This window comes from uncultured Winogradskyella sp. (genome assembly GCF_937958655.1).
In the GTDB taxonomy this organism is placed as follows: Bacteria; Bacteroidota; Bacteroidia; order Flavobacteriales; family Flavobacteriaceae; genus Winogradskyella.
Map to the genome: position 1 here is coordinate 57,672 of NZ_CALGNH010000032.1, position 92,157 is coordinate 149,828.

The following is a 92,157-nucleotide window of genomic DNA, read 5'->3' on the forward strand; positions in this document are numbered from 1 at the left end:
TAATTCCGTTGCGTTATCAAACACTAAATCATTATTAAAATCTATCCAAACATTAACATCGTAAGTGAAACCTGTAGCAAATGTTATTTGGAAATTTGCCGTAACACTAGATGCTAAATCTACTGTTGGTATTCTAAAATCCTCATAAACTTCGTCACCTGCCGAGGTAAATGTTTGATTACCTAGGATAACCTGCGTAATTCCTTGACCATCATTAGAAGATGGCATGGACTCACAATAGCCTGTTAAGAAATTAAAAGGACCTACCCATTCACTTAAGTCACCAGCACTACAATTAGCTTGATAATACACAAAATATTCTGTAAACGCAGTAAGACCACTTAATGATGTTGATGGTGTCGTAGTTACATTTACAGCACCTTCTGCTTCACCATTTCCAGGTGTAAAGTCAGCACCACCGTTATATTCTACGTTCCATGCGGATTCACTATCTCCAGCCATCCAGTTTAAATCAACAGAAGTTGTTGTTAAATTTGCAATTGTCATTCCTGTTGGAACAACACACGTCGGACTTTCAAACAGTGTTACCACTATATTAGACCAATTCGCATCAGAACCTGCAAAACTTTGATTAAAAACTAAGTCTATATAACCATCTACAGTAGGATTATATACGCCAGGTAAATCTCCTTCAAAGATTAAAGTAGCATTGGCGTTTGAGTTTGCACCACCAGTTGTTGGTGGATCCACGGTTACAGAGCCAGCAGATGTTGTAAAGGTTAAATCTGCTTCTGAAGACCAAGGATTTCCTCCGCCAGCAACCCAATCTACAGTTATTGAAAATGCATTATAAGATCCTGTAGAAGACGCAGCAGCACCAGCAGTGTTTGCAGTATCGTTTAAATTAACCGTTGGTGGTGCGCCTGCGAGCACATTTATAGGGCCTGCAACGGGATTAAATACATATTGAGCATGTGCCGTAAACACAAAACTCAGCATGATTAGAATGAGAGTAATCTTTTTCATTATTAATCGGTTTGTTAGAAATTATGTAAAAATTTGTAATAGATTGATTACAAAGTATTTATTGTTTTTAAATACTCAATTTGGGACAAAACAGATAAGAATACCAGTAGGTTGGTCGATTTTTCTTACCTAGACCGAATATATAAAAATAGATTATTAACAGTATGTTAACAGTGTTATAATAGATTAAATGCTGTATTAATCGACAAATGACTTAAGAGATTTAAGCGTTATGTAAACTGGAAAATGATCGCTATATCCACCTTTATATTTTTTGCCTACATAAGTTCTGTAGGGCTGGCCTTTATATTTACCATGGTATTGGGTTAAAAATTTTGAATTAAAAACCTCGGCATTTACAAATTTTAGTGATGTGTTATTAGTGTCAAAAAATCGAGTTGAAAATAATATTTGATCAAAAAGATTCCATTCAAAATCATAACTTAAACTGCCTTTATCTCTAGACCATACTGTTTTAAAAGGGTTATAAAGTCTACTTTTTTCCTCTAAAGATTTTACACTATTATTGTTAGGATTATCGTTAAAATCTCCCATTACAATGATTTTAGCCGTACTGTCCTTATTGTTTATTGCATCTATGATTGTATTAATCTTATTAGCCGCAGCCATACGTTTATATTCTGTCTCTTTTTCTCCTTCTCTCCGAGACGACCAATGCGCAACTATAATATAAAGTGTCTCACCACTCAATTTGCCTTTTACCAAAAGAATATCTCTAGTGTAATCTCGTTCGCCATTTTCTTTCTGCAAATACACGGAGAAAGTTTCGCTAAGTTCTACATTAAAAACAGACTTTTTATATAGTAAAGCCACATCAATACCGCGCTCATCAGATGAATCATAATGCACATAACTGTAATTTTCTTCACTAAGATGTTTACTATCTACGAGATCATTTAAGACGCGCTTATTTTCAACTTCTGCAAGCCCAACGATTACAGGAGCAATTTCAATATTTTCATCTCCAATCTTAGAAATTACAGAGCCAAGCTTTCGCAATTTATTTTTGTAACGTTTATAGGTCCATCGCTTTTTAGCGTAAGGAAGAAAGTCATCGTCGTCTGTATTAGGATCATTTTCAATATCGAATAAATTTTCAATATTGTAGAATGCAATAGTATGGGTCTTAGGTATAGAATTCATACGCTAAATATAACTTTTTTAAACGTCTTTAAAATAGGGTATTTACTTAACTTTGTACTTTAATACATTTATGCTAGAAAAAAAAGATATAGAATTAGAAAGTGTTGTACTTATTGGTATTGTAACACAAGAACAAAACGAAGAACAGTCTAAAGAATATTTAGATGAATTAGAATTTTTAACCTTTACCGCTGGTGGTGATGTTATAAAACGCTTTACTCAGAAGTTGAGCATGCCTAATCCTAAGACATTTATAGGATCTGGTAAAATGGAAGAGGTTATGGATTTTGTAAAAGCACATAATGTTGGAACTGTTATTTTTGATGATGAATTATCCCCTGCCCAAGAACGTAACATTAGTAAAATTCTTAATTGTAAAATTTTAGATAGAACTAACCTCATTCTAGATATTTTTGCCCAACGCGCTCAAACTAGTTATGCCAGAACACAAGTAGAATTAGCACAATGTGAATATTTATTACCAAGATTAAAGGGCATGTGGACCCACCTTGAGCGTCAAAAAGGAGGTATTGGTATGCGTGGTCCTGGTGAAACAGAAATTGAAACCGATCGACGTATTGTTAGAGATAAAATAACCCTCTTAAAGGCTAAAATTAAAACCATAGATAAGCAGATGGCTGTGCAGCGTGGTAATAGAGGAAAAATGGTTAGAGTAGCTTTAGTAGGTTATACCAACGTTGGTAAATCTACATTAATGAACATTATTAGTAAAAGTAAAGTGTTCGCTGAAAATAAATTATTTGCAACCTTAGATACCACTGTGCGAAAAGTTGTGATTGGCAACTTACCCTTTTTAGTTAGTGATACCGTTGGGTTTATTAGAAAGTTACCTACACAATTAGTAGAATCCTTTAAGAGTACTTTAGATGAAGTTAGAGAAGCCGATTTGTTATTGCATGTTGTAGATATCTCTCACTCTAATTTTGAAGAACATATTGCTTCGGTAAACCAAATTTTAGATGAAATTGAGAGTAAGGGGAAACCAACTATAATGGTTTTTAATAAAATAGATGCTTATGAAGCCGAACCATTTGACGAAGATGATTTAATTGCCGAACGATCGAAAGCTAATTATACTATTGAGGAGTGGAAAAACACATGGATGGCAAAAGTTGGAGATAATGCCCTGTTTATATCAGCCTTAAATAAAGAAAATTTAGATGAATTTAGAAAACGGGTCTATAAGGAGGTAAGAGAAATTCATGTAACACGGTTTCCTTATAATCATTTTCTGTATCCAGATGTTGAGGATATTGAATGAAAAAATTAAAGATGAATCTCCAACCACGTGGTCTGGGAATTCAATAAAATTTATAATGATAAAATAGTTAACTTAACACGTAAGGAAATTTACATTAGCAAGGTGTAGTATTAAACCCTTATTTTATAATAAAAATGCCTAGCAGAATGAATACTACTAAGCATTTTTAATAATTTTGACAGTCTTAAACCGCTGAAAAGCGTTTAAATAAGAAGCTTAATTTTTTACTATTTTTTTGGTAATACTGAGTCCTGTATCCATTTCAGTAACTTTAATAAAGTAAAGTGCACGTTCTAAATCTTGTAGGTTAGACATCATTAGCCTACCATCTGTAGTAGTAGCTCCACTACTTTTAATAAGTCTACCATTTATATCAAATAAATCTAAATTGTATACTCCACTATTACCATTATTAATCGTAATAAAAACACGATCCGAAAACGGATTAGGATTTATGTTTAAGTCCGCTACTTCAAATTCTTCTGTGGATAATGAGGCACATAGCGACCATCCCATATCTTCAAAAAATCCAAGAGTAATTGGGCCTGGGTTATGGTTAGCCTCACCAGGACCAATTTGCGGTGTCATTAATGAGTTTATATCTCCAGCAAGGAAAGTGGACTCGTCCCAATGACTATAGCTTGAACCACCATTATAAGGATTTGGCGCGAAAATTTTAGGTTCATCACCTCCATTCTCTGCTACTGCTTGTGGCCCATTACAAAATAAATTATTACCTGTAAGCTGATTTTGTAAAGCCATTGACGGATCATCAAAACCTAATATACTGGTATTACTACCGTTTTCTATAAAGTTAGAATAAACGCTAGGTCTAGGCGGATTTCCAACTCTTATAGTTCCCTCTGAACCATCACTTGATGCTAAACCAACAAAACCTAAGCCATGGCCCAGCTCATGTAATACTATAGAAACGAAATCAAATTGTCCGTTAGGCGGATTTGCATCTGTACCAAAGTAAAAGTTAAAAGTACTACTAAACGTACAAGAAATATCAACAGAGTCAGAATTACCAAATGGTGGCGGATCTTCACTATCTCGATCTTCTAATTTTTCCCATAACGCTATCGGATAAAATACATCAGGAAGTGCTCCAGGTGCATTAGATGTAAAGAAATTAGTTGGACCTGCTTGCCCTAATACGCCAGCATTTAATGGAGCGAAATTTGCATTAATTCTAATGGGTTGAGACGACTCAATAGAATTAGCCCAAATATCAACAGCAAATTGAAATGCTGCTTCAGCCTCTGGCGTAAATCCATTATAAGTAACAATAAATGATGAGCACGCAGAACCTCTGGACATATTGTTTGCAACTGCTTGAGACCTGAAGGTGGAATGAGCACCTCTATAATTATCCGCATAATATACACAAGCAGGCTCTGCTGGCGTATATTGTTGTCTTACAAATTCTTGGTCTTGTGCTTTAGTTATTTGATAAATAAGTAAGCATAGAACTAAAGGAATAAATTTTGTGTTTTGTTTAAAGGTAAAGTTCTTCATAATATTTCTTTTGAGATTTTAAAAATAACTTAATTTTAGATAATAACTCATACTTGAGATCTAATTCAACCTAATAAAATGTTAATTTATTGCTAAAATTCTATTTTATTTTTAAACGCCTAATATACTACTTTACAAGTTTAATTTTAATTTAGAACCTAGTAATTCTTTGAATGTTTTAACTGGCTTGTAATTATCACAAAAGCGCGACTCTATTATAAAAAGATGTCGCGCTCTGTATTTAACTATAAGGTTCTAACTATTCAACTGTTAATGTATATTGAGGTGTTGGGTTTAAAGGGCAGAAATACACGTACTCTCCTTTTGTTAATACAGTTGCTTGCGTTTTTTGAGTTTCCCCATCTTTAACAACCTCCGTAACATAAGCCGTTTGTATGTGATTTTCTGGGTTACTCGCATCAGCTCCCTTTTTTACTAAAACCAAACCTACTTCTTTAGCCGCATGATTATTTGCTACTTCAAAGATATAAGTACCTTCACTAACAGTTAATGCTTTTTGTACAAACTCTCCCTTGGTTTGTTCTAAGGAAATAGTTTTTACTTCTTTTGCCATCATTTTATCTTGCGCATTACCGTTAATTACAAACCCTAATGCTATTACTAAAATTGCGATTGTTTTTTTCATTTTTTTAAATTTTATTTAGATTATTAATTTATATTATTTTTAAGCTTCACTCTAAACACTTCGACGTTTTAATTGACATATACTTACTAATACTCTACTTTAATTATCCTTATTTGTCATTAGACATTATAAGAAGTACTTTAAACAATATTCAATCTTGAATTACTTAACGCTTTGGTGCTTTATCTGGTGTTATACTAATTCTGGTGTTAATGGTTGTGCTACCGGAAAATCTACAGCCACTTGTGTTGTACTGTGTACATAATTAGAGATCGTTTTGTCTCCTACTAAAGAAATAGTATCGATTAAATTTCCTTTTGTATAGCCTGCATTAAAAAAGTTCTCTAAAACAGTTTCATCTGTTCTACCTCTATTCTCAGTAACGTTTTTAGCTAATTTTGCTAAAGCATCTAGTTTAGGATTTACAGAAGAATAACCCGCTCTTAATTCTAAGATTTGATCGTCTGTAAAACCATTCATTTTGCCAATTGCAGTATGTGCAGATAAACAGTATACACAATTATTAACTTGGCTAACTGCTAAGTTTACAACTTCTTTTTCTTTAGCAGATAATGATGTTTTGGCGTTAGCAAAGTTTAAATAGTTTTCTAAGGCAGTATCACTATGCGCATACGTTGCATATAGATTTGGTACAAAGCCTAAACCTTTATTAAGGTTATCAAAAATAGCTTGATTGTTTGTGCTTACTTCTTCTCTCGTTGGTACATTAAATGTGCTCATAATTTTTAGTTTTTATCCTGTCCCAATAACCATCGGGATTATTCAGGTTTTATTATTATTTAATTAAAATTTTTGTTGGTACAAAGTTGCGACCGATTAGCATTTTATAAAATGATTATAATTCCCTAATACTTGTCATTTTTTCCTCACTAAACAATATGTGGTTTTTCTGCATCACAATAATAATCGTGGATATGTTTTTGTTCACAATGTGTTTTTGGAACTATAGTATTCAGAATTTGTTTTGGATTACTCCTGAATATCTCAATTAAATTGAATATTGACTTGTTATTTAATTTCATCTTTCTTTGTTTTAATATTACAGTGCAAAGATGGTAAGTAAAAGGATACTATAAAATGAAGAATTTGCCCTTAGACTTGTCAATTTTTCCTAACTAATAGCGTTTAAGCTTTTCTTAAATTCTGAAGGAGACTGAGATGTGTATTTTTTAAATAACCGACTGAGGTGAGAGGCATCGTCAAAACCAACCTCATAAGCTATTTCTTTAGCAGTTTTATCTGTATATGTTAATAGACGTTTAGCCTCTAAAACAATACGCTGATGAATAATTTGTAGTGGACTCCTATTGAGTTTAGCAAAATTATTAGATAAGGTCTTTGGGGATTTAAACAACTGATCCGCATAGAAACTAACACTATGTTCTGATTTAAAATGTTGCTCTACTAAAAAATTAAACGACCTTAATAGATCTACTTTACTACTTTTAGGTGTTTCAACAACACCTTGCTTGGCTTTTAAAAGTCGTGTACTTTTAATAATAAAGCGCGCCATTAGCATACGTAGCATTTCTGCTTGGATGTTATCTTCGGTTTCTAACTCATCTATAAAAACTTCGTGAAGGGTTTTAAATTTTTGCTGTTCTTTAGTATCTAAGTGTATAACAGGAATATTAGTATTACCAAAAAACAACATACCAACGCAACTTACCTCCTGATCGTGATCTTTTATACAGTAAAATTCTCTATTAAACTGATAAAGAACAATGTCCTCACCATTTATATATTGTAGGTATTGTATTGGCGTAAGTGCTAATATACTATTAGGCTGAAGCGTTAGTGGCACACTATCTATTATGAGTTTAATAGGTTCTGAGTTTGCCCAGATAAAAGAATAAAATTCAACTTGTTGTGGATTAGAAAATGATTTTAAATCATTGATATCACCAATTTTAAAAAGTGCATCGGAAGTAAATTCTTTAAAAGTATGCCTCATACTTTACTAAGTCTAATGTTTAGTTAAGACATTACAAAAATAAAGATAATTTAAGCCACTTTTTTAAGAAGATCAAAACAAGGGCATTTTTTACAGCGTTTAGCTTCGGCCTTTTTATACTTTTTACAACATTTAGACTTTACTTTACCTAATGGCTCGCAACCGTAGTTTTCAAGAACTTTAAGACGCTCTTTTTTTAATTTTTTGTTTTTCTTCTTTTTACCCATCTTAAGTATTTTTAATAAAAACCTTAAAATCAGTTACAAAAATACTTATTTTTATTTATTCTAAATAAATTTTAACACTTTGAGAATAAAAAAAAGCTAGTATTTGTTAAATACTAGCTCCATTAAAATTTTATTTATAGGACTTTCTGCTACTATTGTACTGGTGTATCTGCTGCAGAAACTACTGCTAATTGTTGTATATCCCTATCAAATAAATACAAGCCTCCCTTGTCGTCTCCGATCATATTTATTTTATCTAATATGGTTCTTGCTACGGCCTCTTCTTCAATTTGTTCCGCTACATACCATTGTAAGAAATTGTGAGATGCATAATCTTTTTCTTGTAAGGAAATGTGTACAAGATCATTAATACTTTCAGACACAAAAATTTCGTGTGCTAATAATTTCTCAAACATTTCTTGAAATGAATTAAACGTAATATTTGGTGCATTTAATTCTGATATCAGGGCATGACCACCACGTTCGTTTACAAATTTTACAAGTTTAAGCATATGCTCGCGCTCTTCATCGGACTGGTCGTACATAAAATTAGAAATTCCCTCTAAGCCTTTTACTTCTGCCCAAACGGCCATCGCTAAATACACCTGAGATGATTCTGCTTCTATTCTTATCTGCTTGTTTAAAGCTTCTTCTATTGTCTTTGATAACATAAACTCTATTTTTTTACAAAAATAACCACTATGTACTTAATTTTTAGTTAATTATTTCCTAGTTTTCTAATTCATATTTAATCTAATTTGAAGTTATAGTATAGCTTTTAAACAAAAAAAACTCATTTCACAAAAAAGATGAATCTTTAAAAGAAAATTTCTAGCGCCAACCTAAACGTATTGGCATGTGCATCTACAATAGTTTTTATATCTGGCGAATAACCACCTCCCATACTACACATTACAGGGACCTTAAAATCCTTACAGCTTTGCAGTACAAACCGATCACGTTCTTTACAGCCTTTAATAGACATGCTTAGCTTACCCAACTTATCCGTTGCTATTACATCGACTCCGCAGAGGTAATAAATAAAGTCTGGTTGCTCCTTTTCAATGAGTTTAGGTAAGGTATCTTTCAAAATTTGAAGATAGGTTTTATCATCAGTATCATTATCTAAAGCAATGTCTAAATCGCTTTGTTCTTTTTTAAAAGGGTAGTTGCTTTTACCATGCATTGAGAATGTAAAGACAGAGTCATCATTCTGAAAAATCTCAGCGGTACCATTGCCCTGATGTACATCGAGATCAATAATAAGTGCCTTTTTAACCCATCCTTTATTTTGTAAATAACGTGCACCAATAGCTTGGTCATTTAATAAACAAAATGCCTCACCACGATTGGTATATGCATGGTGTGTACCACCTGCAATATTCATTGCTATTCCATTTTTTAAAGCATATTCACTGGCTTTAATAGTGCCGTCAGCAATGATGACTTCGCGTTCTACCAATACTTCACTAAGCGGAAATCCAATTTTACGGGCAGCACGTTGGTCTAAGGTTATATTTACCAGATCGTAATAATACTCAGGTTCGTGTACAGCTAAAATATGCTTGTCATTGGGCTTGGTAGGTTCAAAAAAATTATTGTCGCTACATGTGCCTTCATAAAGTAATTGTTGTGGCAATAATTCATATTTCTCCATCGGAAAGCGATGACCTTCCGGAAGTGGATGTTTGTAAATTGGGTGAAATGCTATTTTAAGCATTAAAAATTATCTACCAAGATTTCTTCTGATACAAATTTACCATTCACCATACCTTCTATAAATAGCTTAAAACTATTTTTTGTATTCAAAACCTTAAAATCAAAAGATCCATCTTCTTGTAGTTTTACATTCGGTATCCAGTCAATAGTACCATATTCATTATAAAAGGTAGAATTATAAAATTTATACTTTGACACATAAAACTTTTTGTTGTTACTAAATCTTAATGGTACATCATAAGTCTGTACATTATCGTTTTTGGATACTATGTTATTATAATCATTTAACGTATAAATTTTTATAAAACCCGCTTGTCCTCTTATACCTCCACCTATGCCATAAAGCTCATATTCTATATAATCAATATCTTGCATATTTAAAAACGTTAATACAGTAAAATCAGAACTTAAAAACCCATCATTTAAATACACTAAAGGTACTGGACTTCCCCATTGAACTCTTGGATTAGTAATACTTAAATTTCCTGAGAAATAATCAAATTGAGTATTAAAACCTAAGCGCTGTAGATATAAATCTAACCTTTGGTTTCTTAATTTAATTCTATCGTCTATAATTTCTACTCTAGAATTAATTGCCTTATTTTTTAGTTGTTCTGCTCTGGTATATGTTTTTGAAGCTTCAACTACTACTTCATCTAAGAGTTCTGCATCTGCCCAAGATTTACTTAACTCTAATTCCTCTGTATTTTTAAACGGAGTTAAAAATAGTTCTTGGACAGTATTATGTGTTAAACTGAACTTAGGAAATTGTGATGGGTAAAATTGAAGATAAATTGATGGCTTAACTCTAAAGCCTTTGTTTTTAGCATCTATAAAACCAATTCTAAACAAATCATCTTCGTTAGGAAAAATTGTTTTTGCTGTAAACTCCTTATCCGAACTTTTTACTTCAAAAAGCTTTGAAGACGATGTTTCTAGCGGATAAACCACATAATTTCCAGGATTTTTACCATTGATATTGGCAACCACATCAATACCCCTCTCAAAAGGATGAATAAAAACATTATTTTGGGTTAATATAGTATTCCAATCATAACTACTCCATCCTTGTGTGAGTAACAAAAGATCTAAATTATAATTACTTTCTCTTGTATTCTCAAAATATTGTGCGCCATTTTCAATATACCCTCTTACATAAGGCTGTATAAACAGTTGTGACAAAATATTATTATGATGATTATACGATTTTGTTCCGCTAGGTAATACAGAGATACTAACATTTGATATTTTAGACGCTTCTAGTTTTTGAAATTTGCCTTTTAGCTTTATACTATCCTTAGTTTTCTGAGAATCTAAATTAGTTAGACTACCTTGATCAAAACCAGTCATATTAAAATACAAACGTTCTAAAATTGGCTTGTTCTGCTCATTAAATACTGTGAAAATATTTATTCCAGTAAACAATTCTTGTTTAGGATATTTTATAATTATTTCACCATTTTTACCAAGTTGAAATTCGGTTAGTTTTAATTCACTACCATCATGTAATACTATTTTAAAAATTCCATCACCAAACTGTTTGTAAAATAATGTATTTGACTTTAATCTAACAATAAGATTGTCTCCTAAAGTATTTATTCCCATAGACATGCCGCTAGCCTTAATATCTTTTAGCTGTTTTTTTATAATTCTGTCATTGGTTTTTATCTCAACAAAATAATTAGTATTAGGATCTGGGTTAATCATCGCTTTGGCTATACCAGAATTATTAAGCTGAAAATCTGTTATAATTGTACCTTTACCATCAACTATCTTTCCTTCAACGTTTTTAATGCCTAAACCAAATTGATTTTTTGCTATAATTCCTATAGTATTTGGTATTTTGTAAAATATATGGCCTCCTTCGCCTAAAACTTGCAAATCTATTTTTAAATCTTCTGATAATACTGGTTTAATTTCTTTAATATTATCAGCATCAATTACTTTAAAGCTTTGCTCAAAATGATTAGCTTCGTTAAAATTACGCATCCAATTTGTGTACGCTTTAAAAGTAAAAACACCGGTATTGAGCGTACTATCAATATCAAAAACATTAGATACGGTTCCCTTATCTACTTTTAATAATTTCTTTTTAAGTACATTACCTTTAGAATCACTTATTGTACAATAAAGATTTTTAGTCATTAAAGAGGGTTTCTTAACAAACTTATCAAAGACATAAGCCGTAAAACCTAACATTTCGCCTTCTATATAGGTAGATTTATTAAGATGCACATATACCACCTCTCTAGGTGCATCAGTATAATTAGAGTAGTTCTCAGCAATGATATCTGAACTTTGAGAAAAACCTAGGCTTATACAAAAAAGAAATAGTAATATAATCTTAGAGAAGCGTAGTTTTTTTATCATGATGGCTAAATTTCTGATAAAATTATCAAAAACTAGACCAAAAGACTCTAGTTTTAACTAATTTTTAAACCATTAGAAATCTGATCGTTATCTGGGTTTACAAATATCAAATGACCTAATTCATCTTCCGTCATCAAGATCATACCTTTACTCTCAACTCCTCTTAATTTCCTCGGTGCTAAGTTTACTAAAACCATTACGCGTTTACCCACAACCTCTTCTGGCGTAAAACTCCCAGCAATTCCAGAAACAATGGTACGCGTATCTATACCAGTATCTACTTTTAAGACTAAGAGTTTTTTTGTTTTTGGCATTTTTTCTGCCTCTATAATAGTACCTACTCTAAGATCTAATTTTGTGAAATCATCAAAAGTAATCTCGTCTTTTTGAGGTTCTACTTGTTTTTTAGCTGCTTCATTGGCTTTTTTATTGGCAGCAAGTTTATGGAGTTGTTTTTCAATTTCAGAATCTTCTATTTTTAAAAACAATAAATCTGGTTTGCCTTTTTGAATAGAATGACCTGCTGGAAGCAAGATAGACTTCGTAGAGACGCCTTCCCAAGTAGATTCTGAATCAAGTTCAGAATGACAAAGGATTGTTTTTAGTTTACTTGAAGTAAAGGGTAAAAAAGGTTCACTTAATACCGCTAAAGCAGACGCAATTTGCAAAGCAATAAACATTACTGTTTTAGTGCGATCCTCGTCTGTTTTTACTGTTTTCCATGGCTCTTCATCTGCTAAATACTTATTTCCTAATCTAGCCAAATTCATTAACTCTTGGCTAGCCTCTCTAAAACGGTAGCGCTCTATTGAACTAGAGATAACTGACGGATAAGCTTTTAAAGTAGTTAAAGTTTCTTCATCAATTGTTTTATAAGCGGAAGGACTTGGCACTACACCATCATAATATTTATTGGTTAATACCGCAACACGATTAATAAAATTACCGAAAATTGCAACCAATTCATTATTATTTCTTGCCTGAAAATCTTTCCAAGTAAAATCATTATCCTTAGTTTCTGGGGCATTTGCCGTAAGTGCATAACGCAAAACGTCTTGTTGATCTGGAAAATCTTTTAAATAGTCTGGCAACCAAACTGCCCAATTCTTAGAAGTAGATAGTTTATTACCTTCTAAATTTAAAAACTCGTTAGCAGGTACATTTTCTGGCAAAATATAAGAGCCTTCTGCTTTTAACATTGATGGAAAAATAATACAGTGAAATACAATATTATCTTTACCTATAAAATGTACTAAGGTTGTATTATCATCTTTCCAATAATCTTCCCAGTTTTTGCCCTCACGTGCTGCCCACTCTTTAGTTGCTGAGATATAACCTATAGGTGCGTCAAACCAAACATAAAGTACTTTTCCTTCACCGCCATCAACTGGTACAGGTATGCCCCAATCTAAATCTCTGGTTACAGCTCGTGGTCTTAATCCATCATCTATCCAAGACTTAACCTGGCCATACACATTAGGTTTCCAGTCTTTTTTATGACCTTTTAGTATCCATTCTTTTAAAAATGCTTCGTGTTTATTTAAAGGTAAAAACCAATGTTTTGTTTCTTTTACAGTTGGTACGTTACCGGTAATTGCAGACTTTGGATTTATTAAATCTGTAGCATTTAAACTAGATCCACAATTTTCGCACTGATCTCCATAAGCATCTTCATTTCCGCATTTAGGACAAGTACCAGTAACAAAACGATCTGCCAAAAACTGATTAGCTTCGGCATCGTAAAGCTGCTCAGAAACTTCTTCAACAAATTCATTTTTAGCATATAAAGTCTTAAAAAAGTCTGAAGCAGTATCGTGGTGTATCTTGGCTGAAGTACGCGAGTAATTATCAAAAGTTATCCCAAAGTCTTCAAAAGATTTTTTAATAATAGTATGGTATTTATCAACTATATCTTGTGGACTAACTCCTTCTTTTTTTGCCTTAATAGTAATAGGCACACCATGCTCATCACTCCCGCAGATAAATGCAACATCGTTACCTCTTAATCTTAAGTATCTAGAGTAAATATCTGCTGGCACGTAAACACCTGCTAAATGCCCTATATGTATTGGGCCATTAGTGTATGGAAGTGCTGCAGTAATTGTATATCGCTTAGACATTAAATACTTTTTTAAATGAAATGCAAATTTACAATTTTACAATGACTAAAAACGTCATTCCATTTTAAGAAAAATTACATCTATAAATCTCATTATCATATTAAAAGTAGATTTAGTCATCTTACATTTGTTTCACAGCTTCCAACTCTACTTTCAACTCTTGAAACATGGTCATTATACTACTTAACTTCAGTTCCTTCTCATCATACTCTTGCGTATTAATACAACAGGTAAACTCCCAAAGTTCTAAGATATTTTCACGCTTAACTAAATATGGTTTATAAGACTTGTTATCAGAACTTAACAATAAACTTGCAATATCACCCTCAGGTATATAAACTCGTTTATAAACCAAACCATCATCCTTTGTTAAAACAATGTAAGTTCTGCCGTTTTTAATATCATTAATAGCTTCAACATACTTTGCCACAACAAAAGCACCATCTTTAACAGGTAGCATAGAATCCCCTTTTATAGGAAATGCCCTGTGTGTACCAGTAGGTAAAAACGGTAATTTAATTTTTTGAAGTTGCTCTATATATTCCGGATCATCGTAACCAGACAGATAACCTGCTGAGGCTTTTGCTGGTACAATCTCAATTAAATCTTCATTATTTTCGTTAACCGTTACAGGAAACAGTACACGCTTATTCCCTACTTCTATAAAAGAGGTATCCTTGGCTTTTCGTAAATCCTTACGCACCAAAATATCTATAGGAATATCAAAGTAATTAGATAAATCTATTAAACGCTCAATTGGTGGTTCACTTCTTCCTTCTTCATAAGACCCAACGACAGAGCGTGTCCAATTAAGGTCGTCTGCAAAACGTTCTTGAGACAATTTCTTTAACGTTCTAAGATGCTTTATGTTGGCTTGTATAGGCTTCATATTTATTTCTCACGAAAGTGGGAATCATTTTATATTTAACAGTATTTACTACAAATATAAGCAACAAAAACTACATATAGTAGCTAATTTTGTTAATCCTATGTATTTAAACTGTCATACCTATTACAGCCTACGTTACGGCACTATAAAACCTGAGCAACTGCTTGCTATTGCTTCAGAAAATGGTGTGCAAACTTTGGCGCTTACGGATATTAATACCACCTCAGCATGTTTGGATATTGTGCGCCTGTCTAAAAAATATAAAGTAAAACCTGTTCTTGGTGTAGATTTTAGAAACAAGGCACAACAAGAATTTATTCTCATTGCAAAAAATAATAATGGGTTTAAAACTATCAATGATTATCTGTCTAAATTTCTTCATAATCGTGAGTTAAAAATTCCCGAAAGACCTGAGGTTATTTTGGAAGATTGCTTTGTGATTTATCCTTACCAAAAAGGCAAGAATTTCAACTTAAAATCTAATGAGTTTTTAGGCATTGCACCTAAAGACCTCAACCATTTAAAATTTTCGAAATGGAATCAATTTAGAGAGAAATTAGTGGTATTAAAAACCGTTTCTTTTCAAAATAAAAAGGGTTTTAATACACATCGCTTACTACGCGCTATTGATAATAATACCTTATTGAGTAAACTGCCGAAAACTGAAGAGGGTAGCGAACATGATATGATGTTACCGTATGACGAACTGTGTCATACATACTCCGAATTTCCTAAACTAATACATAATACCGAACAACTTTTAGAGGATTGTAGCATTGATTTCAATTTTGAAAATAACGAGCCTAAAAATCAAAAGTGTCTGACCGCAAATGAAGCTTCAGATTATGCATTGTTAGAAAAACTGACCTACGATGGTATTCCTTATCGTTACGGAAATGAGGTTAGCCCTAAGATTTATGAGCGTATAGAAAAAGAGCTCGATATTATAAAGCAAAAAAGCTTTGTGTCTTATTTTCTAATCAACTGGAAAATCTTAGAATACGCACGCAACAAAGACTACTACTATGTTGGTCGCGGAAGTGGTGCCAATAGTATTATTGCGTATTTACTCAGAATTACAGATGTAGATCCTATAGAGTTAGATCTCTATTTTGAACGTTTTATTAATCTCTTTCGACAAAATCCACCAGATTTTGATATTGACTTTTCATGGAAAGATAGAGATGATATTACACATTTTATTTTCAACAACTTTAAGAACACAGCTTTAATAACGGTTTATAACACCTTTAAATTCAAAGCTTCTGTGCGCGAATTGGGTAAAGTATTTGGCTTACCAAAGTCTGAAATGGATATGCTAACACGAGGTAAGTTTAATGTGAGCCAGTTAGATAAGCTCTCACAACTCGTTCTTAAATACAGTCAATATATTGAGGGTTTTCCTAACTACTTAGGTATTCATGCAGGTGGTATTTTGATTTCAGAAAAGCCAATACATTATTATGGTGCGACTTTTATGCCTCCAAAAGGCTTTGCCACGACACAGTTTGATATGGTCGTTGCTGAAGATATTGGCCTCTACAAATTCGATATTTTAAGTCAGCGCGGTTTAGGAAAAATTAAAGATGCCGTAGAAATTATCAATACTAATTACACAGAACAACCACCTATTGATATTCATGACATTAAACGTTTTAAACAAGATGAACGCATAAAACACCTATTACGAAATGCCAAAGCCATTGGTTGCTTCTATGTAGAATCTCCTGCCATGCGTATGCTTCTAAAAAAATTACAAGTCGATAACTATTTAGGTTTAGTGGCTGCGAGTTCTGTCATTCGTCCTGGTGTGGCCAAAAGTGGTATGATGCGTCAATACATTTTACGTTATCGTTATCCTGAAAAGCGAAAAGAAGCACATCCTGTGTTGGCAGAACTGATGCCAGAAACTTTTGGTGTTATGGTCTATCAAGAAGATGTGATTAAAGTGGCGCATCATTTTGGTGGTTTAGATTTGGGTGAAGCTGATATGTTACGTCGTGGTATGTCTGGTAAATTCCGTTCGCGTGACGAATTTTTAAAAGTAAAACAACAATTTTTTGATAACTGTATAAACGATGGAAAACCCTACGAATTTGTGGCTGACGTATGGCGACAAATCGAAAGTTTTGCTGGCTATGCCTTTGCAAAAGGGCATTCGGCATCCTATGCCGTTGAGAGCTACCAAAGTCTGTTCTTAAAAGCCTATTATCCTTTGGAATATATGACGGCTACCATTAACAATTTTGGTGGGTTTTATAGTACAGAACTCTATGTGCACGAAGCTAGAATGCATAATGGAAAAATTGAAGCACCTTGCATAAACACCAGTTTTACACAAGCCATTATCAATGGTGGCGTTATTTTTTTAGGCTTTATGTTTTTACAATCTTTAGAATCTAAAACCATAGAGCGTATTCTTGAGGAACGCGAAAGTTATGGATTGTTTAAATCTCTCGATGATTTTATAGAACGTGTTCCTATTTCTGTAGAACAGATTACCATTCTTATAAAAATAAATGCGTTTCGCTTTACTAAAATTAATAAACGTGAGCTGTTATGGGAAGCGCATTTAAAAATCAGTAAAACCGTTATCCAAGAACATATTGTGACGCTATTTAAAACCCAGCGTATTAATTACAATACACCAGAGTTACCAAGCACAGCTTTAGAAAATGCTTTTGACGAAATTGAATTATTAGGATTTCCTTTATGCAATCCCTTTCATCTATTAGAAAAAGAATCTACTAGCCGATTACGTGCAAAGCATTTAATACAATTAGAAGGAAAATATATAAAGATTGAAGGCTATCTTATTACTACAAAAAATACTAGTACTGCTAAAGGTAAGCGTATGTATTTTGGAACATTTTTAGATCGTGATGGTGATTTTATAGATACAGTTCACTTTCCGCCTGTTGCAGCAAAATATCCATTTAGAGGAAAAGGGATTTATGAAATTATTGGAAAAGTTATGGTAGAGTTTGATTGTGTTACTATTGAAGTTTCAAGATTTGAACGTTTGGCTATTATTGAAGATCCACGCTACTCCATAAAATCATTGAATCCAACATTTCAGAATAAGAAGAGTTTTGAAGACTTAAAGAGTATGAATCGAGTTTAAAGATGTCACTTCGAGTGAATTTGTGAAGCATGAACAAATTTGTATCGAGAAGCTTTTATTAATCACTTGGTTCTCGATACAACGATTTTTTTTAGCCTACGCTACAAAAATCGCCACTCGAACTGACATAAATTATAGACGTATAAAATGAACAACAACCGAAGCATAGTACACATGGATTTAGACACTTTTTTTGTGTCTTGCGAGCGCTTACTAGATAGCCGGCTTAACGGAAAACCTGTACTTATTGGTGGCACTAGCGACAGAGGTGTTGTGGCCTCTTGCAGCTATGAGGCTCGAAAATTTGGAATCCATTCTGCAATGCCTATGCGTATGGCAAAACAGCTTTGTCCAGAAGCAATCATACTAAGAGGAAACTCTGGGATTTACAGTAAATTCTCTAATGATGTTACAGACGTTATAAAGGAAAGCGTCCCTCTTTATGAAAAAACATCCATCGATGAGTTTTATCTAGACTTAACCGGAATGGATAAATTCTTTGGTTGTCATAAATTAGCTTCAGAATTACGGCAACGTATTATTAAAGAAACAGGTTTACCCATTTCTTTTGGTTTATCACTAAATAAAACGGTTTCAAAAATTGCCACTGGTGAAGCGAAACCCAATAATGAAATTAGAATTATATCTGGTACTGAAAAACCGTTTTTAGCACCACTTTCGGTAAAAAAGATTCCAATGGTTGGTAATGTAACTTACAAAGCCTTATGCGATTTAGGTGTGAAACGGATTAAAACCGTACAAGATATACCCATGGAATTAATGCATAAAGTTCTTGGTAAAAATGGATTATCCATCTGGAAAAAAGCCAACGGTATTGATAACAGTCCTGTAATTCAATATCACGAACGCAAATCCATTTCTACAGAACGTACCTTTGGGCAAGACACTACAGATATACATAAGCTTAAAGGCCTGGTCATTGCTATGGCAGAAAATTTGGCTTTCCAACTGCGTCGTGGTCATAAGCTCACAGCTTGTATCACCTTTAAAATTCGATATTCTGATTTTCAAACCTACACACAACAACAGCGAATTCCATACAGTGCTATGGACCATACTATTATTCCTGTGGTACTAGATCTGTTTAAGAAATTATACAAGCGTAGATTATTGGTTCGATTAATTGGTGTAAAGTTTAGCCATTTGGTAGAAGGTGGTCACCAAGTCAACCTTTTTGAAGACAACGAGATGCACCTCAACCTAGCACAAGCCATGGATAAAATGCGCGAACGCTATGGAGACAGAGTTGTTATGAGTGCCGCTGGCATGGAAGCGAGAACAATTAGTCGTTGGAATCCTTTTAATGGCGAACCGCCTCCTTTGTTGGCGAATCGGCATCAGTAAAAAGTAATTTACTATCTTAGATACATGTGTTACTCAACAGCATTACGAAAAGAACGCGAAAAAATTGAAAAAGAAATACGTAGTCAAATTAAAGTAAAATTTAATCCAGGCTCAACTTATAAACCTTATTACCATCTTAATGGGTTTACACACGAAAATCTTCAAATCATAAAAATGGATGAACCCAATACCGTCCATGATGCAAGTTGGGGACTAATACCAGATTGGGCATTACATAATCCTAAAGCATTCCGAAAGAAGAGCAATACTTTAAACGCACGGTCAGAATCTATATTTGATAAAGCATCGTTTAGAAATAGTGCCGAAAACAAACGCTGTTTAATTTTAGCCGATGGTTTTTACGAACCTCATCACGAAAATGGAAAGGCCATTCCGCACTTCTGTTATCAACCTTCAGCCACCAATCCGGAAGGCGAGCTATTTCTATTCGCAGGTCTATATAATGAACTTAATGATAACACATTAAGTGCTACAATTCTAACTACAGAAGCTAACGACTTTTTTATGGAAGTCCATAACAAAGGCAAACGTATGCCCTTAGTTTTAGACCCTCATTATTTTGAAGATTGGTTAGACGAAGGCATGAGTACCCAAGAAATAAATGAACTCATGGCTACTGGCATTAGCATAAAACCATTCACTGCACACCCAGTTAGTAGAGATTTTTATAAAAAGGGCATTGACACCAATAAACCTTATATCATCGAAGAAGTACAAAAGGACATACTTTTTTAGTTTCTGTACTCACCTAAACTAATCCTCAACATATTCTAAAATATCACTGTGTTGACAATCTAAGGCTTTGCAAATCGCCTCTAGTGTAGAAAAACGTATAGCCTTTGCTTTTCCTGTTTTAAGGATTGATAAATTAGCTGTCGTAATACCAATGATTTCCGCCAATTCATAACTCTTCATGCCACGTTCCGCTAACACTTTATCTAAGTTTATAATAATTGGCATAATTATATGGTTAGGTCGTTTTCTTCTTTTATGGCCTTGGTTTCTCTTAGAATTGTACTCATTAACATTAAAAACAATCCAAGAGCAATTATTAATAAGTAGACCAATGATTTTTCACTTAAACCCATTATAAATTTAAATCTTAAAAATAGATTTCCTATCCAGTCAATACACCACGAAGATATTGCTGCAATTACCATGAATTTACCTGAAAAAAATAATGATTGTATAAGTTCTTGATTATAAACATCATTTTTTAACAAGAGTTTTGTCACTTTTCGCCATTTCATTAGAGCAACAATAAAAACCACATAAATACCTAGTTTTAAAATAGTGAAAAAGTAAAACTTCGCCTCCGTTTTAAAATTAGCTACATCTTCTTCAATAGATATGATCTCTTGTTCTACCCCAAAAAGAATGGAGGCAAAAAAGAAAATACCTAAGCCAATTGCAATTAGAAGAAGGAAAATAATACTATTCAAAATCCAATAAAGTGTTTTTGTAAAACTCATATTTAAACAGTTAATTCATTTTCTTCTTTAGCCTGTTTTGCCACTTTAAACACTTCACTTAAGACCATAAAAAATAATCCTAAACAGATGAGCATTACATTAGGTGTGAATCCGAAATCCAAACGAAACTCATCAAATAATACAAGTCTGGCACTAAAGAAAATTATAGCGCTCAATACACCAGTGATAGTTAAGAGTAAACCTATTCTATTATAATTAATGATAACCTCATCATGGAATGGTTTCACTTTTTGGAAGTAGCGTAATGTTATTCTAAACAAATAAAAACAATATATCGCTATGCCAATCATTGCGATTATGGTCAAGGTAAAAAACTGAGCTAATGGCATAGAAGAATCTGCATTTAAATCATTATCAAATACAAAGGATATAGTTTCTGGATTCACAAATATGTAAACCCCAAAAAATAGTAATAATGCAACCGCAGGAACGCAAGTAACAATCCAAACAAAATCTACTAGACTTTTTAGAATAATTAATTTTCTCATTTTAATAAATATTATCGTTTTACGATAACAAATATAATAAAATTATTGAAAAACAATAATTTTTTAGTCATACCACACTTCGTATCTTTGACCAATGCTACCAAAAAAACTTCATAAAAAACTAGAAGAACGCAAAGCAAACAATGCGTTTAGGCGATTAGGTTCAAATTCTAATCTGATAGATTTTTCGTCTAACGATTACCTTGGTTTTTCAAAATCAGAAACAATTTTTAATAAAGCACATGACTATATAATAGATAATAACCTTAAGCAGAATGGTGCAACCGGTTCTCGTTTACTTTCGGGAAATCACAAACTTTACGACATTGCTGAAGCTAAAATCGCTAGAACTCACAATACCGAAGCAGCTCTTGTTTTTAACTCGGGCTACGATGCCAATTTGGGATTTTTCTCTTCAGTACCACAGCGCGGAGACATTATTTTATATGACGAATTCTGCCACGCCTCCATTAGAGATGGTATAAGAATGAGTGATGCGAAAAGTTATAAATTCAGGCATAACGATTTAGAAGATTTAGACGAGATGCTGAAACGAGTCCAGTATGACAATGAAGACATCTTCATTGTCACCGAATCTGTCTTTTCTATGGATGGTGACTCACCAGATTTGAAAACACTTATTGAGACAAGCAAAACATATAATGCACGCCTTATCATTGATGAAGCCCATGCGCTAGGTATTTTCGACGAGGGTTTAGTGCAACAATTAGGATTAGAAAATGATGCTTTTGCCAGGATCATAACATTCGGAAAAGCACTAGGTTGCCATGGTGCAGCAATACTAAGCTCAAAAGATTTAAAAGATTACCTCATCAATTTTTCGCGTTCCTTTATTTACACCACAGCACTTCCACAGCATTCATTAGCCACAATACTTATGGCTTACAAAGCATTAGAAAAAACAAATCAAGCACAGCTTCTTAGTGAGAATATTCAATTCTTTATATCCGAGGTTAAAAGACTCAACCTTCAAAAGATATTCATTAATAGTACATCGGCTATTCATTGTTGTATTATAACAGGAAATGACAACTTAAAAGCCATCGCGAAACAACTTCAGGATAAAGGTTTTGATGTAAAACCTATTTTATCACCAACCGTTCCAAAAGGAAAAGAACGTTTACGATTTTGTTTACATAGCTATAATTCTAAAAAAGAAATCTCGGAAGTCTTAAGCTTGTTAGCTACCTTTGCTACGCAGTAGTGCTGAACTTGTTTCAGCATCTCATTATATAAATTTATGAGCGAAACATTTGTAACCATAGCCAGATACCAGTACTCTTCTGAAGCTCAAATCGTAAAAGGACGATTAGAAGCAGATGGTATTGAAGTGTTTCTAAAAGACAACATCACAATTGATACTGATCCTTTGGTAAGTAATGCTATAGGAGGCATTAAGCTGAAAGTACGTTCTGAAGATGAAAAAGAAGCTAAAGCCATTTTAAAATCTATTAAAGCTTATGCTGTTGACGATAACGGCAACCCTATTTTATGTCCTAATTGTGGAAAAAACGAAGTTGAACTTTATTCCACAATTGATAGTCTAAAAGCCTTTCTGTCATTTCTAATAGGTATCATAACCTTTACACTTCCTTTTCACACACGTTATAAATACATTTGTGAAAATTGTAAAACTGAATTCCCTGTAAAGAAAGATTAATTTAAAATATTACCGTTCTAACGGCAAATACATATGAATACTTATTTTGTAACAGGAATCTCAACAGATGTAGGTAAAACCATCGCCTCAGCCATTTTAGTTGAAGCCTTAGAAGCCGATTACTTTAAGCCCATACAAGCGGGTGATTTGGATAATAGCGATACGCATAAAGTGCAGCGTTTAGTTTCAAACTCTAAATCCGTTTTTCACGCTAATAGTTATGCTTTAGAAACACCTATGAGTCCTCATGGTGCAGCAGAAATCGATGGATTAACTATTGATATTAAAAAAATAAAACGTCCAAATACTACTAATAATATAGTTATTGAGGGAGCTGGCGGATTAATGGTCCCTTTAAATGATTCTGAAACTATTTTAGATTTAATTCATCCAAAGGATAGAGTCATTGTTGTTTCTCGTCATTACTTAGGCAGTATTAACCACACACTGTTAACGATTAATACATTAAAAGAAAAGGGTTTTGATGTTGCTTTAATTTATAGTGGAGATGAATATAAATCAACCGAATCTATAATTAAAAAAATGACTGGAGTTAAAGTCATTGGCAGAATAAATGATGAGCTCTATTTTGATAGGAATGTAGTTAAGGAATATGCCGAAAGATTTAAAAAGCAACTATCTTAGTCAAACTCAAATCCCAAATCAATGCCTAGCATTGAACATTGAAATGCAGAATATAAAAATCAAATCGTTAAAAATTTTTGAAGCCTTAGAAGAAATTTAGATTTTATTTTTGGTTTTGCTACGCATGATACTTTCAATCAAAATATATTTTGATTTCAGTAGTGTATCAAGATAAAATGAACTTAAAGAAAAATTAAACCATTAAGCAATTAGATGCTGAAACAAGTTCAGCATGACAAAATATGACACTGAAAGAAAGAGACAAAAAACACCTTTGGCATCCTTTAAAGCAGCATCAAACGCATCCTAATAGTTTGGCAATTGTAAAGGCCAAAGGCTGTCATTTATTTGATGAGGAAGGGAAATCATATATAGATGCGATTTCCTCTTGGTATACTTGTATGTTTGGGCATTGCAACGATTACATTACATCTAGGGTTGCTGAGCAAATGAAAACGCTAGATCAAATTATGTTCAGTGACTTTACACACCAACCAGCCATTGAACTTTCTGAGGCACTTATTAAAATCCTTCCTGTTAACCAAAACCGAATTTTCTTTAATGACAATGGATCTACGGCTGTTGAAGCGGCTATTAAAATGGCCTTACAATACTATTTTAACAAAGGAGAAAAGCGTTCGTCATTTATTGCTTTTGAAAATGGTTTTCATGGAGACACTTTTGGAGCCATGTCAATGTCTAGCCTTTCTGTTTACAATGGGCCATTTGAGGACTTCTTAATGACTATTCATCGTATTCCTGTGCCTGATGGCACCAATACAGAAGCTATTTTAAATCAAATTCAAACGATAATTGAGAGCGATTTAATTGCTGGTTTTATCTATGAACCTTTAGTCCAAGGTGCGGCAGGAATGAAAATTCATGATAGTGACGGTTTAAATGAAATTTTAAATTGCTTTAAGTCTAATGGCATATTAACAATCGCTGATGAAGTAATGACAGGCTTTGGTAAGACAGGCAAATATTTTGCCTCAGACCATGTAAGTACTAAACCAGACATCATCTGTTTAAGCAAGGCACTAACGGCAGGTCTTGTTCCAATGGCTATTACCTCCTGCACAGAAACAATTTACAAAGCCTTCTTAGGGGAATCTATTGCCACTGGTTTTATGCATTGCCACACCTACTCTGCTAATCCAATTGCATGTGCTGCTGCAATCGCTGCAATTGAGTTACTTCAATCTGATGCCATCCAAAATAACATTACGAGAATAGCAAATGCGCATAAAGCATTTGAATCAAAAATACAGAACCATCCAAAAGTTAAATCTACACGAAGCATTGGAGTGATATTAGCTATCGATCTAAATACCACTGCAGAACGTTATGGGGATTTGCGCGATAAACTGTTGGTATTCTTTATGAAAAACGGTGTGTTTCTACGTCCATTAGGTAACACCATTTACATACAACCACCTTATGTAGTTACTGAAGAAGAATTACAAAAAGTGTATTCAACTATTCAAAAAGCATTAGATATAGTTTAAGTATTAAGCTTATTTTTGTTTAAATTAAATGTCAGGTTAAGCACAGTCGACACCTATTTTAATTTCATCATAAAAATCCTTTCGACTGCACTCAAGGTGACACAAGTTTTATATAAAAATATGATTCAACCCATTTCTATAACTGCTATTTCATCGATTTCGGCCTTAGGATTTACACGAAGTGATATTTGGAACAACTACCTCTCAAAATCCCATTTTTTTTCAGAGCTAGACGACAATTTAGTCGCTCAACTAACAGCAGGTGCCAGACAAGAAATAGACAAACTTAGACATTCAAATAACAAGTATAAACAACTTGATGATTCCGTGCTATTTGGGATGTTCTGCGCAAGAACAGCTGTAAAAGAAGCTAATTGGACTTCGGAAGACAACTTTGGAATCAATATAGGTTCTTCTAGAGGCGCAACGGGCTTATTTGAAAAATATTTTGAAAGCTTTTTAGACAAAAACAAGGCTGAAACCTTGAGTTCGCCTACAACAACTCTTGGAAATATTTCATCTTGGATTGCACACGATTTGCAAAGCAATGGTCCTGAAATTTCTCATTCTATAACCTGTTCTACAGCACTACACGCAATGCTTAATGGCATTGCTTGGCTTAATTCTAACATGTGCGATAAATTCTTAGTTGGTGGTAGCGAAGCTCCGTTAACCCCTTTTACTATTGCGCAAATGAAAGCCCTTAAAATTTATTCTAGATTATCAAATAACGGTCACCTCGAGCATAGTCGAGAGGTCTCAGAAAGTCTCGACTACGCTCGACCTGACAGCCTCAAGTTTAGTCCATGCCAAGCGCTAAACCTTAATAAAACTGAGAACACTATGATTCTAGGTGAAGCTGCAGTCGTAGCTTGTTTAGAACAAGGCAAAAAAGATAATGCAATTGCGGTTATTGAAGGTTATGGCTATGGTACAGAACTCCTAGAGCATAATGCTTCACTCTCGACGGATGCGGAATGTTTTCAAAAATCTATGCGAATGGCTTTAGGAGCTATTAAGCCTGAAGAAATTGATATTATAGTAACACATACACCAGGAACAATTAAGGGTGATTTGGCTGAATTTAATGCGATACAAACAATTTTTTGTAACGAAATCCCAGCTTTGACCACAAATAAACTAAAAGTTGGTCACAGTCTTGGAGCTTCTGGTCTGCTCAGTATAGAAATGGCCATACTTATGCTTAACCATCAAAAATTTATTGACATTCCGTACTTGGAGCAACCGCTTCCAACGAAGATTTCAAAAATTATGGTCAATGCCGTTGGATTTGGTGGTAATGCAGTTTCTATTGTACTTTCAAAATAGAAAAATATTAGATTATGATTTGTACTAATAAAAACTCATTTATGAAGATAGCAATCGTTGCTACTCTCATTATTTGTGGAGTTTTATTAGTTTTCAATCGTATCAATTATGGAATTTTGTTGGTTGCTTTAGGAAGCATAATCTTCTACTTTAGAAAAGGCATTGAACTAGATTTGCAAAAGAGAATTTATCGCAATTTTATGTCCTTATTTAATCATAGAATTGGAAAATGGAAAGACTTATCTGATATTGAGTACGTTTCTGTTTTTAGCACTAAAGAGTTTTCTTTAGATCCAAATTTAAGAGTAGACCATGAGCCTGGTGTTTCTGAAACGTTTGATGTTATTCATGTTAATCTGTTTTATGACACAAACAAAAAAATCACATCATTTAGGACTCAAGATAAAAAAGAAGCATTCAATGTAGCAGAAGAAATTGCGCAATTATTAAATGTTGATATTTTAGATGCTACAGAACGAGAATCTAAATGGTTATAACTATTTTTGTTCAACAAGACATCAATCCAAATGAGCGAAGTAAGACACAACTGGACCAAAGAAGAAATACTCGATATATACCATAAACCTTTAATGGAGTTGCTTTACGAAGCAGCTACCATTCATAGAAAACATCATGATCCAAATACCGTTCAGGTATCAACATTGTTATCGATAAAGACTGGTGGCTGCCCAGAAGACTGTGGCTATTGCCCACAGGCAGCGCGTTATCATACAGATATTGAAGGTAACGATTTAATGAGTGTTCAGCAGGTTAAAGCGCAAGCCTTGCGTGCAAAATCTTCTGGTAGTTCTAGAGTTTGCATGGGTGCCGCTTGGAGAAATGTAAAAGATGGTCCTGAATTTAATCAGGTTTTAGAAATGGTGCGTACTATAAACAAACTCGATATGGAGGTTTGTTGTACCTTAGGAATGGTTACTGAAAATCAGGCCAAACGATTAGCAGAAGCCGGATTATATGCCTACAACCATAATTTAGATTCTTCGGAAGAATACTATAAAGAAGTTATTTCTACTCGAGGATTTGAAGACCGGCTTAAAACTATAGATAATGTTCGTAAAACAAATGTTACCGTATGTTCTGGTGGAATAATCGGTATGGGTGAAAAGGAAGAAGACAGAGCAGGAATGCTAGTTGCACTTACCACTTTAAATCCGCAACCAGAGTCTGTACCAATTAATGCATTAGTTGCTGTTGAAGGAACACCTTTAGAAGATCAAAAACCTGTTTCTATTTGGGATATGGTACGCATGGTAGCAACTACACGTATTGTATTACCAGAAACTCAAGTACGATTATCTGCTGGAAGAACCCAAATGACTAGAGAAGGCCAAGCCATGTGCTTTTTTGCTGGAGCAAATTCTATTTTTGCTGGTGACAAACTGTTAACAACTCCAAACCCAGATGTTAATGAGGACATGGAAATGTTTAAACTTCTAGGTTTAAATCCTCAAAAACCATTCATCAAAAAGATGCAACCAGAAACTATTGAAGCTGAAGATTCGCAATACCAAACCTTGGGTGAAAAACCAAAATGGTCCCGACCTGAGCATAAAATTGAGCGAAATGAAGAAGCTAAACAAAAGGCTAAGGAACTAACTAAATAATACTGAAAGACCAAGTATTTGGTGTAATAATTCAATTTTATTACTTCTTAAAATACTATCACTACGGAAAATATAGCATTGATTTCAAAGTTTTATTGACCTGTACACTACCTAATAGTGGCAACATTTAGCCTTTTTATAATAAGCTATTCTCACAACGTTTTATTAACTTTGAGTACCTAAAGTTAATAAAATTGAAACTTAATCTTAAAGACATACCTCGTGTTGAGACCATTACTAAAGCCGACTTTATAAAACATTATTTTAAACCACAAAAACCTGTGGTTATTGAGCGTTTTATAGACCATTGGCCAGCTTACTCTAAATGGAATTTGGATTACATGAAAGCGATTGCAGGTAACAAAACTGTACCGCTTTATGATGATAGACCTGTAGATTATAAAGATGGTTTTAATGAAGCACATGCTACCATGAAAATGAGTGATTACGTGGATTTATTGAAACGCAAACCAACAAAATTTAGAATTTTTCTTTGGAATATTTTAAAAGAAGTGCCGCAACTTCAAAAAGACTACAGCTATCCTGACTTTGGTTTAAGACTTATGAAAGGGTTGCCGATGTTATTTTTTGGCGGAACAGATTCTTACACCTTTATGCATTATGATATTGATTTGGCTAATATATTTCACTTTCATTTTGAGGGTAAAAAACAATGCATCCTATTTGATCAAAAACAGAATAAATACTTATATAAAGTCCCACATTCTTTAATTACGAGAGAGGATATTGATTTTGCCAATCCCGATTTTAAAAAATGGCCTGCTCTAAAACATGCTCAAGGCTGGGTCTGCGATTTAAACCATGGTGAAGTTTTATACATGCCAGAAGGTTACTGGCACTATATGCGCTACATAACACCTGGTTTTTCAATGAGTTTACGAGCTATTGCCAGAAACCCTAAAAACCTAGGCAAAGCGCTTTATAATATATTTATAATGCGTAACTATGATAATATAATGCGACGTTTAAAAGGGCAAAAATGGATTGATTGGAAAAACGAAAAAGCAATTACCAACACAAATCGTTTCGTTTAATATTCTTTTACCATAACAATGAAGACAGGTATCTAAATTTGTATATTTGCCCACATTTTTAAACTCAACTCAGCAAACGAGTAAGACCTTTTAATCAAAAAACTAAACACATGAAAAACATTGTATTAATAGTAGCATTATTTGCATTTACTCTTGGAAATTCTCAAGCGTTTAAGGGTAAAGGAGATCAAAAATTTCAGGTTGGAGCTAATTTTCAAAACGAAGCCACTGGTATTAACCTCACTTATGATTATGGACTAGGAGAAAATATTTCTATTGGTATATCAACCTCTTACGCCTTAGGTATTGATGATGCATTAACAAAAATTGTAGATTTTGGAGATCGTTTTGATTTAAAAGCAAGATTTAATGCCAACTTAGGGAGCGTACTTAATGTAGATGAAAATTTTGATTTCTATCCTGGTTTAAGCTTAAGCACTAAAAATTTTGGCGGCCATTTAGGAGCACGTTATTTCTTTTCTGAAGGCTTTGGTGTCTATACAGAAGCAGCATTTCCTTTTGCAAAGTATGATGATCAAATAGATTTATTTTATAATCAATTTACTATAAATATAGGTGCAAGCTTTAATTTATAGTTAGTGTATTACTAAACTCTCCAAAGCGCAAGTTATTTCAGTATTTCAGAATACTAAAACAGATAAAATAAAGAAATAACTGCGCTAGTTTTTAGGATAATCTAAAAAAATATAGAAAGCCTTTTCATTTATTTGAAACGGCTTTTTTATAAATATTCGTTTAATTTATCATAAATAAGATGAGACTCCCAGCCTCTATAGAGTAAATAATCAGCGACCTTCTTCTTCTTTTTGTAGCTATTTTTTTCTTTAACTTGGCTAATTCGCTTTTTAACCAATGCATCTAAAGTTGCGTAATAATCATCTAAGTCTATTTCTTTAAGTGCTACATCAATACTATATTTAGAAATATCTCTAAATTTTAACTCTCTTAGTATTCTGTTTTTTCCCCACTTTTTTATTCTAAATTTTCCACGCACAAAAGCTTCTGCAAACCTTTGTTCATTAAGGTAATTATGGGTTATTAAATGTGCTAAAATATGATCAATCGCTTGAGGTATCATTCGCATTTGCACTAATTTAGTCTTCACTTCCTTATGGCAACGCTCTTGATAGGCACAATAATTTTCTAAAATTTTTTGTGCTTCATCGACAGTATATGTTTTTTGTGGATTCAAATATCTTAATAAGGACCAATTAGCTAATTAATATGTATCTTTATTAGTAGAATTGATGCCTTATATCGGTATCAAAATTAAAGAATCCATTTTAATGAAAAAATATTACTTACTTCTAATTCTTTTTTTAAGTGGTTTTATAGCTGTATTTAGCCAAACGACATTAACAAGTGGAGATATCGTTATTACGGGTTTTAATTCTGATAACCCAGATGAAGTCACCTTTGTTTTATTAACTGATATACTTGCTAATACCGAATTAAAATTTACCGATAGTGGTTGGGTTTCTACTGGTGAATTTAGAGGTAATGAAGGTATTGCAACATGGACCGCTACTTCCGATTTACCATGCGGTACTGAAATAAATTTTATAGCAACACCACCTGTATCAGCATCTTTTGGTGTTATTACAAGGTCTGGGAGTTTTGCTTTAGCCGCCACGGGAGACCAAATTTTAGCTTACCAAGGTTTAGAAGACTCACCAACCTTTATTTATGCAGTAAATTTTTCTGCAGCTGGCTGGTCAGAGGCTACAGCAGCTAATTCTAGCGCATTACCTGTAGGTCTTACAGATGGCATAAATGCCTTAGATTTAGGAAATATTGACAATGCAGTTTATGATTGTTCTACCACAACAGAAACATCTGCTATCTTAAATGCAGTATCCTCTGCTACAAATTGGAACCTTAGTAATGCAAGACTAAATATAATAGACGGTTGTACTTATAGTTGCGTTGCCTGTGCTACAGAAGTAACTTGGGATGGTACAAATTGGAATTGGAGTGATGGCACACCTCAAAACACATTACCAACTCTAAATGAAGCCGTTGTATTAAACGCAAATTTTAATACAGGTACTAATGGCAATATTAATGCATGTAATTTATCCGTGAGTGATGGTACTACACTCATTGTAACTGATAACAGTTTTATTAACGTAACTAATGAAATTATTACCGAAGGAACAATCATTGTTGACCCTCAGGGCTCTGTTGTTCAAATAAGTGACACGAGCGTAAATAGCACCACTGGTACTATTATTTTACAGAAACAAACCTCTGTTTTAAACACCGCTTTAGAATACACCTATTGGAGTTCTCCAGTAACTGGTGAAACCATTGAAGACACATTTGCAACAGTACCAACGAGCAGGCGTTTTTCTTTTAATGCCGCAAACTTTGTAGATCTACAAGATGAGATTGATAACACAGGTACGTTTATACCAGGCCAAGATGGCATTGACGATGACGGTAACGCATGGCAAGCTGCATCTGGCACCATGGAACCTGGTGTAGGTTATGCAACTACTGCAAGTCCTTCTGGCTTATTTCCTGGGCAACAAGTATTTACTTTTGAAGGAGATTTTAATAACGGCATCATACAATCAACACTATCTAATGCCAGCGGTGGAGTTTACCAGGACTGGAACTTTATAGGCAACCCTTATCCTAGTGCTATTGATACGCAAGTCTTCTTTTCGGCCAATACTGGTGTTGTTGATAACATATATCTATGGAGCCAAGCCACTGCTTTAGATGCAAATGCTTCAGGGAATGATAGTGAAAATTTCTCTAGTGCTGACTATGCTATTATATCTGCTAGCGGTGTCAATACAGCTGGTGCATCTGGTATTATACCAACAAACTATGTTGCCTCTGGGCAAGGCTTCTTTGTAGAAGCGCTTAGCGGTACTAATGTAGTTTTTAATAATGCTATGCGTGTTACTGGAGACAACAATCAATTTTTTAGAAACACAGACACTACCCAAAGAAATTACAGAGAAATCCTTTGGGTTAACTTAACATCAGATAATGGTGTTTTTAATCAAATTGCGGTGGCTTATATGGATGGCGCTACAGAAAACAATGACGGTACTTATTACGATGTAAAGCGTAACGCATCTTCCAGAACTCTTGCAAAACTATATTCTAAAGTTACTAATGATGAGAATGAATTTGTTATTCAATGTAAAAGCCCTTTAGACATTAATGCTGACGAAATTATCAATCTAGGATTTAAAAATGATATTAATTCACCAACAATCTTTTCTATCTCACTGGCGCAATTAGAAGGAGCTTTTTTGAATAGTAATAATATTTATCTAAAAGATAATCTTTTAAATACTATCCACGATCTAAAAGTGTCTGATTATAATTTTACGTCAGATTCTGGAGAATTTTCTAATCGTTTTAACATCGTATTTAATACCGAAGCGTTATCAATTAAAGATGCTAGTTTAAATTCTAACGATCTCGTAATTACAGAACTGAATAATGGTGAGGTTCAGTTTAAAATTAACGCTAATTTAAACATTACTAATGTTCAGTTATTAGACGTTTTAGGAAGATCTATTTATAATTTAAAAGGCAACAGTCCTAAAGAAACATATAATTTATCTAAGCTTAGTAATACTGCATACATTGCCAAAGTAACCTTGTCTAACGGCCTAGTTATTAGCAAAAAAGCGATAAAGCAGCGTTAAGTTTTAGTCTGTAATTATTTAAAAACAGCGTTGCTTTTTTAAAAAGCATATTTAAGCGCTAGTATAGCATTAATCCCAGCACCAGATATACCAGACGAATATGGTCTATACCTTTGGTCCGTTATATTCTCTAAACTGACAGTAAGCGCTAATTTATTATGCCACTGATATTGCGTTCTAAAATTTAACGTATACCATGATGGGGAATACGGATTACCATCAGCATCTAAGGCATATAAGTAATCTTTAGACAATTCAGAAGGTGCTAAATCCAAAAATGACAATTCGTTATTATACACTAAAAACGCATCAAACAGTATTTTTTTTGATTTCCACGTAAGGTGTGTTCTTCCAAAATTTGGTGCCACATGTCTCACAGGCACCTCTATGCCATTATTATCTTCTGTACCTCCAATAATATTATATTGAGATCGTAATTGCCATTTTTTAGAAAAATTGACTTCTACACCAGCCTCAAACCCATAAATCGAAGCCTTAGATGCATTTTGAATAGCCTGTATGGTACTTAGTTCACCATCGTAAATAATTTCGGATTCGCCATTTAATTCAAACTCTCGTCGTATTAATGCATTATCTAAAAACGTATAGTACGTTGCCAAATCTATAACAACTTTATCATCAAAATTTAAAACTAACCCAAATTCTCCACCAATAGCATACTCAGCCTTAAGCTTATTGTTAGGGACAACTACAGCACCAGGTTCTGAATCAAAAACTTTACCTATATCATCTATGTTTGGAGCCCTAAAGGCAGTTGAAGCATTTAATTTCCACTGCATCATTTTGCTTGGTAACCAGGTTATACCAGCAGTACCAGTTAATGCTCCTGTGCTTAATTTTGTGTCGCTAAACGGTAAATTTAAAAAGGTGTTATTTTCTGTGAAATCTGCTTTTGAAATTACATAATTATATCTTAATCCTGATTGAAAAACAAACTCCTTATTTGGCTTGTATTTTAAACTTGTGTACGCTGCCATAGACTGCCAAGTTGTACCGTTAGGATAACGGGTTACGTTAGGCGTACTGGTGTTGGTATCTATATTTTCTTCTTTTGCCGTAGAACCTACTTTATTATATAAATATTCTAAACCGTAAAAAAGTGCTGTTTTAGAGCTCAACTTTTTTTCTAAATCTAAATTAAAAGAAATGGCATCAACATTTTCGTCCCTCAACTCTCGCAGTGGAGATTGAAAATCGCGATCTCTTCTCCCTTCCTTAAAATTTTGAAACGCTGCTGTTGCTTGTATTTTATTGTATAAATTAGAACTACTACTTGTTTTGGTAACCTGTATGTTTCCCATAAACCACTGCTGAGGCGCGTATTGCCATTCTGCAGAACGTAAGGTCTCCCCTCTTGGACGTAATAGCCTATCATATCTTGGGTAATCAGACGTTGAGGTATAATATAAGCCTAAGTCGTAGTTTAAATTATCCGAAGGCTCATAATGTACTTTTTGCATTAGATTAATTTGGCTATAACCTGTAAACTTTTGGATTTTAGGATTAGTATTAGAAACAATAACGTCTTCATTATTTTGTCTCATCACAAATTCTGATCTTAAATAATCATCTGGTCCATGGCTACCCATCCTTAAATCGTCGAAATCCGTATAACTTACATTGGTTAAAAAAGCCCATTTTTTATAGCCTATATTAAAATCAAAATGCCCTGTTTTTTCATGGTTAGCACTAGCATATCTCAACAAGGCATTCCCTTTTAGTAAGACTTCATCTTTATACGATAACTCTGGTTTTTTTGTATAAAAACTCATAACACCTCCAATAGCATCACTGCCATAAACCACAGAACCTGCGCCAAGTGTAACTTCAATATTTTGTATAGAAAGTGGGTCTATAGAAATTACATTTTGAAGATTTCCTCCTCTAAAAATAGCGTTATTCATTCTTACGCCATCTACAGTAATTAGTAGCCTATTTGTAGAAAACCCTCTAATCATAGGACTACCTCCTCCTAACTGACTTTTCTGTATAAATATATTTCCTGTAGTATTTAAAACATCTGCACTGGTTTGAGGATTTGCCAATGCAATATCTTTGGCATTAACGCTGACTATGGTTTGAGGAATATCGCGTTTGCTTTGCTCAAATTTTGAAACAGAGATTACGATTTGATCTAGCCCTTCTACGCGTGGTGTTAAATAAACAGTATTACTGCGTTCTGTAATTTCAAATTTTCGTAATTGTAATTTATCATATAGGAGGTTCTGAAAATATAAAATTTCACGAGGATTAAATTTATCTATATTAGCTTCACCATTAATGTCCGTAACTTTATATTTCGTTTTTTTTAGGTTGTATACTGCAACACCAGGTATAGGCTCATTTGTATTTACCTCCAGTACCCTTATCGTTTGTGACCATCCAATTTGAAAAAACAAGAATAGAATAATACTTATGGCTAAACCGTATTTCACATTTTTATACATCTTCATTAAATCCTTGGTAAAATCTATCAATGAAAAACATCATTGAGTACTTGCAGTGATTTTGGCTTTTTATAGCCATCCAAATGTAACTCAAAATAAAACAATAACATATTTAAAAAATCCTGTCTTTGTTTGGCATTAATTTTAATAGTATGAAGGGCATCAAAATTTGTGCCCAATAGCGCTTTTAACAGTGTTAAAGTTTGACCAGAAATAGAATATACATCCGTATCTCGCATTTCAAAAACACCAGATTTTAGATTAAAAAATGGATACTCTAAGTTGTTTTGGTCTGGTTGAAAACCCAAATAGCGCGTTAACTTTAATAAAAATAAAAGATGAAAATTTGAAAACTGATCTTCACTATCGAGATATTGAAACGCAGTTTCTAAATAATGATATAAACTTTCATTTTTCTCTTCTTCCTTTAGAACATTTGCTAAAATTTCACTCAAAAATAAAACAATAGCACTCTTATAAATATTATTATGAAGACTCTTATAAATACAATTTAGTTTCACTTCTTTAATGGAGTGAAGTGAAGTATTAGGTTTATAATTTTCTATTAATTGAAGCTGAGATAAAACCTGAAAATACACGGTTTTAGAATGGCTCTTTTTAGATTTAAGTATGCCACGGAGTATATAACTAACTACTCCTCGCTGTTCTGTATAACATTTTACAATAAGATCGTAATCCTTGTATTTTAGCTTAGAAAGGACAATAGCATTATTCTGTGCAACCATGCTTATCTTACTACAAGAATTTTTATAACCTTAGTTTCAAAAGAATCTAAATCTGATATCATTGCTAAGTACACACCTGTTCTTACGACCGAGTTGGCTAGATTTTTTCCGTTCCAAATAGCTGTACCACCATCTATTGCAAAATTATAATTTGCACTAGAAGATCTTAAATTAATATTAGATTGTGCTTCTGCAACCAAATTACCTTCAATATCTGTAATCTTTATATTAACATTCTCTGTGAGACCGCTAATTTTTATGCCTTTATTAATATCGTTTAGATCGTTAAAACCCAGTATATCATATTCTGGCCGTACAGGATTAGGGTATGCATAGGCATTTTCTAAAGTATCCTCTGGCCTAGATCCACCAGCATTAAATGACAACATACCCTTGGTCGTGGCAATATAAACTTCGCCATTATTTGGATCTATAGAAATATCACTAATCCTATTAGATGGCAAAGGAGAGTTGTCTGTTGTAAAATGATAAATAGTATTTTGTCCATCTGGCGAAAAATAAAAAACTCCAGAATCTACAGTACCTACCCATTTATTGTTTGATCCGTCTGCTTCGATATCTGAAATGGTTTGCCCTTCTAATAATTCTTTAGGAATGCCATCTTCTAAAATAATTATTGAACGCAATGTTGGGTTAGGATCATCAAAAAAACCTGCAGTGTTAAACAACACTCTTAAGCCTTGAAATGTACCAACCCATAGCTGATTTCTGCTATCAATCTCTAAAGCCGTTACTCTTGGAAAGGGTAAATTTTGTTCTTCACTACTTAAAGTTTTTATAGGATTATCTAGTTGGCTTTCGTTATAAGCATAGAGTCCTTTAAAATAACCACCTATCCATTTAGTACCGTTATTATCTATTGCGATATCATAAAACCCAAACTCATCAGTTAAATCATCTTCTATAATTTCAGAAAAATCATAGCCTTGCCAATTTCCTGTATTTGGATTATATGATTTGAGAGGATTGGGAGATCTAGCTGTTAGGGACCATAACAAACCATTTCGGTCAAAGGCAGAGGCCGTAACTCTTATACTGGTAAAATCTGGTGACCCTGGTAATATTAGAGACTCTAAACCGCTATTGTCTTCATTGTATAGTATAATGGGTTCAAAATCACCTAGCTCTAAAATACCATCTTGGCAAGAGCTTACAAATAATTGCCTAGGATTAAAAGGGTTTGTAGATATTTCTGATAAATTTCTTGCGCCAAAAACACTGTCAAAAGGTATACTAAACCACTCATCTTCTCTTAAATAACTTAAACCTCTAGATCTAAATGGTGCTGGATTAAAAGATTCTGTATAATCACCAAAACTTGTCCAAACTACGTCAGTCTCTGCGTCAATTCTAAAAACTTCATTAAATAAAGGTCCGTTTGGTTTTATTTCTGTATAAAATGTATTGTCTGTTACAGCACTTTGTAAAACACCAAAGTCTCTCGAGCCTATGTAAATAGTGTTGTTGAGTAGAGTTGCAGATGTAAATACAGTATTAAAATCTGTATTAGGTTGAAAACTATTAATTAATTGAATCGTCTCATCGTAAAGATAAACATTATTGGTTGTTGAAACAATGTAGTTGTTTTCTACCACTTCAGAGTCTGATGGTAACACCGGGAATGTAAATAATGTGTTTAACGTTGCTCCATCAATCTCATATAAAACTCTATTTGATCTTACAGAATAAAGTTTATCTCCTACAGCATCTATGGTAAAAAAATCGCCTGTAATTAAGGTTTGCCATTGTGCAAAATCTATAAGATTTGGATTATTTATACTACCACTTTTAATTCCGTTATTATTAAGACATGCTGCGTATATAGTTCCGTTTAAAACAGAGACTTGCTTTACACTTATTTGTTCTCCACCATTACCCAAAAAATAAGTATCACCAAACTCTAATCCTTGCAAGTCATAAACAGATATTCCAAAATCTGATGAAATATATACCAAACCTTCATTTTCAAAAAAATGATTAATGCGTTTATTAATGGGTGTTATGTTTTGTTTTTCTAAAATATCTACAATAGAGAGCACCGAGCCATCAGTTTCTGAGTACACTTCTATAAGACCTGTTTGGTAACCTATTATTAAATATTGAAATGCTTTACTGTAAGCTATAGTTGTTATTTGTTCGCCAGATAAACCTTCTACAGTTGTAATAGTTTCTATGTTTCCGGTAGCTACATCGTATTTAAAAACAGCATTTTGAGCCGCAGCATAAATTTTATCCTCGCCTTCAACAACATCAACAATATCTCTATATGAAAAATGTGCTTGCCACAAGGTTGAAAAGTCTTGGGATGACATTCTTAAAGGCAAAGCAATAACTAAAACAATTATTATTAATAGTTTATTATACATTACATTTTAGTTTGTTCAAATATATTATATAGTAACGATAATATCAGCTTCATCATATATTAGTGCTAAAAAAAAGCTCCTTCAGAAACCGAAGAAGCTTATAATTTATAGGACTAATTAATTTATACAACACCTTGTGCCAACATAGCATCTGCTACTTTAACAAAACCAGCAATGTTAGCACCTTTTATATAATCTATTGATCCGTCATCATTTTTACCGTATTTAACGCAAGAATCATGAATATCTTCCATAATATCCTTTAGCCTTTCGTCCACCTCTTTTCTGCTCCAGCTAAGTCGTAAAGAGTTTTGACTCATCTCTAAACCAGACGTTGCAACTCCTCCTGCATTTGAAGCTTTACCAGGTGCAAATAGTATTTTCGCATTCTGAAACTCATGTATAGCCTCTGGTGTAGACGGCATATTTGCTCCTTCAGAAACGCAAATGCAACCGTTATCAATTAATGCTTTAGCTTCTTCACCATTTAATTCGTTTTGGGTTGCACACGGCAAAGCAATATCACATTTTACAGACCATGGACGCTCATCAGCTACGTACTTCGCATTTGGGTATTCATCTACATATTCACTAATTCGTCCGCGTTTTACATTTTTAAGGTGCATTACAAACTCTAATTTCTCGGTATCGATACCTTCCTCATCAATAACATAACCACCAGAATCAGATAACGTTAATACAGTAGCTCCAAGCTCTATCGCTTTTTCTGCAGCGTATTGCGCTACATTACCAGAACCAGAAATTACAACCGATTTTCCTTTAAAAGAATCATTTTTAATTTTTAGCATATTTTCTGCAAAATATACAGTTCCGTAACCTGTAGCTTCTGGTCTAATTAAAGATCCACCCCAAGATTGCCCTTTACCAGTTAAAACACCTGTAAACGTATTATTTAATTTTTTATACATCCCAAACATAAATCCAATTTCTCTGGCTCCAACACCAATATCTCCTGCTGGAACATCCGTATTATGCCCAATATGTCTATATAACTCAGTCATAAAAGCATGGCAAAAACGCATAATTTCGTTGTCAGATTTTCCCTTTGGATCAAAATCTGATCCTCCTTTACCGCCACCCATTGGCAATGTTGTTAAACTGTTTTTAAACACCTGTTCAAAAGCTAAAAACTTTAGAATACTTGCATTTACAGAGGGATGAAAACGAAGACCACCTTTATAAGGGCCAATAGCAGAATTCATTTGAATTCTATAACCTCTATTGACCTGAATTTCTCCAGAATCGTCTACCCATGACACTCTAAAAGAAATTAATCGTTCTGGCTCAACCATTCTTAAAAGAATGTTTTTACCATGATATATTTCATGTTCTATAATGTAAGGTATTACTGTTTCTGCAACTTCCTGAACAGCCTGTAAGAATTCTGGCTCGTGTCCATTACGTTTTTTTACCTCTTCTAGGAAAGCTTCGATTTTATCTTTCATATTAATATTGTTAATAAATTATGATTTATACGTTGCAAAGATAAATTATCTGCAAAAATAATTACTTATTTTTTTTATATTCTCAATTATTTTTCAAAATTCTATCAATTAAAAAACATGAGTTCTATTTTTAATATTTGTGCATTTTATCCGTTTTATTTTGTAGTTAGTCGAGTTTTTATATATTTGTTGGCTAAGCGCTTCAATACCTAATACTATGACAAAATACATTGGCACTATTCTTATGATGTTTGTTCTACTTATTACAGTAGAACATAGCCATGCACAATTGGGCTTTTCTCATGAAATTGGTGCTTTTGTGGGTCCCATTGCATTTAAATCTGATTTTGGTGTAAGAAATGATTTTGAAACCAATGCAGCTAATACAGGTATTGCCGTAGGGATTGTGCACTATATCAATTTTGCTTACCGGGCTGATTGTAACTGTTACACCACTAACAACTACTTTAACGATCATTTTAAATTAAGAACAGAAATTTCTTGGAACCAAACGAAGTTAGAACATGTTGGTAAATGGGTAGATGAGGACAGACAAACCGAAGAAGCACAACAACTAAGAAGCCATACTGGCGAATCTCAAAATTGGGATATTGGTATGCAGCTAGAATATTTTCCGCTAAGTATTAGAGCATTTTCTGCAGGTGCATATGCTTTTGCTCCGTTTTTTGCAGCAGGTGCACATTTTGTATCTTATAACCCTACTGTAGCAACAACTTTTGGTGATGGTAACCCAAACAATAACGACAATTTCTATAATTTATGGGATGCTGCTTCGGGCGGAGATCCCTTTGTTAGTGATGAAAACGGAACGACGTGGTCTGTAGTAGCAAGCATAGGTACTCGGTATAAACTTTCTATACTTTCTGATTTGTTTGTAGAATTAAGAGGTCAATATTATTTTAATGATTTTATTGATGGCTTAGATCACAAACTGGCCTCTAACAAAAATAATGATTGGAACGTGTGGTTAAACTTTGGCTATATCTATTATTTAGATTAACCTATCGCATTTTTTAAATCTGTAATAATATCTGTTTTATCTTCAATACCAACACTTAAGCGTATTAAAGAGTCTAAAACTCCAATTTTTTCGCGTTCAACTTTTGGCACACTCACATGCGACATACTTGCAGAATGATTAGCTAAAGACTCTACTCCACCAAGTGATTCTGCCAATGTAAAAATTTTAAGATTTTCAACAATTTTAACAGCAGCATTATAATCATTACCCTTAGTACTAAAAGAGACGACACCACCAAAATCATGCATTTGAGATTCTGCAATATGATGATTATGGTGACTTTTTAAACCTGGCCAATAGACATTTTCAATCTTAGGGTGGGTATTTAAATATTCTGCTACTGTCTTAGCATTTTCGCAATGGCGCTGCATCCTAACATGCAATGTTTTTAGACCTCTTAATACTAAAAACGCATCTTGTGGACCGCAAATAGCGCCACTTGCATTTTGAATAAAATAAAGTCTATCCGCTAAATCCTTATCCTTAACCACCAAACCTCCTAATACAACATCACTATGACCACTTAAGTACTTTGTTGCAGAATGCATAACAATGTCTGCTCCTAAATCTAAAGGTTGTTGTAAATATGGTGTTGCAAACGTATTATCTACCGCAAGTAGAATATGATGTGCTTTTGCAATTTTTGAAACTTCCATAACGTCTATAATACTGAGTATAGGATTTGTTGGTGTTTCTACCCAAATTAACTTAGTGTTAGGCGTAATAAAATCTTTTATAGTATTCGGGTTTTTCATCCCTACCAAATGAAATTTTATTCCGAAATCTTCATATATATTGGTAAACAGCCGGTAGGTACCACCGTACAAATCTACGGTAGAGATAACCTCATCACCTGGCTTTAACAATTTTAGTACAGCATCAATTGCAGCTAAACCAGAACTAAACGCTAAACCATACTTACCATTTTCTAAACTTGCAAAGGCTTTTTCTAAAGCATAACGTGTAGGGTTCGCTGACCTAGAATATTGATATCCTTTGTGCCCACCTGGTGTAGACTGTGAATAAGTAGACGTTTGGTAAATCGGTGACACTACGGCATTATATGCTAAATCGTGCTCTTGCCCTCCATGTATGATTTTGGTGTTAAATTTCATTGATAACGGTTTAAATGCATAACAAATTTAATCTATAATTCGTTCTATAAAGATCTATACAATACCTTTATTGCGTAATTACTAAAACTTATTTCTTTTGAAACCTATTGTGCTACTGCTGATCTCTGTGCTCGTTTTAAATTCTTGTCATTCAGAATTTAAGCCTGTTGTTTTTGAAACTACTGAAATGGATATGTCCTTTGACGCAGATATTTCTTTAACCTACGATAAAGCATTAGGCAATGAGGAACTGAGTAAAATCATAAACTTTAAAATAGAAGAAGCCATCATAGCCACACTTAGCGATGCTACTAAAAAAACAAAGCTAGATGCCATTCTTAAAGATTTTAATACGGAATATGTCAACTTTAAAAAGGATTTCCCAGAAGCATCAGAACCCGTTTGGGAACTTTTTATTGAAACAGAAAAAATATACCAATCCGAAGCTGTAATTACCATTGCAATAAGTACTTATGAATTTAAAGGTGGTGCTCATGGTAATGATAAAATTATACTTTTAAATCTTAATGCAAAAACAGGTGCTATTCTTAATAAAGGTGATATTATTGAAAATTTAAAAGCATTTACCTTACTTGCAGAATCTCATTTTAAAACCTCACTAAAGCTTAAAGAAAATACGACTAAGCCAGAAGACTACTTCTTTGGTAAACCTTTTCAACTACCAGAAAATATAGGCTTTAGCGATGATGGTTTAATTTTGCTTTATAACACTTATGAGGTAGCTACTTACAACAAAGGGTATACCGAGTTTGTTATTCCTTTTAAAGCACTTACAAATCACCTAAAGATTAAATAGCCTTAATTTAAAAATAAGATGCCATTATAAAGAATTGAGCTTACCTTTGCACTTTATAACGTTACTTAGACCCAATGGCACTTAAAAAAATATATCATTTAAGCACTTGCAATACCTGCAAAAGAATCATCAACGAACTTAATTTACCTGATGACTTTATACTACAAGACATAAAAACAGAAGCTATTAGCAAAGCTCAAATAGAAGAGATGAGAGGCTTAACGGATAGTTACGAAAGTTTATTTAGTAAACGTGCTAGGCTTTATAAAGAACGTGATTTAAAAAACAAATCCCTTTCTGAAGACGATTACAAAAACTATATATTAGAACAGTACACATTTCTTAAACGTCCTGTAGTTCTATTTAATAATCAGATTTTTATTGGTAATTCTAAAAAAACAGTAGAAGCTGCTAAACAAGCTATAAATGGATAGTAGACGATTTGCGCTTTTAGCTGTATTTATGGTACAATTGTTATATGGTCTTAACTATACCATTGCCAAAGTTGTAATGAATGACAATTATGTAAAACCTTTTGGGTTTGTATTGTTAAGAGTTGCAGGAGCTACATTCCTATTTTGGCTTATTAGTTGTATTACACCTCAACAAAAAATAGAGAAAAAAGATTTTTTTAAGCTTTTTATTGCAGCCATATTTGGTGTTGCTATTAATATGCTGTTTTTTTTTAAAGGATTAGAATTTACCTCACCCATACACGCTTCTGCAATAATGACCATTACGCCAGTTATTATTTTAGCACTCTCTGCATACGTCTTAAAAGAAAAGATTACAGCATTAAAACTCGTTGGTGTAGTACTAGCACTTTGTGGCGCATTAGTACTGACCATTTATGGTAAATCTGCAAGATCTGGTGATAACGTTCAATTAGGGAATTTACTTATTTTCTTAAATGCTGTTTCGTATAGCATATACATTATTTTAATAAAAAAGCTAACTGCTAAGTATCATCCGTTATCATTTATAAAATGGTTATTTCTATTTGGCTTAATTCTTCTTATTCCTTTCGGTTACCAAGAATTAAACGAAATTCAGTGGAAATCTTTTACACCATATACAACGTTTTCAGTTCTATTTGTAATTTTAGGAGCCACATTTGGCACCTATTTATTAAACCCTTTAGCGCTTAATAAGCTAAAAGCATCTACTGTTGGGACATTTATTTATCTTCAACCTGTCATTGCTGGGTTGTTTGCTATAATTATGGGTGCTGACACTATAGATATGGTTAAGGTTATTGCAATGCTCATTATATTTTCTGGAGTTTATCTGGTGTCTTTAAATCCTAAAAAGACTGGCTAATTTGGGCTTAACCTCTAAAATATTTAAAACCGTAGATGATATTCCTAAGAGCTATTGGAATAACCTTAATTGTGCTTTAAACCCTTACTATTCGTTAGAATTTTTAAAGGCTTTTGAAGTAGCCAACACTACTATTGAATGTAACTATATTTTTATTTTAAAAAACAAAGAAGCCATTGCTTTTGCTAATACACAAATTGTAACTATTGGTATTGAGAGTATTACCAAAAACATTAGAATGTCTCATAACATTAGACGTCTTGTAAATAATCTGTTTTGCAAAAATCAAATCCGAGTGCTATTCTGTGGCAATGTGTTTTTAAGCGGCGAGTATGGCACATTTATAAAAGCGAACCAACCTAAAGTTAAGACGTTTAAAACTATAGCAAAAGCAGTAAAGTCTCTTTACAAATGCAAACGATTACACGCTATTTTTATTAAAGATTTTGAAGATGAGTCACTTAACACCACAGACCACTTAAAGTCTTTTAACTATACCGCAATGCATGTTGAACCTAACATGATTATTCACCTTAAACCTCAGTGGACTTCTTTTAAAGACTATACCAATGCCTTAAAGTCTAAATATCGTATAAAGGCAAACCGAGCAGATACTAAAAGTAAAATATTAGAGGCTAAATTATTTAATGCAGAAGCTATTGAGCAATACAAAGATGAGTTACAATCGCTCTATCAAAACACCATTAATAATGCAGATTTTAACGCGCAAATTTTAAACCTAGATACTTACGCGTATCTTAAAAGCACATTTAAAGATCAGTTTATAGTAAAAGGATACTTTTTAAACAATAAACTTGTTGGCTTTCTTTCTGCAATGCAAAACGGCTCTAATTTAGATGCTCATTTTATTGGTATTGACTATACTTATAATAAAACATATGCCATCTATCCAAGGATTTTAAATGACTATGTACGTCTTGGTATTAAAACAAAATCTCAGCAAATAAATTTGGGCCGAACGGCCTCAGAAATTAAAAGTACATTAGGCGCACAACCAAAGCTATTGACCTGTTATTGCAGACATAAGCACTACTTACCCAATCAATTCCTTAAACCTTTTATAAAAAACATAAGATTAAAATCTTTTAAACAACATCATCCTTTTAAATGACAGTCTCGACGTCATGCTGAATTTGTTTCAGAATCTTATATACCTAGTTCAAAAATACTCAGCTCTATATTATTAGATCATAGGTTTAGGCTTAACACCATGCTTCCTTGTGTCTTCTTTGGTAAGAATTTTAAAATTATCTGATTTTGGAAATTTGTTCGCCAATGCCAACAACTGTTCTGGCAAACCCGTAAGTTTTCTAGCCTTTAAATCTATCCAACCTCCTTGCATTTCGCAGTAAGCCAAATTTTCACCTTTATGGTTATAAAAATTATGTTCAAACATAAATAACATACCGTCATTACTTAGACCAGACACTTCTATACTAACGGTAATTGGCGCACCTATAAAAGATTCTTTAAAGTAATACATATGTTCATAAAAAACTACAGGACCAACATTGTGCTTCTTTATCTCTGCCATAGAGAACCCTTGTTCACCAAAAAAGGACATCCTAGCGTGGCTCATAAAATTAGTGTAAGCAGAATTAGCTAAATGGCCATTAGCATCAACATCGCTCCAACGAATCTCAAACTGTTTCTTGTACATTGTTTTTTGAAATAATTTTTACAAATATAACCACTTGTTTATAGTCTTTGACTTATAAAAAAAACAATGAACTTATAATTTATAAACCCGTAAAGTCTCCTCAAGGGAACAATTCTAAAAAGCAGCATTAGACAAGTCTCCCCTTGAGGGGACTTTAGGGGTGTTTTTAGAATACAAAATCATATCAATCATAGAAACAATCTATTTTGTACTTTTGTGCAACTTTAATCACATCCTGTTAATGATACAATCTATGACTGGTTATGGGAAATCGGTACTGCAGCTCCCAACCAAAAAAATATCTATAGAATTAAAATCACTAAATAGTAAGAATTTAGATGTTAATGCACGTATGCCATCTATGTATCGTGCTAAAGAGTTAGATATTAGAAAACTTATTGCTAAAAATTTAACAAGAGGAAAAGTAGATTTTTCACTTTTTGTTGAAGTTACAGGAGAAGACACAAGCTCAAAAATTAACAAAACCGTTGTTAACGAATACATAAAGCAACTTAAAGACGTTGTTGATGGAGATACTACAGAATTGCTAAAAATGGCAATAAGATTGCCAGATGCTGTCACTACTGAACGTGATGACATAGATGAAGAACAATGGAACTTAATAGCTAATGAGATTAATGAAGCCATCTCTAAAATTATCACTTACCGAAAAGACGAGGGCGCTATACTAAAGCAAGATTTTACAGATAGAATTTCTAAGCTAAGCCTATTACTTAATGAGGTCATTACTATGGACCCAGAACGTATTGAAGGAGTGAGAGCACGATTAGAAAAAGGCATAGCAGACCTAAAAGAAAAGATAGACGAAAATCGTTTTGAGCAAGAATTGGTTTACTATATTGAAAAATTTGATATTACTGAAGAAAAAGTGAGATTAGACAACCATTTAGACTACTTTACCAAAGCTTTAAATTCTAACGATTCTAATGGAAAAAAACTCGGTTTTATAGCTCAAGAAATTGGTAGAGAAATCAACACTATTGGATCCAAATCTAACTACGCACCTATGCAAAAGTTAGTTGTGCAGATGAAAGATGAACTCGAAAAAATTAAGGAACAGTTATTGAATGTCCTTTAATTAAAATTTATAATCTGTGTCAGAACTTAAGACTAAAAAAAAGGGGAAGCTCATTGTATTTTCAGCACCTTCTGGCTCTGGAAAAACAACAATTGTACGCCATCTTCTAAAACAAAAAGAACTTAACTTAGAATTTTCTATTTCTGCTACTTCTAGAGAAGCTCGTAGTAATGAGGTTGATGGTAAAGATTATTACTATTTATCCCTAAAAGAATTTAAAACCAAAATTAAAACGGACGCCTTTTTAGAATGGGAAGAAGTTTACAGAGATAATTTCTACGGCACATTAAAAACTGAAGTAGAACGTATTTGGGCTAAAGGCAAACATGTTATTTTTGATATTGATGTTTCTGGAGGTCTCCGTATAAAACGAAAATTTCCTGAAGAAACCTTAGCTGTTTTTGTAAAGCCACCAGATTTAAATGAATTAGTAAGACGTTTAAAAGAACGTGGCGAGGAAAGTGAAGATAAAATTAACATGCGCGTAGCCAAGGCGCCTGCCGAACTTGCAACCGCACCTCAATTTGATAAAATTGTGGTGAATTCTAATTTAGAAGACGCCCTAGAAAAAGCATATAATTTAGTTTCCGATTTTTTAAACACATAAAATGAAAATAGGACTCTACTTCGGAACATTTAACCCTATCCACATTGGTCATTTAACCATTGCTAACCACTTAGTTGAGCATAGTAATTTGGATCAGGTTTGGTTTGTGGTTACTCCGCAAAGTCCATTTAAAAAGAAAAGCACATTATTAGATAATCACCAGCGTTTGGAGATGGTTTACCGTGCCACAAAAGACTATAGCAAATTAAGACCTAGCGATATAGAATTTGGGCTAAAACAACCTAACTACACTATTGATACCCTCACATATCTTTATGAAAAATTCCCTGACCATATGTTTGCATTAATTATGGGAGAAGACAACTTAAAAAGTTTTCATAAGTGGAAAAACTATGAGTTAATTTTAGAAAATCATAGTATTTACGTTTACCCAAGATTGTCTAAAGGCTCTATGGATACGCAATTTAAAGACCATCCAAAAATACACAAGGTAGATGCGCCAATAATGGAGTTATCCTCTACGTTTATAAGAAAATCTATAAAAGAAGGTAAAAATATTCGCCCTATGTTACCAGAAAACGTATGGCAGTATGTGGATGAAATGAACTTTTATAAGTAGTCTGAAAAGTAAATCTTTTTTTCATCGAGCGTAGTCGATAAAATTAAAACTCTGATTAACAAAGCATTTCGACTGCTTCGCAGTGTGCCTTCAATCAAAGCATACTTTGCTTTCAACCAATGCTCAATGTGCCAGTCTATAGTTTTAATTGACTTTTTAGGCCTCTTGTCTTGTCACCCTGAACTCGTTTCAGGGTCTCAATCAAACTTGATGGAGGATACTGGGACTAGCTGAGCATAACACGAAGTTAAGATTAATGGGATTCCCACTTTCGTGGGAATTAAAAATGATAGAACGCATTTTCTAAATGCTCTACTTTAAATCCTTTTGGCTCCTTAACAATAGCAATAATATCAAAACGCACCTCCACATCTAAGTCGTTTACAGTCACATATTCGTTAACCGCTTTTACCAAATTTTTTATTTGTTTAGGTTTTACAAAATCTTGCGGATTTCCAAAATCGGCAGTTGATCTTGTTTTTACTTCAACGATAGCTAAAACATTAGCTTTCTGTGCTATAATATCTACTTCGGCTTTCTCAAATCTATAATTACGCTCTATAATTTTAAAATAGTTTTTTAGCAAATAATCAACAGCTAATTGCTCCCCTTTTTTACCAAGCTCATTATGCTGTGCCATTACTTTGTATTAAAACGTATTGAAGATTCTAGTTTAGAAGATTTTAAAACTACCGTTTTACCCAAAATTAAAGCTCTATTATCTTTTTCGTGTCCTGCAGGCATGCCAAAAACAATTGGGAAATCGTAATCTTCTAAAGCATCTAAAATTAATTGCTCAAACGAAGTTCCCCAAAGGGTTGTATTCTTTCTAAGTTTAGACATATCGCCAACGATGAGTCCGTTTAAATTATCAAAATAACCTGCACGCTTCATACTCTGTAACATTCTATCAATGTGGTATTTATATTCTCCTATTTCCTCAATAAAAAGTATTTTTCCGGTAGTATCAACGCTCTCATTAGAGCCTAACATGGTATGCAAAATTGTTAGGTTTCCGCCAACTAATTGCCCTGAGGTTTCACCTTCTCTATTATAGGTAGAACCTTTTAGTACATAATCCGTAGCATTTCCAAAGAGTGCAGACTTAAATGTATCTATAGAAGGTTTAACTTCATTTAAATCTTTAGTTAAACTTACACACATTAAGGCATGTAAAGATTGAAATCCATTATTATGTAATTGGTTGTGAAGTGCCGTAATATCAGAATAACCAATAACCCATTTAGGATGTTTCTTAAACTTAGTGTAATTCAATTTATCTAAAATTCTTACAGTTCCGTAGCCACCTCTAGCACACCAAATAGCACTAACAGTAGGATTATCCATGGCTTTTTGTAAGTCTTCGCAACGCTCATCGTCAGTGCCAGCAAAATGATTAGCTTTACTAAAAACATGTTTACCAACAACAGCATGTAAACCCCAACTATTTAATAAACTAACGGCTTGTTGCACCTCTCGCTCTCGGTTTTTTAAAATTCCGGATGGAGCAACTATAGCAACAGTATCTCCTCTTTTTAAGTATGGTGGTTGTATTAATTTGGATGTCATTTTAATAGCGTTTTCATTTTGAGTATAATTCTTAGGATTAAAAACTAGAATTAAAAATAATAGAACAATACCGTATTTATAAATCATACTTAAAGCGTTTTTTGTAAATATAAAAACTAATAATTGAAGTTTAAATTTTGATTTTTTAATATTTTTTTAACAAAAAACATCTGAAATAAACATCTATATCGTATATTGAGTAATTCCCTTGTATTTTTTTAGTCAGTTTAATTGTAAAATCCTACTTATGAATGAATTTACAACATGTATAAGCAGTACGCTAGACCCTTATGTGCCGTCTACAGAAAACCCATGGAACGTAGAAAGGGTTAGACACGCCTTTAGGCGTATTGGTTACGATGCTAATAAATTTACCGTTACCAACGCTTTAAGTTTAACTCCTGGGCAACTTATAGACCAACTTATAGACGAATCGTTATATACACCACATTGGCCAGAACCTGCTTGGGCTAACTTTACAATTGACGACTATGCCAACCTAGGTTTAAATTTTGATGATCAAACCCAAGCCAATCACAGGGAAGTAATGCTTGAGGTAATGCGTCAAATGCAAACCACTGGCCTAAAAGGTAGAATGATTCTGTTTTGGAGCAATCACTTTGTTACACGCTTAGAAGATTATTACACCAGTAATCATTTATACGAATACTACAAAACTTTAGAAGATAACGTTTTAGGTAATTTTCAAGAATTTGTTAGAGAAATAGGCATTACTAGTGCCATGCTAATTTTCTTAAACGGATATGAAAACACCAATAATAGTCCTAATGAAAACTACGCTAGGGAACTTTATGAGTTATTTACCCTAGGTGTAGATAATGGTTATACTGAAACTGATATTGTAGAAACCTCTAGAGCCTTAACAGGTTACAATCATAGGCAAAATTGGACCTATCCTATTTACTATAACGACAGTACATTTGATGCTAATGACAAAACTATATTTAATCAAACAGGAAACTGGAACTATGATGATGTTATAAATATTCTCTTTCAGGAGAAAGCTCCTTTAATTGCAGAGTTTATTTGTAAAAAGCTATATGCCTATTTTGTAAGTGCTACTGTAAATGAAGCTGTTGTTTCAGAAATGGCCACTCTATTTGTGCAAGATTTTAATATTGCTAATCTATTACGCACCCTTTTTAAAAGCGAACATTTTTTCGATGCTAAAACTATTGGAACTCAAATAAAGAGTCCGTATGACATGACGATGTCTTACTTAAAAATAACCAACTTTAGCCTTTTACAAGATCACTACGAGGGTATGATTTGGTTTAATAACTTATTAGGTCAACAAATGTTTGAACCCATCGATGTTGCAGGTTGGCAAATGGATAGGGACTGGATTAACTCTAGTACTCTAACAGGGAGGTGGCAAATTTTACAATGGACCATCTGGCATACCTGGAACAACTTTAATGAAGAATTAAGAACCTTTGCTATAGAGAGTTCGGACCATAGTAATGATCCTTACTTTGTTACCAAAAGCATCATCGATAGATTTATGCCACTAGAACTTTTTTCTGAAGAAGACTATCAAGCTGCAACAGATGTCTTTAAACATAACTTACCAGAAAATTACTATACCGATGGTATTTGGAACCTACAATACCAATCTGTTCCTTATCAAGTTGTTTTACTCTTACTTCACCTTATTAAAATTCCTGAATTTCAACTCAAATAACCTACTATTATGTGTAACCATAACCCACAACATTCAAAATTCGGAACCAAAGCTCATGATGAAGAGCATAAAAAATGGAATCGAAGATCATTTCTACAAGCTTTAGGCTTAACAGGTGCTGGCACGATGATGCTAGGAGGTATGCCTTTATCAGCGTCTGGAAATTCAAAATTAGCAGCTGCTATTAGCAATACAGAAACAGATCGTATCCTTGTAATCATACGACTAAAAGGTGGTAACGATGGTCTTAATACCATTGTGCCACTATACGATTACGATACCTATGCGGTAAATAGACCGAGTATTAGACATTATCAAAACCAAGTTACAGCGCTGACACCAGATTTTGGTATACCAAGTTTTATGGATGACCTTTTAAACCTTTGGGATACTGGAGGTATGAAAGTGGTCCATGGTGTAGGCTACGAAAACCAAAGTCAATCCCATTTTGCAGGTTCAGATATTTGGGACTCTACAGACCAAAACAATGGCACTCAAACAGGATGGTTAGGGAGACACTTTGAAGAATTATATCCGGAGTATTTAGTTAATCCTCCGAGCATACCTGCCGCTGTACAAATAGGTAGTATAGGTAATTTAATATTTGATGGAGATTCTAATAATTATGCCTTTTCTGTGGCTAATCCAAACCAGCTGGAGGCGATTGCACAAAGTGGTACTGTACACGATATGTCTAGCTTCCCAGAATGTATTTATGGTGAGCAATTAGAATTTATGAGAGGTACCACAAATACAACCTATCAATATGCTGGCACAATACACGAGGCTTATACTGAAGGGTCTAATAGTTTTGAGTACATGGATTCTCAATTAGGGCAACAGCTTTCTATTGTTGCAAGACTTATAAAAGGAAATTTAGGATCAAAAGTCTATATGGTTACCCTTGGTAGTTTTGATACGCATGCCAACCAACTTAACGCACACAGAGATCTACTCCTAGATCTTTCTAATTCTATTAAAACCTTTTACGATGATTTAGCCCAATCTGGTATGGATAATAATGTACTTTCTATGACTATAAGCGAATTTGGGAGACGTACTTACGAAAATGGCTCTAACGGCACAGACCATGGAAAAGCCGCACCATTAATGCTATTTGGACCTGCACTACAAGGTAATGGCTTTGTTAGCGAACATCCCAACTTAAGCCAAGGTAATGGCAACTTAGATTACACACAAGATTTTAGAGAAATTTATGCCACAGTTCTACAAGAATGGCTTTGTGTCGACGGTAATTTAGTTAATGAAGCACTACTCAATACAACTTATGCTAGAGTAGATCTCGGTTTTAATTGTGATGCGCTAAGTGTAAATGATTTTAATTTAAATAGATTTAAGCATCAAGTCATTTATACAGATATTGATACAATAATCTACATTAAGAATCCGTACACACAACACACAGTTATTACGTTGTATGATATAATGGGGAGACGTGTTGGCACCCTTAAAAATGAAATGCTTTTTGCAGGAGAGCACAAAATCAGTGTTAAAAATACTATAGGGCAAAAGCTACATGTAGGTCAGTACATTTATAGAATTTCTGTTGGAGATCAAAAATTTAGTAAATCATTAATTATTAGATAACTAGGTATTAATAATCTGATTTTATCTGATCGTAAATATCCCTTGCAATTTTTTTATTGACCTGAAAATTGAGATTAGAAAATGACATCAGTACCTCTTTAATACTTTCTAGTTTTAAATCATTACTGATATTGTCTAGCGTTAGGTTTTCGTTTAAACGCAATATAGTCGTTTCAATAACCGCCATGCGAGATAATATGGGATTGGTCTTTAAATCTTCTGGGAGACCTGCCTTAAAAGCGCTAATAAATTCTTTTAAAGGCCCTTTATCACCATTAAAAAAGGTTAAATCCGCTTTTTTTAGGTAGTTGATTTGTATGGCTAATTCTTGATATTTTTCCCAATCTGCCAACTTTTCCTCTGCTTTTGCACTTAAGACATAATCTGTGTAGTTAAGACGCTCTATACGTTTGGCGTTAATAGGATCAATTTTACTATTATTAGCTTTACCTAAAGCTTGTGTTTCTGAGCTATCACCACAACTTTTTAAAGCAAAACAAATAATGCATAAGAGTATAAGTCGCATATTCATAAACTAAAACAGATTAGTTTGTAAATATAGTTAAACTAATAATTTACCTCTTTAGTATAAAAACGAAATAAAGATTATCAAAGCCCTAATTATATAATCATTTTTTTAAATATTTTAATACAATAACGATTAAATTCTCGTTATTTTTGCGAATATCATAATTTAAATCTATGTCTTCTAAAATACTCATCATTGGAGCTGGTGGACAAATTGGTTCTGAACTCACTACTAAGCTTCGCGAAGCTCATGGTACAGAAAATATAATTGCCAGCGATATAAATACACGAAACCTTGACTTGGTTAACTCTGGCCCTTTTGAAATTATTGATGCTAAAAACTTTAATGCCATAAAAGATTGCTGCAAACATTACAATATTGATACTGTATATTTAATGGCTGCGCTTTTAAGCGCCACTGGCGAAAAATACCCAATGGAGGCTTGGGATCTTAATATGAATTCATTATTTCATGTCCTTAATATTGCTAAAGGAGGCACTATACAGAAAGTATACTGGCCAAGTAGTATTGCCGTTTTTGGCCCCACGACACCAAGAGACCATACGCCTCAACACACCACTTGCGAACCTACAACCGTTTATGGTATAACCAAACAAGTTGGTGAACGCTGGTGTGAGTATTACCATAAAAAATATGGCGTTGACGTAAGAAGTTTGCGTTATCCTGGGATTATTAGCCACAAAACTATGCCTGGAGGAGGAACTACAGATTATGCTGTGGAAATTTATCATGAAGCCATTAAGAATGGAAAATACGAATGTTTTCTATCGGAAAACACGAGCTTACCAATGATGTTTATGGATGATGCTATTAAGGCTACCATAGACTTAATGCAGGCTCCAGCTGAAGGTTTAACCATTAGATCATCCTACAATTTATCGGCGATTTCCTTTACACCAAAAGACATCTATGAAAGTATAAAAAGTCGTATTCCAGAATTTAAAATTACCTACCAACCCGATTTTAGACAAACTATTGCAGACAGCTGGCCATCATCAATAGATGATTCTGTAGCACGGCAAGATTGGAAATGGCAGCATAGCTTTGATTTGGATACTATGACAGACACCATGCTAAGCGAACTGAAAAAGAAATATCTTTAAAGCGAAACCCAATAAAAACAATAAAACCGATACAAGTGTATCGGTTTTTGTTTGCTCCTCTTCTTGGGCTCGAACCAAGGACCCTCTGATTAACAGTCAGATGCTCTAACCAACTGAGCTAAAGAGGAAGATTTTTTTCGCTTTAGCGAGCGCAAATATAAATTAATTTTTAATCTCTACAATACGAAAATTAATTTTTTTATCGTGTTATGGCTTTAAAAACATCATTACCATTAGCAAACAGCACCAAGGCAATTAAAATAAAAAATCCAACGATTTGTGCACGTTCTAAAAACTTTTCGCTTGGCTTTCGACCAGATATCATTTCATATAGTAAAAACATTACATGGCCGCCGTCTAAGGCTGGTATAGGTAATAGATTAAGAATAGCCAACATTATAGATAAAAACGCTGTTAATTTCCAAAATGCTTCCCAGCTCCAGTAGTCTGGAAAAATATCATATATAGCTTTAAATCCGCCAAGCCCTTTATAAGCACCAGTTTTTGGATTAAATATGGCTTTAAGTTGAGAAAAATAATTAACTATTGTAGACGTAAATTTTTTACCACCTGCTGCAAAACTTTCACCAAATGAATAATCTCTTCGTATAACGTCATAATACCCTAAATCTGTAAAACGCTTTGCATCTATTAATCTAAATATATTGAGTTTTGCATCGTTTGTAACTTTTAAATCTCTGGTTAATACCTCATCTCCCCTTAACACTTCAGCAGCTACAGTTTGGCTTTTTAAGTTTTTTAATTCGTCTTCAAACAAATCAAAATACTCAATTTTTTTGCCGTTAAGTCCTAAGATAACATCTCCTTCTTTTATATCTACAGATTTGTTGGCAGATGAGTCTGGCACAGATTCTACGATAAACGGGTAACGGTATTTAAACAAGTTTTTACTGCCTTCATCAGACAATTGTCCTAAAAAGTTTTCTGGTAAATCAATACGCATTTTCTGTCCATTTCGCTCTACAGTCATTTGCTCTGCACCAATAATATACTGCCCTATTTCAGAATCCTTTTCAATAGTTTGATCATTAATAGCTACAACTTTATCACCTGTTTTAAATCCTGCATCTAAAAGCACCTGATTTTCTATATGGTAACCACCTTTAAGACTATCTATTTTAATATCTGTATCGCCATAGCCAAAAGACACAAAGACATAAATAACATAGGCTAAAATAAAGTTAACGGTAACACCGCCAAGCATTATGATTAAACGTTGCCAAGCTGGTTTAGACCTAAACTCCCATGGTTGTGGAGGTTGTGCCATCTGTTCTTTGTCCATACTCTCATCAATCATCCCAGCAATCTTTACATAACCGCCTAATGGTAACCAACCAATTCCATATACGGTTTCCCCAATTTTCTTTTTAAATAAGGAATACTTCACATCAAAGAAAAGATAGAATTTTTCAACCTTAGTTTTAAAGGCTTTTGCTGGTATAAAGTGACCCAACTCGTGTAGTACGATTAGTAGGGATAAACTGAGTAAGAATTGGGATATCTTAATTACAAATTCCATGTAGTTATTTTCAAATTTTGAACGACAAAAGTAAGGTTTTCAGCCAACTTAGGAAATAATTGTATTTCTTATCGATTTATTTTTAACAGCAATTTATTAATCAAGCAGTTAAAAGCGTATTATTCTGTTAAATAAGTTTATGAAAATCTCCTTGTATCGTAACTTTGTATTCAGATTTTTGAATGTTATTTTTATGTCATTTCTTTCTTTTTTTAGGTCGTACAAAAAATTCGGAATCTTTTTTTCTGTCCTATGTGTTGTTATTATTGTATTGATTTATAATATCCTAAATAAAAAACAGCCTTTACCTGTTTGGCAACCAGAAATGGTGAATGCAGAACTGGTAGATAGCAGTCTTCAACATAAAGCAAAGTATCATAAGATAGCGGATTTTAGTCTTACTAATCAGAATGGTGAAACGATAACCCAAGCGCATTATAAAGATAAAATTTATGTGGCTGATTTCTTTTTTACAACCTGCGCTACTATTTGTCCAATAATGACAGATCATATGTATAAAATACAGAAGGAAATTATTAATGATGATGACGTAATGTTACTATCGCACTCAGTAACTCCAGAAATAGATAGTGTGTCACAACTAAAAAAATACGCTAAAGAAAAAGGTGTTATAGATAGAAAATGGAATCTTGTTACTGGTGATAAAAAACAAATTTATGAATTGGCAAGAAAAAGCTACTTAGCTGTAAAAACGCAGGGCAACGGTGATAAATATGATATGATACATACTGAAAATTTTTTACTCATTGATAAAAAAGGACAACTTAGAGGCTATTATGATGGCACAAATCCTGAAGATATAGAACAGCTGCTTACAGACATTGAAACTTTAAAATACTTTGGTGGTTCATAAAGGTATGTTATAAAGTTTCCTTCATAAATTTTTTCAGTTATTTTTGCTTCTTTAAAATTATTCTAAATAAACGAAACTGTATTTTAAAAAGTGAAACGCATTTAAAATACTAAGTTGAGTTTATCCCGAACATGTTTCGGGATCTCGCAAAGTTTAAACAGATTTGACATTAGCAGACTTAAAACGTGGACAGCAGGCAGTAATTACAGATGTATCTGCTACAGAAATTCCATTAAAACTCTTAGAAATGGGATGTTTACCAGGCAATACTGCAGAACTTGTACAAGTTGCTTCTTTTACGGACCCAATGTACCTTAATATCAATGGCTCGCATTTAGCCATAAGAAAGGAAACTGCAAATCATATTTTAATAGAACCTATAGATGAGTAAGCAGATCAATGTTGCGTTAATCGGAAATCCCAATACCGGAAAAACGTCTGTTTTTAACGCCCTAACGGGTTTAAATCAAAAAGTAGGTAATTACCCAGGCATTACTGTAGACAAAAAAGAAGGCATTTGTAAGATGCCACATGGAGTTAACGCGCATATTATTGATTTACCAGGAACTTATAGCCTTAATGCCTCTTCCCTAGATGAAAATGTAGTTATTGAATTATTGCTTAACAAGAATGATAAAGATTTCCCAGACGTAGCGGTTGTTGTTACTGATGTTGAAAATTTAAAACGTAATCTTTTACTCTACACACAAATAAAGGATTTAGAAATACCAACACTACTTGTTATTAATATGTCTGATCGAATGGCATACAAAGGCATTTCATTAAATATTCCTTATTTAGAAACCCAACTTGAAACCAAAATTGCCTTAATAAGTACAAGAAAAAACAAAGGTATTTCTGAACTTAAAGAACTCATAGCAAACTACGAATCACTATCTACAAAAGCTTGTGTAAATGCATTGACTATAGATACTGATTACTTTACTAAGCTTCAAAACGCATTTCCAGAGCAGTTACTGTATAAGTTATGGTTAGTTATTACCCAAGATGTAAATTTTGGTAAGACCGAAAGAAACACCATTGATGCCGTTTCAAACTTTAAAACGAAATCTAATGCTGATCTTAAACGATTACAGCAAAAAGAAACTATAAAGCGGTATCAATTTATAAATAATGTACTCAAAAAAGGCCAAACTATAGATCTGGCTAATGCTAAAGATTTAAGAATAAAATTAGATCGCATTCTAACGCATAGAGTTTGGGGCTATGTCATTTTCTTTGTCATACTGCTATTAATGTTTCAAGCCGTTTACGATTGGGCAACCTATCCTGCAGATTTAATAGACGTTGGGTTTTCAAATTTGGCAGAATGGGTAAAAACCACCCTTCCTGCAGGTGCATTTACCAATCTATTAGCAGAAGGTGTAATAGCTGGTATTGGTGGTATTATGGTGTTTATTCCGCCTATTGCGTTTTTATTTCTATTTATAGCTATACTAGAAGAAACCGGTTACATGAGTCGTGTGGTGTTTTTAATGGATCGGATAATGCGACGTTTTGGACTGAGCGGTAAAAGCGTTGTGCCACTAATTTCTGGCAATGCTTGTGCAATACCCGCAGTTATGGCTGCTCGTAATATTGAAAGTTGGAAAGAACGACTTATAACTATCCTTGTTACCCCTTTTACAACCTGTTCTGCACGATTACCTGTATATGTAATTATCATTGCACTTGTAATTCCTGAAGGGACATTTTTAGGATTAAGCTACCAAGCCCTTACCTTAATGGCACTTTATGCTCTAGGCTTTCTTACTGCGGTTTTTGCAGCCTATATCTTAAATAAAATTTTAAAGATTAAAAGCAAATCTTACTTTGTTGTTGAAATGCCTGGTTATAAAATGCCATTACTTAAAAATGTAGCTTTAACCGTTTTAGAAAAAACAAAAACCTTTGTATTTGAGGCAGGTAAAATCATATTAGCGATTTCAATTATTTTATGGTTTTTAGCATCTTACGGCCTTGGCGAAGAATTTAATAATGCTGAAGCCATCGTTACAGAAGCACATCCTAATTTATCTGAAGATGACCTTAATGATCTGATTGCGGAACACAAATTAGAACACTCTTACATAGGTATTATTGGCAAAACTATTGAGCCTGTTATTAAACCATTGGGATACGATTGGAAAATAGGAATAGGACTCGTAACCTCCTTTGCCGCAAGAGAAGTATTTGTGGGTACACTAGCCACCATTTATAGTATTGGAAGCGCTAACGATATTGAGGATGAAGATGAAGCCATGTCCACCATAAAAAACAGAATGGCAGTAGAAACGCACAGCGATGGTACTAAAGTTTTTACATTAGCCTCTGGTATTTCGCTATTGCTTTTTTATGCGTTTGCCATGCAATGTATGAGTACCTTAGCGATTGTAAAACGTGAAACAAATTCATGGAAATGGCCAACCTTGCAATTGGTGTTTATGAGTGGATTTGCTTATATAGTTGCTTTAATAGCATTTCAAGTATTAAAATAATGAATACGATTATTCAAAACATACTCGTCTTTTCTACTTTGGCATTGGCCGTTATCTTCCTAGTAAGAAAGTTTATTTGGAAATCGAAAAAGGCGTCTTCAAATCCCGATAGCAATCGAGGCTGTGGTGCAGATGATAACTGTGGATGTCACTAACAAATTCTTTTGCAAAAAAGAATTTAAATTTAATTGGAATGTTTAGGTTGAAATATAATTTCCAATCGATAATCCTTCTTTTTAATGGTATCAATAACATCAGGATAAGGAGTTAGGCTGTAAGCATATATTCTAAAGTCGTTTGTTTTAAATTCTAAATTATTGGATTCCATAACGTAGCCACTAGCATCTATCCTGATTTTCTTATCCTCAAGTAACATTCCATCTTTATAAATTGAAACCAACACATCGGCTTCACCTGCCCTAACGCACATCACCTTTTTTGGACAACGTGAGTCAGTAATCACTTTTTTAAATTTTACTTCGTAATCCCCAAAACCAACTTTTTCGTCAAGACTTATGGTGTTACTTATGCTTAATGAATCTTTTACTATTTGATTTTGAGATCTTACGGTTTGAAAAAATCCTGTAAAAATAAAAGCTATTACGAATAGTATTTGTTTCATAATAATGATGATTATGCTTTAAAGACGACAAAAATGCATCGTGTGACACTATCCCTTTTCTTATCCCAATGCCACATCTAAGGTCATCATTACAATAAAACCGCCAATAAAACCAAGTGTTGCGATGTCTGTATATTTATCGCGTTGGGTTTCAGGGATTACTTCTTCAACCACAACAAAAATCATGGCGCCTGCCGCAAATGCTAAAGCATATGGTAAAATCGGCGTAAAAAATGTGACGGCAACTGCGCCAATAACAGCAGCTATGGGTTCTACAATAGCAGACAATTGCCCATACCAAAAGCTTCTAAATTTACTGGCACCTTGTCTTCGCATCGGCATAGAAACGGCCAAACCTTCTGGGAAATTCTGTATGGCAATACCCATGGCCAAAGCTACTGCACCACCAATTGTAGCCTCAGGAATTCCTGCTGCTACTCCACCAAATAATACACCTACTGCTAATCCTTCTGGGATGTTATGTAAGGTAATGGCCAACACTAACAATGTCGTTCGGTGCCAAGGTGTTTTTATGCCTTCTTTCTCACTCTCTTTAAAATTAATATGCAGATGCGGCAATATTTTGTCCAAACCGAATAAAAACAAGGCACCCAAACCAAAACCAACTGCGGCCGGAATGACCTTTACAAAACCTTCTCCTGGGCTCATTTCTATACCTGGTGCTAGTAAACTCCAAAAACTAGCGGCCACCATTACACCTCCCGTAAATCCTAACATACCGTCTAAAACCGCACGATTCATTCCTGTAAAGAAAAAGACTAGCGACGCACCCGCAGCCGTTAAAATCCAAGTAAATAAAGACGCGTATAGTGCCCCTAGAATGGGATCGATTGATTCAAAATAGTGTATAATGCTTTCCATTTGTTATTGTTTGATTTATTAGTCGTTTTTATTGACAATCATTAGTATTTATTTAGTTGCCACGATGGGCTTTTACATAAATATTGTTGGTAATATCTTTAGACATCACTATATGGATATCATTTATTTTAATAGTCATAGACTGATCAAAATCTTCTTTTTCTTCCAATTGTAGCGCTGAACCAATCTCAATATTATGCTTATCTAAATACTTTAAAAAGTCAGAAGAAGAATCCATAACACCAACGCATGTATATGATTTTCCTACCTCAGCCTGGGATAAAAGTATTTTATTAGTTCGGTGAATTTGACCATCCTTATCTGGAATAGGATCTCCATGAGGATCATGGCTTGGAAAGTCCAACAAAGCATCTAATTCGTTAATGAGTTTCTGAGATTTAATATGCTCTAATTGCTCGGCCACGTCATGAACTTCGTCCCAAGAAAAATTTAACTTATCTACTAAAAACACTTCCCAAAGGCGATGCTTCCTAATGATATCTACTGCTGCCAACCTTCCTTTCTCTGTTAGATTAACACCTTTGTATTTAATGTAAGTGATAAGATGTTTATCTGCCAATTTCTTTAGCATATCGGTTACAGAAGAAGCCTTTGCATCTATTTTTTCTGCAATAGCATTGGTACTGACTTCCGCATTAGAGAATTGACTAATGTGATATATTGCTTTTAAGTAATTTTCTTCTGTTAATGTCGTTTGCATTATTAATTTACTTTAAAACCGCTTTCATTTCATTTGGTGAAATATAACGATAATAGCGTTTTATAATATTAAACTCTTCATCTAAAATAACCGTAGCTGGCAATTCCAATTCTTGATTTTCTCTACCAGCAAGTAGCTCTGGAATTTGATGAAAAGCCATTCGCTTTTTACCAGAATTGAGATTCATAAATTCTTTTCCACCAAAACGAATTGTATCGGTAGATTCCACATTAAACTTAACCGTGTAGTAATCTGCATTGAGTCGCTCAATAATTTCTGGTTTGGTATATACCGCTTTTTCCATTTTTTTGCAATACAAGCACCAATCTGCATAAAAGTGAATCACTACTTTCTTGGGTTGTTCAGTTAAAGCGGTTTCAAGTTCTTCAAATGATAGCCAATTGACATTTGCACGTTGACAAAAAATCAATGCTGGCATTAATAAGAAAATTAAAATAAGCCAATTTTTGCTATAACTTTGAAGGCACTTAAAACAATAGTCCCAGTAAGGATTATTATAACTACGAATATGTTTGCTGTTTATCATTTGCACTTTATAAAAGGTTCTAGATGAAAACACCCCAAAAGTCCCCTCAAGGGGACAATTGATAGGAATACAATTTGTATACCATGCGTCATCTTCGATTTCATTTAATATAAGACTGCTTCGTGCCTAGCAGTGACCTTAACGGTATTCTGTTTCAATTTCGTCTTCATCTTCGTTTTTATCTTCATCTTCCTTTAGTTCATTTTTCCAATTTTTATACCTACAAAAAAGGTTCTTGGAAGTGCTGGTCCATAAACATAATCGGAATCTCGTGTTGGGCCAATATCAAAATCGTCCTGAAAACTGTTGAACATATTTTTGATTCCTACATTTAAAGTTAGCTTAAATTCCTCAGACACATCGAAGTGTGTTTCCGCATTAAGATTTAAATCAAAAAAAGAATTACTTTCAACCAAATCTAAAAATCCTGAATCGCTAATGACGCGTGGCACAATCATAGCGCCTGTAAAAGTTCCTGTTGCTGACAAACTAAAGGTGTCCTTTGGTGTCCAATTAGAATTTAAGTAGCCATAAACATTCGGATTTCTAGTAAACTCAGTGATCAGAATATCTCCTTCGTTGGGATTACTGCCATCCGCTTCGAACAAGAGTTGCGGTTCATTAAACTCTGATTGTTGTAAGGTGCCACCGAACTGAAATAACCATTTTTTGGATGGTGACACACCGAATTCAAAATTTGCTCCATACACTTTAGCACCTTCGCCATTTCTTACCTCTTCTACTATTGAACCGTTTGGTAACTGCGCACCTGTACTCACTAAAGTAAAGGGATCTTCTAAACTGGTATAAAATCCTTCTAACAGAAAATTAGTTTGTGTGGTGTTGAACTCTTTGGTCCAATTTAAAGATCCTGTAAAGGCGTTAGAAAACTCAGCTTCTAGATTGTTTGAAAGAATTACAAATTGTGGTTCTCCACCTACTGATGAAATATGCAAATCTTCGTTAAAGGCCTGTGGTGCTCTAAAGCCTCTTGCGTAGCCACCTCTAAATTTTAAATCTGTTGTTAACTGATATGCTAATGTTAATCTTGGATTTATTGTGGTTTGGGAAATATCTACTTTTCGGGAAATATCACCAACAGTGTAGATACCATCAACATTAATATGATCTATTCTCGACCCTATTAAAGCTGAAAACTTTGTATTGGGTTTCCATTCGTATTGTGCATATAGACCTAATGCATTCACCCTTTGATCAATATTACGATTATAACCAACAATTTCATCTTCGGTGTTACCGATGTTATATTCAATACCAGAAGTTAACACATCACGCTTAAAATTATTAGTCATTTGAAAACCACTAGCAACAGCCAAGTCTTTAGTAATCCCATACGCATTTAAAGCTGTTAGACTGTCTTGAGCAGTTCTACCACCACCTAAACCACCATAGTAGCTATCTCTATCCGTAAATTGAACTGAACTATATACCGAATAGTAATTGGTATTGGCCGCATTATTAAAATCGTAGCTCACACCACCCATTATAGTATTATGCGTTAGCTCCTCAGTAATATCTGTAAGATGTGGTGGTAAATCTAAACGGTCACCACCACGACGATATTCATTAAGTACAGTCGCATCTAAAGTAATTCGGCTTCTATCGGTAGGTTTATGATAGAGTTTAGTACCGAAGGTAGTATTTTTGAGTTCTACCATTTCTGTGAAGCCGTCGCCATTAGCATCCCATTCTTCACGATTTCTATGAATACCATAAAACGTAGCACCACTGCTTAAATCATCGGAAACCAATGAGGAATTAAAATTGAGAATACGATCTGGTGTATCGCCATCGACTAATCCAAAATAACTACCAACTTGCCAAGTATTTAAAACAGGGTCTTTTGTAATGATATTCACGGTACCTGCAATAGCATTTGAGCCATAAAGCGCAGAACCACCACTTCTTACAATCTCTACCTTATCGATAATTTGGGTTGGTATTTGCTCTAAACCATAAACACTATTTAAAGCACTAAAAACAGCGCGGCTATTCACCAAAATCTGAGAGTAACTCCCATCCAAACCGTTGAGTCGCACTTGGGTAAATCCACAATTTTGGCAGTTATTTTCAACGCGTACACCTGGTGAATAATTTAAACTTTCTGAAACCGCTATGGCTTGCGTAGCTTTAATGAGTTTTTCTCCAAGGGTGTTTACAATTATTGGTGCTTCTTTTTTATTCACACGATTACGCGTAGCACTTACCACGACTTCATCTAATTGATACTCACCTAATGGCATGGATAAGACGAATGCACCTACTTTATCAGAGTAGGTTGTATAGGTTTGTGATGAGTTTTTAAACTTTAATAAGGCATAGGTAATTGGTTCTTCTGCTAAACGGACGACACCTTTAATTTGCTGATCTTGGGCAAATATTATATTTGAGCCGAATAATAAAAGCAGTAGGCTAATTCGCATTTTAAACAATTTTTATGCAAATATAAATATATTTTTAGATTAGTCTAAAAATATATTTATAATTCAAATTAAAAGATATAAAACTCATCTAATTATATTTTGAAAATCGTTCTAATTTTGACTTAAAACTATTAGCTACAAACCCAATATCCTGATTTTACTTCATTAGGAGCACAGCGTGGCAATCTGACTATTGTATTTTTAAATTTAAAATATTCTTCGCACGTACCTCACTCTGAATGACAAATACTCAGTGCTATCTTGAAAGGTAAACTAATAAACATATTTCTGTTTCGTCTTTAATTTCATTTTCAACTTCAAGTTCTACTTAAACCCACGTTCTTTCTGTATATGCTCATAAGCCTCTTGTACTTGCCTAAACTTCTCTTCAGCACCTTCTTGGTGTTCCTTACCTAAATGCCCAACACGGTCTGGATGGTATTTTTTGGCCATTTTTCTATAGGCTTTTTTAACCGCATCATCAGAGGCATTTTTATCAACTTCTAATATTTTATAAGCATTATTAGTCATATCATAAAACATGGCTTTTATACTTTCAAAATCCTTTCTGCTAATACCTAAATAGCCAGACATGGTATAAATTTGTTTAATCTCAATCTCCGCTACATGGCCGTCAGCTTTGGCAATACCAAACAAAAAGTGAAGTAATTGCAAACGCGATGCATGATCCATCATTTGTTTAATCTGCATACAAACTTGGCGCATAGATATGTTTTGTTTGGTAATGCGCTTAAATAATTCAAAGGCGTGGTTGGCGCGTTCAGCCCCATACATATTTCTAAATTGTTGACGTACAAAGTCTAATTCGCGCTGGTCTTGTTTACCGTCTGCCTTTATAATAATTGAGGCCAAAATCAATAGGCTCACCTCAAAATCTCCAGATTGTGTTTTAGGTCTTTGGTCTCTTCGGGTTTGTTTTGGGCGTTGACGATACGGATCTCGTCTTTGAGATTGTCTTGTTTGGCGCTCACCTAACAATGGTGTGCCATTACCCGTTAAATTATCGACAAAACTGCCTAATGCCACACCTATAATAGCTCCTATTGGCCCACCAAAGGACCAACCAATAGCTCCTCCTACCCACTTTGCAAAACTCATGTATTCTTATATTTTATAGTAAAACTCAAATATACTATTTGTTAGTTGATTATTTTTTGTTTTTGTTACGATTGAGAATTCAAATAATTACACACAAACAGGTTCCTATTTTACTAAGCACTAGCTACTAATTTTCATTATCTTTGCAATTCAAAAATGATTAATTAAAAAGAAAATATATGTACCCAGCAGAATTAGTAAAACCAATGCGCGAAGATTTAACCAATGTTGGTTTTGAAGAATTGCACACAGCAGAGGCTGTAGATGCTGCAATAGAAAAAGAAGGCACTACATTAGTAGTTGTAAATTCGGTTTGCGGTTGTGCCGCTGCTAATGCAAGACCAGGAGCTCGTATGAGTTTACAAAACGCAAAACATCCTAATAATTTAGTAACGGTTTTTGCAGGTGTCGATAAAGAAGCAACAGATAAGGCAAGAGAATATATGATTCCATTTCCTCCAAGCTCTCCGTGTATGGCTTTATTTAAGGATGGTGAATTAGTACACATGTTAGAACGCCATCATATAGAAGGTCGTCCTGCGGAACTCATTGCAGAAAATCTTATGGATGCTTATAATGAGCATTGTTAAGAAGGCCTGAAGCACGAGGCTTAAAGTTGTAAGACTAAGGCTTCAAACTCTTTTACTGTCATCTCGAGCGTAGTCGAGAAACTTTTTGGTTTCAAAAGACATTTCGACTGCGCTCAATGTGACAGTTTTTTTATTTTTACAAAATGAAACTACTCGCATACCCTTTAACCATTTTATACTTTATCTGTTTTGGGCTGACTTTGGTCATTTTCCATCCCATACAATGGTTTTGTAAGAATGTATTTGGCTACAAAGCGCATAAAATTAGCGTGGACTGTCTGCAATTTTTTTTAATGCGTTGTCTTAATGTTTTAGGCACTAGCTTTTCATTTACCAACCCATATACTATAGAAAAAGGAAAGCCACTAATCATTGTGTCTAATCATCAAAGTATGTACGATATATCGCCTATTATGTGGTACATGCGCAAACATCATGTTAAGTTTGTAGCAAAGAAAGAGTTAGGAAAAGGATTGCCGAGTATTTCTTATAATTTACGACATGGAGGTTCCGTTTTAATAGACCGAAAAAATCCACGTCAGGCTATTCCTGCTATGGTAAAATTTGGCGAATATATTGAGTCTACAAATCGTGCCGCTGTAATTTTCCCAGAAGGTACAAGGAGTAAGGATGGTACACCAAAACCGTTTAAGACTAAAGGTTTAGAAATTTTAATGAAAAAAACTCCGTCGGCTTTAATTGTTCCTATAACCGTAAATAACTCTTGGAAAATGCTGCGTTACGGTAAGTTTCCTATGGGCATAGGTAATCATATAAACTTTACTGCACATAAGCCTTTAGAATTAGCTAACTTTACAGATAGGAACGAACTCATTAAAACGGTTGAAAAAACTGTAGTAGAAGCGATTGTGCTTTAACCATAAAAAAACATTACTATGTCTCTAAAAAATGTGAGATTAGAAGTCATGAAACATCTAGAAAAAGATGTAGAAGGTCTTATTCAAAAATATTTAATTCCGGTTGAAGATATCTGGCAGCCCACCGATTTTTTACCAGATTCTACAAAAGATTCATTTTATGAAGAGGTAAGAGAAATAAGAGAACTCTCTAAAGAATTACCTTATGATTTTTGGGTGGTTTTAGTTGGCGATATGATTACTGAAGAGGCATTACCAACCTATGAGTCTTGGCTTATGGATGTTGAAGGTGTGGATCAAGTCTCCCGAAACGGTTGGTCTAAATGGGTGAGCCAATGGACAGGTGAAGAAAATAGACATGGAGACGTACTTAATAAATACCTATACCTCTCTGGCCGTGTAAATATGAGAGAAGTCGAAAAAACCACACAACACTTAATTAATGATGGTTTTGATATTGGAACGGATAGAGACCCTTATAAAAACTTTGTGTATACGAGTTTTCAAGAATTAGCTACATACATTTCTCATAATCGTGTAGCAAAGATTGCTAAGAAAAAAGGAAATAAACAACTCGCTAAAATGTGCCGTATTATATCTGGTGACGAGATGCGTCACCACCATGCGTATTCTGATTTTGTGGAACGAATTTTTGCCGTAGACCCTAGTCAAATGATGATGGCTTTTAATGATATGATGAAACGAAAAATTACCATGCCAGCACATTTTTTAAGAGAATCTGGAGACAAAATTGGAACTGCTTTTGAAGAGTTTTCTAATACTGCACAACGTATAGGTGTATATACCTCTAATGATTATGTAGACATATTACAGAAATTAATTGACAGATGGGATATTGGCAATATTACAGATTTAAATGAAGAAGCCGAAAAAGCGAGAGACTATTTAATGAAGTTGCCTAAAAGAATGTATCGTTTATCTGAACGGATTAAAATCCCTGAAAATTCTTTTCAGTTTAAATGGGTTGATCCTGCTTAAAATTTATGGAGGTGAGTGATGATATTATTGAAACTACAAAAGCATTTGTAAAATCTAAACTTAAAAATGCAGAAGGTGGCCACGATTGGTTTCATATTGAGCGTGTACATAAGAACACTTTAGCCATTGCTAAGCATGAAAATGTAAATCTTGTCATTGTGTCATTAGCGGCATTATTGCATGATATTGCGGATCCTAAATTTAATAATGGAGATGAGACTATAGCACCAAGATTGGCTAGTGAATTTCTTTTAAAACAAAATGTGGATAGTAACATCATAGAGCATGTAACTCAAATTATTGAGAACATGTCTTTTAAAAATTCGTTTGATTTAAATCCATCTTTTAATTCCAAAGAAATGGAAGTTGTACAAGATGCAGATCGCTTAGATGCTATTGGAGCTATAGGTATTGCACGTTGTTTTAATTATGGTGGTTTTAAGAATAGACCAATTTATAACCCAGATATTGAACCTAATCTTAATATGACCAAAGCCGAATATAAAGCTTCCAACGCCCCAACCATTAATCATTTCTACGAAAAGTTATTACGCTTAAAAGACCAAATGAATACTAAAACAGGGAAGCAAATCGCTGAAAAAAGACATAAATACATGGTGGGATTCTTAGACCAATTTTATGCTGAATGGGAGGGCAAAAAATAAAAAAGTGATACAGAAGTAAAACCGTATCACTTTAAATTATTTTAATATCTACGTCTTACTCTCTGTAGGTATAACTAAGAGAATAAATACTAGTTTCAGTATATGTTTCACCATTATAATCATCTTCTTCATAATATGTAGCTGTTACAGTACCAGAAGTAGGGTAATTATCACTGTTATATACATAATCTGCCTCAATTTCATATACTACAGTTCCGTCTTCATCCCTGTAAGTAATTCCACTTATGTTATTAACCGGAAAAAGAGCTCTTGCCTGAATAATTTCAGGACTAGAAGGATTCATAGAAAAATTTAAATCTACATTATCCATAACATCAACAAGTCCGGCTGCGTCTAGCGTATAAAAGTATGGATTTGGTTGAGAATCGTAAGTAATCTCTGCAGTGTATTCTACTTCAACTTCAGTATTAGACATAAAATCATACTCATATTCATAAAATGTAATGTTAACAGGGTTGTTATTTACATACTCATTTACAACACCTGTCTCAAAAGCGTCATAAGGCGATTGGTATAACTCTTCTATATTAAAATTATCGCCTTGCCCACTTATATTAGTAAGTTGGTTGTTACTGTAAATAAATAAACTAGATTCTTCGCCGTCTGTAATACTAGATACTCTACCATTACCATCGTAATTTACAGTAATTGTAGCATTCTCTGATGCATCTTGTGCAGAGACTGTTTCAATGGTTTCAATATATCTTGCAACACCATCTGGGTTTGAATCTTCAAACTCATCTGAAGCAGAGTCACTACAACTTGCAAGGGTTAGTAAACTCATTGTAAATAATAGGAAAAATTTTAATTTCATAAGGATTTTGTTTTATGTTGATTTAATTGCGTGCAAATATATATTTTAAGAAATAAAAGAACTTAACTTTCCTTTGCAATCTCTAATGCCGTTAATTTATATTCTATAATTGCCATGTCTTCACCAAGTTTAATGAGTTCATCTGCTGTTATATTAGACTTAGAATTCACCGTTTTTAGGAGCTTACTTCCTTGTTTAGAGTAATATGCAATAGCTGTATCTATCTTAGTATTCATAGGTTTTAGTTTATTCTACCATAAGTTTTAACTCACTTCTATATTTAGAGGCACTTTTTCCTGTGATTTCCTTAAATAGCTTATTAAAGTGCGAAAAATTGTTAAAACCACATTCAAAACAAATATCAGTAATACTCATCTGACTCTCAGACAATAATTTTGTAGCATGTACCACTCTATATTCATTAACTAACTTGGTAAATGTTTTACCAGTAACTTTTTTAAAATAACGACAAAATGCTGGTACTGTCATACTCACTACATCGGCAATTTCATCCAAGCTTATGTGCTTTTTAAAATTTTGGTTAATGTGCTTAAAAATTAAATCGATCTTAGCGCTATCTTGCGGTTCTGTTTCAAAAGCAAAACCATCTGCATTTAATAGTGTGTAATCATCTGTCTTGGCTAGTGCATGGAATACCTCTAAGAGCAAAAGGATTTTTTTAAACCCTTGTTTTTCTGGTATTCTTTCAATTTTATCTCCTAATTTTTGTTTTGTTGTTACACCAAACAGTATCCCTTTAGTAGCACGACCAAACATTTGCTTTATCGCTTCCATTTCTGGTGCATCAAAAAAATAATCCCCCAAAAAATCTGGCTTAAATTGAATAACTGTCTCGGAGCCATTAGTTGTAAAACGGTCTGTAAAACCATTATGTGGTAAATTAGATCCTATAAGTAATAGCTGACTATTATTAAAATAGGACAGATGATTACCTATATGGCGTTTTCCTTTACCCTTGTTTACATAGACCAACTCCATTTCGGGATGAAAATGCCAGTACGGCATACCAGTGCCTGTATATACATCATTTTTCTTAGCAAGGAAAGAACTTCCAAATTCTGGGCTTATTTTTTCTAATGTGGGTTGTTTTTTATTCATCCTATTACAAAATTAAAACAGTATGTGTTTTATAAACTATATAAAATTATCATAATTATATTCTATTTTAATCCTATAGGGTTTTAAAGTGGTTAATGTGGTTAATTTTGAATATAAATGTATTAAATATGATGTTTTCTAACGCTTAGTTGCATAGTAAGTTTGTAGTGTTAAAATGTTTAACCAGTTTGTTTTAAATGTACACCATGAATTAAAGCAAACACTTTAAAACCGAGAATTATGAAAAATGTATTAAAAAAACTTGCAATTGTCGCTTTACTATTAGGAACATCTGCTACCTATGCTAATGACTCTAAAGAGATTGTTTCTATAATTAAAAATGTTGAAAAGGGAGATCAAATCACTGTAAAAGATGATTCTGGCGAAATTATATATAACAATGTCATTGCTAATGATGGTAACCTTACCCAACTATTTGATTTCTCTAAATTAAGAAAAGGAGATTACACAGTAGAAATCAATAAAGACTATATTATTGAAATTAATACTATTAAAGTAACTGACGAGTCTGTTTATATTGTAAAAAGCTCTGAAGAAAAAGTCTTTAAACCTGTTTTTAGACCTTTAGATAATAAACTTATTATTTCTAAAATTGCTTTAGACGCTCGTGAGCTTGATGTAGAACTATATTATAAAGATGAACTCATTTTTTCTGAAAATGTTGAGGAAAATGAAGATGTTTTTAATAGAATTTACAAATTAGACAAAACCAATAAAGGTTTTTACAAAGCTATTGTAAAAACTAACGAAAGGGTTTTTGTTGAATACTTTAGGATATAAATCGTTGTTTATATATTAGTTATTTTTTAGATGAAAAAGGTGGTTACATTATGTTAACCACTTTTTTTATGTCATAAATTTAATTTTTCACTGTAATACCAACTGCAACTATAAATTGCTTGAATTATAAAAGTAATACAATACACATAGTGTAAAATATGCTGACAATAATTTTTTGTAAATTGATAACGTTTTAATCAATTGTCAATTAATTTTTATGGACCGTAGAAAATTCATCAAAAAAACAGCCAGTGTTGCAACAGCATTTTCAATAGTACCAAGTTTTGTATTGGGTAAAACGCATATCCCACCAAGCGACACGCTCTATATTGGCGCAATAGGTGTAGGTGGCCGAGGCGGCGGAGTGGTAAGAGAATTATCTGCTACCAATAAAGTTAAGTTTGTTGCTCTATGCGATGTCGATGATAAAATGGCTGAAGGCAGTTACAAAGCACACCCAAAAGCTAAACGTTACAAGGACTTTAGAAAACTTTACGACGCACACATCAATGATATTGATGCAATAATGGTTGGTACACCAGACCACACACATGCAGTAATTGCGCTCCCTTTTATGAGAGCAAAAAAGCATGCCTATGTAGAAAAACCATTAACACACAATATACATGAGGCGCGTTTAATGGCCAATGTTGCAAAAGAAAATGGAATTATAACGCAAATGGGGAACCAAGGAAGCTCCAGTAATGGCATTAGAGAAGCCCAAGAATGGATAGATTCTGGCGTAATTGGTACCATTGAAAAAGTTGATTGTTGGACCAATAGACCAGTTTGGCCGCAAGGGCTTAGAAATATTAATGAAGGTGAACCTGTACCAAATAGTTTAGATTGGGATTTGTGGTTGGGACCTGCTCAAAATCGTCCGTATCATTCTGCTTACTTACCCTTTAAATGGAGAGGCTGGTGGGATTTTGGAACTGGTGGCTTAGGTGATATGGGTTGTCATATTATGGAAACTCCTTTTAGAACACTAGGCTTGGGGTATCCTTACGAAGCAGAAGCCAGTTGTACTACAGTTTGGGCGGGTGATTTTGTAGAAGCCAATTATAATAAAGCTTGCCCACCTTCTTCTATCGTTAGACTAAAATTTAATACAAAAAAGCACGGAAAAGTAGATCTTAATTGGTACGATGGAGGTATAATGCCAGATTTACCAGATGAACTTAAAGATGGTGAATTTATTGGAGATTGGAATGGTGGTAGTGTCTTTTATGGTACTAAAGGCATGTTAGTCACAGACTGCTACTCTCGCAATCCAAGATTATTACCATCTTCTACAATGAATTATTTCAAAAAACCTGAGCCAACGCTTCCGAGAATTAAAGATCAGAATCATGTGTTAAATTTTGTAGAAGGCTGTATAGAAGGTAAACCAACATCCTCCCCTTTTTCGTATGCTGGCCCATTAACAGAATCTGTTCTAATGGGAAATTTGGCTATTAAAGCATTTCAATACAAGGTGCTTAAAGATGGTAAAAAAGCTACCGATTGGGCTCCGTTTGATTATCCTGGTCGTCGTAAATTACTTTGGGATGGGGACGCTATGCGTGTCACTAATTATAAAAAAGCCAACGATTGGGTAACTAGAGACTACAGAAAAGGTTGGGAAGTTATCTAAACTACCGCCCAGGGAAATCTGCTTTGCGCTTTTCTAAGAATGCTGTTGTACCTTCAATAAAATCCTCGGTACCAAAGCATTTTCCAAATTGTTTTATTTCTGTTTTGTAACCATCTTTACCTTCTTTATAATTAGCATTAATGGCTTTAATGGCTTTACCTATAGCTACCGAAGAGTTTTTCATAATTTTTTCTGCTATTGTTTCACAACGTGGTAATAATTCTTCTTGGCTTACAATATGATTTACTAATCCATAACTTAAGGCTTGGTTAGCGTCAATCATACCAGCAGTCATTATCATTTCCATAGCTCTACCTTTGCCAACAAGTTGTGGTAAACGCTGAGTACCTCCATAGCCTGGAATGACACCTAAAGATGTTTCTGGCAAACCCATTCTAGCATTTGTACTTGCTACTCTAAAGTGACAAGCCATGGCTAATTCTAAGCCTCCACCTAAGGCAAAACCGTTAATTGCAGCAATGACTGGTGTAGTTAAATTTTCAATAAAATCAAATAATAACTTTTGTCCTTTTGCTGCCAGTTTAGCGCCTTCTTTGACATCAAAATGAGCAAACTCACTAATATCTGCACCTGCTACAAAGGCTTTTTCGCCACTTCCCGTAATAATAATAACTTTTGAGTTAGAATCTGCATCTGCTTCATTAAAAGCATCATGTAATTCTTGAATGGTTTCCCTGTTTAAAGCATTTAACTTTTTTGGTCTATTTATGGTTATGGTTGTGATGCCGTTTTGGTTTTTAGAAAGGACGTTCTTGTAAGACATAGGTTTTATTTCATTTGATGAGATTCTGAAACAACACTCCGAGAAACTCAGTGTGACAGTTCAGAATAACGGGTTATTTTTTTGGAAAAGCGACTGTAAATATGGTGCCTTTTCCAAATTCTGATGTAAAGGTAATACTTCCGTTAAATGTTTCTACAATATTTTTTACCATGGCTAATCCTAATCCCATACCACTTGTTTTTGTGGTAAATTTAGGTTCGAAAATTTTTGATTTTGTATCCTCAGTTATACCGCTACCATTATCCTCTACTGTAATTTTTACTAAATTATTTTCAGTAAATACTTTTACGATAATTTTAGGATTAGCTTTATCATTTGGCATAGCCTGAATCCCATTTTTAACTAAGTTAGTGACCACTCTAATTAACTGCGTACGATCAAACTTAGCAATAATAGCTTCTTCTTTAGCTTCAAAAGATATGTAGTGTTCGTTAAATATATCCAAGGCCAATCTCACAATATAAACAACATCTAATTCTTCACTTTTTTGAGCAGGCATTTTAGCAAAATTAGAGAATGCCGAGGCAATAGAACTCATGGTGTCTATCTGCTGAATTAAGGTATTACTATACTCTTCAACCTTTTGATGAATAGTTTCATCTTCGGGATTAAATTTTCTTTGAAAACTCTGCACGCTCAAACGCATTGGTGTTAAAGGGTTTTTAATCTCATGCGCCACTTGCTTCGCCATTTCTCTCCATGCCTGTTCGCGCTCACTAGTAGCTAGTTTTACAGCACTAGCTTCGAGCTCATCAATCATACTGTTATAAGAATTTACAAGCGTCTCAATTTCTTCACTCGAGGATTCAATTTGTATTTTCTTATTGCGCTTTTCAAGCCGTGTTTCATTCATTTTATCACTAATTGTTTTTAGTGATTTTGTGATGTATTTTGAAATAAAGTAGGCAAAAACTATTGCTGCCAAAATCATAGCTAAATAAGCAAATCCTAACCTTAGCAAAAACTCATTAAGTTCTTTGTTTAAGAAATCATCATTCTCTAAATATGGTAAATTGAGTATGGCTAAGTTTTTAAATTTACCATCTGTGATGTAAGAATAGGAAGATTGAAATATTTGTCCGTTTTCTTCCTTTTTAAGAACGTATCTATGGTCTATTGTAGTAGATAAGGTGTTTAAAACTTCTGCTCCTAAACAAAGCTCGGTTGTGTCTCTTTGTATTGTGCGTTTAGAGCTTTTAAGCAATTGCCCTTCTAAATCATACAGATTAATCTGTAGGCTATGTACGGCGTCAATATCAAATATTTTATCCTTAAAAATTAATGGAACATTCTCTGTAGTTACGGGATAGGTCGTTTTTTGAATTACAAAATCTATACTCTTTCGTATGGCTTTTTCTTTACGTTCTAAGCGCTCTCTATGATAATCTCTGGCTTCTTCATTATACTGATAAATGGTAACCGCAGCAATTAATACAGACGCCAGCAATACTAAAAGTATCATAGCTACAAATATTCTTGCGCGTAAAGACAGTCGTTTAATTTTCATAGAATGTCCTTCATAAAAAGGATTCTTGTTATCATAAAATTAGTCTTAAATATAGCAATAATCAAGCCAACTAAGCATTTGGGTTTCTTAACCTTATATTTTTATATAATCTAAAGCCTAGCATTATAAGAATACCTAAAACAACAATACCAATAACTCCAAAAATCCAGTTTATTGCGCTTTTTAGAATCACTAAGAATACTACTGCAAATAATATAAAAGTTGCTCCCTCATTCCATATACGCATAAAATTTGAAGACACCTTTACAATATCGCTTTGTAATTGCTTGTAATACACGTGCGTTCTATAATGATAAATGTACAAAACAACCACAAAAGTTAATTTTACATGCATCCAGCTTTGTTGTAACCAGGTCGGTAGTAATATCAATAGCCAAACCGCAAAAATGGTTGCTAATATTGCCGAAGGCCAAGTAATAATAAACCATAAGCGCTTTGCCATAAGTTTTAATTGCTTGCCTAAAATCTCCTTATCTGGTGATGGCTTGTGGAAGGCTTCTATTTGATATACAAATAATCTTGGAATATAAAATAAGCCAGCGAACCATGTGATAACGAAGATTAAGTGTAGTGATTTTATGTAGTCGTAGTATTGCATATTTCTCTTTGCCTGTCACCCTGAACTTGATTCAGGGTCTGTTTTTTTTATGTGAGATGCTGAAATAAATTCAGCATGACAAAATTGGTTCTAATCCTCAACAAATAAATAATTCAATTGCTTTGAATTGAAAGCTGAATTAAACGCTTTTACCTCATCATTTAAAATGGTATTAAAAGCCGCTAATTGCTTTTGAATTTTAGCGGTTAATTCGTTTTTAACTGCAATATCTTGCGCTGTAGGTGCAAAATCTCCCATACGGACTAAAGAATTAAGATGCCCTAACTTATTAGTTAATCTAATTGGAAAGTTTAAAGGATCTTGTCCACTTCTATTTTTTGTTTGATACAATTCCTTTTCAATATTAGATAATTGTTCTTCTAAATTTTTAGCCTTTTCTACCAATGTTTTCACGTTATCATCATCTTTATATTGCTTCTGAAACGCTCCAAGTTGGGTATTGATGTTTCTGATTTTTTTAATGGACTTATGTGCCTCATCCATTGTTTTATTCACATCTTTAATGAACTCAAATTGTTGCTGCATATCTACCAATGTGCTCTCAGCTCTAGGGTCTGCTAGAATGGTAAATATTTGAGACATCTCGAAGAAGCCTGTGCTGAGCGCAGTCGAAGTACTCGATGTGACAGTATCATCGGTTTTGGGTTGAACTCGTAACTTTACTTTATAGTCTCCCGGAATAGCTCTTGGGCCATCTAAACTTGCCCACCATAAAATCATACCTTTTAAACGCTCTGCTCCATCGTAAGTCATATCCCAAACAAATTGATTTGCTCCTTTTTTTACCTTCAACATATTCTTCTTATCCTTATTTGAGAAGGTCTTAATGGTATCGCCTTGTGTATTAAAATAGGTTAAAGATACTTTATCGTCCTCCCTAAGGTCTTTTAAATTAAAATACGTAATAACACCATTTGGATGATTGGTTCCTAAAGTTTTGCTTTCTTTTCTACTACCACCTCGTAGTCTATAGGTATCCTTTGGTTTAAAGAGTAAATTTTTACCTAAATCTGAGTCATATAGCTGATGAATTACCGTTAAATCATCAATCATCCAAAGGCTTCTTCCTTGCGTTGCTGCTATTAAGTTGTTGTCCTTAATCGTTAAATCTGTAATAGGCACAATTGGCAAATTTAGCTGAAATGGTTTCCAGTCTTTACCATCATTAAACGAAATATACATACCAGTTTCTGTCCCAGCATACAATAAACCTTTTCGTTTTGGGTCTTCTCTTAGCACTCTTGTAAAATGCTCTGCATTGATACCATTGGTGATTTTCTTCCAGGTTTTTCCGTAATCGGTGGTTTTGTATAAATAGGGTGTAAAATCACCAGTTTTATATTTGGTACCTGCCACATAACAAGTGCCTTCACCAAATGCGCTAGGTTCAATACTATTTATCATCATCCATTCTGGCATACCTTTGGGTGTAACGTTATCCCAAGTTTTGCCACCATTTTGCGTCACATGTATTAAACCATCATCGCTACCCACCCATAAAAGACCTTCTTTTAAAGGTGATTCTTGGGCTGCAAAAATGGTACAATAGTATTCTACCGAGGTGTTGTCTTGCGTAATTGGTCCTCCCGAAGATTTTAGTTTTTCCGGATCGCTACGTGTTAAATCTGGACTTATAATATCCCACGACTGGCCTTCGTTTTCAGTTACGTGCACATGCTGCGAAAAGGTATATAATCGATCTGGATTATGTTTTGAGAATATGATTGGGAAATTCCACTGAAAACGATATTTCATACCTTCTGCACCATGACCCATTGGGTTATCTGGCCAAACATTGATGGCTCTTACAGTTCCTGTCTTATGATTCACACGAGTGAGATAACCGTCATAACTACCACCATAAACAATATCATTATCTTCAGGATCTACAGCAATATGAGCAGATTCGCCACCAGCCGTAGATTCCCAATCATCTTCAGAGATTGAAAATCCATCCGTACGATGCGGAATTCTGATTGTAGAATTATCTTGTTGTGCTACATAAATACGATATGGAAAAGCGTTATCTGTTGTTACTCTATAAAATTGAGAGGTGGGCTGATTGTGATAGGTGCTCCATGTTTCACCTCCATCGTAGGTCACTTGGGCTCCACCATCATCACCAATAATCATTCGGTGTGGATTTTCGGGCGCAATCCATAAATCGTGATGATCTCCGTGTGGTGCTTTATAAGTGCTAAAGGTTTTACCTCCATCTGTACTTTTGTGATAGCGTACATTTAAAACATAAACCTTATCCACATCTTCCGTATCTGCATAGACACGTGTGTAATACCAGGCACGCTGGCGTAATTTACGTTCACTATTGACTTGAGACCAGGTTTCGCCTCCGTCTTCACTTCTGTATAATCCACCTTTGTCCTTATTCTCAACCATAGCCCAAACACGTTGGTTATTTACTGGTGATACTGTAACGCCTATAATACCTAAAATCCCATCAGGAAATCCTTTTTTAGTTGAAATCTCTGTCCAAGTTTCACCACTATCTGTACTCTTCCATAAAGCAGATCCTTCTCCGCCAGAACTTAAACTATAAGGAGTACGCTCCACGCGCCAAGTAGAAGCATATAAAATTCTAGGGTTAGTAGGATCCATTTTCAAGTCTACAACTCCTGCGTGTTGGTTTGAGAATAAAGTTTTTCTCCATGTTTTTCCGCCATTTGTACTTTTATAAACTCCACGTTCTTGAGTAGGTTTGTAAATATTACCCATGACACCAGCATAAACAATATTATGATTGGTTGGGTGGATCGCAATACGTGGTACATGTCGAGAATTCTTCAAACCAGATTCGGTCCAAGTTTTACCAGCATCAACACTTTTCCAAATACCATAACCAGAAGATACATTTCCTCTTACAGTTTTTTCACCACCACCAACATACATTACATTTGGATCGCTTTTAGAAACTGCAATTGATCCTATACTACCACCAAAATAGCCATCAGAAATATTTTCCCACTCACGTCCTCCGTTAGTTGTTTTCCAAATACCTCCACCTGTAGATCCAAAATAATACAAGTTTGGTTGATTTGGCACACCTGTAACAGCAGCACTTCTCCCACCTCTAAATGGTCCTAAAAGACGATATTGTAAAGCCTCATAATCTGATTCTTGAAAGTTTTGAGCGTCTGTATTAAGTGTAAATAATGCAAATAATAAAACTGAGGAAATGGCTAGGAATTTCATAATTATAAAATAGTTAATTATTGAATCTTAAAATTACGGATTAAAAATTAGTTGGTCTCTTTCGGTACTAAATTTAACTTTACTTCTCTATGAAGAAAATATACGGTGACCAATGTTGCCAAAACATCAGAAATAGGAAATGACATCCATACACCAAGTTCACCATAAAATTTCGGTAAAATTAGGATCAAAGGCACAAAGAAAAACCCTTGCCTCGCTAAAGTGAGTAGTAACGCTGGTGTTGCTTTACCTATAGCCTGAAAATACGCTGCACCAATCAACTGAATCCCAATAATTGGTGTTGCCGCAAAGACCCAGCGCATTGCTGGTGGTGTTTCTCTTAAAACGGCAACATCTTGTGTAAACAACTTAGTAATTGCTTCTGGAAACAACATTAAAAACACAAAAATAATTGCAGCTAATAATATACCATATTTAATTGCGGTTGTAATGGTTTCTCTAACACGCTTATAGTTCTCGGCACCATAATTATAACCTGCAATTGGTAAGAACCCTTGTGTAATTCCGTAAACTGGAAATAGGGCGAACATGAGCATTCTGCCAACTATAGCGTATGCTGTTACTGATGTTTCGCCTCCTAAATCAAAAAGAATATTATTCATTAATAGATAAGTGACGCTTAGAATAGCTTGCCGAGATAATGTTACAAAGCCTAATGATCCTATTTCTTTTATAATGGGTAGATCTAATCCAAAATGTCTGAAATTTATTTTTATTTCTGAATGCTTTGATAAAAAAAACCATAAAATAAAAAGAAAGCAAAGCATATATGACGCTGTTGTAGCCCAAGCAGCTCCAGCCATTCCAAAATCAAAAACTTTGATAAATAAAATATCGAGCAGTAAATTACCAACAGATGGAAATAGCATAGCATACATGGCAAATTTAGGCTTCCCTTCTGCTCTTATAACTGTATTACCCATCATACAAAGTGCTAAAATAGGCACTCCATAAAGCACAATACGATAGTATATTTTAGCTGGCTCAAAAATATTTCCTTTACCACCAAAAGCAGGAATAAGGTTATTGATATACCAAAGTCCAAGACATACAAAACTAATGGTAATAATTACGGTAAGTGTTATTTGATTTCCGAAGGTCTTGAAGGCTTTTGTTTGGTCACCCGCTCCTAATGCTCGTGAAATTATTGAAGAACCGCCTACACCAATGGCCATTCCTAAAGCAGCAATAAAGAATGAAACAGGTAGAACCACGTTTATAGCTGCAATGGCTGTTGGTCCAATCCAATTTCCAACAAATATAGTATCTACTAGGATGTTTAAGGACATTACTAAAATACCAATAGAAGCAGGTACAGCTTGGCGTATTAGTAATTTACCAATAGGTTGTATCCCTAAATCTGTGGAAGATATTTTAGCCATTTACACGGCTAGCGTTTTATCTGCTGTAGCCCATTCTTCAATCATATTAGTAAGAACTTGGGCAAAGTCATCACGCTCATTTAAACATGGAATCACCGTAAATTCTTTACCACCTACTTCGTGGAAAATTTCTTCCCCTTCCATAGCTATTTCCTCTAAGGTTTCTAAACAATCACTAACAAAAGCTGGAGTAACGATAGCCATGTTCTTAATGCCCTCTTTACCCATACGCTCAATGGTACGATCGGTATAAGGTTTTAACCATGGATCGAAACCTAATCGGGATTGAAAGGTTGTAGAATAGGTGCCATTCTTAAGACCTAGTTTTTTAGCCACATTTACAGTGGTAATTTCGCATTGATGACGGTAGCAGAATTCGTGCTGCTTACTGCCCATTTTGAAGCAACATTTACCATTCATTTTACAATTACCATTGGTAATATCGCTTTTGAGAATGTGTCTTTCTGGCACTCCATGATAGCTAAATAGAATATGCTCATAATCTAAACCTTCTAACCGTTCACCAATACTATTAGACAGTACATTAATGTAATCCTCTCTATTATAGAACGCTGGTGTTCTTGTGATAGTAACTTGTGGAAAATATTCAGCAACGATCTCATCTACCTTCACATCAATAGTTTCTGTAGTTGCCATTGCAAATTGTGGATATAAAGGAATGGTTTTAATCTCTGTGCATCCTTTATCTACCAATTCTTGGATACCCTTTTTAAGCGTCATACTTCCGTAACGCATGGCTAAAGCCACAGGATAATCGACTTTAGATTGCACCTTTTCTTGCAACCGCTCAGAAAGTACAATTAATGGAGATCCTTCTTCCCACCAAATCTTTTTATAGGCTTTGGCAGATGCTTTTGGTCTGGTATTTAAAATAATTCCTTTTACAAGAATTGTCCTTGCCCAAAGTGGCAGATCAATAACCCTTTCGTCCATTAAAAACTCATCGAGATATTTTTTTACATCCTTTGGATTTGGACTGTCTGGTGATCCAAGATTTACTAGCAGTATTCCTTTCATGCTGAACCTGTTTTATGCTGAATTAAATTCAGTATTTCTTTAATTCGATCTTTATTATTTTTTTACCGTCTGGATAAAATCCTTGCAGGAAAAATTATTTAGCAAAAATACAACACAAATGGCAATGCGTACTAATTACAACTATTGGTTTTGTTTATAATACTATCGTTTATAATGGCTTTAAATAAAGTGTTTAAATAAACCTTTTAAAAAGAACAATTACTTCTTTTAATAAAACTGATATTTACAATACCTAATCAAAGTAGAAATAGCACAAAAAAAAAATCTCCTAAATATAAAATTTAGACGATTCATCTTTATAAATGTATTATTAAGCTTAGTACTTCACTAATTTAACGTTACGTGTATTTCCGTCCTCAGTGTTTATTAAAATTATATGAAAACCATTAGGTAGGGTATTCATAGACAAGGTATTTAATCCACTGCTTACTTTCTTTTCTGAATCAACAATACCAGAAATATTAACTAATTTTAAAATTCCATTAAACTTAGTTTCAATATTAACAATATCTTTTACCTGTGTTGGGTAAACTGAAATTGAATTTACACCTAAGTTAGAGTTAGTTAATGCTGGCTTGTTACTTGCAGTTGATTTAGCTTGATTAGCATTTGATGCACAAACACCAACAAAATCCCAAACCATACTCTTGTTAGGTACATTGCTATCAGATGCATACCATCTGTTTTCGTAAACCTGACCTTCGAAAACTACTCTTGTTCCTCTCATTGGGAAACATAACCAGATGCCCATTCTGGCAAATTAGAACAATCTTCTGCAGAACCGTCACAAACAGCTACTAAAGCCCAAGGTCTACCTTCGGTTGAATTATCACCTCTAGAGTACCAAGCATTACTGTAAATTCTACCTTCAAACCTTACTAAGGTATTTTACATTGTAAACTGTATTAAAGTCAAATTCTGGAGCATCACATATTTCTGGCTCTTCATTATTACACGTATCCTCTTCTACACCACATCCGCAATCTCCAGATTCTGCAACGTAACCTTCTGGTGCGTCGCAAGCCACATAGTGTCATTAACATCACCTAAATCATCACCATCTGTGTCTGCATACCAAACTTGTGTATTACATGTGTTGCTTCTAAAGGATAAGCTCCAATATCAAAACTATTTTGATTTCTATCTAATCCTGAATAATCATCCGTAATTACTGCTAATGGAGTACCATTACCTTATAAAACCGTAGCTGGATTAGTTATAAACGGTTTTGGATTACTGATATCTTAATTTTGGAATTCAATAGTACCTGTTGGACATGTACTACAATCTGCATAACCTGGTAAATCAAATATACCAGGGCCAAATTGGTAATAATTGGTATACGTAGAGCTTCTAATACGCTCAAATTGATGTAATCTTACCTCACCTAAGAATATGTTGTTTTTAATATCTAAATTCCTACTTCTTCCTAGTCTAAGATCTCCGTTACCGTTATCACCATTGTTTTGAAAAGCATTATTAACAACAGTGTTAATATAAACGTCTAAATTTAAACTTCATTATTAGTAAAGGTAATGTAATCTGCTTACTGAAACGCTACACCAGAGGATCTACAATCGTATATTTTACATCCTGTAATTTCTATATGATGAGCGAAAAGGGGAATTTGCTGATAGTCCATTATTACTATCACTCCCTGTTGAAGGATTTGTAAAATAATCTGTAGCATTAGAGATACACATCACAAAGACAAGTGAAAATACAAGACATAAATTTTTAAAAATTTGAGAGTTTACGTTTTTCATTCTAACATAATTTAGTTAGGCGTAATTAATTATTTTTTACGCGGTCTAAACTACAATTTAAGCAAATAAAGTTCCCTGATATTCTATAACCAAAGGTAAACGGTTATTGATAAAATTACGTTGGCTATTTGACCGATAAACCGCACAGTAAAAATTGAACCTTTCTGTTGTTTTAACTCGTCATTCTAATTTCAGGATCCAGCGTGCTTGTTAGACTTTATAAAGCTGCTTGAATATACTTCTTAGGCGTAGTCCCAAACTTCTTCTTAAAAGCTGCAATAAAATGACTAGCCGTACTGTAGCCTACTTTTAGTCCTACTTCATTAACGTTATATTCTCCAGATTCTAAAAGTTTACGTGCCACTTCCATTTTATAGTCAAATAAAAAGCCATAAACGGTATCTCCATAAATCTGCTTAAATCCTTCCTTTAATTTTTTAAGACTTAAATCTACCTCTTTAGATAAATCTTTTAAACTAGGTGGCTCAGCCATATTTGCAATAATAATATCTTTTGCTTTTTTAAGTTTAGCAACATTAACCTCATCCACTAAAAACGGACATTGTTCTATATCTGCATCCTCGTTTCTATTAAAATAAAAACTCAAAAGCTCGTATACTTTTCCTTTAAAGTAAAGGGGTTTAATAGAATTGTTAAGATTGAAACTAAGTAATTGATTAAGCACAATGGCCATGGACGGATTAATAGTTCCGTCTGTGTAGTATTTTTTGTTTTTATTGTCTTCTGATAAAAAGGTTACATAATTAGCATCTTGAGAAAATAAACCGTGGAACTTCTTTATTGACATTACAAAAGATACCAGCCAAGAATTAGGTCGTAGTTCTAGGTGAATAGGTAAGTCGCGTTGTGGATTGTATAATAATAACGACGTATCCTCTATAATATTAAGCGTGTAATTACCTTGATTAAACACAAAAGCAGCCGAACCTTTAGAACAAAAATGAAACTGTATAAAGGTACTATCGATATCGCGTTCTAGAATCTGAACCGTATTTTCTTCATTTTTATAGGTTAACACAAAAAAACCATCCTCAATAAACGTTTCGTCAAAAGTTCCTCTAGCGACACTTTTTGGATTCAAATTTTCTCGATTCATTTTATTATTATTTAGATTCATTCTAAACAAAAAGTAAAAAACCTCTCGTTATTACTGTAAAAGTATGATAATTATCATGTTTTATTAAAAAATAAACTCAAAAAACCCGAAACGATACTTTAGGATCTTATAGCGTTATTTTTTTTTAATTAACAGATTTACTTTTGCTATGCTTTTAAAATTCTGTTTCAGAATCAAACAAGCACTTCTGTTATTTTAAGCATTGGTTGAAACAAAATTTTGTTTTGTTGAAAGCTCTTTGCAAAGTAAGTCGAGTAATCATTATAGCAATAATTTAAAATACATCTCGACGACACTCAATTTAACGGATAAGGATAAAACAGCCTTAAGTTGTTAAATATAATAAATGCAACACCAAAAAAGCACATATTTCTATGCTATTGGACTTAGCTATAAAAAAGCTGATGCCGAAGTGCGAGGTCATTTTAGTTTAAGCCACACTGCTAAACAAAATCTATTAGCGCAAGCTAAAGTCAATGGTATAAAAAGTCTTGTGGTTATTTCTACATGCAACCGTACAGAACTCTATGGTTTTGCTGAGCATCCTTATCAACTGATTCACTTATTGTGTGAAAATACCAAAGGAACCGTAGAAGAATTTCAGGAGGTAGCTTATGTACACAAAGGCAAAGATGCAATTCAGCATATGTTTAGAGTAGGTTCTGGTTTAGATAGTCAAATCCTTGGTGATTTTGAAATTATTAGTCAACTAAAGTTTGCTGCGCGTGCGTCTAAAAAAGAAGGTTTATTAAATTCTTTTACGGAGCGTTTGGTTAATGCTGTAATCCGAGCTAGCAAACGTATAAAGAACGAAACTGAATTATCATCTGGTGCTACCTCAGTTTCGTTTGCATCTGTTCAGTATATAATGAATAACGTTCAAAATATCTCTGAGAAAAACATTTTACTTTTTGGAACAGGCAAAATAGGACGTAATACGTGTGAAAATTTAGTAAAGCATACCCATAATTCTCACATTACTTTAATAAACAGAACCAAAACCAAGGCAGAACAAGTTGCTGGTAAGTTTAATCTTATTGTTAAGGATTTTAATAATTTACAACAAGAGATTAACACCTCTGACATTGTAATTGTTGCAACAGGAGCACAACAACCGACGGTTTACAAAACCTTAGTAACTACAGAAAAGCCTTTATTAGTTTTAGACTTATCTATACCTAAAAATGTTAATGAGAACCTTAAGGAACTAAGTAATGTGACTTTAGTACATATGGATGATTTGGCTAAAATAACAGATGACACTTTAGAGAAGCGTAAAGCGTTTATACCTGCAGCAGAAGCTATAATTAAAGATACTACAGCTGAGTTTAATACTTGGTTAGACACCCTTAAATTTGTACCTACTATACAAGCGATAAAGCACAAGCTTACCGATTTTAAAAATTCTGAATTAAATACACAACGTAAAAAAATAGCTGACTTTAACGAAGACCAAGCCCAATTGATTAGCAACAATATTATTCAGAAAATTACCAATCAGTTTGCGCATCACTTAAGAGAAGACAGTAATTCTTCCGATGAGAGTATAGAACTCATCAAAAAAATATTTCAGTTAGAAACGACTACACATAATGGCTAAAGTAATTCGCATTGGCACAAGAGACAGCCAATTGGCACTGTGGCAAGCAAAAACAGTTCAATCTCAACTTGAGCAATTAGGTCATAAAACCGTTTTAGTACCTATAAAATCTACAGGAGATATTGTCTTAGACAAACCACTTTACGAGCTTGGTATTACAGGTATTTTTACAAAAACATTAGATATAGCAATGCTCAATGAAGCTATTGATATTGCCGTACATTCTCTAAAGGACGTACCAACCGTTTTACCAAAAGGTATTGTGCAAGCCGCTGTTTTAAAACGCGGTAATGTTAACGATACCTTGGTTTTTAAGAAAAATGAAGAGTTTCTTTCTGCTAGAGATGCCGTTATCGCAACTGGTAGTTTAAGGAGACGAGCACAATGGCTTAATCGTTACCCAACGCATACTGTGGTAGGCCTACGAGGCAATGTAAACTCTAGACTTCAAAAATTAGAAGATAACGAAGATTGGAATGCTGCAATCTTTGCTGGTGCAGGTATAGGACGTTTAAATCTTACAACAGAAAATTCAATAAATCTTCATTGGATGATTCCTGCACCTGCACAAGGTGCCATAATGATTACAGCCTTAGAACAAAATGAAGACCTAAGAGCAATTTGCGCTGAGATTAACCATACCGACACCGAAATTAGCACCTCTATAGAACGCGAATTCTTAAATCGTCTCGAAGGTGGTTGCACAGCACCTATTGGTGCCTTAGCCTATATTAAAAACGAAGAAGTGAATTTTAAAGGCATTCTTCTAAGTAAAGATGGTACCAAAAAGATTGAAGTGTCTAAAGTAGTACCATTAGGTAAGCACGATGGTCTTGCAGAATTTTGTGCTGACTATATTATTGGTAAAGGTGGTAAAACGTTGATGGATCAATTACTGCGAAGTGATAAAACCACTAATATATATTCAACAAAAAAACTCACAGATGACCAACTGTTATTGTTTCATAATAACGTAGTAGCAGATAGTAATGACACTATTAAAATTAGCTTAAATCGTATTTCTAAAACTATTGTTAGAAACGAAATTCAGAACGTAATCATTACCAGTAAAAATGCTGTTGAAGCTTTACTAACTAACTTTTCTGCACCAGAATTACAATTTAAAAATATTTATTGTGTAGGCAGGCGTACCAAACGCTTGGTAGAAAAACGCATTGGCAAAGTGACTCATACGGAAGCTAATGCTAAAAAACTGGCTGAGTATTTAATTGAATATATCGAAGGAACCGAAGTCACCTATTTCTGTAGCGATTTAAGACTAGATGATTTACCAAATACATTAACTGAAAACAATATTGTAGTTAATGAAGTTGAAGCCTACCAAACTAAGTTTGATGCAGATAAAGTTGAAGAAGGGCTAGATGGTGTTATGTTCTATAGCCCGTCAACCGTAGAAAGTTTCTTAAAACAAAATAAAGCCAAAGGTATTGCCTTCTGTATTGGCGAAACCACTGCAAAAGCTGCTAAAAATTTTTTTGAAGATGTTAGAGTAGCTAAAGTACCGACGGTTGAGAGTGTTATTGAGTTGGTGAACGAATATTATGTATAAGCCCATCCTAACCTTCCCAGAGGGAAGGAAAAGGACGCAAAATATTATTTAAATAGTAACAAGTTCCCTTTCCTGTGGAAAGGGCTAGGGAAAGGCCTATGATTAAAAACGATTTATTCTTAAGAGCATTAAAAGGTGAAACCGTAAAGCGTCCTCCCGTTTGGATGATGAGACAAGCTGGTCGTTATCTTCCAGAATTTATGGAGATAAAAGCGAAGTATGATTTTTTTACACGCTGCCAAACACCAGAGTTAGCTAGTGAAATAACAGTGCAACCAATTCGTCGTTATGGTATAGATGCTGCCATATTATTTTCGGATATTTTAGTAATTCCACAAGCTATGAATATTGAGGTACAAATGAAGTCTAACTTTGGCCCATATTTACCTAATCCTATACGCTCGCAAAAAGATGTAGACAATGTTATTGTACCAGATGTAAAGCATACATTGAACTATGTTTACGAAGCTATTAAAGCAACAAAGGAAAAGCTTAATAATGAGATTCCACTCATAGGCTTTGCAGGTTCGCCTTGGACGATTCTGTGTTACTGTGTGCAAGGGCAAGGATCAAAAAACTTTGACAAGGCTAAAGAGTTTTGTTTTACAAATCCGGTAGCTGCACATCAATTATTACAAAAAATTACAGATACAACCGTTGCTTACCTCAAAGAGAAGGTAAAAGCAGGTTGTAATGCTGTACAAGTGTTTGATTCTTGGGGAGGCATGCTCTCACCCGTAGATTATCAAGAATTTTCATGGCAATATATTCAGCAAATTATTGATGCACTAAAGACCGATACTCATGTTATAGCCTTTGGTAAAGGTTGCTGGTTTGCTTTGGGCGAAATGGCAAAATCTGGTGCTTCTGCACTTGGTATAGATTGGACCTGCTCTGCACGTAATGCACGTTATTTAACTGGCGGAAATATTACGCTACAAGGTAACTTTGACCCAACACGCCTATTTTCACAACCTGCAGAAATTAAAAAAATGGTACATCAAATGATTAACGACTTCGGGAAAGACAAATACATTGTAAATTTAGGTCATGGTATATTGCCTAATATTGGTTTAGACAATGCTAAAGCTTTTATTGATGCAGTTAAAGAGTATGAAGCTTAAGCCTTATGTTTGCTGTAAATGTTTAAATTATGTCAAATTCGTTTCAAAAATTAGCCGAAAAATATAAGCTTTTAAAGAAAGGTTGGACACCTCAACAGAATCTATTTTATGGATTTCTTACCTATATAGTAATAGGTGCTTTTTTATTGTGTTTACCTATTACTCAAAAGGATTCAGCTTCAATTTTAGACCATTTTTTTATAGCAACATCTGCGGTGTCTACAACAGGATTGGTTACTGTATCTATATTTGACACGTACAATGGTTTAGGGCAATTTATTATTATGATATTGATTCAGCTAGGAGGTATTGGTTATTTAACCTTTACAACCTTTATGTTATTGTCTACAACAAGAAAAATGACGTTATGGCATCGTAAAATACTGTCTACAGAATTTACTTTACCAAGGACTATTAAAATCACAGATTTCCTTAAATCCGTAATTCTGTTCACGTTTGTCATGGAATTTATTGGTGCTATTTTATTTTTCATAGCATTTAAGAACGAAGGTATGGCAACAGGCGAGGCGCTTTGGTCTTCTATTTTTCATAGCATTAGCACATTCTGTACGGCGGGTTTTAGTTTATTTAACGATAGTTTTATGAGCTATGCAGATAATGGTTTTATTAACTTTATTATTTCAATGTTAGCTATTTGTGGCTCATTAGGTTTTATTGTGATTACAGATTTTGGTTTAATGATAAAGGATAGAACACACAAGCTTAGCTTTACAACCAAAATAGTACTCTATGGTTTTATCACTTTACTAACTGTTGGTACTGCGTTCTTTTATTTTTTAGAACCCACCATAGAGAACACAGACTCTCGGTTTTTGGCTGCTTTTTTTCAATGTATGACAGCCATGACAACAGTTGGATTTAATACTGTTGATTTTGGGATGTTTACCCAAGCTATGATGCTGGTTTGCGTGTTCTTAATGTATATTGGTGCGTCTCCATCTGGTACAGCTGGTGGTATTAAAATTACAACACTAACTGCAGTTTTAGCGATAATGAAAAGTCGTCTACGTGGAAGTAAAAGAATTACATTTTTAGGACGGCAAATCCCTTATGAGCGGCTTTATATTGCAACCTCAGCCTTTATTTTTTATACTATTATTATTGCTTTAGGCACATTTTTAATAACCCTTACAAATGCACTTAACTTTGAAGACATATTGTTTGAGGTAGCGTCAGCGCTAGGAACCGTAGGAATTAGTACGGGAATAACAGCAGATTTAAATACATTTGGAAAACTGGTCATAATCATTTTGATGTTTATAGGGCGATTAGGAGTCTTAACTTTTGGTCTTGCATTATGGTCAAAAACTATGGAAAATGAAGAGGAACATTTATTAAAGGAGGATATCGCTGTTTAACTTAAAAAACGTAACAATACTATCCTAAAAGCGTCTAATTAACAGAATTGAAGTTGAATTAACAATCCCGAAGCTTACGGACTTACTTAGTAGATAATGATATTATTATGATTAAAAATATAATTAGAGGATTACAAGTATATACAGGAGCCTATGGGTTAATTTCAAAATTAAAATTATGGAAATACTTTGTTGTGCCTATTATTATAAGCCTTATCGTATTTACACTAATCTTTGTATCTGCATACAGCCTATCGGATAATCTTGGAGAATGGATAGCCAATATTTGGGTGTGGGATTTAGGTAAAGAAACCTTTACCGCTATTTCTACCTTTATTGCTGGTATTATTTTATTTGCTCTTGGTTTAATTTCTTACAAGCATATTATTATGGCTTTATCCTCGCCATTTATGAGTCCGGTTTCGGAAAAAATCGAAGCTTATTTTACAGGTAAACCAGCTCAAAATTACATTAATACCAATTTTTCTAAACAACTTGCTAGAGGTATTAGAATTGGTATGCGCAACTTATTTAAAGAATTAACGCTGACTATACCCATTCTACTTCTAAAATTTATTCCTGTAGTAAATATTTTTTCCACAGTATTATTATTTTTAGTACAAGCCTATTATGCTGGTTTTGCTAATATGGACTATACTCTAGAACGCCATTTTAAATATAGAGATAGCGTCGCGTTTATAAGAAAAAACAGAGGTTTAGCCATTGGTAATGGTATAGGTTTTTTATTGTTGTTGTTAATTCCGGTTGTAGGAGTTGTCTTAGTGTTACCATTAAGCGTAACCTCAGCATCTGTTATTGCTGTAGATTTATTGTTTGATGATGGTGATGATGAGATTGGTTTTGAACCTTTTGAGAAAATAGAACTAAGTTAATGATAGCATTTGATGGTTTTGAAATTAATCCCGTCCACAATGGTGATGCTTGGAAAATATGCAATCTATGCATAGCCAATGCAGACCGTTTTAAACGCTATTTTCCAAAAACCTTAGAGCAAAATCTAAATCCTACACTTTCTGAATTATTTGTAAATAAAAAAATAAAACAATTTCAAAATAAAGAAGAATTATTGTTCACCTTAAAACAGACTGAAACTCGAAAATTAGCTGGTCTTATTTACATAAAAGAACTCGATTGGGCTAAAAAACAAGGTGAGTTTGCGTATTGTATCGATTACAATTTTAAAGGGCAAGGGCTAATGACTAAAGCTATTAAAGAACTATCAAAATATGCGCATGATGTTTTAGGGCTTAAAACACTTCAGATTATTGTACATAAAGATAATTTGGGAAGTGTAAGAGTTGCTACTGACAATAATTTTAAATGGCAACGAACCAATATAAATGGGTTTACTCCACCTGATGAACAACCTTTAG

General features: G+C 33.9%; 85 protein-coding genes and 1 tRNA gene (1 of these 86 cut by a window edge). 40 read left to right on the forward strand and 46 right to left on the reverse strand.

Annotation, left to right across the window (positions count from 1 at the left end):
• Both Q0800_RS06905 and Q0800_RS06910 read right to left on the reverse strand, forming a co-directional pair.
• Window positions 1-987, reverse strand: partial view of a GEVED domain-containing protein gene (locus Q0800_RS06905; RefSeq protein ID WP_299128527.1) — the 5' portion only. 4,098 nt of this gene lie to the left of the window's left edge; only the first 987 of its 5,085 coding nucleotides appear in the window; its start codon is at window positions 985-987; its stop codon lies beyond the left edge, outside the window.
• Window positions 988-1,185: 198 nt separating this feature from the next.
• On the reverse strand, window positions 1,186-2,151 hold the full coding sequence (locus tag Q0800_RS06910) for an endonuclease/exonuclease/phosphatase family protein (protein ID WP_299128528.1): 966 nt from the start codon (window positions 2,149-2,151) through the stop codon (window positions 1,186-1,188).
• Window positions 2,152-2,221: 70 nt separating this feature from the next.
• Here Q0800_RS06910 and hflX point away from each other — a divergent pair, with 70 nt between their 5' ends.
• Window positions 2,222-3,433, forward strand: coding sequence for a GTPase HflX (hflX, locus tag Q0800_RS06915; RefSeq protein ID WP_299128529.1), 1,212 nt, complete (start codon window positions 2,222-2,224; stop codon window positions 3,431-3,433).
• Window positions 3,434-3,649: 216 nt separating this feature from the next.
• On the opposite strand, the gene Q0800_RS06920 is transcribed toward hflX, so the two are convergent.
• The 10 genes from Q0800_RS06920 to Q0800_RS06965 form a co-directional block, all read right to left on the reverse strand.
• Entirely contained in the window at window positions 3,650-4,954 is a 1,305-nt protein-coding gene (locus Q0800_RS06920) for a T9SS type A sorting domain-containing protein (RefSeq protein WP_299128530.1), read from the reverse strand.
• A 259-nt stretch (window positions 4,955-5,213) separates the two neighbouring features.
• Entirely contained in the window at window positions 5,214-5,600 is a 387-nt protein-coding gene (locus Q0800_RS06925) for a cupredoxin domain-containing protein (protein ID WP_299128531.1), read from the reverse strand.
• A gap of 192 nt (window positions 5,601-5,792) precedes the next feature.
• Window positions 5,793-6,341 carry a carboxymuconolactone decarboxylase family protein gene (locus Q0800_RS06930; RefSeq protein WP_299128532.1) on the reverse strand — a complete coding sequence of 183 codons (549 nt, stop codon included), beginning with the start codon at window positions 6,339-6,341 and terminating at the stop codon, window positions 5,793-5,795.
• A gap of 391 nt (window positions 6,342-6,732) precedes the next feature.
• On the reverse strand, window positions 6,733-7,575 hold the full coding sequence (locus Q0800_RS06935) for a helix-turn-helix domain-containing protein (protein ID WP_299128533.1): 843 nt from the start codon (window positions 7,573-7,575) through the stop codon (window positions 6,733-6,735).
• Between the two features lie 50 nt (window positions 7,576-7,625).
• On the reverse strand, window positions 7,626-7,802 hold the full coding sequence (locus Q0800_RS06940) for a hypothetical protein (protein ID WP_299128534.1): 177 nt from the start codon (window positions 7,800-7,802) through the stop codon (window positions 7,626-7,628).
• Between the two features lie 152 nt (window positions 7,803-7,954).
• On the reverse strand, window positions 7,955-8,473 hold the full coding sequence (locus tag Q0800_RS06945; protein ID WP_299128535.1) for a ferritin: 519 nt from the start codon (window positions 8,471-8,473) through the stop codon (window positions 7,955-7,957).
• Window positions 8,474-8,619: 146 nt separating this feature from the next.
• Complete coding sequence (locus Q0800_RS06950; protein WP_299128536.1) at window positions 8,620-9,522, reverse strand: histone deacetylase; 903 nt, start codon at window positions 9,520-9,522, stop codon at window positions 8,620-8,622.
• Window positions 9,522-11,891, reverse strand: a complete 2,370-nt coding sequence (locus Q0800_RS06955; RefSeq protein WP_299128537.1) for a hypothetical protein — start codon at window positions 11,889-11,891, stop codon at window positions 9,522-9,524. Before Q0800_RS06955 ends, Q0800_RS06950 begins: the two co-directional genes overlap by 1 nt.
• A gap of 53 nt (window positions 11,892-11,944) precedes the next feature.
• Complete coding sequence (gene metG / locus Q0800_RS06960) at window positions 11,945-14,011, reverse strand: methionine--tRNA ligase (protein ID WP_299128538.1); 2,067 nt, start codon at window positions 14,009-14,011, stop codon at window positions 11,945-11,947.
• Between the two features lie 121 nt (window positions 14,012-14,132).
• Window positions 14,133-14,900 carry a LexA family transcriptional regulator gene (locus tag Q0800_RS06965; RefSeq protein WP_299128539.1) on the reverse strand — a complete coding sequence of 256 codons (768 nt, stop codon included), beginning with the start codon at window positions 14,898-14,900 and terminating at the stop codon, window positions 14,133-14,135.
• 100 nt (window positions 14,901-15,000) lie between these two features.
• Between Q0800_RS06965 and dnaE the strand changes: the two genes are divergently transcribed.
• From dnaE to Q0800_RS06980, 3 genes are all read left to right on the forward strand, one after another.
• Window positions 15,001-18,024, forward strand: coding sequence for a DNA polymerase III subunit alpha (gene dnaE, locus Q0800_RS06970; RefSeq protein ID WP_299128540.1), 3,024 nt, complete (start codon window positions 15,001-15,003; stop codon window positions 18,022-18,024).
• A 147-nt stretch (window positions 18,025-18,171) separates the two neighbouring features.
• Window positions 18,172-19,389 carry a DNA polymerase IV gene (gene dinB / locus Q0800_RS06975; RefSeq protein WP_299128541.1) on the forward strand — a complete coding sequence of 406 codons (1,218 nt, stop codon included), beginning with the start codon at window positions 18,172-18,174 and terminating at the stop codon, window positions 19,387-19,389.
• 24 nt (window positions 19,390-19,413) lie between these two features.
• A complete protein-coding gene (locus Q0800_RS06980) occupies window positions 19,414-20,145 on the forward strand; it encodes an SOS response-associated peptidase (protein WP_299128542.1) in 732 nt (243 codons plus the stop codon).
• 18 nt (window positions 20,146-20,163) lie between these two features.
• Here the strand turns inward: Q0800_RS06980 and Q0800_RS06985 are convergent, their stop codons facing one another.
• The 3 genes from Q0800_RS06985 to Q0800_RS06995 are packed head-to-tail and all read right to left on the reverse strand — an operon-like array spanning window position 20,164 to window position 21,391.
• Complete coding sequence (locus Q0800_RS06985; RefSeq protein ID WP_299128544.1) at window positions 20,164-20,370, reverse strand: helix-turn-helix transcriptional regulator; 207 nt, start codon at window positions 20,368-20,370, stop codon at window positions 20,164-20,166.
• A gap of 2 nt (window positions 20,371-20,372) precedes the next feature.
• Window positions 20,373-20,882, reverse strand: coding sequence for a DUF2975 domain-containing protein (locus Q0800_RS06990; protein WP_299128546.1), 510 nt, complete (start codon window positions 20,880-20,882; stop codon window positions 20,373-20,375).
• Window positions 20,883-20,884: 2 nt separating this feature from the next.
• Window positions 20,885-21,391 carry a DUF2975 domain-containing protein gene (locus Q0800_RS06995; RefSeq protein ID WP_299128547.1) on the reverse strand — a complete coding sequence of 169 codons (507 nt, stop codon included), beginning with the start codon at window positions 21,389-21,391 and terminating at the stop codon, window positions 20,885-20,887.
• Window positions 21,392-21,485: 94 nt separating this feature from the next.
• On the opposite strand from Q0800_RS06995, the gene Q0800_RS07000 reads away from it, so the two are divergent.
• The 9 genes from Q0800_RS07000 to Q0800_RS07040 all read left to right on the forward strand — a co-directional run bounded on the left by Q0800_RS07000 (window position 21,486) and on the right by Q0800_RS07040 (window position 29,830).
• Complete coding sequence (locus Q0800_RS07000; RefSeq protein ID WP_299128548.1) at window positions 21,486-22,616, forward strand: pyridoxal phosphate-dependent aminotransferase family protein; 1,131 nt, start codon at window positions 21,486-21,488, stop codon at window positions 22,614-22,616.
• A 36-nt stretch (window positions 22,617-22,652) separates the two neighbouring features.
• Window positions 22,653-23,072, forward strand: a complete 420-nt coding sequence (locus Q0800_RS07005) for a DUF2007 domain-containing protein (protein ID WP_299128549.1) — start codon at window positions 22,653-22,655, stop codon at window positions 23,070-23,072.
• Between the two features lie 33 nt (window positions 23,073-23,105).
• On the forward strand, window positions 23,106-23,717 hold the full coding sequence (bioD, locus tag Q0800_RS07010) for a dethiobiotin synthase (protein WP_299128551.1): 612 nt from the start codon (window positions 23,106-23,108) through the stop codon (window positions 23,715-23,717).
• A 242-nt stretch (window positions 23,718-23,959) separates the two neighbouring features.
• Window positions 23,960-25,225 carry an adenosylmethionine--8-amino-7-oxononanoate transaminase gene (gene bioA / locus Q0800_RS07015; protein WP_299128552.1) on the forward strand — a complete coding sequence of 422 codons (1,266 nt, stop codon included), beginning with the start codon at window positions 23,960-23,962 and terminating at the stop codon, window positions 25,223-25,225.
• 120 nt (window positions 25,226-25,345) lie between these two features.
• Complete coding sequence (locus Q0800_RS07020; protein WP_299128553.1) at window positions 25,346-26,554, forward strand: beta-ketoacyl synthase N-terminal-like domain-containing protein; 1,209 nt, start codon at window positions 25,346-25,348, stop codon at window positions 26,552-26,554.
• Between the two features lie 41 nt (window positions 26,555-26,595).
• Complete coding sequence (locus Q0800_RS07025) at window positions 26,596-27,051, forward strand: hypothetical protein (RefSeq protein WP_299128554.1); 456 nt, start codon at window positions 26,596-26,598, stop codon at window positions 27,049-27,051.
• A gap of 30 nt (window positions 27,052-27,081) precedes the next feature.
• Window positions 27,082-28,179, forward strand: coding sequence for a biotin synthase BioB (gene bioB / locus Q0800_RS07030; RefSeq protein ID WP_299128556.1), 1,098 nt, complete (start codon window positions 27,082-27,084; stop codon window positions 28,177-28,179).
• A gap of 194 nt (window positions 28,180-28,373) precedes the next feature.
• A complete protein-coding gene (locus tag Q0800_RS07035) occupies window positions 28,374-29,234 on the forward strand; it encodes a cupin-like domain-containing protein (RefSeq protein WP_299128558.1) in 861 nt (286 codons plus the stop codon).
• A gap of 110 nt (window positions 29,235-29,344) precedes the next feature.
• Complete coding sequence (locus tag Q0800_RS07040) at window positions 29,345-29,830, forward strand: DUF6646 family protein (RefSeq protein ID WP_299128560.1); 486 nt, start codon at window positions 29,345-29,347, stop codon at window positions 29,828-29,830.
• A gap of 146 nt (window positions 29,831-29,976) precedes the next feature.
• Here Q0800_RS07040 and Q0800_RS07045 read toward each other — a convergent pair whose 3' ends face one another.
• A complete protein-coding gene (locus Q0800_RS07045; RefSeq protein WP_299128562.1) occupies window positions 29,977-30,447 on the reverse strand; it encodes a regulatory protein RecX in 471 nt (156 codons plus the stop codon).
• Window positions 30,448-30,541: 94 nt separating this feature from the next.
• On the opposite strand from Q0800_RS07045, the gene Q0800_RS07050 reads away from it, so the two are divergent.
• Complete coding sequence (locus Q0800_RS07050; protein ID WP_299128564.1) at window positions 30,542-32,929, forward strand: hypothetical protein; 2,388 nt, start codon at window positions 30,542-30,544, stop codon at window positions 32,927-32,929.
• 38 nt (window positions 32,930-32,967) lie between these two features.
• Here the strand turns inward: Q0800_RS07050 and Q0800_RS07055 are convergent, their stop codons facing one another.
• The 4 genes from Q0800_RS07055 to gdhA form a co-directional block, all read right to left on the reverse strand.
• Window positions 32,968-35,403: a TonB-dependent receptor gene (locus Q0800_RS07055; RefSeq protein ID WP_299128567.1), complete on the reverse strand. Its 2,436-nt coding sequence runs from the start codon at window positions 35,401-35,403 to the stop codon at window positions 32,968-32,970.
• Window positions 35,404-35,423: 20 nt separating this feature from the next.
• Complete coding sequence (gene recO, locus Q0800_RS07060) at window positions 35,424-36,143, reverse strand: DNA repair protein RecO (RefSeq protein WP_299128568.1); 720 nt, start codon at window positions 36,141-36,143, stop codon at window positions 35,424-35,426.
• A gap of 2 nt (window positions 36,144-36,145) precedes the next feature.
• Complete coding sequence (locus tag Q0800_RS07065; RefSeq protein ID WP_299128569.1) at window positions 36,146-38,530, reverse strand: two-component regulator propeller domain-containing protein; 2,385 nt, start codon at window positions 38,528-38,530, stop codon at window positions 36,146-36,148.
• A 122-nt stretch (window positions 38,531-38,652) separates the two neighbouring features.
• Window positions 38,653-39,996, reverse strand: a complete 1,344-nt coding sequence (gene gdhA, locus Q0800_RS07070; RefSeq protein ID WP_299128570.1) for an NADP-specific glutamate dehydrogenase — start codon at window positions 39,994-39,996, stop codon at window positions 38,653-38,655.
• 217 nt (window positions 39,997-40,213) lie between these two features.
• On the opposite strand from gdhA, the gene Q0800_RS07075 reads away from it, so the two are divergent.
• The gene (locus Q0800_RS07075; RefSeq protein ID WP_299128571.1) at window positions 40,214-41,017 is read left to right on the forward strand and encodes a glutamate dehydrogenase; all 804 of its coding nucleotides are present in this window, start codon (window positions 40,214-40,216) and stop codon (window positions 41,015-41,017) included.
• On the opposite strand, the gene Q0800_RS07080 is transcribed toward Q0800_RS07075, so the two are convergent.
• Window positions 41,014-42,153, reverse strand: a complete 1,140-nt coding sequence (locus Q0800_RS07080; protein WP_299128572.1) for a PLP-dependent aspartate aminotransferase family protein — start codon at window positions 42,151-42,153, stop codon at window positions 41,014-41,016. The genes Q0800_RS07075 and Q0800_RS07080 overlap by 4 nt on opposite strands.
• Window positions 42,154-42,250: 97 nt before the next feature.
• On the opposite strand from Q0800_RS07080, the gene Q0800_RS07085 reads away from it, so the two are divergent.
• The 4 genes from Q0800_RS07085 (at window position 42,251) to Q0800_RS07100 (ending at window position 45,422) form a co-directional block, all read left to right on the forward strand.
• The gene (locus Q0800_RS07085) at window positions 42,251-42,970 is read left to right on the forward strand and encodes a DUF3298 and DUF4163 domain-containing protein (protein ID WP_299128573.1); all 720 of its coding nucleotides are present in this window, start codon (window positions 42,251-42,253) and stop codon (window positions 42,968-42,970) included.
• Between the two features lie 74 nt (window positions 42,971-43,044).
• Window positions 43,045-43,404, forward strand: a complete 360-nt coding sequence (locus tag Q0800_RS07090) for an ArsC/Spx/MgsR family protein (protein ID WP_299128574.1) — start codon at window positions 43,045-43,047, stop codon at window positions 43,402-43,404.
• Window positions 43,397-44,290 carry a DMT family transporter gene (locus Q0800_RS07095; protein WP_299128575.1) on the forward strand — a complete coding sequence of 298 codons (894 nt, stop codon included), beginning with the start codon at window positions 43,397-43,399 and terminating at the stop codon, window positions 44,288-44,290. Before Q0800_RS07090 ends, Q0800_RS07095 begins: the two co-directional genes overlap by 8 nt.
• Window position 44,291: 1 nt before the next feature.
• Window positions 44,292-45,422, forward strand: a complete 1,131-nt coding sequence (locus tag Q0800_RS07100) for a hypothetical protein (RefSeq protein ID WP_299128576.1) — start codon at window positions 44,292-44,294, stop codon at window positions 45,420-45,422.
• 72 nt (window positions 45,423-45,494) lie between these two features.
• On the opposite strand, the gene Q0800_RS07105 is transcribed toward Q0800_RS07100, so the two are convergent.
• Window positions 45,495-45,971, reverse strand: coding sequence for an acyl-CoA thioesterase (locus Q0800_RS07105; protein ID WP_299128577.1), 477 nt, complete (start codon window positions 45,969-45,971; stop codon window positions 45,495-45,497).
• Window positions 45,972-46,212: 241 nt separating this feature from the next.
• Between Q0800_RS07105 and Q0800_RS07110 the strand changes: the two genes are divergently transcribed.
• Genes Q0800_RS07110 through nadD form a run of 3 tightly spaced genes read left to right on the forward strand, consistent with a single transcriptional unit; the run spans window position 46,213 to window position 48,257 of the window.
• Window positions 46,213-47,070, forward strand: a complete 858-nt coding sequence (locus Q0800_RS07110; RefSeq protein WP_299128578.1) for a YicC/YloC family endoribonuclease — start codon at window positions 46,213-46,215, stop codon at window positions 47,068-47,070.
• Between the two features lie 16 nt (window positions 47,071-47,086).
• Window positions 47,087-47,677, forward strand: a complete 591-nt coding sequence (gmk, locus tag Q0800_RS07115) for a guanylate kinase (RefSeq protein WP_299128579.1) — start codon at window positions 47,087-47,089, stop codon at window positions 47,675-47,677.
• Window position 47,678: 1 nt separating this feature from the next.
• Entirely contained in the window at window positions 47,679-48,257 is a 579-nt protein-coding gene (nadD, locus tag Q0800_RS07120; RefSeq protein WP_299128581.1) for a nicotinate (nicotinamide) nucleotide adenylyltransferase, read from the forward strand.
• Window positions 48,258-48,537: 280 nt separating this feature from the next.
• On the opposite strand, the gene Q0800_RS07125 is transcribed toward nadD, so the two are convergent.
• Complete coding sequence (locus tag Q0800_RS07125; protein ID WP_299128583.1) at window positions 48,538-48,897, reverse strand: YraN family protein; 360 nt, start codon at window positions 48,895-48,897, stop codon at window positions 48,538-48,540.
• On the reverse strand, window positions 48,897-49,913 hold the full coding sequence (locus tag Q0800_RS07130) for an LD-carboxypeptidase (RefSeq protein WP_299128585.1): 1,017 nt from the start codon (window positions 49,911-49,913) through the stop codon (window positions 48,897-48,899). The genes Q0800_RS07125 and Q0800_RS07130 overlap by 1 nt, the downstream gene beginning before the upstream one ends.
• A 160-nt stretch (window positions 49,914-50,073) precedes the next feature.
• On the opposite strand from Q0800_RS07130, the gene Q0800_RS07135 reads away from it, so the two are divergent.
• Both Q0800_RS07135 and Q0800_RS07140 read left to right on the forward strand, forming a co-directional pair.
• Complete coding sequence (locus Q0800_RS07135; RefSeq protein ID WP_299128587.1) at window positions 50,074-51,531, forward strand: DUF1800 domain-containing protein; 1,458 nt, start codon at window positions 50,074-50,076, stop codon at window positions 51,529-51,531.
• Window positions 51,532-51,540: 9 nt separating this feature from the next.
• Window positions 51,541-53,139, forward strand: coding sequence for a DUF1501 domain-containing protein (locus Q0800_RS07140; protein WP_299128589.1), 1,599 nt, complete (start codon window positions 51,541-51,543; stop codon window positions 53,137-53,139).
• Between the two features lie 7 nt (window positions 53,140-53,146).
• Here the strand turns inward: Q0800_RS07140 and Q0800_RS07145 are convergent, their stop codons facing one another.
• Window positions 53,147-53,665, reverse strand: a complete 519-nt coding sequence (locus Q0800_RS07145; RefSeq protein WP_299128592.1) for a hypothetical protein — start codon at window positions 53,663-53,665, stop codon at window positions 53,147-53,149.
• Between the two features lie 176 nt (window positions 53,666-53,841).
• Between Q0800_RS07145 and Q0800_RS07150 the strand changes: the two genes are divergently transcribed.
• Window positions 53,842-54,792, forward strand: a complete 951-nt coding sequence (locus Q0800_RS07150) for an NAD-dependent epimerase/dehydratase family protein (RefSeq protein ID WP_299128593.1) — start codon at window positions 53,842-53,844, stop codon at window positions 54,790-54,792.
• A gap of 54 nt (window positions 54,793-54,846) precedes the next feature.
• Here Q0800_RS07150 and Q0800_RS07155 read toward each other — a convergent pair.
• Both Q0800_RS07155 and rseP read right to left on the reverse strand, forming a co-directional pair.
• Window positions 54,847-54,920: transfer RNA gene (locus Q0800_RS07155), tRNA-Asn, on the reverse strand.
• Window positions 54,921-54,991: 71 nt separating this feature from the next.
• Window positions 54,992-56,332 (reverse strand): RIP metalloprotease RseP, encoded by a 1,341-nt coding sequence (gene rseP, locus Q0800_RS07160; RefSeq protein ID WP_299128594.1) that lies wholly within the window; start codon window positions 56,330-56,332, stop codon window positions 54,992-54,994.
• Between the two features lie 193 nt (window positions 56,333-56,525).
• Between rseP and Q0800_RS07165 the strand changes: the two genes are divergently transcribed.
• The 3 genes from Q0800_RS07165 to feoB all read left to right on the forward strand — a co-directional run bounded on the left by Q0800_RS07165 (window position 56,526) and on the right by feoB (window position 59,704).
• Window positions 56,526-57,206: an SCO family protein gene (locus Q0800_RS07165; protein ID WP_299128595.1), complete on the forward strand. Its 681-nt coding sequence runs from the start codon at window positions 56,526-56,528 to the stop codon at window positions 57,204-57,206.
• Window positions 57,207-57,369: 163 nt separating this feature from the next.
• On the forward strand, window positions 57,370-57,597 hold the full coding sequence (locus Q0800_RS07170; RefSeq protein WP_299128596.1) for a FeoA family protein: 228 nt from the start codon (window positions 57,370-57,372) through the stop codon (window positions 57,595-57,597).
• Window positions 57,590-59,704 carry a ferrous iron transport protein B gene (feoB, locus tag Q0800_RS07175; protein ID WP_299128597.1) on the forward strand — a complete coding sequence of 705 codons (2,115 nt, stop codon included), beginning with the start codon at window positions 57,590-57,592 and terminating at the stop codon, window positions 59,702-59,704. Before Q0800_RS07170 ends, feoB begins: the two co-directional genes overlap by 8 nt.
• Window positions 59,705-59,888: 184 nt before the next feature.
• Here feoB and Q0800_RS07185 read toward each other — a convergent pair whose 3' ends face one another.
• The 6 genes from Q0800_RS07185 to Q0800_RS07210 all read right to left on the reverse strand — a co-directional run bounded on the left by Q0800_RS07185 (window position 59,889) and on the right by Q0800_RS07210 (window position 66,039).
• A complete protein-coding gene (locus Q0800_RS07185; protein WP_299128599.1) occupies window positions 59,889-60,326 on the reverse strand; it encodes a hypothetical protein in 438 nt (145 codons plus the stop codon).
• A 60-nt stretch (window positions 60,327-60,386) separates the two neighbouring features.
• Complete coding sequence (locus tag Q0800_RS07190) at window positions 60,387-61,208, reverse strand: ZIP family metal transporter (RefSeq protein WP_299128600.1); 822 nt, start codon at window positions 61,206-61,208, stop codon at window positions 60,387-60,389.
• A 52-nt stretch (window positions 61,209-61,260) separates the two neighbouring features.
• Window positions 61,261-61,929, reverse strand: coding sequence for a metal-dependent transcriptional regulator (locus Q0800_RS07195; protein ID WP_299128601.1), 669 nt, complete (start codon window positions 61,927-61,929; stop codon window positions 61,261-61,263).
• 7 nt (window positions 61,930-61,936) lie between these two features.
• Window positions 61,937-62,368, reverse strand: coding sequence for a thioredoxin fold domain-containing protein (locus Q0800_RS07200; protein WP_299128602.1), 432 nt, complete (start codon window positions 62,366-62,368; stop codon window positions 61,937-61,939).
• A gap of 302 nt (window positions 62,369-62,670) precedes the next feature.
• Window positions 62,671-64,920 carry a TonB-dependent receptor gene (locus Q0800_RS07205; RefSeq protein WP_299128603.1) on the reverse strand — a complete coding sequence of 750 codons (2,250 nt, stop codon included), beginning with the start codon at window positions 64,918-64,920 and terminating at the stop codon, window positions 62,671-62,673.
• Between the two features lie 324 nt (window positions 64,921-65,244).
• Window positions 65,245-66,039 (reverse strand): TerB family tellurite resistance protein, encoded by a 795-nt coding sequence (locus tag Q0800_RS07210; protein WP_299128604.1) that lies wholly within the window; start codon window positions 66,037-66,039, stop codon window positions 65,245-65,247.
• A 179-nt stretch (window positions 66,040-66,218) separates the two neighbouring features.
• On the opposite strand from Q0800_RS07210, the gene Q0800_RS07215 reads away from it, so the two are divergent.
• From Q0800_RS07215 to Q0800_RS07230, 4 genes are all read left to right on the forward strand, one after another.
• Window positions 66,219-66,629 carry a BrxA/BrxB family bacilliredoxin gene (locus Q0800_RS07215; protein WP_299128605.1) on the forward strand — a complete coding sequence of 137 codons (411 nt, stop codon included), beginning with the start codon at window positions 66,219-66,221 and terminating at the stop codon, window positions 66,627-66,629.
• Window positions 66,630-66,772: 143 nt separating this feature from the next.
• Window positions 66,773-67,507, forward strand: coding sequence for a lysophospholipid acyltransferase family protein (locus tag Q0800_RS07220; protein WP_299128606.1), 735 nt, complete (start codon window positions 66,773-66,775; stop codon window positions 67,505-67,507).
• An 18-nt stretch (window positions 67,508-67,525) separates the two neighbouring features.
• The gene (locus tag Q0800_RS07225) at window positions 67,526-68,506 is read left to right on the forward strand and encodes an acyl-ACP desaturase (protein WP_299128607.1); all 981 of its coding nucleotides are present in this window, start codon (window positions 67,526-67,528) and stop codon (window positions 68,504-68,506) included.
• A gap of 5 nt (window positions 68,507-68,511) precedes the next feature.
• Window positions 68,512-69,171, forward strand: a complete 660-nt coding sequence (locus Q0800_RS07230) for an HD domain-containing protein (RefSeq protein WP_299128608.1) — start codon at window positions 68,512-68,514, stop codon at window positions 69,169-69,171.
• Window positions 69,172-69,226: 55 nt separating this feature from the next.
• On the opposite strand, the gene Q0800_RS07235 is transcribed toward Q0800_RS07230, so the two are convergent.
• The 3 genes from Q0800_RS07235 to Q0800_RS07245 all read right to left on the reverse strand — a co-directional run bounded on the left by Q0800_RS07235 (window position 69,227) and on the right by Q0800_RS07245 (window position 71,125).
• Window positions 69,227-70,006: a hypothetical protein gene (locus Q0800_RS07235; RefSeq protein ID WP_299128609.1), complete on the reverse strand. Its 780-nt coding sequence runs from the start codon at window positions 70,004-70,006 to the stop codon at window positions 69,227-69,229.
• 62 nt (window positions 70,007-70,068) lie between these two features.
• Window positions 70,069-70,242 (reverse strand): hypothetical protein, encoded by a 174-nt coding sequence (locus Q0800_RS07240; protein ID WP_299128610.1) that lies wholly within the window; start codon window positions 70,240-70,242, stop codon window positions 70,069-70,071.
• 10 nt (window positions 70,243-70,252) lie between these two features.
• Complete coding sequence (locus Q0800_RS07245; protein WP_299128611.1) at window positions 70,253-71,125, reverse strand: AraC family transcriptional regulator; 873 nt, start codon at window positions 71,123-71,125, stop codon at window positions 70,253-70,255.
• 240 nt (window positions 71,126-71,365) lie between these two features.
• Between Q0800_RS07245 and Q0800_RS07250 the strand changes: the two genes are divergently transcribed.
• Both Q0800_RS07250 and Q0800_RS07255 read left to right on the forward strand, forming a co-directional pair.
• Entirely contained in the window at window positions 71,366-71,926 is a 561-nt protein-coding gene (locus Q0800_RS07250; protein ID WP_299128612.1) for a DUF3244 domain-containing protein, read from the forward strand.
• Window positions 71,927-72,143: 217 nt separating this feature from the next.
• On the forward strand, window positions 72,144-73,562 hold the full coding sequence (locus Q0800_RS07255) for a Gfo/Idh/MocA family oxidoreductase (protein WP_299128613.1): 1,419 nt from the start codon (window positions 72,144-72,146) through the stop codon (window positions 73,560-73,562).
• A gap of 1 nt (window position 73,563) precedes the next feature.
• On the opposite strand, the gene Q0800_RS07260 is transcribed toward Q0800_RS07255, so the two are convergent.
• The 10 genes from Q0800_RS07260 to Q0800_RS07305 all read right to left on the reverse strand — a co-directional run bounded on the left by Q0800_RS07260 (window position 73,564) and on the right by Q0800_RS07305 (window position 85,069).
• Complete coding sequence (locus Q0800_RS07260) at window positions 73,564-74,346, reverse strand: enoyl-CoA hydratase-related protein (RefSeq protein WP_299128614.1); 783 nt, start codon at window positions 74,344-74,346, stop codon at window positions 73,564-73,566.
• A gap of 73 nt (window positions 74,347-74,419) precedes the next feature.
• Window positions 74,420-75,874: an ATP-binding protein gene (locus Q0800_RS07265; RefSeq protein WP_299128615.1), complete on the reverse strand. Its 1,455-nt coding sequence runs from the start codon at window positions 75,872-75,874 to the stop codon at window positions 74,420-74,422.
• A 70-nt stretch (window positions 75,875-75,944) separates the two neighbouring features.
• Complete coding sequence (locus tag Q0800_RS07270) at window positions 75,945-76,493, reverse strand: CopD family protein (protein WP_299128616.1); 549 nt, start codon at window positions 76,491-76,493, stop codon at window positions 75,945-75,947.
• A 90-nt stretch (window positions 76,494-76,583) separates the two neighbouring features.
• Entirely contained in the window at window positions 76,584-79,724 is a 3,141-nt protein-coding gene (locus Q0800_RS07275) for a glycosyl hydrolase (protein WP_299128617.1), read from the reverse strand.
• Between the two features lie 47 nt (window positions 79,725-79,771).
• A complete protein-coding gene (locus Q0800_RS07280) occupies window positions 79,772-81,127 on the reverse strand; it encodes an MATE family efflux transporter (protein WP_299128619.1) in 1,356 nt (451 codons plus the stop codon).
• On the reverse strand, window positions 81,128-82,165 hold the full coding sequence (gene hemH / locus Q0800_RS07285; RefSeq protein ID WP_299128621.1) for a ferrochelatase: 1,038 nt from the start codon (window positions 82,163-82,165) through the stop codon (window positions 81,128-81,130).
• Between the two features lie 337 nt (window positions 82,166-82,502).
• Window positions 82,503-82,937, reverse strand: coding sequence for a hypothetical protein (locus Q0800_RS07290; RefSeq protein ID WP_299128623.1), 435 nt, complete (start codon window positions 82,935-82,937; stop codon window positions 82,503-82,505).
• Window positions 82,938-83,054: 117 nt separating this feature from the next.
• On the reverse strand, window positions 83,055-83,213 hold the full coding sequence (locus Q0800_RS07295; protein WP_299128624.1) for a hypothetical protein: 159 nt from the start codon (window positions 83,211-83,213) through the stop codon (window positions 83,055-83,057).
• 559 nt (window positions 83,214-83,772) lie between these two features.
• The gene (locus Q0800_RS07300) at window positions 83,773-83,952 is read right to left on the reverse strand and encodes a hypothetical protein (RefSeq protein ID WP_299128625.1); all 180 of its coding nucleotides are present in this window, start codon (window positions 83,950-83,952) and stop codon (window positions 83,773-83,775) included.
• 217 nt (window positions 83,953-84,169) lie between these two features.
• A complete protein-coding gene (locus Q0800_RS07305) occupies window positions 84,170-85,069 on the reverse strand; it encodes an AraC family transcriptional regulator (RefSeq protein ID WP_299128626.1) in 900 nt (299 codons plus the stop codon).
• Between the two features lie 367 nt (window positions 85,070-85,436).
• Between Q0800_RS07305 and hemA the strand changes: the two genes are divergently transcribed.
• The 6 genes from hemA to Q0800_RS07335 all read left to right on the forward strand — a co-directional run.
• Window positions 85,437-86,690: a glutamyl-tRNA reductase gene (gene hemA / locus Q0800_RS07310; protein ID WP_299128627.1), complete on the forward strand. Its 1,254-nt coding sequence runs from the start codon at window positions 85,437-85,439 to the stop codon at window positions 86,688-86,690.
• On the forward strand, window positions 86,683-88,260 hold the full coding sequence (gene hemC, locus Q0800_RS07315; RefSeq protein WP_299128628.1) for a hydroxymethylbilane synthase: 1,578 nt from the start codon (window positions 86,683-86,685) through the stop codon (window positions 88,258-88,260). Before hemA ends, hemC begins: the two co-directional genes overlap by 8 nt.
• Window positions 88,261-88,358: 98 nt before the next feature.
• A complete protein-coding gene (gene hemE, locus Q0800_RS07320; RefSeq protein WP_299128629.1) occupies window positions 88,359-89,384 on the forward strand; it encodes a uroporphyrinogen decarboxylase in 1,026 nt (341 codons plus the stop codon).
• Window positions 89,385-89,413: 29 nt separating this feature from the next.
• Window positions 89,414-90,763, forward strand: coding sequence for a potassium transporter TrkG (locus Q0800_RS07325; protein ID WP_299128630.1), 1,350 nt, complete (start codon window positions 89,414-89,416; stop codon window positions 90,761-90,763).
• A gap of 107 nt (window positions 90,764-90,870) precedes the next feature.
• Complete coding sequence (locus tag Q0800_RS07330) at window positions 90,871-91,656, forward strand: EI24 domain-containing protein (protein ID WP_299128631.1); 786 nt, start codon at window positions 90,871-90,873, stop codon at window positions 91,654-91,656.
• A partial coding sequence (locus Q0800_RS07335) for a GNAT family protein (protein ID WP_299128632.1) occupies window positions 91,656-92,157 on the forward strand: 502 nt, incomplete at its 3' end. The genes Q0800_RS07330 and Q0800_RS07335, both read left to right, overlap by 1 nt.

Bases quoted from the DNA above. Each gene is read 5' to 3' on its own strand.
- Q0800_RS06930 (WP_299128532.1), bottom strand. From the start codon at position 6,341: ATGAGCACATTTAATGTACCAACGAGAGAAGAAGTAAGCACAAACAAT.
- Q0800_RS07270 (WP_299128616.1), bottom strand. From the start codon at position 76,493: ATGCAATACTACGACTACATAAAATCACTACACTTAATCTTCGTTATC.
- hflX (WP_299128529.1), top strand. From the start codon at position 2,222: ATGCTAGAAAAAAAAGATATAGAATTAGAAAGTGTTGTACTTATTGGT.
- Q0800_RS06980 (WP_299128542.1), top strand. From the start codon at position 19,414: ATGTGTTACTCAACAGCATTACGAAAAGAACGCGAAAAAATTGAAAAA.
- Q0800_RS06985 (WP_299128544.1), bottom strand. From the start codon at position 20,370: ATGCCAATTATTATAAACTTAGATAAAGTGTTAGCGGAACGTGGCATG.
- Q0800_RS07205 (WP_299128603.1), bottom strand. From the start codon at position 64,920: ATGCGAATTAGCCTACTGCTTTTATTATTCGGCTCAAATATAATATTT.
- Q0800_RS06910 (WP_299128528.1), bottom strand. From the start codon at position 2,151: ATGAATTCTATACCTAAGACCCATACTATTGCATTCTACAATATTGAA.
- recO (WP_299128568.1), bottom strand. From the start codon at position 36,143: ATGGTTGCACAGAATAATGCTATTGTCCTTTCTAAGCTAAAATACAAG.
- Q0800_RS07135 (WP_299128587.1), top strand. From the start codon at position 50,074: ATGAATGAATTTACAACATGTATAAGCAGTACGCTAGACCCTTATGTG.
- Q0800_RS07280 (WP_299128619.1), bottom strand. From the start codon at position 81,127: ATGGCTAAAATATCTTCCACAGATTTAGGGATACAACCTATTGGTAAA.
- Q0800_RS07230 (WP_299128608.1), top strand. From the start codon at position 68,512: ATGGAGGTGAGTGATGATATTATTGAAACTACAAAAGCATTTGTAAAA.
- Q0800_RS07095 (WP_299128575.1), top strand. From the start codon at position 43,397: ATGGATAGTAGACGATTTGCGCTTTTAGCTGTATTTATGGTACAATTG.
- Q0800_RS07105 (WP_299128577.1), bottom strand. From the start codon at position 45,971: ATGTACAAGAAACAGTTTGAGATTCGTTGGAGCGATGTTGATGCTAAT.
- Q0800_RS07290 (WP_299128623.1), bottom strand. From the start codon at position 82,937: ATGGGCATCTGGTTATGTTTCCCAATGAGAGGAACAAGAGTAGTTTTC.
- gdhA (WP_299128570.1), bottom strand. From the start codon at position 39,996: ATGAAAGATAAAATCGAAGCTTTCCTAGAAGAGGTAAAAAAACGTAAT.
- dnaE (WP_299128540.1), top strand. From the start codon at position 15,001: ATGTATTTAAACTGTCATACCTATTACAGCCTACGTTACGGCACTATA.
- bioD (WP_299128551.1), top strand. From the start codon at position 23,106: ATGAATACTTATTTTGTAACAGGAATCTCAACAGATGTAGGTAAAACC.
- dinB (WP_299128541.1), top strand. From the start codon at position 18,172: ATGAACAACAACCGAAGCATAGTACACATGGATTTAGACACTTTTTTT.
- Q0800_RS07025 (WP_299128554.1), top strand. From the start codon at position 26,596: ATGAAGATAGCAATCGTTGCTACTCTCATTATTTGTGGAGTTTTATTA.
- Q0800_RS07305 (WP_299128626.1), bottom strand. From the start codon at position 85,069: ATGAATCGAGAAAATTTGAATCCAAAAAGTGTCGCTAGAGGAACTTTT.
- Q0800_RS07275 (WP_299128617.1), bottom strand. From the start codon at position 79,724: ATGAAATTCCTAGCCATTTCCTCAGTTTTATTATTTGCATTATTTACA.
- feoB (WP_299128597.1), top strand. From the start codon at position 57,590: ATGAGTAAGCAGATCAATGTTGCGTTAATCGGAAATCCCAATACCGGA.
- Q0800_RS06995 (WP_299128547.1), bottom strand. From the start codon at position 21,391: ATGAGAAAATTAATTATTCTAAAAAGTCTAGTAGATTTTGTTTGGATT.
- Q0800_RS07075 (WP_299128571.1), top strand. From the start codon at position 40,214: ATGACAAAATACATTGGCACTATTCTTATGATGTTTGTTCTACTTATT.
- Q0800_RS07255 (WP_299128613.1), top strand. From the start codon at position 72,144: ATGGACCGTAGAAAATTCATCAAAAAAACAGCCAGTGTTGCAACAGCA.
- Q0800_RS06920 (WP_299128530.1), bottom strand. From the start codon at position 4,954: ATGAAGAACTTTACCTTTAAACAAAACACAAAATTTATTCCTTTAGTT.
- Q0800_RS07080 (WP_299128572.1), bottom strand. From the start codon at position 42,153: ATGAAATTTAACACCAAAATCATACATGGAGGGCAAGAGCACGATTTA.
- Q0800_RS07190 (WP_299128600.1), bottom strand. From the start codon at position 61,208: ATGGAAAGCATTATACACTATTTTGAATCAATCGATCCCATTCTAGGG.
- Q0800_RS07220 (WP_299128606.1), top strand. From the start codon at position 66,773: ATGAAACTACTCGCATACCCTTTAACCATTTTATACTTTATCTGTTTT.
- nadD (WP_299128581.1), top strand. From the start codon at position 47,679: ATGAAAATAGGACTCTACTTCGGAACATTTAACCCTATCCACATTGGT.
- Q0800_RS07260 (WP_299128614.1), bottom strand. From the start codon at position 74,346: ATGTCTTACAAGAACGTCCTTTCTAAAAACCAAAACGGCATCACAACC.
- Q0800_RS07065 (WP_299128569.1), bottom strand. From the start codon at position 38,530: ATGTATAATAAACTATTAATAATAATTGTTTTAGTTATTGCTTTGCCT.
- hemH (WP_299128621.1), bottom strand. From the start codon at position 82,165: ATGAAAGGAATACTGCTAGTAAATCTTGGATCACCAGACAGTCCAAAT.
- hemC (WP_299128628.1), top strand. From the start codon at position 86,683: ATGGCTAAAGTAATTCGCATTGGCACAAGAGACAGCCAATTGGCACTG.
- Q0800_RS07325 (WP_299128630.1), top strand. From the start codon at position 89,414: ATGTCAAATTCGTTTCAAAAATTAGCCGAAAAATATAAGCTTTTAAAG.
- Q0800_RS07215 (WP_299128605.1), top strand. From the start codon at position 66,219: ATGTACCCAGCAGAATTAGTAAAACCAATGCGCGAAGATTTAACCAAT.
- Q0800_RS07195 (WP_299128601.1), bottom strand. From the start codon at position 61,929: ATGCAAACGACATTAACAGAAGAAAATTACTTAAAAGCAATATATCAC.
- Q0800_RS07110 (WP_299128578.1), top strand. From the start codon at position 46,213: ATGATACAATCTATGACTGGTTATGGGAAATCGGTACTGCAGCTCCCA.
- metG (WP_299128538.1), bottom strand. From the start codon at position 14,011: ATGTCTAAGCGATATACAATTACTGCAGCACTTCCATACACTAATGGC.
- Q0800_RS06965 (WP_299128539.1), bottom strand. From the start codon at position 14,900: ATGAAGCCTATACAAGCCAACATAAAGCATCTTAGAACGTTAAAGAAA.
- Q0800_RS07235 (WP_299128609.1), bottom strand. From the start codon at position 70,006: ATGAAATTAAAATTTTTCCTATTATTTACAATGAGTTTACTAACCCTT.
- Q0800_RS07250 (WP_299128612.1), top strand. From the start codon at position 71,366: ATGAAAAATGTATTAAAAAAACTTGCAATTGTCGCTTTACTATTAGGA.
- Q0800_RS07020 (WP_299128553.1), top strand. From the start codon at position 25,346: ATGATTCAACCCATTTCTATAACTGCTATTTCATCGATTTCGGCCTTA.
- hemA (WP_299128627.1), top strand. From the start codon at position 85,437: ATGCAACACCAAAAAAGCACATATTTCTATGCTATTGGACTTAGCTAT.
- Q0800_RS07300 (WP_299128625.1), bottom strand. From the start codon at position 83,952: ATGAAAAACGTAAACTCTCAAATTTTTAAAAATTTATGTCTTGTATTT.
- Q0800_RS07200 (WP_299128602.1), bottom strand. From the start codon at position 62,368: ATGCCAGCATTGATTTTTTGTCAACGTGCAAATGTCAATTGGCTATCA.
- Q0800_RS07210 (WP_299128604.1), bottom strand. From the start codon at position 66,039: ATGAGTTTTGCAAAGTGGGTAGGAGGAGCTATTGGTTGGTCCTTTGGT.
- Q0800_RS07240 (WP_299128610.1), bottom strand. From the start codon at position 70,242: ATGAATACTAAGATAGATACAGCTATTGCATATTACTCTAAACAAGGA.
- Q0800_RS06990 (WP_299128546.1), bottom strand. From the start codon at position 20,882: ATGAGTTTTACAAAAACACTTTATTGGATTTTGAATAGTATTATTTTC.
- Q0800_RS07145 (WP_299128592.1), bottom strand. From the start codon at position 53,665: ATGCGACTTATACTCTTATGCATTATTTGTTTTGCTTTAAAAAGTTGT.
- Q0800_RS07005 (WP_299128549.1), top strand. From the start codon at position 22,653: ATGAGCGAAACATTTGTAACCATAGCCAGATACCAGTACTCTTCTGAA.
- Q0800_RS07245 (WP_299128611.1), bottom strand. From the start codon at position 71,125: ATGAATAAAAAACAACCCACATTAGAAAAAATAAGCCCAGAATTTGGA.
- bioB (WP_299128556.1), top strand. From the start codon at position 27,082: ATGAGCGAAGTAAGACACAACTGGACCAAAGAAGAAATACTCGATATA.
- Q0800_RS06955 (WP_299128537.1), bottom strand. From the start codon at position 11,891: ATGATAAAAAAACTACGCTTCTCTAAGATTATATTACTATTTCTTTTT.
- Q0800_RS06925 (WP_299128531.1), bottom strand. From the start codon at position 5,600: ATGAAAAAAACAATCGCAATTTTAGTAATAGCATTAGGGTTTGTAATT.
- Q0800_RS07140 (WP_299128589.1), top strand. From the start codon at position 51,541: ATGTGTAACCATAACCCACAACATTCAAAATTCGGAACCAAAGCTCAT.
- Q0800_RS06935 (WP_299128533.1), bottom strand. From the start codon at position 7,575: ATGAGGCATACTTTTAAAGAATTTACTTCCGATGCACTTTTTAAAATT.
- rseP (WP_299128594.1), bottom strand. From the start codon at position 56,332: ATGGAATTTGTAATTAAGATATCCCAATTCTTACTCAGTTTATCCCTA.
- Q0800_RS07130 (WP_299128585.1), bottom strand. From the start codon at position 49,913: ATGATTTATAAATACGGTATTGTTCTATTATTTTTAATTCTAGTTTTT.
- Q0800_RS07165 (WP_299128595.1), top strand. From the start codon at position 56,526: ATGTCATTTCTTTCTTTTTTTAGGTCGTACAAAAAATTCGGAATCTTT.
- Q0800_RS07225 (WP_299128607.1), top strand. From the start codon at position 67,526: ATGTCTCTAAAAAATGTGAGATTAGAAGTCATGAAACATCTAGAAAAA.
- Q0800_RS07330 (WP_299128631.1), top strand. From the start codon at position 90,871: ATGATTAAAAATATAATTAGAGGATTACAAGTATATACAGGAGCCTAT.
- Q0800_RS06945 (WP_299128535.1), bottom strand. From the start codon at position 8,473: ATGTTATCAAAGACAATAGAAGAAGCTTTAAACAAGCAGATAAGAATA.
- hemE (WP_299128629.1), top strand. From the start codon at position 88,359: ATGATTAAAAACGATTTATTCTTAAGAGCATTAAAAGGTGAAACCGTA.
- Q0800_RS07125 (WP_299128583.1), bottom strand. From the start codon at position 48,897: ATGGCACAGCATAATGAGCTTGGTAAAAAAGGGGAGCAATTAGCTGTT.
- Q0800_RS07265 (WP_299128615.1), bottom strand. From the start codon at position 75,874: ATGAAAATTAAACGACTGTCTTTACGCGCAAGAATATTTGTAGCTATG.
- Q0800_RS07050 (WP_299128564.1), top strand. From the start codon at position 30,542: ATGAAAAAATATTACTTACTTCTAATTCTTTTTTTAAGTGGTTTTATA.
- Q0800_RS06940 (WP_299128534.1), bottom strand. From the start codon at position 7,802: ATGGGTAAAAAGAAGAAAAACAAAAAATTAAAAAAAGAGCGTCTTAAA.
- Q0800_RS07040 (WP_299128560.1), top strand. From the start codon at position 29,345: ATGAAAAACATTGTATTAATAGTAGCATTATTTGCATTTACTCTTGGA.
- Q0800_RS07000 (WP_299128548.1), top strand. From the start codon at position 21,486: ATGCTACCAAAAAAACTTCATAAAAAACTAGAAGAACGCAAAGCAAAC.
- bioA (WP_299128552.1), top strand. From the start codon at position 23,960: ATGACACTGAAAGAAAGAGACAAAAAACACCTTTGGCATCCTTTAAAG.
- Q0800_RS07055 (WP_299128567.1), bottom strand. From the start codon at position 35,403: ATGAAGATGTATAAAAATGTGAAATACGGTTTAGCCATAAGTATTATT.
- Q0800_RS07150 (WP_299128593.1), top strand. From the start codon at position 53,842: ATGTCTTCTAAAATACTCATCATTGGAGCTGGTGGACAAATTGGTTCT.
- Q0800_RS07185 (WP_299128599.1), bottom strand. From the start codon at position 60,326: ATGAAACAAATACTATTCGTAATAGCTTTTATTTTTACAGGATTTTTT.
- Q0800_RS06950 (WP_299128536.1), bottom strand. From the start codon at position 9,522: ATGCTTAAAATAGCATTTCACCCAATTTACAAACATCCACTTCCGGAA.
- Q0800_RS07090 (WP_299128574.1), top strand. From the start codon at position 43,045: ATGGCACTTAAAAAAATATATCATTTAAGCACTTGCAATACCTGCAAA.